The organism is Streptomyces sulfonofaciens, assembly GCF_014656295.1.
GTDB lineage: Bacteria > Actinomycetota > Actinomycetes > Streptomycetales > Streptomycetaceae > Streptomyces > Streptomyces sulfonofaciens.
The window spans coordinates 1-115343 of sequence record NZ_BNCD01000011.1 but is presented as its reverse complement, the minus strand read 5'-3'; the positions used below and the strand labels follow the sequence as shown (position 1 = coordinate 115343).

The 115343-nt window shown below is 73.6% G+C and carries 95 protein-coding genes and 1 pseudogene (1 of these 96 running past the window's edge); 50 read left to right on the top strand and 46 right to left on the bottom strand.

The window, feature by feature from the left end; all coding sequences use genetic code 11:
• Positions 1–531 carry the 3' portion of an alpha/beta fold hydrolase gene (locus IE313_RS19035; protein ID WP_189933757.1) on the top strand. Its footprint begins 372 nt before the window's first position, so 531 of the gene's 903 nt are visible here — the last part of the coding sequence; the start codon falls outside the window, past its left edge; it ends in the stop codon at positions 529–531.
• A 66-nt stretch (positions 532–597) separates the two neighbouring features.
• Here the strand turns inward: IE313_RS19035 and IE313_RS19030 are convergent, their stop codons facing one another.
• Positions 598–1521 carry an NYN domain-containing protein gene (locus IE313_RS19030; RefSeq protein ID WP_189933755.1) on the bottom strand — a complete coding sequence of 308 codons (924 nt, stop codon included), beginning with the start codon at positions 1519–1521 and terminating at the stop codon, positions 598–600.
• A gap of 289 nt (positions 1522–1810) precedes the next feature.
• Here IE313_RS19030 and IE313_RS19025 point away from each other — a divergent pair, with 289 nt between their 5' ends.
• Positions 1811–1969, top strand: coding sequence for a DUF8834 family protein (locus IE313_RS19025; RefSeq protein ID WP_189933753.1), 159 nt, complete (start codon positions 1811–1813; stop codon positions 1967–1969).
• Between the two features lie 158 nt (positions 1970–2127).
• Here IE313_RS19025 and IE313_RS19020 read toward each other — a convergent pair whose 3' ends face one another.
• Together IE313_RS19020 and IE313_RS19015 are read right to left on the bottom strand one after the other, a co-directional pair.
• On the bottom strand, positions 2128–2988 hold the full coding sequence (locus IE313_RS19020; RefSeq protein WP_189934026.1) for a PHP domain-containing protein: 861 nt from the start codon (positions 2986–2988) through the stop codon (positions 2128–2130).
• Between the two features lie 155 nt (positions 2989–3143).
• The gene (locus IE313_RS19015; protein WP_189933751.1) at positions 3144–3794 is read right to left on the bottom strand and encodes a DUF6758 family protein; all 651 of its coding nucleotides are present in this window, start codon (positions 3792–3794) and stop codon (positions 3144–3146) included.
• Between the two features lie 405 nt (positions 3795–4199).
• Between IE313_RS19015 and IE313_RS19010 the strand changes: the two genes are divergently transcribed.
• Positions 4200–5444: an MFS transporter gene (locus tag IE313_RS19010; RefSeq protein WP_189933749.1), complete on the top strand. Its 1245-nt coding sequence runs from the start codon at positions 4200–4202 to the stop codon at positions 5442–5444.
• 185 nt (positions 5445–5629) lie between these two features.
• Here the strand turns inward: IE313_RS19010 and IE313_RS19005 are convergent, their stop codons facing one another.
• Entirely contained in the window at positions 5630–6265 is a 636-nt protein-coding gene (locus IE313_RS19005; protein ID WP_189933748.1) for a suppressor of fused domain protein, read from the bottom strand.
• Between the two features lie 551 nt (positions 6266–6816).
• Here IE313_RS19005 and IE313_RS19000 point away from each other — a divergent pair.
• Both IE313_RS19000 and IE313_RS18995 read left to right on the top strand, forming a co-directional pair.
• Positions 6817–7947, top strand: a complete 1131-nt coding sequence (locus IE313_RS19000; protein WP_189933746.1) for a magnesium and cobalt transport protein CorA — start codon at positions 6817–6819, stop codon at positions 7945–7947.
• 90 nt (positions 7948–8037) lie between these two features.
• Complete coding sequence (locus IE313_RS18995) at positions 8038–8556, top strand: hypothetical protein (protein ID WP_189933744.1); 519 nt, start codon at positions 8038–8040, stop codon at positions 8554–8556.
• Between the two features lie 205 nt (positions 8557–8761).
• On the opposite strand, the gene IE313_RS18990 is transcribed toward IE313_RS18995, so the two are convergent.
• Positions 8762–9517, bottom strand: coding sequence for a hypothetical protein (locus IE313_RS18990; RefSeq protein ID WP_373317023.1), 756 nt, complete (start codon positions 9515–9517; stop codon positions 8762–8764).
• A gap of 318 nt (positions 9518–9835) precedes the next feature.
• On the opposite strand from IE313_RS18990, the gene IE313_RS18985 reads away from it, so the two are divergent.
• From IE313_RS18985 to IE313_RS18975, 3 genes are all read left to right on the top strand, one after another.
• Positions 9836–11170 (top strand): magnesium transporter MgtE N-terminal domain-containing protein, encoded by a 1335-nt coding sequence (locus IE313_RS18985; RefSeq protein ID WP_189933742.1) that lies wholly within the window; start codon positions 9836–9838, stop codon positions 11168–11170.
• The gene (locus IE313_RS18980; protein WP_189933740.1) at positions 11154–11732 is read left to right on the top strand and encodes a DUF1003 domain-containing protein; all 579 of its coding nucleotides are present in this window, start codon (positions 11154–11156) and stop codon (positions 11730–11732) included. Before IE313_RS18985 ends, IE313_RS18980 begins: the two co-directional genes overlap by 17 nt.
• 75 nt (positions 11733–11807) lie before the next feature.
• A complete protein-coding gene (locus IE313_RS18975) occupies positions 11808–12941 on the top strand; it encodes an Mrp/NBP35 family ATP-binding protein (RefSeq protein ID WP_189933738.1) in 1134 nt (377 codons plus the stop codon).
• A 271-nt stretch (positions 12942–13212) separates the two neighbouring features.
• Here the strand turns inward: IE313_RS18975 and IE313_RS18970 are convergent, their stop codons facing one another.
• From IE313_RS18970 to sigE, 5 genes are all read right to left on the bottom strand, one after another.
• The gene (locus IE313_RS18970) at positions 13213–13878 is read right to left on the bottom strand and encodes a hypothetical protein (RefSeq protein WP_189933736.1); all 666 of its coding nucleotides are present in this window, start codon (positions 13876–13878) and stop codon (positions 13213–13215) included.
• Between the two features lie 262 nt (positions 13879–14140).
• On the bottom strand, positions 14141–14596 hold the full coding sequence (locus IE313_RS18965) for a sec-independent translocase (RefSeq protein WP_189933734.1): 456 nt from the start codon (positions 14594–14596) through the stop codon (positions 14141–14143).
• A gap of 172 nt (positions 14597–14768) precedes the next feature.
• On the bottom strand, positions 14769–16853 hold the full coding sequence (locus IE313_RS18960) for a trypsin-like peptidase domain-containing protein (protein ID WP_189933732.1): 2085 nt from the start codon (positions 16851–16853) through the stop codon (positions 14769–14771).
• Positions 16854–17588: 735 nt separating this feature from the next.
• The gene (locus tag IE313_RS18955) at positions 17589–18512 is read right to left on the bottom strand and encodes an anti-sigma factor family protein (RefSeq protein ID WP_189933730.1); all 924 of its coding nucleotides are present in this window, start codon (positions 18510–18512) and stop codon (positions 17589–17591) included.
• Complete coding sequence (sigE, locus tag IE313_RS18950) at positions 18509–19300, bottom strand: RNA polymerase sigma factor SigE (RefSeq protein WP_189933728.1); 792 nt, start codon at positions 19298–19300, stop codon at positions 18509–18511. Before sigE ends, IE313_RS18955 begins: the two co-directional genes overlap by 4 nt.
• Before the next feature lie 162 nt (positions 19301–19462).
• On the opposite strand from sigE, the pseudogene IE313_RS18945 reads away from it, so the two are divergent.
• Positions 19463–20177 (top strand): annotated as a pseudogene (locus tag IE313_RS18945) (O-methyltransferase).
• A gap of 245 nt (positions 20178–20422) precedes the next feature.
• Here the strand turns inward: IE313_RS18945 and IE313_RS18940 are convergent.
• Complete coding sequence (locus tag IE313_RS18940) at positions 20423–20590, bottom strand: DUF3117 domain-containing protein (protein ID WP_003966491.1); 168 nt, start codon at positions 20588–20590, stop codon at positions 20423–20425.
• A gap of 362 nt (positions 20591–20952) precedes the next feature.
• Between IE313_RS18940 and chcB the strand changes: the two genes are divergently transcribed.
• Complete coding sequence (gene chcB, locus IE313_RS18935; protein ID WP_189933726.1) at positions 20953–21774, top strand: 2-cyclohexenylcarbonyl CoA isomerase; 822 nt, start codon at positions 20953–20955, stop codon at positions 21772–21774.
• Positions 21775–21953: 179 nt separating this feature from the next.
• Here chcB and IE313_RS18930 read toward each other — a convergent pair whose 3' ends face one another.
• Complete coding sequence (locus tag IE313_RS18930) at positions 21954–22610, bottom strand: DNA-3-methyladenine glycosylase I (protein ID WP_189933724.1); 657 nt, start codon at positions 22608–22610, stop codon at positions 21954–21956.
• Positions 22607–22963 carry a DivIVA domain-containing protein gene (locus IE313_RS18925; protein WP_189934020.1) on the bottom strand — a complete coding sequence of 119 codons (357 nt, stop codon included), beginning with the start codon at positions 22961–22963 and terminating at the stop codon, positions 22607–22609. Before IE313_RS18925 ends, IE313_RS18930 begins: the two co-directional genes overlap by 4 nt.
• A 252-nt stretch (positions 22964–23215) precedes the next feature.
• Here IE313_RS18925 and folP point away from each other — a divergent pair, with 252 nt between their 5' ends.
• On the top strand, positions 23216–24088 hold the full coding sequence (folP, locus tag IE313_RS18920; RefSeq protein ID WP_189933722.1) for a dihydropteroate synthase: 873 nt from the start codon (positions 23216–23218) through the stop codon (positions 24086–24088).
• 55 nt (positions 24089–24143) lie between these two features.
• Here folP and IE313_RS18915 read toward each other — a convergent pair whose 3' ends face one another.
• Both IE313_RS18915 and dapE read right to left on the bottom strand, forming a co-directional pair.
• Entirely contained in the window at positions 24144–24893 is a 750-nt protein-coding gene (locus IE313_RS18915; protein ID WP_189933720.1) for an LOG family protein, read from the bottom strand.
• A gap of 173 nt (positions 24894–25066) precedes the next feature.
• On the bottom strand, positions 25067–26146 hold the full coding sequence (gene dapE, locus IE313_RS18910) for a succinyl-diaminopimelate desuccinylase (RefSeq protein WP_189933718.1): 1080 nt from the start codon (positions 26144–26146) through the stop codon (positions 25067–25069).
• 55 nt (positions 26147–26201) lie between these two features.
• Here dapE and IE313_RS18905 point away from each other — a divergent pair, with 55 nt between their 5' ends.
• Entirely contained in the window at positions 26202–27203 is a 1002-nt protein-coding gene (locus IE313_RS18905; RefSeq protein WP_189933716.1) for a VldE C-terminal domain-containing protein, read from the top strand.
• 352 nt (positions 27204–27555) lie between these two features.
• The gene (locus IE313_RS18900) at positions 27556–27918 is read left to right on the top strand and encodes an ATP-binding protein (RefSeq protein ID WP_189933714.1); all 363 of its coding nucleotides are present in this window, start codon (positions 27556–27558) and stop codon (positions 27916–27918) included.
• A 262-nt stretch (positions 27919–28180) separates the two neighbouring features.
• On the opposite strand, the gene IE313_RS18895 is transcribed toward IE313_RS18900, so the two are convergent.
• Both IE313_RS18895 and fdxA read right to left on the bottom strand, forming a co-directional pair.
• Positions 28181–29287, bottom strand: coding sequence for a bifunctional succinyldiaminopimelate transaminase/glutamate-prephenate aminotransferase (locus IE313_RS18895; RefSeq protein ID WP_189933712.1), 1107 nt, complete (start codon positions 29285–29287; stop codon positions 28181–28183).
• 169 nt (positions 29288–29456) lie between these two features.
• Positions 29457–29777, bottom strand: a complete 321-nt coding sequence (gene fdxA / locus IE313_RS18890) for a ferredoxin (RefSeq protein ID WP_003973842.1) — start codon at positions 29775–29777, stop codon at positions 29457–29459.
• Positions 29778–29917: 140 nt separating this feature from the next.
• Between fdxA and IE313_RS18885 the strand changes: the two genes are divergently transcribed.
• A complete protein-coding gene (locus IE313_RS18885; protein ID WP_189933710.1) occupies positions 29918–30982 on the top strand; it encodes a GNAT family N-acetyltransferase in 1065 nt (354 codons plus the stop codon).
• A gap of 92 nt (positions 30983–31074) precedes the next feature.
• A complete protein-coding gene (locus IE313_RS18880) occupies positions 31075–32013 on the top strand; it encodes a transglutaminase family protein (RefSeq protein WP_189933708.1) in 939 nt (312 codons plus the stop codon).
• Between the two features lie 146 nt (positions 32014–32159).
• Here IE313_RS18880 and IE313_RS18875 read toward each other — a convergent pair whose 3' ends face one another.
• The 9 genes from IE313_RS18875 to IE313_RS18835 all read right to left on the bottom strand — a co-directional run bounded on the left by IE313_RS18875 (position 32160) and on the right by IE313_RS18835 (position 41411).
• The gene (locus IE313_RS18875) at positions 32160–32774 is read right to left on the bottom strand and encodes a response regulator transcription factor (RefSeq protein ID WP_189933706.1); all 615 of its coding nucleotides are present in this window, start codon (positions 32772–32774) and stop codon (positions 32160–32162) included.
• Positions 32771–33943 carry a sensor histidine kinase gene (locus IE313_RS18870; protein ID WP_189934018.1) on the bottom strand — a complete coding sequence of 391 codons (1173 nt, stop codon included), beginning with the start codon at positions 33941–33943 and terminating at the stop codon, positions 32771–32773. The genes IE313_RS18875 and IE313_RS18870 overlap by 4 nt, the downstream gene beginning before the upstream one ends.
• 143 nt (positions 33944–34086) lie before the next feature.
• Positions 34087–34827 (bottom strand): ABC transporter permease, encoded by a 741-nt coding sequence (locus IE313_RS18865; RefSeq protein ID WP_189933704.1) that lies wholly within the window; start codon positions 34825–34827, stop codon positions 34087–34089.
• A complete protein-coding gene (locus IE313_RS18860; RefSeq protein ID WP_189933702.1) occupies positions 34824–35759 on the bottom strand; it encodes an ABC transporter ATP-binding protein in 936 nt (311 codons plus the stop codon). Before IE313_RS18860 ends, IE313_RS18865 begins: the two co-directional genes overlap by 4 nt.
• A 141-nt stretch (positions 35760–35900) precedes the next feature.
• On the bottom strand, positions 35901–36791 hold the full coding sequence (locus tag IE313_RS18855; RefSeq protein ID WP_189933700.1) for a substrate-binding domain-containing protein: 891 nt from the start codon (positions 36789–36791) through the stop codon (positions 35901–35903).
• Positions 36792–37136: 345 nt separating this feature from the next.
• Positions 37137–39452 carry a peptidoglycan binding domain-containing protein gene (locus IE313_RS18850; RefSeq protein WP_189933698.1) on the bottom strand — a complete coding sequence of 772 codons (2316 nt, stop codon included), beginning with the start codon at positions 39450–39452 and terminating at the stop codon, positions 37137–37139.
• 210 nt (positions 39453–39662) lie between these two features.
• On the bottom strand, positions 39663–40130 hold the full coding sequence (locus IE313_RS18845) for a DUF6113 family protein (protein ID WP_229924761.1): 468 nt from the start codon (positions 40128–40130) through the stop codon (positions 39663–39665).
• 45 nt (positions 40131–40175) lie between these two features.
• Positions 40176–41060 (bottom strand): N-acetyl-1-D-myo-inositol-2-amino-2-deoxy-alpha-D-glucopyranoside deacetylase, encoded by an 885-nt coding sequence (gene mshB / locus IE313_RS18840; RefSeq protein ID WP_189933696.1) that lies wholly within the window; start codon positions 41058–41060, stop codon positions 40176–40178.
• Between the two features lie 156 nt (positions 41061–41216).
• Entirely contained in the window at positions 41217–41411 is a 195-nt protein-coding gene (locus IE313_RS18835) for a hypothetical protein (RefSeq protein WP_189933694.1), read from the bottom strand.
• Between the two features lie 222 nt (positions 41412–41633).
• Between IE313_RS18835 and IE313_RS35305 the strand changes: the two genes are divergently transcribed.
• The 12 genes from IE313_RS35305 (at position 41634) to IE313_RS18770 (ending at position 58990) form a co-directional block, all read left to right on the top strand.
• Positions 41634–44021, top strand: a complete 2388-nt coding sequence (locus tag IE313_RS35305; RefSeq protein WP_229924760.1) for a S9 family peptidase — start codon at positions 41634–41636, stop codon at positions 44019–44021.
• Positions 44022–44677: 656 nt separating this feature from the next.
• Complete coding sequence (locus IE313_RS18820; protein ID WP_189933692.1) at positions 44678–45706, top strand: ABC transporter permease; 1029 nt, start codon at positions 44678–44680, stop codon at positions 45704–45706.
• Between the two features lie 84 nt (positions 45707–45790).
• Positions 45791–47575 (top strand): ABC transporter substrate-binding protein, encoded by a 1785-nt coding sequence (locus IE313_RS18815; RefSeq protein WP_189933690.1) that lies wholly within the window; start codon positions 45791–45793, stop codon positions 47573–47575.
• Between the two features lie 119 nt (positions 47576–47694).
• The gene (locus IE313_RS18810; RefSeq protein ID WP_189933688.1) at positions 47695–48675 is read left to right on the top strand and encodes an ABC transporter permease; all 981 of its coding nucleotides are present in this window, start codon (positions 47695–47697) and stop codon (positions 48673–48675) included.
• Positions 48676–48685: 10 nt separating this feature from the next.
• The gene (locus IE313_RS18805; protein WP_189933686.1) at positions 48686–49714 is read left to right on the top strand and encodes an ABC transporter ATP-binding protein; all 1029 of its coding nucleotides are present in this window, start codon (positions 48686–48688) and stop codon (positions 49712–49714) included.
• 26 nt (positions 49715–49740) lie between these two features.
• Positions 49741–50820, top strand: a complete 1080-nt coding sequence (locus IE313_RS18800) for an ABC transporter ATP-binding protein (RefSeq protein WP_189933684.1) — start codon at positions 49741–49743, stop codon at positions 50818–50820.
• 178 nt (positions 50821–50998) lie between these two features.
• Positions 50999–51466, top strand: a complete 468-nt coding sequence (locus IE313_RS18795) for a hypothetical protein (RefSeq protein ID WP_189933682.1) — start codon at positions 50999–51001, stop codon at positions 51464–51466.
• 206 nt (positions 51467–51672) lie between these two features.
• Positions 51673–55176 (top strand): HEAT repeat domain-containing protein, encoded by a 3504-nt coding sequence (locus tag IE313_RS18790; RefSeq protein WP_189933680.1) that lies wholly within the window; start codon positions 51673–51675, stop codon positions 55174–55176.
• Positions 55177–55497: 321 nt separating this feature from the next.
• The gene (locus tag IE313_RS18785) at positions 55498–56280 is read left to right on the top strand and encodes a polysaccharide lyase family 7 protein (RefSeq protein WP_189933678.1); all 783 of its coding nucleotides are present in this window, start codon (positions 55498–55500) and stop codon (positions 56278–56280) included.
• A gap of 150 nt (positions 56281–56430) precedes the next feature.
• The gene (locus IE313_RS18780) at positions 56431–56655 is read left to right on the top strand and encodes a hypothetical protein (protein WP_189933676.1); all 225 of its coding nucleotides are present in this window, start codon (positions 56431–56433) and stop codon (positions 56653–56655) included.
• Positions 56656–57208: 553 nt separating this feature from the next.
• The gene (locus IE313_RS18775; RefSeq protein ID WP_189934014.1) at positions 57209–58660 is read left to right on the top strand and encodes an AAA family ATPase; all 1452 of its coding nucleotides are present in this window, start codon (positions 57209–57211) and stop codon (positions 58658–58660) included.
• 159 nt (positions 58661–58819) lie between these two features.
• On the top strand, positions 58820–58990 hold the full coding sequence (locus tag IE313_RS18770) for a hypothetical protein (RefSeq protein ID WP_229924759.1): 171 nt from the start codon (positions 58820–58822) through the stop codon (positions 58988–58990).
• A gap of 54 nt (positions 58991–59044) precedes the next feature.
• Here the strand turns inward: IE313_RS18770 and typA are convergent, their stop codons facing one another.
• Complete coding sequence (typA, locus tag IE313_RS18765) at positions 59045–60961, bottom strand: translational GTPase TypA (RefSeq protein ID WP_189933674.1); 1917 nt, start codon at positions 60959–60961, stop codon at positions 59045–59047.
• A 457-nt stretch (positions 60962–61418) separates the two neighbouring features.
• On the bottom strand, positions 61419–63878 hold the full coding sequence (locus tag IE313_RS18760) for an ABC transporter substrate-binding protein (protein WP_189933672.1): 2460 nt from the start codon (positions 63876–63878) through the stop codon (positions 61419–61421).
• 661 nt (positions 63879–64539) lie between these two features.
• Here IE313_RS18760 and IE313_RS18755 point away from each other — a divergent pair.
• From IE313_RS18755 to IE313_RS18740, 4 genes are all read left to right on the top strand, one after another.
• Positions 64540–64854 carry an Rv0250c family protein gene (locus IE313_RS18755; RefSeq protein ID WP_189933670.1) on the top strand — a complete coding sequence of 105 codons (315 nt, stop codon included), beginning with the start codon at positions 64540–64542 and terminating at the stop codon, positions 64852–64854.
• A 15-nt stretch (positions 64855–64869) separates the two neighbouring features.
• A complete protein-coding gene (sdhC, locus tag IE313_RS18750; protein ID WP_189933668.1) occupies positions 64870–65694 on the top strand; it encodes a succinate dehydrogenase subunit SdhC in 825 nt (274 codons plus the stop codon).
• A 71-nt stretch (positions 65695–65765) separates the two neighbouring features.
• Positions 65766–67736, top strand: coding sequence for a fumarate reductase/succinate dehydrogenase flavoprotein subunit (locus tag IE313_RS18745; RefSeq protein WP_189933666.1), 1971 nt, complete (start codon positions 65766–65768; stop codon positions 67734–67736).
• Entirely contained in the window at positions 67733–68587 is an 855-nt protein-coding gene (locus IE313_RS18740) for a succinate dehydrogenase/fumarate reductase iron-sulfur subunit (protein ID WP_189933664.1), read from the top strand. The genes IE313_RS18745 and IE313_RS18740 overlap by 4 nt, the downstream gene beginning before the upstream one ends.
• 370 nt (positions 68588–68957) lie before the next feature.
• On the opposite strand, the gene IE313_RS18735 is transcribed toward IE313_RS18740, so the two are convergent.
• The 7 genes from IE313_RS18735 to IE313_RS18705 form a co-directional block, all read right to left on the bottom strand.
• On the bottom strand, positions 68958–70043 hold the full coding sequence (locus tag IE313_RS18735; RefSeq protein ID WP_189933662.1) for a glycoside hydrolase family 18 protein: 1086 nt from the start codon (positions 70041–70043) through the stop codon (positions 68958–68960).
• Positions 70044–70198: 155 nt separating this feature from the next.
• Positions 70199–73201 (bottom strand): SpoIIE family protein phosphatase, encoded by a 3003-nt coding sequence (locus tag IE313_RS18730; RefSeq protein WP_373317022.1) that lies wholly within the window; start codon positions 73199–73201, stop codon positions 70199–70201.
• 153 nt (positions 73202–73354) lie between these two features.
• Positions 73355–73762 carry an ATP-binding protein gene (locus IE313_RS18725; protein WP_189933660.1) on the bottom strand — a complete coding sequence of 136 codons (408 nt, stop codon included), beginning with the start codon at positions 73760–73762 and terminating at the stop codon, positions 73355–73357.
• Positions 73763–73928: 166 nt separating this feature from the next.
• Positions 73929–74423 (bottom strand): (deoxy)nucleoside triphosphate pyrophosphohydrolase, encoded by a 495-nt coding sequence (locus IE313_RS18720; protein ID WP_189933658.1) that lies wholly within the window; start codon positions 74421–74423, stop codon positions 73929–73931.
• Between the two features lie 74 nt (positions 74424–74497).
• The gene (locus tag IE313_RS18715) at positions 74498–74680 is read right to left on the bottom strand and encodes an SPOR domain-containing protein (protein WP_189933656.1); all 183 of its coding nucleotides are present in this window, start codon (positions 74678–74680) and stop codon (positions 74498–74500) included.
• A 766-nt stretch (positions 74681–75446) separates the two neighbouring features.
• Positions 75447–76322, bottom strand: coding sequence for a SigB/SigF/SigG family RNA polymerase sigma factor (locus tag IE313_RS18710; protein ID WP_189933654.1), 876 nt, complete (start codon positions 76320–76322; stop codon positions 75447–75449).
• Positions 76323–76482: 160 nt separating this feature from the next.
• Positions 76483–77235 carry a GntR family transcriptional regulator gene (locus tag IE313_RS18705; protein WP_189933652.1) on the bottom strand — a complete coding sequence of 251 codons (753 nt, stop codon included), beginning with the start codon at positions 77233–77235 and terminating at the stop codon, positions 76483–76485.
• Positions 77236–77486: 251 nt separating this feature from the next.
• On the opposite strand from IE313_RS18705, the gene IE313_RS18700 reads away from it, so the two are divergent.
• Positions 77487–78629, top strand: a complete 1143-nt coding sequence (locus IE313_RS18700) for a threonine synthase (RefSeq protein ID WP_189933650.1) — start codon at positions 77487–77489, stop codon at positions 78627–78629.
• A gap of 288 nt (positions 78630–78917) precedes the next feature.
• On the opposite strand, the gene IE313_RS18695 is transcribed toward IE313_RS18700, so the two are convergent.
• Positions 78918–81308 carry a DEAD/DEAH box helicase gene (locus tag IE313_RS18695; RefSeq protein ID WP_189933648.1) on the bottom strand — a complete coding sequence of 797 codons (2391 nt, stop codon included), beginning with the start codon at positions 81306–81308 and terminating at the stop codon, positions 78918–78920.
• Positions 81309–81769: 461 nt separating this feature from the next.
• A complete protein-coding gene (locus IE313_RS18690; RefSeq protein WP_189933646.1) occupies positions 81770–82429 on the bottom strand; it encodes a TetR family transcriptional regulator in 660 nt (219 codons plus the stop codon).
• A 136-nt stretch (positions 82430–82565) separates the two neighbouring features.
• On the opposite strand from IE313_RS18690, the gene IE313_RS18685 reads away from it, so the two are divergent.
• Positions 82566–83549, top strand: a complete 984-nt coding sequence (locus tag IE313_RS18685; protein WP_189933644.1) for a quinone oxidoreductase family protein — start codon at positions 82566–82568, stop codon at positions 83547–83549.
• A gap of 77 nt (positions 83550–83626) precedes the next feature.
• Complete coding sequence (locus tag IE313_RS18680; RefSeq protein WP_189933642.1) at positions 83627–84391, top strand: SDR family NAD(P)-dependent oxidoreductase; 765 nt, start codon at positions 83627–83629, stop codon at positions 84389–84391.
• A gap of 120 nt (positions 84392–84511) precedes the next feature.
• On the opposite strand, the gene IE313_RS18675 is transcribed toward IE313_RS18680, so the two are convergent.
• Positions 84512–86224, bottom strand: coding sequence for an MFS transporter (locus tag IE313_RS18675; protein WP_189933640.1), 1713 nt, complete (start codon positions 86222–86224; stop codon positions 84512–84514).
• Positions 86225–86739: 515 nt separating this feature from the next.
• Between IE313_RS18675 and IE313_RS18670 the strand changes: the two genes are divergently transcribed.
• A complete protein-coding gene (locus IE313_RS18670; RefSeq protein ID WP_268256717.1) occupies positions 86740–87426 on the top strand; it encodes a response regulator transcription factor in 687 nt (228 codons plus the stop codon).
• A complete protein-coding gene (locus tag IE313_RS18665; RefSeq protein WP_189933637.1) occupies positions 87423–88766 on the top strand; it encodes a sensor histidine kinase in 1344 nt (447 codons plus the stop codon). The genes IE313_RS18670 and IE313_RS18665 overlap by 4 nt, the downstream gene beginning before the upstream one ends.
• Before the next feature lie 337 nt (positions 88767–89103).
• On the opposite strand, the gene IE313_RS18660 is transcribed toward IE313_RS18665, so the two are convergent.
• Both IE313_RS18660 and IE313_RS18655 read right to left on the bottom strand, forming a co-directional pair.
• Positions 89104–90132, bottom strand: a complete 1029-nt coding sequence (locus IE313_RS18660) for a chitinase (RefSeq protein WP_229924757.1) — start codon at positions 90130–90132, stop codon at positions 89104–89106.
• Between the two features lie 404 nt (positions 90133–90536).
• Complete coding sequence (locus IE313_RS18655; RefSeq protein WP_189933635.1) at positions 90537–91541, bottom strand: extracellular catalytic domain type 1 short-chain-length polyhydroxyalkanoate depolymerase; 1005 nt, start codon at positions 91539–91541, stop codon at positions 90537–90539.
• A 32-nt stretch (positions 91542–91573) separates the two neighbouring features.
• Between IE313_RS18655 and IE313_RS36435 the strand changes: the two genes are divergently transcribed.
• Positions 91574–92116, top strand: coding sequence for a pentapeptide repeat-containing protein (locus tag IE313_RS36435; RefSeq protein ID WP_189933633.1), 543 nt, complete (start codon positions 91574–91576; stop codon positions 92114–92116).
• 341 nt (positions 92117–92457) lie between these two features.
• On the opposite strand, the gene IE313_RS18645 is transcribed toward IE313_RS36435, so the two are convergent.
• On the bottom strand, positions 92458–94383 hold the full coding sequence (locus IE313_RS18645; RefSeq protein ID WP_189933631.1) for an alpha-L-fucosidase: 1926 nt from the start codon (positions 94381–94383) through the stop codon (positions 92458–92460).
• Between the two features lie 140 nt (positions 94384–94523).
• Here IE313_RS18645 and IE313_RS18640 point away from each other — a divergent pair, with 140 nt between their 5' ends.
• From IE313_RS18640 to IE313_RS18630, 3 genes are all read left to right on the top strand, one after another.
• On the top strand, positions 94524–95546 hold the full coding sequence (locus tag IE313_RS18640; RefSeq protein ID WP_189933629.1) for a MurR/RpiR family transcriptional regulator: 1023 nt from the start codon (positions 94524–94526) through the stop codon (positions 95544–95546).
• Positions 95543–96304, top strand: a complete 762-nt coding sequence (locus tag IE313_RS18635; protein ID WP_189933627.1) for a sugar isomerase domain-containing protein — start codon at positions 95543–95545, stop codon at positions 96302–96304. Before IE313_RS18640 ends, IE313_RS18635 begins: the two co-directional genes overlap by 4 nt.
• 238 nt (positions 96305–96542) lie before the next feature.
• Positions 96543–98528 carry a glycoside hydrolase family 20 protein gene (locus tag IE313_RS18630; protein ID WP_189933625.1) on the top strand — a complete coding sequence of 662 codons (1986 nt, stop codon included), beginning with the start codon at positions 96543–96545 and terminating at the stop codon, positions 98526–98528.
• A 113-nt stretch (positions 98529–98641) separates the two neighbouring features.
• On the opposite strand, the gene IE313_RS18625 is transcribed toward IE313_RS18630, so the two are convergent.
• Entirely contained in the window at positions 98642–99697 is a 1056-nt protein-coding gene (locus tag IE313_RS18625) for an N-acetylglucosamine kinase (RefSeq protein ID WP_189933623.1), read from the bottom strand.
• Between the two features lie 296 nt (positions 99698–99993).
• Here IE313_RS18625 and IE313_RS18620 point away from each other — a divergent pair, with 296 nt between their 5' ends.
• Both IE313_RS18620 and IE313_RS18615 read left to right on the top strand, forming a co-directional pair.
• Positions 99994–100419 carry a PPOX class F420-dependent oxidoreductase gene (locus tag IE313_RS18620; RefSeq protein ID WP_189933621.1) on the top strand — a complete coding sequence of 142 codons (426 nt, stop codon included), beginning with the start codon at positions 99994–99996 and terminating at the stop codon, positions 100417–100419.
• Positions 100420–100597: 178 nt separating this feature from the next.
• Positions 100598–101857 (top strand): Rieske 2Fe-2S domain-containing protein, encoded by a 1260-nt coding sequence (locus tag IE313_RS18615; RefSeq protein WP_189933619.1) that lies wholly within the window; start codon positions 100598–100600, stop codon positions 101855–101857.
• 78 nt (positions 101858–101935) lie between these two features.
• On the opposite strand, the gene phtC is transcribed toward IE313_RS18615, so the two are convergent.
• Complete coding sequence (gene phtC / locus IE313_RS18610; protein WP_189933617.1) at positions 101936–102694, bottom strand: 3,4-dihydroxyphthalate decarboxylase; 759 nt, start codon at positions 102692–102694, stop codon at positions 101936–101938.
• A 556-nt stretch (positions 102695–103250) separates the two neighbouring features.
• Between phtC and IE313_RS18605 the strand changes: the two genes are divergently transcribed.
• Positions 103251–104054 carry an IclR family transcriptional regulator gene (locus IE313_RS18605; protein WP_189933615.1) on the top strand — a complete coding sequence of 268 codons (804 nt, stop codon included), beginning with the start codon at positions 103251–103253 and terminating at the stop codon, positions 104052–104054.
• A 79-nt stretch (positions 104055–104133) separates the two neighbouring features.
• On the opposite strand, the gene IE313_RS18600 is transcribed toward IE313_RS18605, so the two are convergent.
• Together IE313_RS18600 and IE313_RS18595 are read right to left on the bottom strand one after the other, a co-directional pair.
• Positions 104134–104949 (bottom strand): IclR family transcriptional regulator domain-containing protein, encoded by an 816-nt coding sequence (locus IE313_RS18600; RefSeq protein WP_189933614.1) that lies wholly within the window; start codon positions 104947–104949, stop codon positions 104134–104136.
• Positions 104950–105007: 58 nt separating this feature from the next.
• A complete protein-coding gene (locus IE313_RS18595) occupies positions 105008–105877 on the bottom strand; it encodes a citrate/2-methylcitrate synthase (protein WP_189933612.1) in 870 nt (289 codons plus the stop codon).
• Between the two features lie 219 nt (positions 105878–106096).
• On the opposite strand from IE313_RS18595, the gene IE313_RS18590 reads away from it, so the two are divergent.
• From IE313_RS18590 to IE313_RS18575, 4 genes are all read left to right on the top strand, one after another.
• Positions 106097–106957, top strand: a complete 861-nt coding sequence (locus IE313_RS18590) for a DODA-type extradiol aromatic ring-opening family dioxygenase (RefSeq protein WP_189933610.1) — start codon at positions 106097–106099, stop codon at positions 106955–106957.
• The gene (locus IE313_RS18585) at positions 106954–107313 is read left to right on the top strand and encodes a hypothetical protein (protein WP_189933609.1); all 360 of its coding nucleotides are present in this window, start codon (positions 106954–106956) and stop codon (positions 107311–107313) included. Before IE313_RS18590 ends, IE313_RS18585 begins: the two co-directional genes overlap by 4 nt.
• A gap of 111 nt (positions 107314–107424) precedes the next feature.
• On the top strand, positions 107425–108603 hold the full coding sequence (locus IE313_RS18580; protein ID WP_189933607.1) for a CaiB/BaiF CoA transferase family protein: 1179 nt from the start codon (positions 107425–107427) through the stop codon (positions 108601–108603).
• Positions 108604–108667: 64 nt separating this feature from the next.
• Positions 108668–110203 carry an amidohydrolase family protein gene (locus tag IE313_RS18575; protein WP_189933605.1) on the top strand — a complete coding sequence of 512 codons (1536 nt, stop codon included), beginning with the start codon at positions 108668–108670 and terminating at the stop codon, positions 110201–110203.
• A gap of 47 nt (positions 110204–110250) precedes the next feature.
• On the opposite strand, the gene IE313_RS18570 is transcribed toward IE313_RS18575, so the two are convergent.
• Complete coding sequence (locus IE313_RS18570; protein ID WP_189933603.1) at positions 110251–110820, bottom strand: GNAT family N-acetyltransferase; 570 nt, start codon at positions 110818–110820, stop codon at positions 110251–110253.
• 229 nt (positions 110821–111049) lie between these two features.
• Here IE313_RS18570 and IE313_RS18565 point away from each other — a divergent pair, with 229 nt between their 5' ends.
• The 3 genes from IE313_RS18565 (at position 111050) to IE313_RS18555 (ending at position 115255) form a co-directional block, all read left to right on the top strand.
• The gene (locus IE313_RS18565; protein WP_189933601.1) at positions 111050–112444 is read left to right on the top strand and encodes an FAD-binding oxidoreductase; all 1395 of its coding nucleotides are present in this window, start codon (positions 111050–111052) and stop codon (positions 112442–112444) included.
• 100 nt (positions 112445–112544) lie between these two features.
• Entirely contained in the window at positions 112545–113423 is an 879-nt protein-coding gene (locus IE313_RS18560; RefSeq protein WP_189933599.1) for an SDR family oxidoreductase, read from the top strand.
• A 344-nt stretch (positions 113424–113767) separates the two neighbouring features.
• Positions 113768–115255 carry an alkaline phosphatase family protein gene (locus tag IE313_RS18555; protein WP_189933597.1) on the top strand — a complete coding sequence of 496 codons (1488 nt, stop codon included), beginning with the start codon at positions 113768–113770 and terminating at the stop codon, positions 115253–115255.
• Positions 115256–115343 lie beyond the last annotated feature (88 nt).

Genomic DNA, 115343 nt, shown 5'->3' with positions numbered 1-115343 from the left:
CACCTGCTGGGGCACTCACTGGGCGGCCTGGTGGCCCGCGCGGCCGTCCTGCGTGACCCCTCGGCCTTCCGCTCCCTGACCCTCGTGGCCTGCGGCCCCGGCCCGATCTCGGCGTCCCAGCAGCACCGGGTGAAGCTGCTGCGGGACGTCCTCGCCGTCCAGACCATGGCAGAGGTCTGGGACACCATGCAGCGCCTGGAACCACCCGAGGAGACCGACGTCGACGGCTCCGCGCAGGCGGCGGCCGGGCTGCGGCGGCGCTGGCTCGGCAACAGCCCCGCCCAGCTCGTCGCCACCGGGCGGCAGCTCTGCGGCGAGCCGGACAGGACGGGCGAACTGGCCGCTGTCGCACTGCCCAAGCACGTGCTCTCCGGCGAACGCGACGACACCTGGCCGGTGCCCGACCTGGACCGCATGGCCGACCGCCTCGCCGCCCACCGCACCGTCGTCCGCGGCGCGGAGCACTCCCCCAACACCGACCGCCCCGAGGAGACCGCGGCCGCCCTGGTGGCCTTCTGGGACGCCTGCTGAGGCACCCTCGGGCTCTGCGCCGTCAGGCGCTCCCGGAATGCGGGCGCCCTCGGAGTGCGGGCACCCTCAGAACTGCGCGTGCAGGTGCTCCCAGAACCCGTCCCGCAGGGCGCGGCGCAGCTCCGACTGGCCGCGCAGCGAGTACTGGAGCAGCCCCTCGGCCTCCACCAGCAGGTCCTGGTCGACGGAGCCGGGCAGGTACGGGTGGCCGGGCAGCAGATCGGCCAGCGTCTCATGGCCCCGCGAGCCCAGCCAGGTCGCGGCGATCCGGGCACCGACGAACCAGACGTCCTCGCGGCTCGGCCGGGGCGCCCCCGTGCCGTCCGCGGACACGACCACGCGCCGGGTGACGTACGGCTTGAAGAAGTCGAGGTCGAAGGTGCGCTGGCTGTCGACCTCCCACAGCAGCGGCTCCGCCTGGTTGCGTCCCTCCGGCGCCTCGATGCCCCACAGGTGCACCCGTGCGCCGTAGCCCTGCGCGGCCTCGACGGCGGAGACCAGGTCCTCGTCGCCGCCGAGCAGCGCCGCGTCGCTGATGGCGCGGTGCCTCGCCAGTGACTCCAGATCGGACCTGATCAGCGAGTCGACGCCCTTCTGCTGGTTGTTGGCGTTGAGGTTGCCGAGCCGGACCTTGACGTCCGGCAGCTCGGCGATGCCCTGCTGCTCGGCGGTGTGGATCCGGCGGCGGGCTCCGTCGTACCAGTAGACCCGCAGCAGCCGGCTGTCCGCGAAGATCGTACGGGCCCTGTCGATCAGCGCGTCGATCAGGCCCTCGGCGTCCAGGTCGAAGGCACGGCGGTCCTCCGTGCCGGCCACGAGCCGGCCCGCGGCGGCGTAGAGGTACCCGGCGTCGACGAAGATCGCGTGGGTCGACGGTGTCTTCGCCACCTCGGCGAGCATCCGTTCGAGCAGCGCGTTGGTGCGCTCCAGCCGCGCATCGAGCGCCGCCGTCTCCGCCGCCGCTTCGGGTCCGATCGCTTCGTCGTTCATATGCACCCCATTGTCCGGGCCTGGGCGCGGGGGGCACAAGCCGTCGCCGGCGCCGGGGCGACACCCATGGCACGTGTCAGTAATTAGTTACTCGAAAAATTTCTTTAGTGTAGGGAATGACTGCATGGGACAATCCGTTGTACAGGTACGGATGGCAGGGCACGCTAGTCAAGCAATCCAGACTTAACGGACGGGAAACCCCCCGGCCGCACCCATGGGCAATAATTTTGTCCTATCTCGTACCAGTAGTTCTCCTTCAGGAGGATCACCCAGACGAAGGGAGAAGCCTGTGCGCTTCGAGATCATGCGCCTGGACGACGTGGACGGCACCGCTGTGGACAGCACCGTGGTGGACGCCGACTCCGTCAACCGGATCGTCCAGCAGGCCGCCGCCACCGGGCAGCGCCTCTACATCCGGCCCGCCGAATCTCCCGCCACCGCCTCGTAACACGCTCGGCACCACACGCGAGCGCTCGGCACGACAAACGCGACACGCTCAGCAGCACACACGCGCAAGCCCCCGTACGCAGCACGGCGTAAGGGGGCTTGCGCACGTCTGCTCACGCCCGGGCGAAGGTCTGCTCACGCCCGGGCGAAGACGTCGACTCACGCCCCCGCGAAGACGGGGCGCGCGCCGGTGGCCCGGCGGGCGATCTCCTCGTAGACCTCGGGGGCCGTGGTGTGCTCGCCGAGGACGCAGGTCTTGCGGCTGCCGTGGTAGTCGCTGGAGCCCGTGACCAGCAGGCCCAGGTCTCCGGCGAGGGCCCGCAGCCGCTCACGGGTGGGCTGGTCGTGGTCCATGTGGTCGGCCTCCAGCCCGTCGAGTCCGGCCTCGGCGAGCTTGGCGATCGACTCCTCCGGCACCACCTGGCCGCGCTTGGCGGCGCCCGGGTGCGCGAAGACGGCGACACCCCCGGCCGCCTTGATCAGCCGGATCGCCTCGAAGGGGTCCGTCTCGTGCTTCTCGACGTGGGCGCGGCCGCCGTCGGCCAGCCACTCCTGGGTGAAGGCGTCCGAGACGGTCGGCACCACACCGTGCTCGACCAGGGCCTCGGCGATGTGCGGCCGGCCCACCGAGCCCTCGCCGGCGATCCGCGACACCTGCTCCCAGGTGACCGGCACCCCGAGTCCCTGGAGCTTGCCGATGATGGCGTGCGCGCGCGGTGTGCGGTCGTCGCGGACCAGCTCGCGCTCGGCCAGCAGCCGGGGCTCCTGCGGGTCGAAGAGGTAGGCCAGCATGTGCATGCTCACGCCGTCAAGACGGCAGGACAGCTCGGCCCCGGTGACCAGCGTGAGGTTCCGGTCGAGGCCGGGGAGCGCGGCGATGGCCTCGGCGTACCCCCGGGTGGTGTCGTGGTCGGTGAGCGCCACGACGTCGAGACCGCCGGCCGCTGCGTTGCGCACCAGCTCCGCGGGGGTGTCCGTACCGTCGGAGGCGGCCGAGTGAGTGTGCAGATCGATGAGCACGAGGGGCGCTCCAGCTCTGACGGGGTCCACGGGCACCTGAAGAATAGCGGCCCACCAGGGCGACACCCGAGGCGGCCGGCGACGCGCACACCGCGGGGAGCGGGGCCGGGACCGCGCCGCCGGAACGCCGGAACGCCGGAACGCCGGAACGCCGGTCAGATCCTGTCGGGCGCGAGGATCCGCGGACTGAGCGCGCCGCAGGGCAGGAGGTCGACCTCGGCACCCGCGTCCCGCAGGTCCGTCAGCACCAGCTCGTCGTACATCAGCAGCCCGGACTGCTCCGGCCAGACGATCGCCCACAGCCACAGCCCGCACGCCTCACCGGCGAAGACGGCGCGGTCCTGCGGGGCCCCGGAGACCAGCCAGAGCGGGCTCGGCCGGCCGGCCGCCAGGACCTTGGTCTGGGGCGGTTTCTCCACGTGCAGATAGCCGCCGGGGTCGGGCCCGCGTATGCCCGCGTAGCGGGCGCCGAGTCCCACGCCCAGCTCCTCGGCGACCAGCACCAGTTCGCCCACGCCCCCGAGCGGCCCCGGGCCCGAGCACGCGACGGCGGTGGCTCTGCCACCGCTCCGGTCATCGCCCGCGTAGGCCACACCCGTGAACAGCCAGCCCACCGGGAGGGGCCAGGGCATCCACACGGGTACCTCGGCGCGGTGCACCGCCACGCTCAGGGCCTCGACGCTCGGCGGGATCACAGGCTGCAGCGGATGCACCGTCCCGTGCACATCGCACTGCCAGGAGTCGGCGAACAGTCCGGGAGCCCTGACCCGGCCGCCGCACTTCGGGCAACTGGGTTCGCCCCTCATAACGCCCAACGGTCCTCCCCGGCCGTCGTCGCGTCAAGGACGATCAAACGAAAGACCACTCGTCCGGTGGAGTGATGAGCGGGGAAATATGCGTGTAGCTTGCACTTATTAGGGGACCTAACTTATTATGTGTAAAGACCAACCAATTCGGAGGCGCTGGAGGCGGCACGGATGAGCACCAGGACGGAACCCGGCACGGAAGCGGTCACGGATCGGGGGCCCCGGCCGGGCGCGGAAGCGGTCACGGATCGGGGGCCCCGGCCGGGCGCGGAAGCGGTCACGGAACCCGGCCCGGCCCCGGCAGGCGTCGTGGCGCCCGGTGCGCCTGGTGGGCACGGGACGGTCGCGGCGGTCGGTGGACACGGGGCGGCCGAGGCCACCGGCGGGAACCGGGCGGAGGCGGCGGTGGGCGGGGCCCAGGAGGCCGAGGATCCGTTCGACGCGGGTGCCGGAGGGCTCCTCCGTCAGCCGAAGGCGGTCTGGGCGACCGCCGGGGCGTCCGTCGTGGCCTTCATGGGCATCGGGCTCGTCGACCCGATCCTGCCGTCCATCGCCACGGGGCTGAAGGCCACACCGAGCCAGGTCTCCCTGCTCTTCACCTCGTACTTCCTGATCACCGCGGTCGCGATGCTGGTCACCGGGTTCGTCTCCAGCCGGATCGGCGGCCGCAGGACCCTGTTGGCCGGTCTGGCGCTGGTCGTGCTCTTCGCGGGGCTGTCCGGCACCTCGGGCTCGGTGGGCGAACTGGTCGGCTTCCGGGCCGGCTGGGGTCTCGGCAACGCCCTCTTCGTCTCCACCGCCCTCGCCGTGATCGTGGGCGCCGCCGCGGGCGGCAGCGCGGCGGCGATCCTGCTCTACGAGTCGGCCCTGGGGCTCGGGATGGCCTGCGGGCCGCTGGTCGGCGCACTGCTCGGCGACGCGAGCTGGCGCTACCCCTTCTTCGGCACGTCCGCGCTGATGGCGATCGGATTCGTGTGCATCGCCGTGTTCCTGGGGGAACAGCCGAGGCCCGCACGCAGGACGTCCCTGCTGGCGCCGATCAGGGCGCTCGGCCACGGCGGGCTCGCCTCCGCGGCCGCCTCGGCGTTCTTCTACAACTACACCTTCTTCACGGTGCTGGCCTTCACGCCGTTCGTCCTGGACATGAGCCCCTACGGATCCGGTGCGGTGTTCTTCGCCTGGGGCGTGCTGCTCGCGGTCTTCTCCGTGCTGATCGCACCCCGTATGCAGGCGAGGTTCGGGTCGCTGCGGGTGCTGGGCGGCTCGCTGCTGCTGCTCGCCGCCGACGTGCTCGTACTCGGCTACGGCAGCCACACCACGGCCGTCGTCTGCACGATCCTGTCCGGCGCCCTCATCGGCGTGAACAACACCGTCTACACCGAACTCGCACTCGGCGTCTCCGACGCGCCCCGGCCGGTGGCCAGCGCCGGGTACAACTTCGTCCGGTGGTTCGCGGCGGCCGCGGCGCCCTACCTCGCGCCGAGGATCGAGGAGTGGAGCGACATCCGCATGCCGTTCGTGGTCGCCGCTGCGGCGGCGGTGGCCGGTGCGGCGGTGGTCGCGGTCCGCAGGCGGGCCCTCACGCACGAGGCGCAGGAGCGGGCGCCGCAGCATGCGACGGAGGACGGCGCAGCGGTCTTCGCGGACTGACGGACCGACGGACGGACAGGCCGGCGGACGGACAGACCGACGGACGAGCGGCCCGACGGACAGACCGGTGGACGAGCGGCCCGACGGACAGACCGGTGGACGAGCGGCCCGACGGACCGGCGGGCGGGCGGTGCGCACGGCTCGGCCCCGTCGCCCGCGGTGACGCGTGCGGCGGTCCGCGCGCCTCAGTCCAGCCGGACGGACCGGCGCAGCGGATCGCGCAGGTCCGTTCCGGCGGCCAGCCAGCGTTCCTGGAGCGCGGGAGCACCGTGCACCCGCTTCCAGGCGGCCTCGTTCCGCGTCATGGGCAGCAGCGGCAGGAACCGCACGGGGTCCAGGGGCGGATCCAGCTCCAGATCCTCGACGAGGCCACCGGGCTCGGCCACCAGCACCGAGCTGAACCGGCCCCCCGGCCACAGCGGCTCCCCCACGTCCAGCGAACCGCCCGGCGCCACGACCACGCCCTCGACCTGCGGCGAGGCGGCCAGCACGGCAAGCGGCCTGAGCACCTTGTCGGTGTCCGCGAGACCCGGGCGCATCGAGAGCACCAACTCGGCACGCGGTCCCCGCACCGGATCGGCGACCACCGCCGCGGGGTCCGTCATCGGCCGGGCCGCCATGCCGAGCGTCGCGTACCGCACCACGCCCCGGCCGCCTGCTGACCCGGTGTGAGGTTCGGCACCCGCGCCCCCGCCGCCGCAGAAGCGCAGCACCTCGATGCGGTCGGTGCCCACGAACGTCACCGCGGCCCGTGCGTCGGGCTCGCCGAACGCGGCCACCAGACGGGCTTCCACCAGCGCCAGAACATCAGCCGTTGCCATGGCGGGAGCATAGGCAGAGCCCCGCCCGGCCGGTCGCGGGCCCGCGTCCCGGTGCGGCGGGGCCCCGTCGCACCGTATGCAAAGCGCCGAAGCGGGTCTTGACACCCCGGTCGGCTGATAAGCTTGGCCGCTGGTCGGGGCAGCACGCAGAAGCGTCGCTCTCAGCCTCGACGCTGTGGACTTCCCTCAAGGGGGACCGGCCGGAGGAGGTGGGACTGCAGTGGACCGAAGTCGACCGTGCAGTACTACCCGCTCTTCCGACCGCTGAGTCACGTAGCTCCGGAGTACCGGAAGCTGCCCGCCTGCGTTTGCGTCAAGATCATCCGGCGCGCCACGGAAGAGCGCTTCGTGCCCATCCGATCCAAGTGATCGCCTCCGTCTGCACCACCAGCGAAGCTGCCTCCGCGACGGTGCGGTGCTCCCCGCTTTGTGGACGTGCGAAACGCCCCCGGCGCCGAAAAGGCCCGACGGGAGACAGTCAGCACGTCGGACGTCCTCATTCCGGGTAGTTCCAACCGTCGCCGGCGGCCCGCCCGCGAAGGAGCCTGCCCATGTCGATGATCCGCGACCTGCGCGCCGCCGTCCGTCCCTCCATCCGCAAGGACGGCACCGCCTACAGCCCCTACGACACCCCCCGCACGCCCGCGGCCCGCATCCCGTCCGCCGTGGTCGACTGCGCCGTCTACCGCGAGGGATACCGCATCGAGCCCACGCAGGCGCTCACGCCGCAGCAGGCGAAGCTGCACGTACGCAGCCGCGGCGGCTTCGCCTGGATCGGGCTGCACGAGCCCACCGAGGAGGAGTTCGCCGTCATCGCCGCCGAGTTCGGCCTGCACCCGCTGGCCGTGGAGGACGCGGTGCACGCCCACCAGCGGCCGAAGCTGGAGCGCTACGACGACACCCTCTTCACCGTCTTCAAGACCATCCACTACGTCGAGCACACCGAACTCACCGCCACCAGCGAGGTCGTGGAGACCGGCGAGGTGATGTGCTTCACCGGCAAGGACTTCTTCATCACCGTCCGGCACGGCGGGCAGGGTTCGCTGCGTGGCCTGCGGCACCGGCTCCAGGACGAGCCCGAGTTGCTGGCCAAGGGCCCGTCCGCGGTACTGCACGCGATCGCCGACCACGTCGTCGACGGATACCTGGCCGTCGCCGACGCCATGCAGGACGACATCGACGAGGTGGAGACCGAGGTGTTCTCCGCGCCCGGCAAGAACGGCCGCGGCACCTCGCGCGGTGTGGACGCCGGCCGGATCTACCAGCTCAAGCGGGAGGTCCTGGAGTTCAAGCGCGCGGTGGCACCGCTGGCACGGCCCATGCAACTGCTGAGCGAGCGGCCGATGCGGCTGGTGGACCCGGACATCCAGAAGTACTTCCGCGACGTGGCCGACCACCTCGCGCGCGTGCAGGAGCAGGTCGTCGGCTTCGACGAGCTGCTGAACTCCATCCTCCAGGCCAACCTGGCCCAGGCCTCCGTCGCGCAGAACGAGGACATGCGCAAGATCACGTCCTGGGCGGCGATCATCGCCGTGCCGACGATGGTCTGCGGTGTCTACGGCATGAACTTCGAGCACATGCCGGAACTGCACTGGCGCTACGGCTACCCGATGGTCATGGGGGTCACGGTCGCGATCTGCTACGGCATCCACCGGGCGCTGAAGCGCAACGGCTGGCTCTGACCCGTCGGCCCCGGCGCCGGTACCGCGGGCCCTGCTCCCAGGCGGGCCCGCCCTGTCGGCGCCGCGCCGGGTCTCACTACGCTGGGGCCCATGACAAGCGAGCTGCTCGGCCGGGCCCTCGTCGAGGAGGCCACGAAGAAGTCCGGACTGATCTGGGTGCAGGGCACCGGTCCTGTCCGGGCGCTGTGGCACGTCTGGCACGACGGCGCGGCGCACCTGGTCGGCGACGGCCCCGGTGAGCAGCCGCTGCCCGGCCTCGCCGACGGCGGTACGGCGCGGGTGACCGTGCGCAGCAAGGACAAGGGCGGCCGGCTGGTCGTCTGGACCGCCACCGTCACGGAGCTGGCACCCGAGTCGCCCGACTGGCAGGCCGTCGCCGCCGAGCTCAAGGGCAAGCGCCTCAACGCCCCCGACGGAGAGGCCGTCACCGAGCGCTGGGCGCGCGAGTGCAGGGTCCTGCGCCTGGACCCGCAGTCGTCCACGACGGACTTCGCCCCGGCCTCGGGGGCCGCACCCCCGCTGCCCACCGCGGCGACCACCCGCAACCCGCTCCCCGCGGCCCTTCCCCGGCTGCTCCTCAGCCGCCGCGGCAGGTCCCGCAGGCCCTGACCCGCGCGCGTACGGACGGACAGCAGCAGGACGCGCGAAAGACCCGAGGCCCGCGGAGCCCGAAGGAGGCGCGGAGGCCCGGGCACACGTGAAGGCCGGGGACACGTGAAGGCCGGGGACGCGTGAAGGCCGGGGACGCGTGAAGGCCGGGGAGACACGTGAAGGCCCGAGGAGGTGCGGGAGCCCGAGGGCCCGCACCACGCGCCTACGACGTGGGAAGCGCCTTGCCGTAATCCACCGTCTCGCCCTTGGCCGGCTCCCGCAGCGTGAACGCCCTGCCCCACTCGGTGAAGCTCAGCGTCCCCGCGCCTCCGGCCCGCTCCAGCCGCACCGGGCGCGGCCTGCCCTCCAGGGAGACCTTCAGCGTCCCGCCCGCGCCGCCGTCCCCGGTGATCTCCACCGTGCGTATGCCGGCCGTCTCGCCGTGGTCCCCCTTGCCCAGCTCGCCGTGCAGGGTGAGCAGCCCGTCCAGCAGCACGTCCTTGTCGGTGAAGCCGCTCAGCCGCTGGTACGACGGATCCCCCTTCGGCACCCGTACGTACTTGCCGCTCAGCTTGGCCGCGGCCGCCGAGTCCGCGTTCCCCTCGCCGTCCTTCCCGCGCCAGAAGGACGCACCGGCCTTGAGGTAGAGGTGGTCGCCGACCCTCAGCAGTTGCAGCGTGCTGCCGTCGGCGGTGACCGAACCGGTACCGCCGTTGTCCTTGAGCCGCATGTCCAGGCGGTACGTGCCGCCCTTGCTGACCACGGTGCCGGAAAGGCGCACCGTCGGCGCCGCCCGGGCGGACTTGCGGGTGTCGCTCTGGATCTGCTGCGCCGGCAGCTTCCCCTCGCCGTTGGTCCCCGCGTCCGGGTCCCCCGCACAGGCCGCCAGAGCCGCCCCCGCCACGATCAGCCCCGCGCCCGCCGCGCCCGCCCTCACCAGTACTGCTCGACGGGCACGGCGCAGGGAAATGGCGATCACGAGGAGGGCTGCCTCTCGTCCGGGAGCGGTCAGGGGGCGCCGCCGTCGGGACGCATCGCGGTCACGCATCCGGCGGCCGGGCGCCAGCGTACCGGTGCCTCCCGGGCGGGACGGCGCGAGTCCCGCACCCCCGCCCGGCCCGCCCCCGCACATCCTCCACCAAGGCATACCCGACCGGGACGGACTAGCCTGAGGCGCATATGGGCGGCAATGAAGTGATCTGCCGGAACCGCTCACGCCCGCTCCGGTCCGCCGGGAACCACCGGACGTCGCGAACCACCGAGTCGGACGTCACGCACCACCAAGGAGGCGCACAGCATGGCCGCAGGCGCCCCCCGGATCTTCGTCTCCCACCTCTCCGGCGTCGCCGTGTTCGATCCGAACGGCGACCACGTCGGCCGGGTCCGCGACCTGGTGGTCATGCTGCGCACCCAGGAGCCGCGTGCCGAGCGCACCGCCGACGGCGTCCGCCTGGAGACCCTGGCGCGCCGCCCGCCCCGGGTGCTCGGCCTCGTCGTGGAACTGGCCACCCGCCGCCGGATCTTCCTGCCCATCACCCGGATCACCGGCATCGAGTCGGGCCAGGTCATCACCACGGGCGTGCTGAACGTCCAGCGCTTCCAGCAGCGTCCCGCGGAGCGGCTCGTCTTCGGTGAGCTGCTGGACCGCCGGGTACGGCTGGTCGAGACGGGCGAGGAGGTGACCGTCCTCGACCTGTCCGTCCAGCGGCTGCCGGCCCGCCGCGACTGGGAGATCGACCGCGTCTTCGTGCGCAGGGGCAGGAGCGGCACCTTCCGGCGGCACAAGGGCGAGACGCTGACCGTGGAGTGGTCCGCGGTGACCGGCTTCACCCTGGAGGAGCAGGGCCAGGGCGCCGAGAACCTGCTCGCCACCTTCGAGCAGCTTCGCCCCGCGGACCTGGCGAACGTCCTGCACCACCTCTCGCCCAAGCGGCGCGCCGAGGTCGCCGCCGCCCTGGACGACGACCGGCTCGCCGACGTCCTCGAAGAGCTGCCCGAGGACGACCAGATCGAGATCCTCGGCAAGCTCAAGGACGAGCGGGCCGCCGACGTGCTGGAGGCGATGGACCCGGACGACGCGGCCGACCTGCTCGGCGAACTGCCGCAGGAGGACGTGGAGCGCCTGCTCGACCTCATGCGGCCCTCCGAGGCGGCCGACATGCGACGGCTGATGGCCTACGAGGAGCGCACGGCCGGCGGCCTGATGACCACCGACCCGGTGGTGCTGCGCCCTGACGCCACGGTCGCCGACGCGCTGGCCCGCGTCCGCAACCCCGACATCTCCCCCGCGCTCGCCGCGCAGGTGTACGTGTGCCGGCCGCCGGAGGAGACCCCGACCGGCAAGTACCTGGGCACCGTGCACTTCCAGCGGCTGCTGCGCGACCCGCCGTTCTCGCTGGTCGGCTCGCTGCTCGACGACGACCTCCAGGCCCTCGACCCGGAGACCGCGCTGCCCGCGGTGGCCGGCTTCTTCGCCGCCTACGACATGGTGGCCGCACCCGTAGTCGACGAGGGCGGAGCGCTGCTCGGCGCCGTCACCGTCGACGACGTGCTCGACCACCTGCTGCCGGAGGACTGGCGGGAGACGGACTTCCAGTTCTCCGGGGAGGTGGCCGATGGCGGCCGACCGTGAGCGCCGGGACCTGCGGGAGCACCGCGAGCGCGAGCCGCGCGGCGAGCCGGCCCGGACGGGGCCGGCACGCGTCCGCCTGGACCAGCCGCTGGCGCCGCGCCGCAGGCTGTGGCCGGAGTACGATCCGGACGCCTTCGGCCGGCTGTCCGAGCGGATCGCGCGGTTCCTGGGCACGGGCCGGTTCATCGTCTGGATGACGATCACCGTCGTCGTCTGGATCGGGTGGAACGTCTTCGCCCCGGAAGCGGTCCGCTTCGACGAGTACCCCTTCATCTTCCTCACGCTCGCGCTGTCGTTGCAGGCCTCCTACGCCGCCCCGCTGATCCTGCTGGCGCAGAACCGCCAGGACGACCGGGACCGGGTCAACCTGGAACAGGACCGCAAGCAGAACGAGCGGTCGATCGCGGACACCGAGTACCTCAGCCGTGAGGTGGCCGCCCTGCGCACCGGCCTCGGCGAGGTCGCCACCCGCGACTGGATACGCTCCGAGCTCGAAGACCTCGTCAGGACGCTGGAGGGCACGCCCCCGAGGGCCCACGGCGACGGCAGCCGCAACCGCTGAGACCCACCTCACACCGCGGGCCCGACCACCGGCGCCCTCGGAGGAACATGCCCGCGGCGCCGTACCATCGTTGTCATGGTTACGGAAGACGCGGTGCACCAAGCGCTGGCGACGGTGAACGATCCCGAGATCCAGCGGCCCATCACCGAGCTGGGGATGGTCAAATCGGTGGAGGTCGGCGCGGACGGCGCCGTGGCGGTCACCGTCTACCTCACGGTCTCCGGCTGCCCGATGCGCGACACGATCACGCAGAGCGTGACCGAGGCGGTCTCGGCGGTCGAGGGCGTCACCCGCGTCGGTGTCTCCCTGGACGTGATGAGCGACGAGCAGCGCCGCGAACTCGCGACCTCGCTCCGCGGCGGACAGGCCGAACGCGAGATCCCCTTCGCCAAGCCGGGCTCACTGACCCGCGTGTACGCGGTCGCCTCCGGCAAGGGCGGCGTCGGCAAGTCCTCGGTGACGGTCAACCTCGCCGCGGCGATGGCGGCGGACGGCCTCAAGGTCGGTGTGGTCGACGCGGACATCTACGGTCACAGCGTCCCCCGCATGCTGGGCGCGGACGGCCGACCCACCCAGGTCGAGAACATGATCATGCCGCCGTACGCGAACGGTGTGAAGGTCATCTCGATCGGCATGTTCACCCCGGGCAACGCACCGGTGGTCTGGCGGGGCCCGATGCTGCACCGCGCCCTCCAGCAGTTCCTCGCCGACGTCTTCTGGGGCGACCTCGACGTGCTGCTGCTCGACCTGCCGCCCGGCACCGGTGACATCGCCATCTCCGTGGCCCAGTTGGTGCCGAACGCCGAGATCCTGGTCGTCACCACTCCTCAGCAGGCGGCGGCCGAGGTCGCCGAACGGGCCGGTTCGATCGCCGTGCAGACCCACCAGAAGATCGTCGGTGTCGTCGAGAACATGTCGGGGCTGCCCTGCCCGCACTGCGGCGAGATGGTCGACATCTTCGGCACCGGTGGCGGACAGCTCGTCGCCGACGGCCTGACCAGGGCCACGGGCGCGAACGTGCCCGTGCTCGGCGCCATCCCGATCGACGTACGGCTGCGTGAGGGCGGTGACGAGGGCAAGCCGGTGGTGATCACCGACCCGGACTCCCCGGCGGGCGCCGCCCTGCGCGACATCGCCGGCAAGCTGGGCTCACGCGAGCGGGGCCTCGCGGGCATGTCGCTGGGCATCACGCCGCGCAACAAGTTCTGATCACGGCGGTCGGGCCGGCCCCGTGGCCACGGGCGGTCCGGACCCGGACCGCCGGACCGGACCGCCGGGCCCGGGCGCAGCCGGGCGGCACGGGCGGTGGGCCCGGCCTCCGGCCCGGACGGGCACAGGCGACCGGGTCGGGGCTCCAGCCCGGAGACGAGCACAGGTGGCCGGATCCGGACTCCGGGCTCGCCCGCCGGGCCCGGGCCACCGAGTCCAGGCCACCGGGCCCGGGCCGCGGTGGCCTGCTCCAGCCGGGCGTACGCGGCGGTCAGCCGTACGCCGTGATGTCCTTGATCACCGAGAATCCCACTCCGTACGCGCTCATTCCGCGTCCGTAGGCGCCCAGGTGCACTCCCTGGGAGGTGGATCCGGCGAGCACCCAGCCGTACTCGGACTCGCGGTAGTGGAACGGGGTTGCGATCCCGTCCACCGGCAGCGAGAGCACGGCCCAGTCGGGTCCTTCGAGGTCGTCGGCGAGCACCCAGGCGGTCTCGGTCTGCTGCTCCAGCCAGTCGTCCCGCAGGGAGTGGTCCATGTGCCCCGGCCAGGTGACCGAGAGCAGTCCGACGCCGGCGAGCCAGGCCGCGGAGGAGACGGAGGTGGCCTCCAGCACTCCGGAGCCGTCCGCGCTGCGCCGCACCGGGCTGGCCCCGACGGTGACGACCACCGCGAAACGCTCCCTGCCGTCCCCCTCGGTGCCCTCGCTGCGCACCGAGGGCTCGTCACCGTGGCCGATCGAACCGTGCTCGACCGATCCGTCCGCCGAAGCGCCGACGTGCATCAGCCAACGCGGCCCCATGAAGGCGTCGTCCAGCCCGTACCAGCGGAACGGCGCCATGAGGAACCCGTCGACCAGGCGTGGGGCGGCCGTGGACGTGCCCGGTTCTCCCGGTGTCCTGGGCGGCTGATCACCCATACGGCTCGTCGTTTCCATCTGCCCGCGCGCCTCCTCGCTTCCGTCGGAGCCGCGCGTTCCACCCCATGGGCGAACTCTTCCGCCGGCTCCGCACACCAACAAGGCAGAATAACCACCCGGTCTGCGTGATCAAGGAAAACCGGCCGGTGGGAGGGCGCGCCGCGGCCGGTGGTAGGCGTACTCGCACGGGCGGCGCCACCGGTCGGACAGGCCCGATTCCGGTGGGCCGGGGCGACGCCGGTCGGACGTGGCGACGCCGGTCGGGGCCCGGGGGTGTCGATCAGGTCGCGTCGGCGTCGAAGGGCGGCGGGTCGCTCGGGCCGGGCTTCTCGGGCTTCTTGGTCATGTCCACGCGTCCGGCCGAGGACGACCCGGAGCCGCCTGACGCACCCGAGGAGGCGGCGGAGTCACCGTCGCGGCCGTGCACGGCGTCCGCGACGTCGGCCATCTCCTTCTTCAGGTCGAAGCCGTTGCGGATCTCCTTGAGGCCCAGGTCCTCGTTGTCCAACTGCTTGCGGATGAACGTCTTGGGGTTGAGGTCCTCGAACTCGAAGTCCTTGAACTCGGGCCCGAGCTCGTTGCGGATGTCCTGCTTGGCGCTCTCCGAGAACTCTCGGATCTTGCGGATCGTGCGCGAGACGTCCTGGATGACCTTGGGCAGCTTGTCCGGGCCGAAGACGAGCACGGCGAGGACGACGAGCGTCACTACCTCAAGTGGGCCTATGTCATTGAACACCTTGCAGCTCCTCGCGATGTCCTCGGCCCGCGGCAGGTCTACGGTGCCGGTCCTCCGTGGCAGGACGTCCATGGGCGGGACCGGGTCCACGGTACCCGGGGACCCGGTCTGTCCGGTACTCTCCCGGGCCGCGGCGTTGGTGACGGTCCCCGGCTTCCCGGGGTGTTCGCCGTCAGTTTCCCTTGGCGGCGCCGAGCACCAGGGTGACCTTCTGCTGCCGGCCCTCGTCCTCGGGGTCCCGCCCGTCGCCCTCGACGGGGCCGCCGCGCTCCAACGTGAGGTCGAGCCTGTCACCGGGGCGGTGAGCACGGATCTTCACGATCAGCTCCTCGCCCGAGTGGATGCGCAGGCCGTTCACCCGGGTGATGACATCGCCCGGGCGGATGCCCGCCCGGTCCGCCGGACCGCCGTGCTCGACCGCGGCCCCGCCCGTGTTGCCCTGGTCGCCGACACGGGCGCCGTCACCGGTGTAGTCCATGTCGAGTGTGACGCCTATCACGGGATGCGTGGCCGCACCGGTGTTGATCAACTCCTCCGCCACCCGCTTGGCCTGGTTCACGGGGATGGCGAAGCCCAGGCCGATGGAGCCCGACTGGCCGCCTTCCAGGCTCTGCCCGTCGTCCGCGGAGCGGATGGCGCTGTTGATGCCGATGACGCGCGCCTTGCCGTCCACCAGCGGACCGCCTGAATTGCCCGGATTTATCGGGGCGTCGGTCTGAAGGGCGTCGACGTAGCTGACGTCGCTGCCGCCGCCCTTGCCGTCGCCCGCGGTGGTGATGGGGCGCTCCTTGGCGCTGATGATGCCGGACGTGACCGTGTTGGCGAGGTCGAACGGCGCCCCTATGGCCACCACGGGGTCGCCGACCTGGACGTTGTCCGAGTTGCCGAGCGCCAGCGGCCTGAGCCCGGAGACACCGGAGACCTTGACGACCGCAAGGTCGTACCCGGTGTCGCGGCCCACGACGGTGCCCCGCGCGGTCTGGCCGCCGCTGAAGGTCACCGAGATGTCGCCGTCCGCCCCGGCGGGTTCCACCACGTGATTGTTCGTCAGGATATGACCCTGCTTGTCCAGGATGAAGCCGGTGCCGGTGCCCTGCTCCTCGTCGCCGCGGACGTGCATGGTCACCACGCTGGGCAGTGCGCTGGCGGCGATCCCGGCCACGCTGCCCGGGTCGCGCTCCTTGGGCTCCACGCCGGCCTGGGGAAGCTTGATGTCGGTGCCGCCGTCGCGCTCCAGGTGCGAGCCGAGCGCGCCGCCCAGCAGCCCCGCGAGCAGCGCGACCAGTGCCACCCGTACGAGCCCGCCGCGCCGGCCGCGCCGTCGGTCCTGCGGCGCGGCCCCGGTCTGCTGGAGCGGTGCCGCCCACGGGTCGTACGGCTGCCAGTGCCCGCCGGACCCCTGGCCACCGGTCCCGGCGGCGGACGCGGACGCGGGGACGGGGGCGGGGGCGGGGGAGGTGTACGCGTCGGCGCCGGGCGCCGCGGCCCCCGGGGCGGCGGCTGAGCCCTGGTAGTGCGGATCGCCGCCGTACGCGGGCTCGGGGGCGCGGTACGCGGGGGCGTGGTGGGGGGTGCCGCCGGCGGGGGCCGGGGCGGGCGCGGACGGGGTCGTGCCCTGGGCGAGGCCGCCGGGCAGGGGCGTGCCGTGCGCCGGGGTGCCCATCGGGGCCGGGGTCCCGTACGCAGGCGTGCCGCCCGGTGCGCCGGTGTCGTGCGGCGGGGTGCCGCCGAGTGGCCCCGGGGCCCCCAGGGGCGGCAGCGGGGTGCCCTGGGCGGGTGTGGTCCCCGGATGCTGGACCGGCGGCGCGGGCGCCCAGGGCCCCGGCTCGCCGTAGGGAGGGGTGTCGTAGGGGTCCGGGTCATGCAGGGGCCGCGGACGGTCCTGCGCGCCGGGTCGCGGGGTGGCGGCGTCCTCGGGCGGGGCGCCTGCGGGTACCTCGCGGGCCGCGGGGCCGGTGGGCGCCGGGGCCTGGGGCGACGCGGGGTCCCGAGGCGGTGTGGGGCCCGCTGGAGCGCGGTCGGGCGCAGGCGCGGGGTCGGGGACCCCCTCGCCCGCGGAAGCCCCGGAGAGCGTGCCGTGGCCCTCTCCGGGGCCGTCCTCCGTCGGAGCCGCCGTGTCCCGCGCACCGGCAGCGCCCGGCCCCTGCGTTCCGGAGGCGTCGGGTGTGCCGGGTGTGCCGGCCGTCAGGGGGTCGTCCGGCGTCCCCGGCCGGGGACGGCTCCACCACTTCGCTTCCGTGGGCTTCCCCTCGTCCATGCTCTCCCCAGACCTGGCCCATGACGCGGCCCGCGGCCGCCCACGCGGCGATCACCGCACAACGACTGTCGACGCCCTCAGCCGGAAACCCCGGGGCGCGTACACCCAGGATTCAATCAGGTTCCCGCCCCGGCCCGCAGACGTACGGCCCCAGTACGGCCCCAGTACGGCCCGCGTCCGGAAGAGCCCGTGCCGCCGGGTTCAGGGGGCCGTCGGTGCCCGTCCGGACGGCACACCACGGGGCGAAGGGGGCGGCAGGGTGCGACAGAGGCGGCAGGGATGACGGGCCCGGGTGACGGGTCACCGGACCCGGGCGGCGGGGACGACCCGAGTGACGGGGTGACCCGCGGACGGGTGACCGGAGGACGGGTGACCCGTCCGCGGGTGACCGAAGAGCGGCCCCGAGCGGCCCCGGGCGGACGCCGGAGCCCTGCGCAGAGCCCTGTACAGAGCCTGGGACCGGCCGCACAGCCCCTCGGCGGCAAAGCCCCGGGCGCCCCACGGCCACCGGCCCGCGGCAACCGCCCCACAGCGACCGCCGGAGCCCGCAGTGTCACCGGCCCGCCCGACTGCCGATCCCCGGAGACGGGCAACCGACCCCCGGCCACGGGAACGCCAGGCCGAGGTCCAATGAAAAGCCGCGGCCCCCCGCAGCTCCTCACGCCCGCCCGTCGACCCGCCAACCCGCCGGGCCTCGGTTGCGAAAGGCCGCACGCAGCAGGAAGCAGGTAGCGCCTAGCGGACCGTCCGTACGCTGGCCCCCGACTTGGGTGCCGTGTCCAGAAGGCCGCCGGGGGGCGCGAACGCGCTGCCGGAGGAGGAACCGGGCTCAGCGGTGTACGCGGCCGTGGGAAGCGCACGTATGAGCGGTGCGGGGGCGCTGAGCGCCGGGCCGGACTCCGGGGAACGGGGCGGTGCGGGCATCCCGGGCAGCAGGGGGGCCGTCGCGGCGATGGGGATGGCCGGGGCGGGGTCGCCGACGACGGGACGCTCGGAGGAGCGCGCCACGGGCTGGTTGGCGCCCCTGCGACGGCCGGTGTCGGCGGCCGTCACGGGGCCGGAGGTGCGCAGTGGGGTGGCATTGCTCGGCGGACCGCTCTGCTTGCCGCCTCCGGCCGCGGTCGGAGCACCCGCCGAGACACCGCCGAGCGCTATCGCGGCCAGCGACACGGCACCGGCCGCGGCGAACGCGAACCGCCGGCCGCGGGACGCCGAACGCTCGCCCTCCTGCCTGCCCACCTCATGGATGCGGAAGCCGTGCCCGGCGCCGGGGAGCACCGGGTCCTGGGCACCGGCCGGGTCGAGCGAGAAGGGCTCACGCGACCTCGGCTTCAGAGGGTTCGGCGGAGGCGGGGCGGTCACGCTGAAGACTCCGCCGCTCCCGAGTCCTCCCCCGCCGTAGGGGTCCGGCCCGGTGTCATCGCCCCCGGGCAACCCCTGGAGGCGCGCGAGGAAGCTCTCGGACGGAGGCGGCGGGGCGGCTTCCGCGAAGACGTTCTTCAGGCGGCGCTGGGCGTCGGCCTCGGCCTTGCACCGCGGGCAGGTCGCCAGGTGCGCGAGGACGCGCTCGCGGGCGTCATGACCCAGCTCGCCGTCGACCAGGGCGGCGAGCCGGTCGCCGAGGTGGTGCTCGGCGGCCGTCGGATGGATTCCACTCACGCGCCTGCGCCTCCTCCGCCCAGCGCGGGGGTGACCGCGCCCATGGCCTTGAATTTGCGGTTGCCCGCGCGGCGCTCGGCACGGGCCTCGGGGGACCGGTGCTGAAGGGCCTTGCGCAGTTGGGAGCGGCCGCGGTGGATACGGCTGCGGACCGTGCCGAGCTTGACGCCGAGGGTGGCGGCGATCTCCTCGTACGACAGGCCCTCGATGTCGCAGAGGACGACGGCGGCACGGAACTCGGGCGCGAGGGTGTCCAGGGCCTGCTGGACGTCCGCGTCGAAGTGGGTGTCCTGGAACGCCTGCTGCGGGGAGGGCTCACGGCTGGGCAGCCGCTCCGCGGCGTCGTCGCCCAGGGTGTCGAAGCGGATGCGCTGCTTGCGGCGGACCATGTCGAGGAAGAGGTTGGTCGTGATGCGGTGCAGCCAGCCCTCGAAGGTGCCCGGTGTGTACGTCGACAGGGAGCGGAAGACGCGGACGAAGACCTCCTGGGTGAGGTCCTCCGCGTCGTGCTGGTTGCCGGTGAGGCGATAGGCGAGGCGGTACACCCGGGCGCTGTGCGTGCTGACGATCTCCTCCCAGGTGGGAGGAGTCCACGCCTGCGACTCCGCGTCGGCGGCGAAGGTCGCGGTCTGTGCGGACTCGGCGGTGGGGAAACGGTCAGCGTTCTTGATCACGGATTTCGGCTCGCCCGGGGCCCTGAGCAGACGCCTCAGCACTCCTGCCCGGTCTCCGGTCTCAGCCGCACCTCCCCTGTCGGCTCTGGTGGTGTCCACTAGAGCCCCTACCATAGTCACCTCGCCCGTTAGCTCCGGATAAGCGTTTTTACGTGAATTTGGTACGCGCTTCTGGTCTTGCGTCTCGACTTGCTCGTCACTCCCGGCCATCCCGACCCCCCACTTTTCCTCTCCCTTTCCCCAACGTCCGGCGCCATCTGCGGGTTCCCGGCGGTGGTGGCACCTCCCGTCCGGACGGAGCCGGGGGCGCGGGAGGATACAGTCACGCCCAGGCAACTACGGGGAACAGGAGAGGGCCATTAGCGGCAAGCGGCAGACGAACTGGGCGTTCGCCGACGCCTTTGTCGCCGAGGAGGACGCGCTGCACTGGGCCCGCGACCGAGCCCGGGATGCGGGGCTGCGCCCGGTGTCACCCGGTACCGGCGCCGCGCTGCGGCTGCTCGCCGCCACGGTGGCCGCGAAGGCGGTCGCCGAGATCGGCACCGGCACCGGCGTCTCCGGAATCCATCTGCTGCACGGCATGCGCGCGGACGGCGTGCTGACGACGGTGGACCCCGAGCCCGAGCGCCAGCAGTTCGCGCGCCAGGCCTTTCGCGTCGCGGGCTTCGCGAGCAATCGCGCGCGCTTCATTCCCGGCCGTGCGCTCGACGTGCTGCCGCGGCTCGCGGACAGCGGCTACGACCTCGTGTTCTGCGACGGTGACCGGATGGAGTGCCTCGACTACCTGGACGAATCGTTGCGGCTGCTACGGCCCGGCGGGCTGGTCTGCTTCGAGGGCGTCTTCGCCGACGGCCGCACGATCGACTCGGGGCCGCAGCCCGCGGAGGTGGTGCGGCTGCGGGAACTGGTCAGGGCCGTACGGGAGAATCCGGAGCTGGTGCCCTCGCTGCTGCCGGTCGGGGACGGGCTGCTCTGCGCGGTCAAACGCTGAGGCGGCCGCGCCCGGACCCGGGGCCGGGGCCCACGGGATCCCGCTGCGGGGGACGGGGCGCGGCAGGACGGCGGGCTGAGGACGTCGGCCGCCGGTGCCGGCGGCGCGACCCGCGGCGCAGGGGGCCGGTCCGCGGGAGCCTGTTCAGGGGCGTGGGTGCGCGCCCGTGGCGACGGGCGGGGACACCAGTGCCCCAGCACGCAGTGGGCGCCGGGGCACTGGGCGGGTACAGGGCCGCTTCCGCGTCAGCCGACGACCTTCTTCAGGGCGTCGCCAAGGGCGTCGGCCTCGTCCGGGGTCAGCTCGACGACGAGCCGGCCGCCGCCTTCGAGCGGAACTCGCATGACGATGCCCCGCCCCTCCTTGGTCACCTCGAGCGGGCCGTCACCCGTCCGCGGCTTCATGGCCGCCATGCTCGTTCCCCTTCCTGAAACCAGCTCATCTCAGCCGACGGCCCCCAGCAGGGCGCGCACAGCCCGTCACGGGCAGGCGTCACCGGCATCGAACACATTGCTTCCTGGCCATTATCCCGCATCGCAGGACCCGATGGACAACATCGTTCGGCATCGCTTAGGCAACGCGCTTCCGCAAAACCACTCAATTCGGCGATGTGGTTGCGAAGGCCGCGACCATGCCCTCTCCCGGCGTCTTCCGGCGCGGAATTTCTTTGACGCAGGTCACATCCAGCACACTCTCGCGGCAACGTGATCTCCGTCATGCTGTGCGGGGAATGCCGCACAGCAGAGAGCCGAGCCGCGAACCGAAGGGACCCGCCATGGCCGATACCGTGCTGTACGAGGTGAACGACGGACTCGCCACCATCACGCTCAACCGCCCCGCGGCGATGAACGCGGTGGACATCGAGGCCAAGACGGCTCTGCGGGACGCCGTCCAGGCGGCCGCGGCGGACCCCGGGGTGCGGGCGGTACTGCTGACGGCGGCCGGCGACCGGGCCTTCTGCGTGGGCCAGGACCTCAAGGAGCACGTCGGCCTGCTGGCCGCCGCCCGCGAGCCGGGCTCCGGCGGCGAGGCCGGCCGCACGAGCGTGATGAGCACGGTGCGCGAGCACTACAACCCGATCGTGCGGGCCCTGACGGAGATGCCCAAGCCGGTGGTGGCAGGGGTCAACGGCGTCGCCGCGGGCGCGGGCTTCGGCTTCGCCCTGGCCGCCGACTACCGGGTGGTGGCGGACACGGCGGCCTTCAACACCTCCTTCGCCGGGGTGGCGCTGACCGCGGACTCCGGTCTCTCCTGGACGCTGCAGCGGGTGGTGGGCCCGGGCCGGGCCGCCGACCTGCTGCTCTTTCCGCGCAGCATCAAGGCCCAGGAGGCGTACGAGCTGGGCATCGCCAACCGCGTGGTGCCCGCCGCCGACCTCGCCGGCGAGGCGCTGGAGGTGGCCCGGGCACTGGCCGGGGGCCCGACGCTCGCCTATGCGGCGATCAAGGAGTCCCTGGCCTTCGCCGCCGCCCACACGCTGGAGCAGGCCCTGGAGAAGGAGGAGGAACTCCAGGCCCGGGCCGGTGCGTCCGAGGACCACGCGATCGCCGTCCAGGCGTTCCTCGACAAGGAGCGGCCCACGTTCCTGGGCCGCTAGGGTCTGTCGCCCGGATCATGCCGGGTGGATCGTGCTGGGCACGCCGGGCCCCTGACCGGCGTCCGCCCCGGACCTGGGCCGACGCCGGACGGAGTCGGCGCCGACGGAGTCGGCGCCGGAACGTGGCCGACGCCGGGCCGGGGCCCGGGCGTACCGGGGACGGCACCGGGCGGTACCGCTCAGTGCGTGCTGCGGCCGCGTGCCGCGCAGCCCTCCAGGTGGTCGTCGACCAGCCCGCATGCCTGCATCAGGGCGTAGGCGGTCGTCGGACCGACGAAGCGCAGGCCGCGCTTCTTGAGGGTCTTGGACAGGGCCGTCGACTCGTCGGTGACCGCGGGCACGTCGGCCAGGGTGCGCGGGACCGGGCGGGCGGCGGGATCCGGGGCGAACGACCAGATCAGGGCGTCCAGCTCGCCGGGGGACCACTCGGCGAGTACGCGCGCGTTGGCGAGCGTCGCGTCGACCTTGGCGCGATTGCGGATGATTCCCGGATCCTGGAGCAGCCGCTCGCGGTCGGCCTCCGTGAAGGCCGCCACCGAGGTGATCTTGAAGTGGGCGAAGGCGGCGCGGAAGGTCTCGCGCCGGCGCAGGATGGTGATCCAGGACAGGCCGGACTGGAACGCCTCCAGGCAGAGCCGCTCGAAGAGCGGGTCGTCGCCGTGCACCGGGCGGCCCCACTCCTCGTCGTGGTAGACCGCGTAGTCCTCCGTGGACAGCGCCCAGGGGCAGCGCGGCACGCCGTCGGGCCCGGGCACCGCGGCCCCGCCCGGCGCCGCCGGCCCGTCCGCCGGCCCGCTCCCGGCGGTCGCCGCGCCGCCCGATGCCTCGGTGCTCATCGATTCTCCTCCGTGAAGTCCCGGTAGGTCGGCGGGCCGCCGGCCGGCGGGGCGTACGCCCCCGCGAGCGCGGCCTCCAGCCGGGCGATGCGGGCGTCGCGCTCGGCGAGCTCCGCGCCGAGCCTGCCCAGGGCGTCGTCCACGTCGGCCATGCGGTAGCCCCGCACGGCCAGCGGGAAGCGCAGGGCCTCGACGTCGTCGCGGTGCACGGGGCGGTCCGGGGGCAGCGGGTCCTCGAACCGCTCGGGCGCCGCCTCGGGGAGCACACCGCTCTCACCGCCGCCCACCGCGGCGAGCGTCACCGCGGCGACCACGACGACGAGGGCCACGACCAGGAACAAGAACACGACCATCTTCGGGAGGTCCCCCACGCTCGGCTGCCGACTCGATTCCATGCGGTACCACCGCGCACCCGGGCGCGGCGCCGACGGCGGGACGCCCGGGCGGCCGGGGTGACCGCCGCGGCCCAGGGCGAGGCACGGGCCGGGGCGGACCGCAGCCGGCCGCCCGGCCGACCACGCGAACCGTCGGACTCCGATCGTGCCATGCCCCTGTGACAGTTAGGGTCACAGGCACAGGGGCGGAGTACGAGGAGGCCGGACGGGATGCCGCAGGGGACACTCAGGCTGGGCAGGCGCGAGTTCGGCCCGCACGAGCCGGTGATCATGGCGATCGTCAACAGGACCCCGGACTCCTTCTACGACCAGGGCGCCACCTTCCACGACGAGCCGGCGCTCGACCGGGTCGGGCAGGCCGTCTCCGAGGGCGCCGCCATCGTCGACATCGGCGGCGTCAAGGCCGGCCCGGGCGACGAGGTGACGGCCGAGGAGGAGGCGCGCCGCACGGTCGGCTTCGTGGCCGAGGTGCGCCGCAGGTTCCCGGACGTGGTCATCAGCGTCGACACCTGGCGGCACGAGGTCGGCGAGGCGGTCTGCGCGGCGGGCGCGGACCTGCTGAACGACGCCTGGGGCGGGGTGGACCCGGGGCTCGCCGAGGTCGCCGCGCGGCACGGTGCGGGCCTGGTGTGCACCCACGCCGGCGGTGCCAGGCCGCGCACCCGGCCGCACCGGATCGCCTACGACGACGTGGTGGCCGACATCCTGGACGTGACGGTGGGCCTTGCGGAGCGCGCGGTGGCCCTGGGCGTGCCGCGGGAGTCGGTGCTGATCGACCCGGGCCACGACTTCGGCAAGAACACCCGGCACAGCCTGGAGGCCACGCGCCGGCTCGGTGAGATGGCGGACACCGGCTGGCCGGTGCTCGTCTCGCTGTCCAACAAGGACTTCGTCGGCGAGACGCTTGACCGGCCGGTCAAGGAGCGCCTGCTGGGCACGCTGGCGACGACGGCCGTCTCGGCGTGGCTGGGAGCCCGGGTCTACCGGGTGCACGAGGTGGCCGAGACCCGGCAGGTGCTGGACATGGTGGCCTCGATCGCCGGCCACCGCGCCCCGGCGGTCGCCCGCCGGGGGCTTGCCTGAGACCGTCCGCCGCCCCCGCGGGCGCCGGCGGGGCGGGCGCCCCGCCCCCGGGTGGTCAGCGGGCGACCTCCTTGGTGACCAGTGCCACCGCCTCGTCCACGTCGTCCGTGACGTGGAACAGGAGCAGGTCCTTCTCGGACGCCTTGCCCTGGGCGACCACCGTGCCGCGCAGCCAGTCGACGAGGCCGCCCCAGTACGAGGACCCGAAGAGGACGATCGGGAAGCGGGTCACCTTGCGGGTCTGCACCAGGGTGAGTGCCTCGAACAGCTCGTCCAGGGTGCCGAGGCCGCCGGGCAGCACCACGAAGCCCTGGGCGTACTTCACGAACATGGTCTTGCGGACGAAGAAGTACCGGAAGTTCACACCGAAGTCGACATGCGGGTTGAGGCCCTGTTCGAAGGGCAGCTCGATGCCGAGGCCGACGGAGACGCCCTTGGCCTCCCGCGCGCCCTTGTTCGCCGCCTCCATGGCCCCGGGCCCACCGCCTGTGATCACCGCGAAGCCCGCTTCGACCAGCGCGCGGCCGAGCCGTACGCCCGCCTCGTACTCCTTGGAGCCCGGGGGCGTACGGGCGGAGCCGAAGACGCTGATCGCGCTGGGGAGCTCCGCGAGCGCCCCGAAGCCCTCCACGAACTCCGACTGGATGCGCATCACCCGCCACGGGTCGGTGTGCACCCACTGGGAGTCACCCTCGGTGTCCAGCAGCCGCTGGTCGGTGGTGCCGGGCTGGATCTGCTCACGCCGGCGCACCACCGGGCCCAGGTACTGCTCCTCCGGTGGTCCCCCTGCTTGCGGACTGTCCATGTACGTCCCCTTCCGCTGGCGGTCTGAACACTTCAGCGTAGATCCAAGGACGTGGCCGGGGCCGTAACTCCCGGTGTCCTTGCTCCCCCACCGTCCTGAAGCCGAGGAGCCGCCTGCGGCGGGCCTCGCACGCCCCGGGGGCGGGGCCCCTGCGGATGCTGCCGCCGGTCGGCTCAGCTCGTCAGCCAGGCACGCAGCCGCTCCTCCGCGGCGAGGATCCTGGCGGTGTCGACGTGCTCGTCGCGCTTGTGGGCGAGCTGCGGGTCGCCGGGGCCGTAGTTCACGGCGGGCACGCCGAGGGCGCTGAAACGGGCCACGTCGGTCCAGCCGAACTTGGGCCGCGGGTCACCCCCCACGGCCGCGACGAACGCGGCGGCGGCCGGGTGGTCCAGGCCGGGCAGTGCGCCGGGGGCGTGGTCGTCGACGACGAACTCCGCGACGCCGCAGTCCGCGAAGACCTTCCTGACGTGCGCGAGCGCGTCCTCCTCGGTGCGGTCGGGCGCATAGCGGAAGTTGACGGTGACCGTGCAGGCGTCGGGGATGACGTTGCCCGCGACGCCGCCTTCGATGCGGACGGCGTTCAGGCCCTCGCGGTACTCCAGCCCGTCGATGACCGGGCGGCGCGGCTCGTAGGAGGCCAGCCGCCGCAGGATCGGCGCGGCGCCGTGGATGGCGTTGGAGCCCAGCCAACTGCGCGCGGAGTGGGCGCGCTCGCCCGTGGTGCGCAGCAGTACCCGCAGGGTGCCCTGGCAGCCGCCCTCGGCCTGCCCGTCGGAGGGTTCGAGCAGTACGGCGAAGTCGCCGGCCAGCCAGTCGGGGTGGGCGGCGGCGAGCCGGCCGAGGCCGTTCAGGTGCGCCTCGACCTCCTCGTTGTCGTAGAAGACGAAGGTCAGGTCGCGGTTGGGCGCGGGAACCGTAGCGGCGATGCGCAACTGCACGGCGACTCCGGACTTCATGTCGCAGGTGCCGCAGCCCCACAGGATGCCGTCGTCGTCCAGCCGGGAGGGCACGTTCTCCGCGATGGGCACCGTGTCGAGGTGGCCGGCGAGGATCACCCGCTCGGACCGGCCGAGCCGGGTGCGGGCCACGACGGTGTTCCCGTACCGGTCGACCGCCAGGTGGGGCAGGGCGCGCAGGGCCGCCTCCACCGCGTCCGCGAGCGGCTCCTCGGTGCCGCTCTCCGAAGGGAAGTCGACCAGCCGCGCGGTGAGCTGTGCCGCGTCTGACGTCAGGTCAAGGGGGCGCACGTCCATGCCCCCGACCCTAACGCGCGGACCGGGCCCCCTCCGTCTCCAGTACCGTGTTCGGGTGTCAGAGCAGTCCACACCCCCCTCCCCCGTCCGGCCCACCCGCGTGCTCCGCCTGGGCGCCGCCTTCGTGGTGCTGCTGGCGCTCGCCGGCTATCTGGTGGTGCGCTACGGCACCGGCGGCAGGACGGCGGCGCGCTGCACGGTCGTCTCGGGCGACGGGGACGGCGCGGTGTACCGCTTATCCCCGCAGCAGGCCGGCAACGCCGCCACCATCTCCGCGGTGGGCACCTCGCGCGGCATGCCCGAGCGCGCGGTGACCATCGCGCTGGCCACCGCGCTCCAGGAGTCACATCTGGACAATCTCGACCACGGTGACCGGGATTCGCTGGGCCTGTTCCAGCAGCGGCCCTCGCAGGGCTGGGGCAGCAGCGCGGAGATCATGGATCCGGCCTACGCGGCGGGCGCGTTCTACGCGCACCTGGCCAAGGTGCCCGGCTACTCGCGGCTTCCGCTGACGGTCGCCGCGCAGCGCGTCCAGCACAGCGGCTACCCGCAGGCGTACGCCAAGCACGAGCCGCACGCGACGCTGCTCGCCGCGGCCCTCACCGGCCGTGCCGCGGCCACGTTGACCTGCGAGGACGGCTCGCTGGACCGGCCAGGTGACCCGGCGCGGGTGCGCAGGGCGCTCGTCCACGACTTCGGCAGCGGTGTACTCGAAACGGCGGCGTCCTCGGTGCCGCGGGGCGCCGGCGCGGCCTCCCCCGCAGCGGACCCGCGGTCCTCCAGCAGCCCGCAAGCGGCGGGCGGCGGGGGGCGCTCGGTGACCGTGCCGGTGCGGGCCGGCGCGGGGACGGGCGGCGGTGACGTCCGCCGGCGCGGCTGGGAGCTGGCGCACTGGGCGGTGGCGAACTCGTCCCGCCTCGGCATCGCGCAGGTCAGCTACGGAGGCCGGCAGTGGAGCGCGGACTCGGGCGGCGCGTGGCGCACGGCGGACGGCGACGACAAGCCAGGCACGGCCGCCGCCGGCACCGACCGGGTCGTCATCGTCACGGCCCGCTGAGCGCGGCGCGACCGGCGCCCGGCGCGGCGCGACCGGCGCCCGGCCGGGACTCGGGCAGCCGTGCGGGCGTTCCTCCGCAGGGAGGGCCGTGCGCGGGGCGCCCGGGGGGCCGGGGAAGCCGGGCCCCAAGGGCGGCGCCGGCCGGTGACGGGCCTGCTCGCAGCCGGACGTAAGGATTTTGCACTCATCGGTCGCACCGCACGTTCGGCCGCTTTTATCCGTAGCGGATAATGCGACGCATTACCCATTCTTTACTTTCGGCTCCCGCAACCTTCCGGGTCTTCGAGCGGTAGTCACGGCGTCCGAGCGCGCCGGGCACCGATCGCTGAGCATCCCGTCCTGAAGGAGCATCATGTCCCTCCCCCTGACCCGCCGGATCGCCCGAGCCGCGCTGCTTGTCGCAGCGGGAGCGGCTCCCGTGGTCGGTGCGGCCGGCGTCGCGAGCGCCGCTGCCGTCCCCGCCGCGGCCGACCTGGCCGGGCTCAGCACCCCGGACACCGCCCACACCGGCACTACGGTCCAGGACACCTCGCACCGGATCGGAAAGACGGCGGCGGGCACCTCCGCCGACCGTGACGTGCAGAAGGGACTCGGCAGGACCCTGGGCACCGGCACGGGCACCGTCGCTCCGGCCGTCGGAAAGGTCGTGGAAACCGCGGGCGGCGCCACCGGTGCCGCCGCGGGCACCGCGACCGGCGGACTGCCGGTGGGCTGACCGCGGCGCCGTTCGGCGCGTGCGGCCGTGAGGTGAAAGGGCCCGGGGAGCAGGTGCTTCCCGGGCCCTTGTGCGTTCTCTTTCCGGCTCTTTCCGGCTCTTTCCGGCGGGGGCCCGAGGGCGGGTGCCGGTGTGGGCGCCCGGAAGCGCGGCGTGCCGGTCGCGGCGCGCTGCCGTGCGTTCCGGTTGCTCGCGCATCTCCGCGCGCCCCTTGGACGGGCCCCTGGGCCGGAGGTGGGCCGGGGCCCGTCGGCGCAACGGGTCAGGACAGGCGGGCCACCGCGGCCCGGACGCGTTCGTCCGTGGCGGTCAGGGCCACGCGGACGAACCGGTTGCCCGCGGGGCCGTAGAAGTCCCCGGGGGCCGCGAGGATGCCGAGACCGGCGAGATGGCCGATGGTGTCCCAGCAGCTTTCGTCGCGGGTGGCCCACAGGTAGAGGCTGGCCTCGCTGTGCTCGATACGGAAGCCGTGCTTCAGCAGCGCCTCGCGCAGCGCGGTGCGCCGGGCGGCATAGCGCTCGCGCTGCACGCGAACGTGTTCGTCGTCGCCGAGCGCCGCCACCACGGCCGCCTGGGTGGGCGCGGCCGTCATCATGCCGCCGTGCTTGCGCACCTCGAGCAGTTCCCCGAGGACCCGCTCGTCACCGGCGAGGAAGGCGGCGCGGTAGCCGGCCAGGTTGGACCGCTTGGAGAGCGAGTGGACGGCGACCAGGCCGTCGTAGGAACCGCCGCACACCTGCGGGTGCAGCACGGAGACCGGCTCGGCCTCCCAGCCGAGTTCCAGGTAGCACTCGTCGCTGAAGACGAGGACGCCGTGCTCGCGCGCCCAGGCCACGATGCGCGTCAGCTCCTCCTTGGACAACACCCGGCCGGTCGGGTTCGAGGGCGAGTTGAGCCACAGCAGCTTCAGGCCGGCCGGGTCCAGCTCGGTCGGGTCGTCGTACCCGACCGGCTCCGCGCGTGCCAGCCTGGCGCCGACCTCGTACGTCGGGTACGCGAGCCGCGGGTGGGCCACCCGGTCGCCGGGGCCGAGGCCGAGCTGGACGGGCAGCCAGGCGACCAGTTCCTTGGAGCCGACGACCGGCAGGACGTTGCGGTGCCCCACCCCGCGCGCGCCCAGCCGCCGCTCGCACCAGCCGCTGATCGCGTCCCGCAGCCGGGGCGTGCCCCACACGGTCGGGTAGCCCGGCGAGTCGGCGGCCTCGGCGAGCGCCTTCTGGATGATGTCGGGCACGGGATCGACCGGGGTGCCGACGGACAGGTCGACGATGCCGCCCGGGTGGGCCGCCGCCGTCGCCTTGTACGGTTCCAGCTTGTCCCACGGGAAGTCGGGGAGCCGGCTAGAGACTGCGGAAGCGGAGCTGGACACGGTGCTCACTCTTTCTTGCGTACGGCCACGGGATCCTGGCGGCGGGACCCGGTCACCCGGGGCGACCCGGCCGCCGGGGGAGCAAACACCTCGGTCCCGCACGGCACACGAGCCGTACGGGACCGAGGCGGCGCAACGACGGGCCGCTCACTTGTGGTGCGGGGGCGCCTTACTGGTTTTGCGGCGGCAGCGCGGCGACGAACGGGTGGTCGCGCTCGATCAGGCCCAGCTTGCTGGCGCCGCCCGGCGAGCCGAGCTCGTCGAAGAACTCGACGTTCGCCTTGTAGTAGTCCTTCCACTCCTCCGGGGTGTCGTCCTCGTAGAAGATCGCCTCGACCGGGCAGACCGGCTCGCAGGCACCGCAGTCGACGCACTCATCCGGGTGGATGTAGAGGGACCTCTGGCCCTCGTAGATGCAGTCGACCGGGCACTCCTCGATACACGCCTTGTCCTTCACGTCGACACAAGGCTGCGCGATGACGTAGGTCACGCTGTCGTTCCTCCTCGGTAGGGCGCTGGCGGGCCACCTCAGGCCCCGCCGCCTGGCGCGCGGGAGCGCGGCGTCGTCGATGCCCGCACCTAGTATCTCCGTTCCGGGCCCGGAACCGAACACGAGGGGTGGACAGTGCCGTGGAATTTGCCGCGATGGGACGTCTCGAAGTCCGCATAACGGTCCATGACGTGGGAAAACGCATCTCCGTCCGACGGCTCGCCGACACCGGCGACTCGGACGGAAGGTTCACCGACACGGTCGGGATTCTCACATCGTGGGACGACGGGACGCTGGTCGTCACCCGCCGGACGGGCGAACGGGTGCACATCGCGGAGTCCTCGCTCGTCGCGGGCAAGGTCGTGCCCGGGGCGCCGGTCCGGCGGCGGGGGCCGTCCGCGTCGTACGCGGAACTGGCGCGCGTCACGGCACGCGCCTGGCAGCCGGTGGAGAGCGAACCGCTCGGCGACTGGGTGCTGCGGGCCGCCGTCCGCCGGGCGCCGGGCACGGCGGGCACCGGTGCCGTGGGCTTCACCCGGCGGGCCAACTCGGTCCTGCCGCTCGGCGACCCGGGCCTGCCGCTGCCCGAGGCGCTGTCCGCGGTGCGCGCCTGGTACGCGCGCCGCGGGCTGCCGCCGTACATCCAGACGGCCACCGGCACGGCGGGCGCCCAGGAGCGGCTCTGCGCGGACCTGGAGGCAGCCGGCTGGCGGCGGGAGGTGACCGCGGAGCTGCGCACCGCGCCGCTCGCGCCGCTGGCCGACCCGGCGGGCGACCGTGCGGCCCAACCCGCACGGGTACGGCTGCACAGGGACGTCGACGAGGGCTGGCTGCGGCGCTACAACCGCTCGGGCGGGCCCGGCGGCCCGGCGGCCGAACCCGGCGGCGCGGTGCGGACGGTGCTCGCGGCCGGGCCCTCGGTGTGGTTCGCGTCGGTGCCCGGCGAGGCGCCTGAGGTGCCCGTGGCGATCGGACGCTGCGTCGTGGACGGCCGGTGGGCAGGCTTCATGGCCGTCGAGGTGGACCCGGCGGCCCGCCGGCGGGGCCTGGCGACGGCCGTCATGACGGCCCTGGCCCGGCGCGCCCTCGACGAGGGCGCCTCGGCGGCGTGGCTCCAGGTCGAGTCGGACAACACGGGCGCCCGGGCGCTGTACGACGGCATGGGATTCGACGTGCACCACTCCTACCACCACTATCGGGGGTGACGGCCCCGCGGCCGTCCCGTTTCCCGACCGGACGGCCCCGCGGCCGTCACGCCCCCACACCGCCGACCGGGATGACGAAAGGGCGCACCCCGATGCCTCCGCCCCACCCGCAATCTCCTCCCCCGCCTCCCCCGCCGCGCCCACCTGACCCGGCGCGGGCCGCGAAGTGGCGGCGGGCGTTCGCCGAGCAGGCCCGCGCCGAGCGGCCCGACCTGGCCCTGCTGTGCCTGCTGGTGGGGGCGCAGGCGGACGGTGCGCTGGACGCGGCGGGGATCGACGCCACGCAAATGGAGCTGGACCGGCTCGCGGGCGAGCTGCCGTTCCGCCCGGGCGGCCCGGGGGCCTGGGCCCGCGCGCTGGTGGAGCTGCTCGGCGAGCGGTACGGCTTCCACGGCACACCCGCCGAGTACCGCCGTCTGGACGCCTCGCTGCTGCACACCGTGCTGCGCCGCCGCCGGGGGCTGCCCATCCTGCTCTCCGTCGTCTGGATCGAGGTGGCGCGGCGGGCCGGGGCGCCGGTGTACGGGGTGGCCCTGCCGGGGCACTTCGTGGTCGGCCTCGGGACGGGCGCGGAGCGGCCGGCACGCGATCGGGAGCACGGCCGGCCGGCCGGCGAGGCGCTTGAGGGGCAGGTGCTCGTCGACCCGTTCGACGGCGGCCGGGTGCTGGCGGGCGAGGACGCCCGGCTGCTGGTCGCGGGAGCGGTGGGCGCCCCCTTCCACCCGTCGATGCTGGTGCCCGCACGGCCGCTGGACGTGCTGGTGCGCATCCTGAACAACATCCGCGCCTGGGCCGCCGCGCGGCCCGAGCACTCCGACGTCGCCCTGTGGGCGGTGGACCTCCAGTTGCTGCTGCCCTCGCACCCCGCGCGGCTGCGCCACGAGCGGGCCGAACTGCTCGTGCAGCGCGGGGACTACCTCGGCGGTGCGGCGGAGCTGGAGGCGTACGCGGAGGTGGTGGCCGCGGTGGACGAACGGGCCGCGGCCCGGGTGCGCGGCCAGGCGCGCGCGGCGCGGGCCATGCTCAACTGACCCGGCGCCGGGGTGCCCGCGCCACCCTGCGCCCCCGCCCCGCCCGGTGCCCCGCACGCCCGGCGCCGCCCCGCCCGGACCGTCCGGTGCCCCGCACGCCCGCACCACCCGGCCCCGTCACCGGCCGTACGGCCGGGGCGGCGGCCTCACAGCCAGCCCTTCTCGCGGGCGATCCGGACGGCCTCGGCCCTGTTGCGCACGGCCAGCTTCTGGATGGCCGTGGACAGGTAGTTGCGCACGGTGCCCTGGGAGAGGTGCAGCTTCCCGGCCAGCTCGGCGTTGGTGGAGCCGTCGGCCGCGGCGCGCAGCACGTCGCGTTCTCGGTCGGTGAGCGGGTTGGCTCCGTCGGCGAGGGCCGCGGCGGCCAGGGTGGGATCGATGACGCGCTCCCCGGCGAGCACCTTGCGCACCGCCTCGGCGAGCTGGGCCGCGGGCGCGTCCTTGACGAGGAAGGCGTCGGCGCCGGACTCCATCGCGCTGCGCAGGTAGCCGGGCCGGCCGAAGGTGGTGAGGATGACCAGCTTCAGTCCGGGCCGTGCGCGGCGCACCTCGGCGGCGGCCTCGATGCCCGTCTTGCCGGGCATCTCGATGTCCAGCAGCGCCACGTCCACGTCGTGCTCGCGCACCGCGGCCAGCACCTCGTCGCCCCGGGCGACCTGGGCGACCACCTCGATGTCCGGCTCCAGGCCGAGCAGTGCGGCCAGGGCCTCGCGGACCATCGACTGGTCCTCGGCGAGCAGGACCTTGATCGTGTCGCTCATGCCCCGGATCCTACGGGCTCCGGCCCGGTGCGCTCCGGGCCCAGCGGCACCCTCGCCTGGAGCCGGAAGCCCCCCAGCCGGCCGGAGGCCGTCTCCAGGGTGCCGCCGACGGCCTCCAGGCGTTCGGTCAGGCCGGTGATGCCGTTGCCGGGGACGGCGGCGCCGCCCGCGCCGTCGTCCTCCACGGCCAGTTCCAGGAAGGCGCCGCCTAGTGTCTGGCGCCGTATCAGCTCGATGCCGCACCTGCGGGCGCCGCTGTGCCGCACGACGTTGGTGACGGCCTCGCGCAGCGCCCAGGCGAGCACGGACTCCCGTTCCTCGGGCAGTTCCTCGGGCAGCGGCGGGTCGCCGTCGGCGGGCACCACCGGGGTGATGCCCGCCGCGGCGAGCGCCACCTGGGCGCCGGCCAGCTCGCCGAGCAGCCGGGGCCGCCGGTACCCGGAGACCGCCTCGCGGACGTCGACGAGGGCCTGCCTGCTGACCCGCTCGATGTCCTGGACCTGCTGCGCGGCCTTCTCCGGCCGGTCGGGCAGCATCCGCCCGGCCAGCTCGCTCTTCAGCGTGATCAGCGACAACGAGTGGCCCAGCAGGTCGTGCAGGTCGCGGGCGAGCCGCAGGCGCTCCTCGTTGGCGGCGAGCTGGGCGACGGTGGCGCGCGCCCGGCGCAGCTCCACCGTCGTCAGCACCAGTTGGCGCACGCCGGTCATCGCGAAGCCGCCGATCACCGCGGGGACGAGCAGGCCGAGGTCGAAGCCGGTCCGTGTCCCGCCGCGGACCAGCCCCGCGCCCACCACCACGGCGGCGACACCGACGATGGACCAGCGGGCCATGGGGAGCGGCAGCGTGGCCCCGCAGGCCACCGCGACGTACACGTACAGCACGAGCCAGGCGGGGCTGAGGGCGAACGTCAGGACGGTCGCGAGGGCGAAGAGCGCGCCGAGGACCGTCCACACGACGTTGCGCTCCAGCGCGCGGCTGGTGTGCCGGAAGACCAGGGCGAGGTACATGGCCACGAAGGCCACGAGGCCGGTCCACCCCAGGATGTGCAACCCGGAGGTCTCGTCACCCCGCAGCAGGTCGCGCACCGGGTCCCCGAGGAAGGTGAGCCAGATGCCGATCCACAGCAGCTTGCTGTAGGCCTCGCGCCGGTTGGCGGGCGGGCGGCCCATGGCGAACAGCCGGCGCACCCGCCGGTCGCGCCCCGCGTCCGGCACCACGGCGGACGGGGCCCCGCCGGCGGCGGGGCCCCGGTCCTCCCGGCGGGTCCCGGCGGCGGGGTCCCGGCCCTCCCGGCGTGCCCTGGCCATGGCGCTCACGCCGTCCTGGTGTCCTTCCGGTACAGCCAGGCCGCACCGCCGGTGAAGATCAGGAGGTAGGCGACGAGGATGGCGAAGTCCTTCCACTGCGGCGTGTGGCCCAGCTCGATGGCCTGGCCGACCGCGGAGTAGGCGTGCGTGGGCAGCCACTGCACGATGTTCTGCAGCCAGGTCGGGAAGCCGGTGGTGGGGATCCACAGGCCGCCGAGCAGCGACAGCGCGAAGTACGTGATCATCGTGATGGGGCGCACCGCGTCGCCGGTCGCCAGGTAGCCGATGGCCACCCCGAGCGCCGCGAAGACCAGGCTGCCGGCCCAGATCGAACCGGTCAGCGCCAGCCACTGCGAGGCGCTCAGGGTGACGCCCTTGAGCACCGCGGCGAGGACGAAGACGATCACGATCGAGGGCAGGCTCACGACGGCCGCGCTGGAGATCTTGCCGAGCACGTAGCCGCTGCCGGGCAGCGAGGTGAGCCGGAGCTGGCGGACCCAGCCGCTCTCGCGCTCCTTGGCGATCCGCTCGCTGTTGCCCATCAGAACGGCGGTCAGCGCGCCGAAGGACGCCATGGCGACCATGTAGTACGTCGGCAGGGTCAGGCTGGTGCCCGCGACCTTGCTGTCCTTGGACGCGGTGCCCGCGAGGATCAGGTACAGCACGGCGGGGTAGACGACCGAGAAGAACAGGAACTTCTTGTTCCGCAGGGCGCGGACGAGTTCGAGCCTGATGAGGCTGGTCATGCGGTCTTCGCCTCCTCGGCGGCGGTGATGGCGACGAAGGCCTGCTCCAGACCGAGCCCGGCCACTTCGAGGTTACGGGGGTAGAGGCCCTGGCCGTACACGGCGTGCACGGTGGCGTCGGCGTCGGTGGACTGGATGCGGACGGTCTCCGCGGAGATGTCGATGCTGCTGAGGAACGGCAGCTTGCGCAGTTTCTCCTTCACCTGCTCGTCGACGGTCTCCAGGTCGAAGGCGATCCTGCGCTGACCGGCCCTGGCCTTGATCTCCGTGGAGCTGCCGTCGGCGAGCAGCCGGCCGCGGTGCAGGACCAGCACGCGGTCGGCGACCTCGTCGGCCTCCTCCAGGTAGTGCGTGGCGAACAGCACCGCGCGGCCCTGGTCGGCCTGTTCGCGCATGGTGGCCCAGAATGCCTGGCGGGCCGAGACGTCCATGCCGGTGGTGGGCTCGTCGAGCACGATCAGGTCGTTGGCGCCCGCGGTGGCCAGCGCGAACCGCACGCGCTGCTCCTGACCGCCGGAGAGCTTGTTCACCTTGCGGTCGGCGAGCGCCTCGATACCGGCCCGGGTGAGCACGTCGGCCACGGGGTACCTCTTGGGGTGCAGGTCGCAGGCGAGCTTCACCAGCTCCCTGACCGTGATCTCGTCCATCAGGCCGCCGCTCTGCAGCATCGCACCGACGCGCCCTGCGACGATCGCGTCCCTCGGGCTCAGCCCGAAGACCCGCACCGAGCCCTGGTCCGGGTTCCGCAGACCGAGCAGGAGGTCGAGGGTGGTGGACTTGCCCGCGCCGTTGGGGCCGAGCAGGGCGACGGTCTCGCCCGGGCGAAGCTCCAGCGACAGCCCGTCCACGGCCCGTACGTCCCCGTAGGACTTGCTCACCTGGTCGAAGTGCACGGCCGCGGTGGCGGTACCGGCCTCAACAGTCGTCGTCATGCACCTCATCGTGGCGGACCGCCCCCGGGCGCCGTCAGTGTCGGCGGTCGTGACTATGGGGTGACAGATGTCATGGCCGCACTCGTGACAACCGGACGGGGCCGGGCGTCCGGCGGGCCGGATTCCGCCACCGCGGCCGTGTCAGGCGGTCTCGTCCCGGGCCGCCGCCAGCCCGTCGGCCACCGCGCGCAGGAAGGCGGCGCAGGCGCCCGGGCTGCCCGGCAGCTCCGGGTTCCACCCGACGACCACCGCCCGCTCGGCGACGGCCCGCCAGCCCGGCTGCCGCGCCAGGTCCGCGGGCCGGACGGCGTTGCCGCGGCTGTCGGCGAGGATCACGTCCGCCCCGAAACCGGCGGCGGCCTCCCAGGTCGTGGTCGACCAGTTGACCCCGCCCGGTCCCGGCTCGACCAGGCGCACCCCGAGGTCCGCGAGGTGGCGCAGCTCGGGCCAGGTCCGCGGGCGGGCCAGGTGCACCCGGTCGGGCCCGGCCGCGGACAGGGCGAGCACCCGCGGCCCCGGGCCGCCCAGGGCCGCGGTGCGCACCGCGTCCTCCGCCGCCGCCAGCCCCCCTGCGCCCGGTTCCCGCGCGTCCCCCGCGAGGTCGGCGGGGCGGCGCCCGCCGAGCGCCCTGCCGAGCTCGGCGAACCGGCCCAGGATGCGGGTGAGCGGGACGTCCGCGGACACGGCGAGTGCCAGCACCGGGATCCCGGCCCGCGCGGCGACGGAGCCGTCCACGGCGTACGCGTGCTCGCGGTCGTAGGTGACGTCGACGATCAGGTCGGGGCGCACGGAGCGCAGTGCCCTCTCGTCGAGGGCGCCGCCCGCGCCCAGATACGGCACGTCCTGCCCGGCGAGGGCGCCCGACTTGGCCGGGTCGGGACGCGCACCGTCGTGCGCGGAGCCGTAGACGCCCACGGGCCGTACACCGAGGTCGAACAGCCCGGCACCGGCCCGCAGGTAGGCCGCGACCCGCAGCGGCCGCCCCGCCATCCGCACGGTGACCTCACGGTCGTCGGTGAACTCCCACGTCATACGGCCCCACCCGCTCTGTCGTGCCCGTCCGGGCGTTCGATGCGGGCCACGATGGAGCGGATACCGGAACGCCGCAAGTCGGCTCCCGGCCATGCCCGGTACGGCCCGCCCGCACGGGGCCGCGGGACGGGCCCGGGCTGCTGGGCGGGCCCTGTACCGCGGACCCGCCCGAGGTCCCGGGCGCCAGGGCCCGTCGTTCGGATGGCGCAGGGCTCGCGGGCCCCGGCACGCGCGTCCGCGGCGTTGTCGTCGGTCACCGACGCTCCGCGCCGACTCCCTCCTCCGCCAAGCAGCCGCCCGCACCAGACCCCGCTCCCCGATCCGGCCCGATTCGAGCGAAGGGTTCTAGCTCGGATCCGTCTCGATGACGCCCACCCGCTCGGCAGGCGTCTTGCCCAGCAGCGCCTTGCGCATGACCCCGATGACGTCCTCCGGTGTGACGGGCGTCTTCTTGCCGTTGCCCCGTGTGACGAGGACACCGTCGAAGGTCGTGCCGTAGAGCTTCTTGACCGCGGCCCTGTCGTAGGTGTCGACGAGCTTGCCGTCGACCGCCTGCACGCCCAGGATCTGCGGCAGCGACTTCTCCGGTCCGAACGGGATCGAGGCACTGCCCGCCTTGATGGTGACGATCCCGGACATCGCGGGCTCGGCGAACTCCCGCATCATCCGGTCCACCTCGGCGTTGCTGACGGTGGGTCGGCGCTCGGTGAGGGGCACCCGCACCTGGCTCGGGCGGCCGCTCTCGACCTGGGTGCGGTAGGCGTGCTCCACCGCCTCGGCCGACTGGTCGACGTCGACGGCCTTGCCCGCCTTGCCGTAGACGGCGACCGCCCTGCCCTGCTCGAAGCGGATGGTGCCCTCGGTCGCCGTGCCCGCGCCGCCTGCCGCGCGTTCGAGCGCGGCGTGCAGCTTCTCCGCGTCGACGGGCATCACCGGCTGGATGACGCGCTTGCCGCCGAACAGCGAGCCGACCACGGTCATCGGGTTGTAGTCGCTGCCCGCCGCGGCCTGCACGGTCGCGTCGGTGTCCAGGGCGAGCCCCGCCTGATCGGGCCTGAGCGGCACGGACTTGCCGCCCACGGCGAGCTTGAGCGCCATACCGGTGCGGTCGCCGAAGGCCGCGTCGAGCTTCTTGACGGCCTCGTCGCGGGTGCCGCCGCCGATGTCTACACCGAGGACGGTGGTGCCCTTGGGGACGTCGGCGTGGTTCACCAGCAGGCCGGCGCCGTAGACGCCGCCGGCCAGCACGACCACGAGACCGGCGAGCAGCACCAGCTTGCTGCGCCCCTTCTTCTTGGGCGCGGACGCGGCGGGCGCGCTGCGCGCGCCGGGCCCGGGAAGCTTCGGCGGGGTGTGCGGGACGCCGCCCTCCGACTCGCCGGGCGGCTGGCCGAACGGCGAGTTCTGCGGGGACGGCACGACCGGGATGCCGCTGGTGACGGTGTGGCCCGAGACGTTGTCCTCGGGGTTGCCCCGGTCCGGCGCGGGCTTCTGCGGGGTGAGGACGGCGGTGTCGTCGCTCATCCGCGGCCGCGAGCCACCGGGTCCGCCGGGCGCGCCCGCACCACCGGGAACTCCGGCGGCGGGAGCTTTGGGGGCGCCGGGAGCACCGGGGCCGCCTGGGGTGCCCGGGGCGCCGCCCAGCGGGCCGCCGGACGTCCGGCCCGTGCCGCCCGCGGACGCCAGCGCGCTGTCGCCGGTCACGGGGCCGCCGGTCGGGCCGGTGGGCCGCCGGGGCAGGCCGCTGCGCTGGGCGGCCGCCTCCTGGGACGTCTCGGGGAAGTACGACAGGTCGGAGGAGCGCGGACCGCCGCCCGAGGCACCGGTGCCGAGCGGTCCCGAGGCGAGGGCGCCCGTCACGTCGAACGTGCCCCTGCCGCGCTCGGGCCCCGGCGCGCCACCGGGTCCGTCGCCGGACACGTCGCCGGCACCGGCGCCCTGCTCGCCACCCGGTTTCGACGCGGACTCGGCGGAGGACGCCGAGGGCTCCCCGAACAGGTCGTACAGGCCGCTGCGGTTGCCCGCGCCCGGGCCGCCGAGCGCCTTCGGGTCGATGCCGCCCGGCGCGAGCGGCCCCGACGCACCCGCGGATCCCGCGCCCTCCGGGTGCTCGGCGTACCCGCTGTACTCCGAGCGGTCGGTGAACGGGCCGCCGCCGAAGGGGTCGGCGGGGCCGCCCTGCCCGTGCTCCGACGGGTCGCCGACGGGTCCCGTGCCGGGCGCCGTCGCCCCGCCGCGGGACGCGGTCGGCTTGCGGGGTGCGAACCAGTCGCTGGTGGGCCCCGCGGGCGCGTCGGCCGCGCCCTCCGCCGGGCCGTCCGCGGACCGCCCGGCACCCTCGCCTGCCGGGTCGGCGGAGGCCGCGGCCTTCGCGGCCTTCGCGGCCTTGGTCACGTCGGGGGCCAGGTCGGACATCGGGGTCCGCATGACCACGGGCGGGATGGGGCGCGACCCGGGGATGTTGATGCGGACCCTGGTGGTCAGCGTGGTCTCGGTCCTGCGCTCCTCCGCCGGTGCGCCGGCGCCCTGCCGCTCCGCGTCCGCGCCCTCTTCGGCGGCGGCGCCCTGCGCCGGGGTGCCGTACGGAGGCGTCCCGGAGGGGTACGCGGCTCCGCCGCGCCCCTGGGACCCGGGGGACGAATTGTCAGTTTCACGACTCAAGGCAGGTTCTCCTGTTTGGCTCCACCGCCCGTTCCTCCCCCGGTGCCCCGTGGGCCCGGGAGGTGCCCCAGATGCTGGGGTCCTCCGGCCGCGGGCAGGAGGAGGCTCGGCGGCGCGCACCACCATACTGGCCGTCCCCGCTCCGGTTCCGGAGACGGTGACGGAAAACCCTGCGGTGCAAGATCGGTCATCGCACGACGAAGGGATGCATCACTTACCAAGACGGGCGCCGCCTCCGCCCGGCGGCCGGGGGCTCGGGGGTTCTCCCTGCGCCTTTGAAGCTTGGGGGAGGGTGGCACAGATCATCGCGACTGCCAAACCACCGAGGAGGAAGAGGTACGAACCGGCTCCCGCGCCGAAGACGAAGTCCCCCTCCGCCCGGGTGGCCGTGAGCAGCAGGACGGCGATCACCCAGCCGCCCGCCGGAGCGACGATGCCGGGACGGGTGCCGGTGGCCAGGCCGCCGCCCCGGAACAGGCCGCCCGCGGCGACCAGGGCAAGGAACAGGCCACCGGGGAACCAGGCCGCCTGGAGCAGCGCGCCCGCCGTGCCGGTCACCGCGCCGAGCAGGAAAAGGCCGAAACACGCGGCGATGCGGGCGGGGTTCGGCGGGCGGGTGAGATAGCTGCCCGGGCCGTGCGGGAGTCCGGCCGCGGCGGCTCTTTTCGTTGCGCTCATGAAGCTCTCACTCATTCCGTCCGTACGTGTGTGCCATGGGGGCCGTCATGGCGTCACCCCCTCGAAGAGGTCCGTCTCGCGCCCGCTGCCGCGGCTCGTGGCGCCCTGGGCCAGCTCGTAGTACTCGACGGGGAACAGCGGCTGGGCGCGGTGGTTGGAGAGCGCGAAGTAGGGCGGCGCCACCTCGATCTGGGTGGCGTGGGCGCGCATCGCCAGGGCCTTGGCGGTGACGTGGCGGGTGCCGTCGATCGCGGTGGTGACGGTGGCGTCGTCGACCACGCCGGGCACCTCGTCGATCGTGGCCGCCACGGGGAAGGGCAGCGCGGCCAGCTCGGCCCTGAGCCGGGCGAAGCCGGCCTCCGCCACGGAGCGCGGCACGCGGTTGTAGTAGATCTTCTGGATGGCGTGCGGGGCGCCGGGGCGGCCACCCGTGGTGGCGGCGAGCTGCGCGGCGCGCAGGGCCACGCGGTGCGCCTGGATGTGGTCGGGGTGGCCGTAGCCGCCGTGCGGGTCGTAGGTGACGAGGACCTGCGGGCGCACTTCCCTGATGACGTCGACGAGCGGCGCCGCGGCGTCGTCGACGGCGGCCGACCAGAAGGAGCCGGACCGGGTGTTCTGCTCGGTGCCCGTCATCCCGGAGTCCCGGAAGCGGCCCGGGCCGCCGAGGAAGCGGTGGTCGGTGACGCCGAGTTCCCGCATGGCCGCGGCCAGCTCGGTGGCGCGGTACGCGCCCAGCCGGTCCTCGCGGTCGGCCGCGAGGTGGGCGAGGCCGGGCGGGATGACCTCGCCCTCCTCGCCGAGGGTGCAGGTGACCAGGGTGACGTGGACGCCCTCGGCCGCGTACCTGGCCATGGTGGCGCCGTTGTTGATCGACTCGTCGTCCGGGTGGGCGTGGACCAGCAGCAGACGCCGGGCGGGCAGTTCCGTCATGCACCCAAGCCTACGAGGGCAGGACGGCGGCCCGGTTCAGGAGCCCCGCAGGGGGGACCGGGACGTGGCACCCGGGCGCGCCCGGGCCGGGTCCCCCGGGGCGCGTCCTTCGGTGGGGTCCCGGGCGGCGCGGCGGCAACCGGCCGGGACCCGGGGTCAGAACTTGAGGTTTCCGATCATGCCCGCCACGTTGTCGGTCAGTTGGGTGATCGTGGGTGCGATGGAGGAGCTGGCCAGATAGAAGCCCAGCAATATGCAGACAAGAGCGTGTACTGCGTTCAGGCCGGACTTCTTGATCAGGATGAAGACGATGACCAGCAGCAGCACCACCGCCGAAATCGAGAGTGCCACGGCGGCCCACCTCCAGGGGGATCAGTCTTAACGCAGGCAACATGACGGACCGGGCGGGGACTTGCCCAGAGGAATGTGCCCCCGGGGCTTACCCACCCAGCGCGACTGATCATAACTTTCCGTTCGCCGTGTATGGATCGCACATACTTGGTGCACGGCAGCACGAGGGGCGCATGGCGTGCGCTCGCCCGGAGCCGGGACCGTGCGCTCTAGGCTCGGGGGATGAGTAGCCACCCTGACTCCTTTCCGCGCCGGTACGCACGCACCCAGCGCTTCACGCTCGGGGCTCCCCGGGCCTTCGCCGTGGCACCGGACGGCGGGCACCTGGCGTTCCTGCGGTCCCGGTCCGGAACCGACCGCGCGCACCTGCTGTGGGTCCTCGACCTGGACGGTCGGGAGAGGATCGCGGCCGATCCCGAGGCACTGCTGGGGGGCGGCGAGGAGCATCTGTCGGCCCAGGAGCGGGCCAGGCGGGAGCGGAGCAGGGAGGGCGGCGCGGGCATCGTCGGCTATGCCACGGACCTGGCGGTGGAGTTGGCGGCCTTCACGCTCTCCGGCCGCCTGTTCACGGCGGAGCTGAGGGCCGGTACGGCACGTGAACTGCCGGTGTCCGGCCCGGTGATCGACCCGCGTCCGTCACCCGACGGACGCCATGTGGCGTACGTGGCGCAGGGCGCCCTGCGGGTGGTGGCGGTACCGGGGTCGGCGGATGACGTACCGCGGGACCGGGCGCTCGCCGAGCCGGAGTCCGAGGGCGTCACCTACGGCCTCGCCGAGTTCGTCGCAGCCGAGGAGATGGCGCGCCCGCGGGGCTTCTGGTGGTCCCCCGCGTCGGACCGGCTGCTGGTGGCGCGGGCCGACGACGCCCCCGTACGGCGCTGGTGGATCGCGGACCCGGCGCGGCCGCAGGAGGAACCGGCGCAGGTCCCCTATCCCGCGGCGGGCACGCCGAACGCCGAGGTGCGGCTCTTCGTGCTGGGCCTCGACGGGTCGCGCACGGAGGTGGTGTGGGACCGCGAGCGCTATCCCTACCTGGCGCGTGTGCACTGGTCGGCGGACGGCCCGCCGCTGCTGCTGGTGCAGGCCCGCGACCAGCGCAGCCAGCTCTTCCTCGCGGTCGACCCCGAGGACGGCACGACCCGGCTGGTGCACGCCGACGAGGACGGGCAGTGGCTGGAGCTGTTCCCCGGCGTGCCGTGCTGGTCGCCGAGCGGCGCCCTGGTGCGGATCGCCGACGAGGGCGGGGCGCGGGTGCTCTCGGTGGGCGACCGGCCGCTGACCGGGGCCGCGCTGCACGTGCGCGCGGTGCTCGACGTCTCGGACGAGGACGTGCTGGTCTCGGCGTCCGCCGGCACGGCGGCGGACGGGCCGGAGACCGGCGAGGTCCACGTGTACCGCGTCAACGAACTGGGCGTGGAGCGCCTGACGCAGGGGCCTGGTGTGCATGCGGCGGTGCGCAGCGGCGCGGTGACGGTCCTGGTCTCCGCGACGCCCGACCGGCCGGGCCGGCTGGTGCAGGTACTGCGCGACGGCAAACGTCTGGCGACCGTCGGTTCCGCCGCCGAGGAGCCCGGCCTCTCGCCCCGGCTGACGATCACCGAGGTCGTCACGGACCCGGGAGCGGCGCCCGGCGCGGGGTGGACCGCCGGGGCGGGCGGGGCATCGGGCGCCGGGTCGGGCCGGGTCGGGACGCGGTCCGCGGCAGGAGCGGCGCACGCCCCGTCCGATACCGTGAACGCCCCCTTCGACCAGCAAGGAAGCCTCTCGACGCGGCCCAATCGCGATCAGGAGGGCGCACGTGATCACGAGGGCGCACGCCGGATCCCCTGTGCGGTCGTGCTGCCGCGGAATCACCGTGCGGAGGACGGTCCGCTGCCGGTGCTGCTCGATCCGTACGGCGGTCCGCACGACCAGCGGGTGGTGGCCGCGCACAACGCCTACCTGACTTCCCAGTGGTTCGCGGACCAGGGCTTCGCGGTCGTGATCGCCGACGGCCGCGGTACGCCGGGGCACTCGCCCGCCTGGGAGAAGGCGGTGCGGGACGACTTCACGGTGGCGCTCGACGACCAGGTCGCCGCGCTGCGGGGGCTCGCGGAGCGCTTTCCGCTCGACCTCGGCCGGGTGGCGATCCGCGGTTGGTCGTTCGGCGGGTACCTGGCCGCTCTCGCGGTGCTGCGCCGGCCCGATGTGTTCCACGCGGCCGTGGCGGGCGCGCCGGTGACGGACTGGCGGCTGTACGACACGCACTACACCGAGCGCTACCTCGGCGACCCGAACGACTCCCCCGAGGTCTACGCGCACAGTTCACTGGTCGACGACGGGGGTCTCACGTCACCCGCCGAGCCGCACAGGCCGCTGATGATCATCCACGGTCTCGCCGACGACAACGTGGTCGTGGCCCATTCGCTGCGGCTGTCCTCCGCACTGCTCGCCGCGGGCCGTCCGCACGAGGTGCTGCCGCTGTCCGGGGTGACCCATATGACGCCGCAGGAACAGGTGGCCGAGAACCTGCTGCTCCTCCAAGTGGACTTCCTGAAGCGCTCGCTGCCCGCGGCGGCGACTTTCGGCCACCGGCCGCGCAAGGAAGCAGACGGGCAGCAGAAGCGGTAGGGGAGCGGCAGGACCGGTGCGGCGCCAATCGGCCGGGACATGCCGCGCCTCGGCATGAGCGTCCCGGCCGATCCACGGCACCCGCACGGCCGTACGTCCTCAAGAGTGGCCGCCTCGTATATCGCCGTGACGTCGACGGAGTTGCATGCGTGTTAACGCTGTCGGGGCCGTTCGCCCGGGGCGCCCGGACACGGCTCCGGGCAGGCCCGCGCCGGCGCCTGCGCGCAGGTGCCGGGGGTTTTGCGCACCGGGCCCGTGCCGCCCCCGAGGGGGTGTCACGGGCCTTCGTGTGCGCACCGGGTGCCGAAGCCCGATCGGAACTGCCGGGCCGCAGGAGGCGCTTGCGTCCATATCCGGCCATGGTGTGGGCAACGGTAAGGACACCTGTCATCCGGATGTACGGAATCCGAGACATCACCGCCCGGTTATCGAACTCAATGCCGGAAGATCCCGTTAGATCCCTAAAGGTCCAAATAATCTACTCCCGTAGATGTAATCTGTTGGCATAGATTTGGTCATGTAATCACCAAGAAGTTAAAGAGCAGTCCAAGGCCGCCAGCGATTCATTGACCCTGGACGAACAGGGTTGAAAAGGTCCGCGTAGCCCGTGGGCGCGTCCTGCGGAGTGTTAAGACCCCCTCCGGGCCAGGAGTGCCATGACCTCCCCAACTCCATCAGCCGCCGCCCCACTCGAGGTGGTGGCCGAGAAAAGCATGCTCACGCCGGACCCTTCCGGACCGAAGGGCGGCGAGGGCCGCTCCCCAGGGCGGCTGGCGTGGCGACGCTTCAAACGGGACCGCACAGGCGTCATTTCCGCCTATGTGGTCATCGGCTATTTCCTCGTGGCGCTCTGCGCGCCGCTGATAGCCAAGCTGTACGGCAAGGACCCGTACGTCACCTACGGGCAGAACCAGTCGGGCCTGCTGAACGACTTCGGATTCCCGGTCAAGCCCAACGGCGGTATCAGCGGGGACTTCTGGTTCGGCATCGAACCGCAGCTCGGCCGCGACCTGTTCACGTTCCTGCTCTACGGGATCCGCAACTCCCTGTTCATCGCGGGTGCGGTCACCCTGCTGGTGACCGTGATCGGGATCACCATCGGGATCACCGCCGGCTACCTCGGCGGCAAGACCGACTACCTCATCGGCCGGATCATCGACATCCTGCTGGCGTTCCCCCAGACGCTGTTCTTCATCGCCTTCTGGCCGGTGATGATCACGATCCTGGTCGCGCCCGACGACGCCATCCCCACCTGGCTCACGATCACCAGCCTCATCACGGTGATGACGGCGTTCGGCTGGGCCCCCATCGCACGTCTGCTGCGCGGTGAGGTGCTCGCGCTGCGGGAGCGGGAGTTCGTCGAGTCGGCGAAGGTGACGGGTGCCTCACCGGCACGCATCATCTTCAAGGAACTGCTGCCCAACCTGTGGACGCCGATCCTCATCCAGGCCACACTCGCGCTCCCGCTCTACGTGACCGCGGAGGCGGGTCTCGCCTTCCTCGGCGTCGGGCTCACGGCCAAGACCCCCGACTGGGGCGTGATGCTGCAGCGCGCCGCCGACGTGTACCAGGACGACATCACCTTCATGCTGTTCCCCGGCGTGACCATGGTGGTCTTCGTACTGGCCTTCAACCTCCTCGGCGACTCGGTCCGCGATGCACTCGATCCGAAGACCAAGCGCTGAAGCACTCCGTGCCACCACCGGCCGGGCGACGGGGCCCCGCCGGAGCACCACATCCGCTCATCCACACTCTCAGGGCAGGTAGCCATGTCGTTTTCCCGGAGAAACTTCGTCATAGCCACATCGGTTGCCGCGGGCAGCTCGATGGTGCTGTCCGCGTGCAGCAGCGGCAACGCGGGGGGCGGCGGCGACGGCACACCGGCTCCCGGCGCCACCTCGTACACGGGGTCCAACGTCAAGATCGGCACCAAGGAGGACTCGACCGGCCCCGCGCCCGAGATCTCCGGCGCCAAGAAGGGCGGCACGATCTACGGCGTCTCCGAGGACGACTTCTCCCACCTCGACCCGCAGCGCATCTACTTCGCGTTCAACTCCACCGCGGCCCTGCTCTACGCCCGCTGCCTCACCGGCTACAAGATCGACCAGAACGGCCACCTGACGCTCGTCGGCGACCTGGCCACCGACGTCGGCACCGCCTCCGAGGACAACAAGACCTGGACCTTCACCCTGAAGGACGGGATCAAGTGGCAGGACGGCAAGGACGTCACGGTCGACGACGTCCGGCACGGCATCGAGCGCGCCTGGGCGCCGTTCATCACCGAGGGCGCGGCCTACGTCCAGCAGGCGCTGACCGGCAAGGGCGACTGGCGCAAGGGCTACGAGGGCCCCTACAAGGGCAAGCACCTCGACTCGATCGTGACGGACAAGGCGAAGAAGACCATCACCTTCAAGCTCGCCGAGGCCCGCCCGGACTTCAACTTCACGCTGGCGATGCACTCGTACGCGCCGACCCCGGTGCACGCCGACACCAAGGAGAAGTACGACAAGCAGCCGCTGTCCAACGGCCCGTACATCGTCAAGCACCGCTCCATCGACAAGTCGATGACGCTGACGCGCAACAAGTACTGGGACCCGAAGACGGACGCGATCCGCAACGCCTACCCGGACGGCTTCGAGTTCGAGTTCGGCCCCACCGCGCTGGAGTCGGCGGACCGCTTCATCGCCGACCAGGGCACCGACCAGCAGATGGTCTCCATCTACAAGAGCATCCCGGCCGAGCGCATGCAGAAGGTGCTCTCCACCCCGGACCTGAAGGCCCGCACCTTCAACGGCCTGCTCACGGGCACGTACTACTACGCGATCAACTGCAAGCGGATCACGGACGTCGACGTGCGCAAGGCCCTCAACATCGCCTGGCCGCTGGAGCAGATCCGCAAGATCTACGGTGGCCCCTCGGCGGGCGACTACGCGACCACGATCCTCAGCCCCGACATCCTGGGCCGCGAGAAGTTCGACCTGTACGGCAAGCTGAAGAAGCCGCGCGGTGACGCGGCAGCCGCCAAGGCGCTGCTGAAGAAGGCCGGCAAGCTCAACCAGAAGATCGTCTACACGTACCCGCAGAGCCCGACGTACGACAAGACCGCGGTCGTCATCGAGCAGGCGCTCAAGGCCGCCGGCTTCGACCCGGTCGTCAAGGCCACGGACTCGACGTCGTACTACGACCAGATCCAGCAGACCGACAACAGCTTCGACGTGATGTGGTTCGGCTGGTCCCCGGACTGGCCCACGGCGTACACGATGATCCAGCCGCTGTTCGACAGCGCCAACATCGGCAACGGCCAGAACAACGTCTCGCAGACGAGGGTGTCGTGGATCGACAGCAACATCAAGAAGGACGTCGTCATAGCCGACCAGAAGAAGGCCGGTTCCGCCTGGGCGGCGCTCGACAAGCGGATCATGGATGAGGTCGTCCCGGTCATCCCGGAGACCTACCAGCGACGCTACTACCTGTACGGCTCCAAGGTCGGCGGCGCCATGATGGACCCGCTGTTCTCGGCCACGCTGCTGTACAAGACGTACGTCAAGGCCTGACGGACGGCCCCCGGGGCCGGCGGTCCTCGGTGCTCCGAGGACCGCCGGCCCCGGGCCCGAAGTCCCGGCAATCCCGGCAGTCCCGGCTCCATCGGCATCCGTCAGGAAACACCACAGCCATGTTCCGCTTCCTTGCCCGTCGCATCGTCGGCGCCGCGGTGATCCTGCTGATCATCAGCGCCCTCGTCTTCGTCCTCTTCTACACCGCGCCCCGCGACCCCGCGCGTGTCGCCTGCGGCAAGGTCTGCACGCCCGAGACCCTGGCCCTGGTGCGCAAGAACCTGGGGATCGCCGATCCCGTGCCGGTCCAGTACTGGCACTGGCTGCAGGCCGTCTTCGTCGGCCGCGACTACCCCTCGTACGGCCACTGCCCGGCGCCCTGCCTGGGCTACTCGTTCCAGAACCGCGAGCCCGTCTTCGGCACCATCGTCGACCGCTTCCCGACCACCCTCTCGCTCTCCATCGGCAGCGCCGTGGTCTTCCTGATCTTCGGGGTCGGCACCGGCATGCTGGCGGCGGTCAAGCAGGGCAAGTCGATGGACAAGATCGCGTCGTCCGCCTCGCTGGTCGGCTCCTCGCTCCAGATCTACATCCTGGGCCCGGTGGCGATGTACTTCCTCACGGACCAACTGCACCTGCTGCAGCGGCCCACGTACACGCCCTTCACGCAGAACCCGGCCGCCTGGTTCACGGGTCTCCTGCTGCCCTGGCTGGTGCTGTCGGTGATCTTCACCGCCAACTACACCCGTATGTCGCGCTCCCAGCTCGTGGAGACGCTCAGCGAGGACTACGTCCGCACCGCGCGCGCCAAGGGCCTGCCCAGGCGTACCGTGTTCTTCCGGTTCGCCTGGCGCGGCGCGATGGGACCGATCGTCACGATCTTCGGCCTGGATCTGGGCGTGCTGCTCGGCGGTGCGATCATCACCGAGAAGACCTTCAGCCTCCAGGGCATCGGCGCACTGTCCGTCAAGGCGGTCGCCACCAACGACCTGCCGACGCTGCTGGGCGTGGTGATGGTGGCCGCCGGCGCCATCGTGGTCCTGAACATCGTCGTCGACGCCGTGTACGCGCTCATCGACCCGCGCGTCCGCCTCGCCTAGGAGAGCCACCATGAGCAGCACCCCCTTCCTCTCCGTGCGTGACCTGCGCGTGCACTTCTCCACCGAGGACGGCATGGTCAAGGCCGTCGACGGCCTTTCCTTCGACCTGGCGCACGGCAAGACGCTCGGCATCGTCGGGGAGTCCGGTTCCGGCAAGTCCGTCACCAACCTGGCCGTCCTCGGACTGCACCACCCCGACCACACCGAGGTCTCCGGGGAGATCCTGCTCGACGGCCAGGACCTGCTGACCGCGACGGAACGCGAGCTGGAACGGCTGCGCGGCAACAAGATGGCCATGATCTTCCAGGACGCCCTGGCCTCCCTGTCGCCGTACCACAGCATCGGCCGGCAGATCGGCGAGACGTACCGCAAGCACACCGGAGCCTCCAAGCGGGACGCCCGGGCGCGGGCCGTGGAGATGCTGCGCAAGGTCGGCATCCCGCAGCCCGACCTGCGCGTGGACGACTACCCGCACCAGTTCTCCGGCGGTATGCGGCAGCGTGCCATGATCGCGATGGCACTGGTCTGCAACCCGGAACTGCTGATCGCGGACGAGCCGACGACCGCGCTGGACGTCACCGTGCAGGCCCAGATCATGGACCTGCTCAAGGAGCTCCAGCAGGAGACCGGGACCTCCATCATCTTCATCACCCACGACCTCGGGGTGATCGCCGACATCGCGGACGACGTCCTGGTGATGTACGGCGGCAAGTGCGTGGAGCGGGGCACCAAGCAGGAGGTCCTGCGCGCGCCCCAGCACCCGTACACCTGGGGGCTCCTGGGCTCCATGCCGACGCTGGAGGGTGACGTGGACGTGCCGCTGTCGCCGATCCCCGGCACCCCGCCGAGCCTGCTCAACCCGCCGACCGGCTGCCGGTTCCACCCGCGGTGCACCTTCGCCGAGCAGGTCGGCGGCGGCCGCTGCGCCGCCGAGCAGCCGCCGCTCGAACTGGTCGAGGGGCGCGGCGCGGCCTGCCACCTCACCGGTGAGCAGCGCGCCCGGTTCTCCGCCGACCGCGCCGCGGCGCGAGCCCACTGACGTACGAGAGACGGGACTTCCCGACCATGAGCAGTACCACTCCCCTCCTGGACGTAGCCGGGCTCACCAAGCACTTCCCGATCATGGGCGGCTTTCCCATCCGGCGGAAGATCGGCGCGGTGCAGGCCGTGGACGGCCTGGACTTCAGCGTCGCCGAGGGCGAGAGCCTCGGCCTGGTAGGCGAGTCCGGCTGCGGCAAGTCGACGACCGGACGGCTGATCACCCGCCTCCTGGAGCCGACGGGCGGCCGGATCAGCTACCGGGGCAAGGACATCTCCCACGCCTCGCGGCGTGAGCTCGCCCCGATCCGCTCCGAGATCCAGATGATCTTCCAGGACCCCTACGCCTCGCTGAACCCGCGGCAGACGGTGGGCAAGATCATTTCCGGGCCGATGGAGATCAACGACGTCAACCCGCCGGGCGGCCGCGAGAAGCGGGTCCGCGAGCTGCTGGAGACGGTGGGCCTCAACCCGGAGCACTACAACCGCTTCCCGCACGAGTTCTCCGGCGGCCAGCGGCAGCGGATCGGCGTGGCCCGTGCGCTGGCGCTGGAGCCCAAGCTGATCGTGGCCGACGAGCCGGTCTCCGCGCTGGACGTCTCCATCCAGGCGCAGGTGGTCAACCTCCTGCAGAAGCTCCAGCAGGAGCTGGGCATCGCGTTCGTCTTCATCGCCCACGACCTCGCGGTGGTCCGGCACTTCTCGCAGCGGGTCGCCGTGATGTACCTCGGCCGGATCGTGGAGATCGCCGACCGCGACGAGCTCTACGGCAACCCGCGCCACCCGTACACCCGCGCCCTGCTCTCCGCGGTGCCCGAGGTCAGCCCGGACGACACCCCGACCCGCGAGCGCATCCGCCTGGCCGGCGACGTGCCCTCGCCCGTCAACCCGCCCTCCGGCTGCCGCTTCCGCACGCGGTGCTGGAAGGCGACGGACAAGTGCGCGAGCGAGACCCCGCCGCTGGCCCGTGTGGACGGCAGCCGCGCGGGGCATCTGACGGCCTGCCACTACCCGGAGGCGGCCGGGGACCCGGGCGAGGAGATCATCCTGGATCCCGGGATCGCCGCCGCGGGCTCCGGCACGGACACGGTGGTGGCGAAGGACTGAGCCGGCTCCCGGGCCGGCCGCGTCCGCACGCATCGGGGCGCTCCCTCACGGGGAGCGCCCCTTGTCGTCGGTGGCCCTTAGAGTCGAACCAGGGCCACCCCGGGCGGCGTCTTCTCGCCGACGGGAGCACGGGGCCCGGGAGCCGGGGGGGCTTTCGGCCGGGGGAAGGGCGGGCGTGATGAGCGGTACGGCGGGCGGGCGCCGGGTGTGGGTGGTCGGCGGGCTGTGCGGTTCCGCCGCGGTGGGTCTGCTCGCGGTGAGCGTGCTGGTCGACCTGGACACGGGCGACCGGGTCGCGAGCGTGGTGGGCGCCGTGGTGGGGCTCGCGGGGTTGGCGGTGAGCGTGTGGACGGCGGTGCGGGACGGGCAGCCGGGCCCGGGCGCCCCGTCCGGCGGTGGCACCCGTCGGACGGTACGGGCGCGCGGGCGAGGAGCGGTGGCCGCCGGGGGCGATGTGTCGGGCAACGCGGTGGGCGACCGGTCCCGGGTGACGCGCACGGCCGCACCGGCTTCCCCTCCCGGCGGGGGCCGGACACCGCCGCCGGGCCGGAGTGAGGTGGCGGCCCGGGGCCCGGGTGCCGTCGCGGCGGGCGGCGAGGCGTCCGGGAACGCGGTCGGTTCGGGAAGCGAGGTCGAGGAGCGGTGAGCGCGGGTGGGCCCCGCTCCGGATCCTCGTCGGACGCGGCGGACGGCGGCAGGGGCCCGACGGGGTCCGGCGCCGGGGACGGTGGACCGGTGGCCGCGGGCCCGGGCGGCGGGTCCGGGCCGGAGGCCGGACCGGTGGCCCGTGGCGGACCGGTAGGCGAGGCAGGACCGGTGGCCGGGGCCGGCTTAGGGTCCGGGGGCGGCGCCGTGCCCGGGCCGAAGCGGGTCTCCGCGCGGGGCACGAGTGCGGTGGGCGCGGGCGGGGACGCCGCGTACAACGCGACCGGCGCGGGCAGCAGCGTCCAGGACAACCGCAGCGTGACCGTCATCGTGACCGGCCCCTCCGCACCGGATGGAAGCCCCCTGGGCCCGCGGGAGACGAGCGCCGCCCTCGACGCCTACGCCGCGCAGATCCGCGCCGCGTACGGCCGGCTCGACCTGGAGGTGCTGATCCCGACCACCGAGGGCGAGCACCCGCGCGTGGACCTGCGCGACGTCTTCGTGCCGCCGCTGCTGCGCGCCGACCCGCCCCGGGTGGAGCTGCCCGTGGAGCTCCAGCGGCGTCTCGTGGAGCGCGGGGAGCTGCCGGGCGCGCAGGACGAGGTGCCGGACGTGCCCGGGGTGGACCGGGGGCTGTGGGAGCGGGCCCGCCAGGCATACCGGGAGCGGCCCGCGCTGGCCGTGCTGGACACGCTGGCCGCGGGCGGGTCCGGCCGGCTCGTGCTGCTGGGCGACCCGGGCGCGGGCAAGTCCACCCTCGCCCGCTACCTGGCCCTGGCGCTGACGTCCCGGGCGCTCACCGGCCCGCTGGAGCCGCTTTCCGGGCTGCTCCCCGTGGTGGTGGAGCTGCGGCGCTACGCGGACGCGGACTGGCGCGAGCGGTCCTTCGAGGACTTCCTCGCCCACCTCTACGAGCAGGAGCGCAGCGTCCCGCCGCCCGCGCTGCTGCGCCGCCGGCTGGAGAGCGGTGCGGCCCTCGTGGTCTTCGACGGCCTCGACGAGCTCTTCGACCCGCGGGTCCGCACGGACGTCACCGGCCGGATCACCGGCTTCGCCGCCCGCTACCCCGACGCCAGGGTCGTTGTCACCTCGCGGCTGATCGGCTACACACGGCACCGGCTGGAGTCGGCCGGGTTCCGGCACTACATGATCCAGAGCCTCACCGACGAGCAGATCGCCGCCTTCGCGGACCGCTGGTACGCGGCGGTCTCACCGGCCGACAGGCAGGAGGCCGAGCGGCTGCGCACCCGGCTGCGGGACGCCGTCTCACGCTCCCGTCCGGTGCGCGAACTCGCCGGCAATCCCCTCCTGCTGACCATCCTCGCGATCATCGCCCGAAGGCAGCGGCTGCCCCGCGACCGCGCCGGGGTCTACCGGCACGCGGTCAACGTCCTCATCGCCCACTGGGACGAGGACGCCAAGCACCTCGACCTCACGCCCGGCATCCGCTCCGTCGCGGACCTCGACGACCGGGACCGCCGCGAGATGCTGGAGCGCCTCGCTCGGCACATGCAGAACGGGGAGGGCGGCATCGCGGGCAACCACGTCCTGGGCGAGGAGGTGGAGCGGGTCTTCACCGGCTACCTGCGCGAGACGCTGCTGCTGGACCTCGCCCCGGCGAAGAAGGTCGCCCGGGCGATGGTCAGGCAGTTCCGCGAGCGCAACTTCATCCTCAGCCGGTACGGCAGCGAGGTCTACGGCTTCGTGCACCGCGCCTTCCTGGAGTACCTCGCCGCGAGCGACATCGTGCGCCGCTACGAGCAGCGGGAGCTGACCGACGACGAGTTGCTGGACGACGTCTTCGCACGCCGTGCGCCCGACCCGGCCTGGCACGAGGTGCTGCTGCTGATCGTGGGCCAGATCAGCGAACGGGTCGCGGGGCGCGCCGTCGACAGGATCCTCGAACTGGACGCCGGGGAGGGAACGGGCCGGCACAGGGCGCCGCCCGCCGTCCTCGCGCTGCGCGCCCTGGCCGAGGTGCGCAGGATCGGGCCGCTGGCGGACCAGAGCATGCGCACGGCGGAGGCGCTGGTGCGGTTCTGGGAGCAGACCGACTTCCAGCCGCCGACGGTCCAGGCGGACATCGAGGCGTCACTGGTGTCGCTGGGCCCCAACTGGCCGGGCCGGCGGCGTGTGCTGCGCCGGCTGCACACGTCGTGGCTCGGTCTGGACGGCGCCGGCGTCGCCTTCGGCCTCTACGACGACGTGGAGGTGCTCGCCGTCATCGCCTGCCGCGCCTGGAACGCGCCGGGCAGGTACGGCGCACTGGCCCGGCTCGCCCGCGGGTGGCCCGACCTGCCGGCCGTACGCGCGCTCGTCGAGGACCGCGCCGTGCACGACAGCAGCGCGAGCGTCCGACACCGGGCCCTGAGTGCGCTGGTCACGCACTGGGACGCGGACCCGGCCGTGTCCGCTGTCCTGCGGGACCGGGCCGTTCGCGACCCGGACGCCACCGCCCGCACCGTCGCCCTCTACGCGCTCGCGGAGGCCGGCGCCACCGATCCGGCGACCCGCGCGCTCCTCGACGACCGGGCGCTCCACGACCCCGGCGACACGGTCCGCAACAGCGCCCTGGACCTGCTGGCCAGGGGCTGGCACCGGGATCCCGCCGTGCGGAGCCTGGTCGAGGACCGCGTCACCCACGGCACCGGCGACACCACCCGCGAGGCGGCTCTGGGCGCCCTCGCCAGATACTGGAGCGACGATCCGGCCGTGCGGGAGCTGGTGGGCGAGAGCGCCGTCCACGACCCCGGCGACCACGTCCGCGAGGAGGCGCTGAACGCACTCGCCCACCAGTGGGGCGACGACCCGGCCGTGAGCGGCCTCCTGCGGGAGCGCTCCGCCGAGGACCCCAGCGAGGAGGTGCGGTGCTCGGCCTTGGACACGCTCGGCACCTACTGGCCCCGGGACCCCGCGGTCCTCGCCCACGTCCTCGACCGGGCCGCGCTCGACCCGAGCGGGCACGTGCGGCACTCCGCCCTCCAGACGCTGGCCGGGTGCTGGGGCGAGGACCCGGCCGTGCGCGCCCTGGTGCAGGAGCGTGCCGTCCGCGACGAGGACGAGTACGTCCGCGGCGACGCGCTGAGCGTGCTGGCCGAGCACTGGGGCGACGACACCGGGGTCAGGGCCCTGGTGGTGGCGCGCGCCACCGGGGACGCCAGCGGCACCGTCCGCAGTGACGCGCTCGACGCGCTCGCTGACCACTGGGGCGACGATCCCGCCGTGCGGGCGCTGGTGGCCGACCGCGCCACCGAGGACCCCAGCGACCACGTGCGCCGCTGGGCGCTCACCACGCTGGCCGACCACTGGCGCGACGAGCCTGCCGTACGCGCCCTGGTGGCCGACCGCGCCGACCACGACACCAGCGACTACGTCCGCGGCAACGCGCTCGCCCTGCTCGCCAGGCACTGGCCCAAGCAGCCGGAGGTCACGGTGCCCGCCCTCGTCGAGGCGCTGCGCACCTGGGCCTACCTGGACGAGGGGCCCGCCGCCCCCGACTTCCTCACCACCCCGCTCACCGCCTCCCGCCACCCCGAGGTGCGCGTCACCGCGGCGCGGCTGCTCGGCGCACTGTGGCCGGCCGATCCGCGGACGGTCCCTGCGCTGCGGGCGGCGGCCGCGGACGACCCGGACGAGGAGGCGCGGGTGGAGCTGGCGCGGGCCGCGGCCATGGCGGAGGCGTACGCGCCGGTGCACGACAGGTTGTGGTGAGCGGGGCGGTGACCCGGCCGCCGTCGTGACCTGCCGGCGCACGCCGGGCCGCGCGGTCCGGTGGTGCGGGCCGGGGCGGGCGGCCCGGGACGGGCGGTCCGGGAAGCGCGGTCCGGGACGGGCCGTGCGAGGGGCGGGTCGAGGACCGCCCCGCCCATACGTCGCTTCCCTCCGCATATGGAGGCCCCTCGTGGTGAGCGGTGAACTCCCCGCCGTGTCCGGACCGTTGACCGTCGCGACCGGGCCGTGTTACCCACGTCTGGCGCCCCTTTGGACTAGACCTAGCTCACCCCCACCACTTCGAGCTCCGAAGGACCCCCCATGAGACTGCGTTCCAAGCGCTCCAAGTTCCTCACGGTGATCGCCGCCACCGGCGTCGCCGCCACGCTCAGCTTCCTGGGCAGCACCAGCGCCAACGCCGCGGACCCGTCGAAGTCGCCCGGCGGCAACTTCGACCTGGGCGTCTGGCAGCTCCAGGAGCCCGTGGGCTCCCCGGGCTCGCCGACCACCATCTCCTCGTCCCAGTTGGAGGGCGGCTTCCAGGACTCGTACTTCTACACGGACACCCGTGACGGTGCGATGACCTTCTGGGCACCGGAGAAGGGCGTCACGACGCCGAACTCCAACTACGCGCGGTCCGAGCTGCGGGAGATGAACCGCGACGGCAGCGCCGCGAACTGGTCGCTCAGCGGCAGCCACAAGCTGAGTGCCACGCTGCGCGTGGTGTCGGTGACGAAGAACGTCTGCGTGGGCCAGATCCACCTCGGCACGGGCGGCTCGTCCACCAAGCCGCTCGTGGAGCTGTACTACCACTCCAACGGCGACATCGTCGTCGGCACGGAGAACTCACCCGACGGCGGCCAGACGACGCACACCGTCGGCCATGTGTCGATCGGCAAGACCTGGCAGTACACGATCGCCGTCTCCGGTGGAAACACCATCGACCTGACGATCAACGGCAGCACCACGCACTACGGCATTCCGTCCTCGTTCAACCAGTACAAGCAGTACTTCAAGGCGGGCTCGTACAACCAGTCGTCCTCGGACAGCACGACGAACGGTGCGCGCGTCGGCTTCTACGGCCTGACCGTGTCGCACGGCTGAGCGCCTGGCCCCCGGCGGGCCGGGGGCCAGAACCCGCCGGACCCGGCCGCTCCGGCGTCCGGGTCCGGCGCGGAGTGACCGGCCACAGCGGAGGCGTACGGCTACCAGGCCCTGACGGCCGTTCCCGCCCCCTTCCGCCCGCACCGCGCCATGGCCACCGCCCGGCTCGCCCTGAGCCAACCCCACCAGGGCGACGTGGACCAGGCATGCCCCACCGCCGCGGGCAGCTTCGATCTGATGACCGGGCAGCCGCTGCCGGGCAGGTTGCGCTCCGTGCTCGGCGACTACTACCGCGGGTTGAGCACCATCGCCCCGCACAGCCCCGTGGCACGGGAGTGGCGAGAGCGCTACCGCACCGAATGGAGCCGCACGTGACCACCGGCGTCGACGTTCGCCACCGCACGCACCAGCACCCGCCGAGGACCCGTCAGTCCTTGCCGGGCATCCACTCGGGAGCCCAGGGGGGCGCCGCGCCGGACCGGGCCGCGAATGGTGGCGGGAACATCTCCGTCCGGCACCGGAAGAAGCGCATACCTTCTCGGTCTCCGAATTGATGGTCCGCGCTCCATGGCGCAAGACCGGAACAGCCAAGCAACTGCACCACGGCCTACTGCAGGGCCGAGACGAGGACCTCGCAGTTCTCCTCGTGGACGTCACCCATCCAAAGGTCCAAGCCCTCCCCGAATCATGGGGCTACCGCAAAGTCGGCGAACAGCAGCCCTTCCCGGACTCCCCGCGGTACGCGGTCATGTTCACCGAGCTGCCCTTGCCCGCTTGACCAGTCGTCACCGTCAGTACCGTTACAATCACCTGCGGTAGCGGGCAGCTCCGGCCAACCGTCCACCCCGGACGCCAGAACATTGAATAGGTCCAGATATAATAAGCGCACCTATCCATATAGAGGTGCGCCGTGGACAAACCCCCCGAGATGTTCGACCGTGACTTCGAGTGGAGCGAGCTGACCCGCTTCGCCACCCTGCCCGGTCCACGCGCCACGCTCGGCGTGGTCTCAGGTCGCCGCCGGCAGGGCAAGACGTTCCTCCTGGACGCCGTCACGCGGGCCAGCGGGGGCTTCATGTTCACCGCCACGGAGACCACCGAAGCCGACGCCCTGCGCCAGTTCGGCGCGGCCCTCGCCGGCTACCGCGAACAGCCCACCCCGTTCCGCTTCACCCACTGGGACGAAGCCGTCACCCAGCTCATGCGTGTCGCCGACCGGGGCCGTCCCACCGTGGCGGTCATCGATGAGTTCCCCTTCCTGGCCAAGGCCTCCCCCGCCCTCCCCTCGATCATCCAGCGCGCCCTCGACCCCGCCGCACAGCACATCAACACCCCTGTGCGACTCCTGCTGTGCGGATCCGCCCTTTCCTTGATGGGCGGACTTCTCGCCGGGAACGCCCCGCTGCGCGGCCGTGCCGGTCTGGAGCTGGTCGTTCCCACCCTGGACTTCCGCCTCGCCGCCGAGTTCTGGGAGATCACCGACCCGCGTACCGCCCTGCTCACCCACGCCATCGTCGGCGGCACCCCCGCCTACCGCCGCGAGTTCACCCAGGACGACATCCCGCAAGGGCCCGACGACTTCGACGCCTGGGTCGCCCGCGCCGTCCTCAACCCCGCCCGTCCGCTCTTCCGCGAAGCCCGCTATCTCCTCGCAGAAGAACCCGAACTCCACGACACCGCGCTCTACCACGCCGTCCTGGCCGCCATCGCCGCCGGCAACGCCGCGCGCGGCGGCATTGCCGACTACCTCGGACGCAAGTCCACCGACCTGGCCCACCCACTCACCGTCCTCCAGGACGTCGGCCTGATCACCTATGAGGCCGACGCCTTCCGCCGCAACCGCTCCGCCTACCGCATCGCCGAACCCCTCATCGTCTTCTACCACGCGATCATGCGTCCCGCCTGGGGCGATCTGGAGCGGCCCGGACGCGCCCCCGCCGTCTGGCGTCGCGCTCAGCCCGCCTTTCGCAGCAAGGTCGTCGGCCCGCACTTCGAACAGGTCTGCCGCGAGTGGGCCCGCTGGCACGCGGCTCCCGACACCCACGGCGGGCAGGTCTCACGGGTCGCCAGCGGCACCGTCAACGATCCTGCCTCGAGAACCAGCCATGAAGTCGACGTGGCGGTGCGCGGCGAGTCATGGAACGGCAGCGAAGCGCTGCTCGCCATCGGGGAAGCCAAGTGGAACGAGGTCATGGGGATGGGTCATCTGGAGCGCCTCCAGCACATCCGCGCCCTGCTCACCGCGCGCGGCACCGCGACCGACGCCACCCGGTTGCAGTGCTACAGCGGCGCGGGCTTCACCGATGAGTTGCGTCACCTCGCCTACGGCGACCCCACCGTCCAACTGATCGACGCGCGTCGCCTGTACCACGGCGACTGACGGTCACGAGCCGCAGGCCGAGCGCTCCTTCGCCCTCCCACCGTGCCGACAGGAGCGGCCCCCACGGCGGCACTCGACGCGTCCTGTGATCCGTTCGGCAGCGGTGGCTGTCAGGACCCGCGCCCGCCCAGGACGCCACCCGGGCGAACGAGGCCCCGTGTGCGAACAGACCCTTCGACCACCGCGACCTGGCGCGGCTCATCACCCACCGCGGCAAGCTCCCGGTCGTCGACGACGGCACTCCCCCTGCTCGCGGTCACCCGCAGCGGCTGCACCGCGGCGGGCATCCGTGCGCTCACCCCGCGGGACCTGCTGTCGGCCTGGTCATGAGGGCGGGACGGAAATGAGCCCCGGCGCGCGGTGCGCCGGGGCCCCGCAGGGTCGTCAGCCGTGCTTCGCGCGGGACGCCGCCCGCGCACGCTCGCGCGCGTCCAGGTTGACCTTGCGGATGCGGACCGCCTCCGGGGTCACCTCCACGCACTCGTCGTCGCGGCAGAACTCCAGGGACTGCTCCAGGGAGAGCTTGCGCGGCGGGACGATGGACTCGGCGACGTCCGCGGTCGACGACCGCATGTTGGTGAGCTTCTTCTCCTTGGTGATGTTCACGTCCATGTCGTCGGAGCGCGAGTTCTCACCGACGATCATGCCCTCGTACACCTCGGTGCCCGGCTCCACGAAGAGCACGCCGCGCTCCTGGAGGTTGGTCATCGCGAAGGCGGTGACCGCACCGGAGCGGTCCGCGACCAGGGAGCCGTTGTTGCGGGTGGTCAGCGTGCCGAACCACGGCTCGTGGCCCTCGTGGATGGAGTGCGCGATACCGGTGCCGCGGGTGCTCGTCAGGAACTCGGTGCGGAAGCCGATCAGGCCACGGGAGGGCACCACGAACTCCAGGCGCACCCAGCCGGAGCCATGGTTGGACATGTTGTCCATCCGGCCCTTGCGCACGCCCATCAACTGGGTGACGGCGCCCATGTGCTCCTCGGGCACGTCGATCGTCATCCGCTCGACCGGCTCGTGGACCTTGCCGTCGATCTCCTTGGTGACGACCTGGGGCTTGCCGACGGTCAACTCGTAACCCTCGCGGCGCATGGTCTCGACGAGGATGGCGAGGGCCAGTTCACCGCGGCCCTGCACCTCCCAGGCGTCGGGCCGCTCGGTGTCCATCACGCGCAGCGAGACGTTGCCGATCAGCTCGCGGTCGAGCCGGTCCTTGACCTGGCGGGCGGTGACCTTGCGATCCTTGACGGCCGCCTTGTTGTCGGCGCCCTTGCCGGTGCCGCCGCGGCCCACCAGCGGCGAGGTGTTGGTGCCGATGGTCATCGAGATCGCGGGCTCGTCGACGGTGATCAGCGGCAGCGCCACCGGGTTCTCCGTGTCCGCCAGCGTCTCGCCGATCATGATGTCCGGGATGCCGGCGACGGCGCAGATGTCGCCGGGTCCCGCCTTCTCCGCGGGCTTGCGGGTGAGGGCCTCGGTCATCATCAGCTCGCTGATGCGGACGTTGGCGACGGTGCCGTCCCGCTTGATCCACGCGACCGTCTGCCCCTTGCGCAGCTCGCCCTGCTCGACGCGGAGCAGCGCGATGCGGCCGAGGAAGTTGTCGGCGTCCAGGTTGGTGACATGGGCCTGGAGCGGGGCCTCGGGGTCGTAGGACGGGGCCGGGACGTGCTGGAGGAGCGTGCTGAAGAACGGCTCCAGGTTGGTACTGTCCGCGGGCACCGTGCCGTCCTCGGGCTTGGTGAGCGAGGCGACTCCGTCCCGTGCGCAGGCGTAGACGATCGGGAACTCGATCTGCTCCTCGTCGGCGTCGAGGTCGAGGAAGAGCTCGTAGGTCTCGTTGACGACCTCGTCGATACGGGCGTCGGGCCGGTCGGTCTTGTTGATGCACAGGATCACCGGCATCCGGGCCTGGAGCGCCTTGCGCAGCACGAAGCGGGTCTGCGGCAGCGGGCCCTCGGAGGCGTCGACGAGCAGCACCACCGCGTCGACCATGGACAGCCCGCGCTCCACCTCGCCGCCGAAGTCGGCGTGGCCGGGGGTGTCGATGATGTTGATCGTGACGTGGTCGCCGCCGTCCTTGGGGTGGTACTTCACGGCGGTGTTCTTGGCCAGGATCGTGATGCCCTTCTCACGCTCCAGGTCGTTGGAGTCCATGACGCGGTCGTCGACCTGGTCGAGCTGGTGCGCCCCGAACGCACCCGCCTGCTTGAGCATGGCGTCGACGAGGGTGGTCTTGCCGTGGTCGACATGGGCGACGATGGCGACGTTGCGGATGTCATGACGCTCGACGGTACGAGCCATAGTGCGGCGCTTCTCCCCTTGAGTGGTGGCTGCGCGTACGGCTTCGTAGGCGCCCCTGCCGGGCTGGACACGCCTCGGCCTCCCCCCATCGTAAGGGGCGCACGGCCCCTCCCCCGAAAGGGTGGTGGCGGGCCGCCGGGCCCGGCCGGCTCCCGCGGGACCCGCCCGCGCGACGGCGTCCGGCGTGACCTGGGGCCTTGCGGCGAGGCGTGACGGCAGCGGGTGGCCGAGCCGTCGCGCAGGGTGCGGGCCGGGTCCCCGGCCGGTCCCGGTGGAGTCGTACCCGGTGAGGGGCGGATCCCCGGGTGCCCGCCGTCTTGGGAGCGCGCACCGCACCGTGGCACGGGGTGCGCCACGGTGCGGTGTGGGGCGGTGCGGAATCGGTGCGGTCGGCCCGTGGCACGGCGGGGGTGTGCCGCGGGGACGGCCGGGGTGCTCCCGCGGGGACGGCCGCGGGTCAGCGGGCTTCGGCCCCGGCGGCCCCCTCGTCCTGCGGCGCGGCACCCTTGCCCGCGGGCTTCGCCCCGTCCGCCGGCTCGTCCGCCGCCTTGCCCTTCGGCTCCCGCTCGCCCGGGTGCCTGCCGTCCGGCCCCGTGCCGCGGCCGTCCTCCTGCGCGGGTGCCTTCGACGGCGTCCCCGTGGCCACGGCCGGCTCGCCGTCCGGTGTGCGTGCGCCCTTGTGGTCGGACTTGCCGGCCGCCCCGATCGGCGCCCGCTCCGGCACGGACGGGCCGTCCCCGCCCTGGCGCAGTGCCGCCGCGCCCTTGCTGCCCGCCTTCAGGAAGCCGATGTCCTCGTAGCGCGGATCCTCGAAGCCGAAGGCGCCGACGTTGACGAGGTTGGTGCGCACCGCCACGAGCTGCGGCCGCTGGTACAGCGGGATGGAGCCGGCCGCCGCCCAGATCCGCGCGTCGGCCTTCCTGACCAGGTCCCGTTCCTTGCCGCTGTCCAGCTCGGCCATGGCCTGGTCGAAGAGCTGGTCGATGCGGTCCGTGCCGACCCGGGTGTAGTTCTGCTCGACGTTCAGCGAGCCGTCCGCCCCCGGCACCGGCTTGGCGAAGATCGGCCGCGCGTCGGTGGCGGGGAAGGCGGAGGCGGGCCAGGAGTACAGCGCCAGGTCGTACTGGCCCGCCGCGACGTGGTCGTTGAAGTAGCTGTCGTCGGCGACCTTGGTCACCACGGTGCGGATCCCGACGCGGTCCAGCATCCGCGAGATCCGCTCGCCCACCGCGCGCAGCGCCTCGGAGCCGGGCCCGGAGGGCAGCACGAAGCGCAGCAGCAGCGGCTTGCCGTTCTTGGCGAGCGGGCCCGCCGCGGCACCCGCCGGCGCCGCGGTGCCGTCCGGCGCCTGGGCACCGGGCGCGACGCCCTCGGCATGCCGTGCGCCGTCCCGTCCCGCCTCGGCCCCGGCGTCCACCCGGTCCGCGCCGGCTTCGGCCCGGGCGTTCCCGGCGGGCTTGTCGTCGCCGCCCGCGGGGCGGGCGCTCTCGTCCCGCGCGCCCTGTTCGCCGCCGGCCGCCTTCTCGCCCTGCCGGGCCTCGCCGGCCTCCTTGCGCGACGCGCCCTTCTGCGCGCCGGCGCCGCCGCGCACCCAGCCCGCGTCGGCGAGCAGGGCCTCGGCCCCGGCGGTGTCCTGCTTGCCGAGCGCGCCGCTGCCGTCGGCGTAGCCGTCCTGCCCGGCCAGGGCCAGATGGCTGCCGACGGTCTGCGCGGGCAGCCCGAGCGGCTTCAGGACCAGGCGGGCCAGTTCCTCGCGGTCGATGGCGCGGGCCACGGCGCGGCGCACCCGGTCGTCGGCGAGCGGTCCCGCCGAACCGTTGAGCGCGAGCTGGGTGTAGGCGGGCTCCAGGGACTTGCGGATCACGAAGCGGCGCAGCCCGGCCTGTTCCGCCGCGTAGGCCTCGATCGCCCTGCGGGTCCGCCCGCGGGCGTCGGCCTCCTCGTGCGAGCCGCGCGCGCCCTCGCTCGCGCCGCGCGGGGCGTCGTCGGAACCGGTCGGCGCCCCGCCCCGGCCCAGCGGGCCGCGGCCGGCCCGGTCCCGGGCGGCGCGCGCGATGCGCCGGGCGTCGGACGCCTCGACGTCCGCGACGTCGAGGGAGCCGGCCGCGAGCGCGGCGGCCCGCCTGCCGCGCGGCACCGCCCTGAAGACGATCTTGGAGAGCTTGGCGCGCTTGCCCCACCAGCGGGGGTTGCGCTGCACGGTGACCTCGTCGTGCTCCGCGTCGAACCGGCCCAGGGTGAAGGGGCCCGCGGTGACCTTGAGCTTGCGGCGTGCGCCGTCGTTGAAGGCGCCCGGGGAGCCCATGACCTCCTTCGGGTACAGCGGTGTGAAGAGCGAGCGCCAGTCGGCGTAGGCCCTACTGAAGGTGACCCGCACCTGCGACGCGGTGGCTCCGCGCTCGACCTTCTCGATCCGGTCGTAGCCGGCGTTGCGCGCCGTCCAGTACGCGGCCTCCTTGCCGGACAGGGCGCGCCACTGGGCGGCGAAGTCCACCGCGGAGAGCCGCCGGCCGTTGCTCCACTTCGCCTGCCGGCCGAGTTCGTAGAGCACGACCTGCTTCGGCTTGGTGTCGACGACCTTCGCGGACTGCAGGTAGTCGGCGTCGGGTTCCGGTCTGCCGTGCTCGTCGAGCCGGAACATGGCGGGCAGCACGGTGCCGGCGATCCGGGAGGTGGCGGCGTCGGCGTCGGCCTGGAACGTGTTGAGGGTGCCCGGCATCGTGTCGACGGCCCAGCGCACCGTGCCGCCGTCGGTGATGCCGGCGCGGGCCGCGGGCGCGATGTCCTGGGCGGCGGCCGGGTCGTCGGCCTCGTCGCCGGAGCCGCAGCCGGCCAGCGCGGGCACGGCGAGGGCGCCCGCCGTCAGGAAGGCGACTGACCGCATGACCGACCGCAGTCGGACACCGTCGTGGGTCATCTGTGGTACCTCCGGGGGCCGGGTCGCCGGCCGCCCGTCAGACGCCGGGCACCGGCCGGTTCGATCGCCGTGGGGCGGTTATGGAGCTGATCACATCTATGGCCCCACTGAAGGCGACGCGACGAGCCGCCCACCGCAGACACGCACCTGCCGGCCGCGAAGCCCACCCGGGCGGACCAACAGCGGTCCGGGAGGGTGGTCCGTACGCCCCCGCGCTGCCGGACAGGCGTACGACGCCTCCCTCCCGGGTCGCCGGCCGGCGCGCCGCGCCCGCTGACGACGGGGCCACCGGGGCGCGGCGACACGCCCGGCAGGCGGGCGCAGGGGGCGCGAACGGGGCGTATGCGACGGCTGCGACCCGTGGAATTCCGGGAATCCGCGCAGATCCCTTCCCAATGCATGAAGTGACGCGCAACACTCGCAGGCGCATGCTGGACCGTGTGGAGCCCGTATCCGCACACGCCACCGCCACACGGAAGAACCGCCCGGACACCACAGCGGCGCCACCCGAGCGAGACCCGTGGAGCCCCGTGGAGCCCCGCGGGGAACGGGAGAACCGGAGAACCGGGGAACGAGGGGAAGGAGGGGGCAGGAAGGGAAGGAAGAGACGGCGAGGACAGCACCGGGCGGAATGGCGGGAAAGCCGGAAAGAAGGCACGTCATGTCTGTACGTGATGACTTGGCTGTGGTTCAGCGCTGCATCGACGACCTGTGCAGGACCGTGGGCCGACTGGAACAGGAGGTCGGTGACGGGCTGGACGTACGGCGCGTCCGCACCGATGCCGACCACCTGCGCGAGAGCATCGGTCTGCTGCGCGCGTCGGCGGCCGAGCCCGGGGCCGCGCACAGGCCCGAACCGGTTGTCGTCTCCGACGCCCCGTACGACAGCTCGCTGTGGACGAACCCAGACGAAGCGAATGAACGAGACGGCCTGGACGACGAGGGACTCGGCGCCCGGGACCGGCACGCCCCCTGACCCGAGGAAACCCTGTTGGCCACTGGTACCGAACCCCGACCGAGCACCACCGGCGGCGTACGCGAGGGCAACCGCGCCGCCATCGACGCCCCGCACCTGCGCATCGACCGATGGTGGCTGGCGCCCGCCGCGACCGCGGCCGGGCTGCTGGCCTTCATCGTCTACTCGACGTGGCGGGCCTTCTCCAACGCGGACTACTACGCGGCGCCGTACGTCTCGCCGTTCTACTCGCCGTGCCTCGCGGACAACTGCCGCGACATGGCCGGGGGGCCCAACTGGGACCTCTTCGGGAGCTGGTGGGGAATCTCGCCCGCCATCATCGTGCTGATCTTCCCGCTCAGCTTCCGGCTGACCTGCTACTACTACCGCAAGGCCTACTACCGGGGCTTCTGGGCGTCCCCGCCGGCCTGCGCGGTGGCGGAGCCGCACAAGTCGTACTCGGGTGAGACCCGTTTCCCGCTGATCCTGCAGAACATCCACCGCTACACGTTCTACGTGGCGCTGCTGGTGGCCGGTGTGCTCACCTACGACACGGTGCTGTCCTTCCGCGACGAGCACCACCACTGGGGCCACATGGGCCTCGGCACGATCGTCTTCCTCGTCAACATCGTGCTGATCTGGGCGTACACGTTCTCGTGCCACTCCTGCCGGCACATCGTCGGCGGACGCCTGCGGCACTTCTCGAAGCATCCCGTGCGCTACCGCATGTGGGGCTGGGTCGGCAAGCTCAACGCCCGGCACATGCAGCTCGCCTGGGCTTCGCTGATCAGCGTGGCGGTCGCCGACTTCTACGTCTTTCTGCTCGCGAGCGGCGCGTTCAGCGACCCGCGGCTCTTCTAGCCCCGCGACTGCCTGGGGGTCCACGATGACGGTGGACCCGTGACTGCTCTGGATGGGATGCGACACAAGCGATGGCTCAAGTGGAACGGCAGCAGTGGGACGTGGTCGTGGTCGGCGCCGGGGGCGCCGGCCTGCGCGCCGCGATCGAGGCCCGCGAGCAGGGCGCACGGACGGCGGTGATCTGCAAGTCCCTGTTCGGCAAGGCGCACACGGTGATGGCCGAGGGCGGCATCGCCGCCTCCATGGGCAATGTGAACGCCGGCGACAACTGGCAGGTGCACTTCCGCGACACCATGCGCGGCGGCAAGTTCCTCAACCAGTGGCGGATGGCGGAGCTGCACGCCAAGGAGGCCCCCGACCGGGTCTGGGAACTGGAGACCTGGGGCGCCCTCTTCGACCGCACGAAGGACGGCAGGATCTCCCAGCGCAACTTCGGCGGCCACGAGTACCCGCGCCTCGCCCACGTCGGCGACCGCACGGGACTCGAACTGATCCGCACCCTGCAGCAGAAGATCGTCTCCCTGCAGCAGGAGGACTTCAAGGAGCACGGCGACTACGAGGCGCGCATCAAGGTCTTCCAGGAGTGCACGGTCACCCGGGTCCTGAAGGACGACGAGGGCCGGGTCTCCGGCGTCTTCTGCTACGAGCGCGAGTCCGGCCGCTTCTTCGTCATCGAGGCGCCGTCGGTGGTGCTGGCCACCGGTGGCATCGGCAAGTCGTTCAAGGTGACCTCGAACTCCTGGGAGTACACCGGTGACGGCCACGCGCTGGCACTGCTGGCCGGGGCGCCGCTGCTCAACATGGAGTTCGTGCAGTTCCACCCGACGGGCATGGTCTGGCCGCCGTCCGTGAAGGGCATCCTCGTCACCGAGTCGGTGCGCGGCGACGGCGGGGTGCTGCGCAACTCCGACGGCAAGCGCTTCATGTTCGACTACATCCCCGACGTCTTCAAGGAGCAGTACGCCCAGACGGAGGAGGAGGGCGACCGCTGGTACGAGGACCCGGACCACAACCGCCGCCCGCCCGAGCTGCTGCCCCGCGACGAGGTGGCCCGGGCCATCAACTCCGAGGTGAAGGCGGGCCGCGGCTCCCCGCACGGCGGTGTCTTCCTGGACGTCTCGACCCGGATGCCCGCGGAGGTGGTGCGCCGCAGGCTGCCGTCCATGTACCACCAGTTCAAGGAGCTGGCGGACGTCGACATCACGGCCGAGCCCATGGAGGTCGGGCCGACCTGCCACTACGTGATGGGCGGCGTGGCCGTCGACTCGGACACCGCGGCGGCCCGCGGCGTACCGGGGCTGTTCGCCGCGGGCGAGGTCGCGGGCGGTATGCACGGCTCCAACCGGCTGGGCGGCAACTCCCTGTCCGACCTGCTGGTCTTCGGTCGCCGCGCGGGTCTGCACGCGGCCGAGTACGCGGCGGGGGCGGACTCCTCCGACGCCGGCCGGCCGGTCGTGGTGGACAGCGAGGTGGACGCGGCGGCGGCCGAGGCACTGCGCCCGTTCTCGGCGGAGGGCCCCGAGGCCCGGACGGGGGACGACGCTGCCGCGGCGGGCCTGCCGCCCGAGAACCCGTACACCCTGCACCAGGAGCTCCAGCAGACGATGAACGACCTCGTCGGCATCATCCGCCGCGAGGGTGAGATGGAGAAGGCCCTGGAGAAGCTGGGAGAGCTGCGGGTGCGGGCCCGGCGCGCCGGGGTCGAGGGGCACCGGCAGTTCAACCCGGGCTGGCACCTCTCACTCGACCTGCGGAACATGCTGCTGGTCAGCGAGTGCATCGCACGCGCGGCGCTGGAGCGCACCGAGAGCCGCGGCGGCCACACCCGCGAGGACCACGCGACGATGGACCGCGCGTGGCGCCGGGTGAACCTGATCTGCCGGCTCTCCGACCCGACCGGCGGCCTGGCCGCCACCGATCCGCAGCGCGGGCAGATCGACCTGTCCCGCGAGGAGACCGAACCCGTCCGTCCCGACCTGCTGGCCCTCTTCGAGAAGGAGGAGCTGGTCAAGTACCTCGCCGAAGAGGAGCTGTCCGAGTGACCACGGCAACATCCCAGAGCTCCGAGGGCTCACCCGCAAGCGGTGCCGCGTCGACCGGCACCGAGCCCGCAGGGGCCCCCGCCACCAGTTACGAGGCGCACTTCAGGGTCTGGCGGGGCGACACCGACGGCGGCGGCCTGGAGGACTTCCGCGTGGAGGTGCACGAGGGCGAGGTGGTGCTCGACATCATCCACCGGCTCCAGGCCACCCAGGCACCGGACCTCGCGGTGCGCTGGAACTGCAAGGCGGGCAAGTGCGGTTCGTGCAGCGCGGAGATCAACGGCCGGCCGCGGCTGATGTGCATGACCCGGATGTCGGTCTTCGACCGCGCCCAGACGATCACGGTGACCCCGATGCGGGCCTTCCCCGTGGTGCGGGACCTGGTCACGGACGTCGGCTTCAACTACACCAAGGCCCGCGAGGTGCCCGCCTTCGTGCCGCCCGAGGGCGTCGCGCCCGGTGAGTACCGGATGCAGCAGGAGGACGTGGACCGCTCGCAGGAGTTCCGCAAGTGCATCGAGTGCTTCCTGTGCCAGGACACCTGCCATGTGGTGCGTGACCACGAGGAGAACAAGGCGGCCTTCGCCGGGCCGCGCTTCCTGATGCGGGTCGCCGAGCTCGACATGCACCCGCTGGACGCGGCCGAGGACGCCGGCCTGGACCGCAAGCGCACCGCGCAGGAGGAGCACGGCCTCGGCTACTGCAACATCACCAAGTGCTGCACGGAGGTGTGTCCCGAGGGCATCCGCATCACCGACAACGCACTCATCCCGCTCAAGGAGCGTGCGGTGGACCGCAAGTACGACCCGCTGGTGTGGCTGGGCAGCAAGATCCGCCGCCGGGGCCGGTGACCCGGTCGGGAGCCCCGTGAACACGGCCCCCGCGGTGCCTGCGCGGGGGCCTTCGCGTGCGATGGGCCGCGCGCCCTTGCGGGCACTGCCCTACGCGCGCGTGGAGGCGGTGCGGGTCGGGTCGGCAGTCCCCTCCCGGGTGCCGCTGTCCTGCGCGCGCGTGGAGGCCGTCGACACGTCAGCAGCCCGGAGGCGCTCGCCCGCGACCGCGGCGCCCACCACGGGGACGACGGCTTCCGCGGACCGGGTGCACATGCTTTCCGGCCGGGTCGGCGACCTCGCGCCCGCCCCCGGTCAGGGCGTGATCGCCGCGGCGCCCGCCCAGCAGCTCGGCCGAGGACGCTGCGGCGCCCCTGCGGCGGGTGGGGCGCTACGGGAGCCAGCCGGCCCGGTAGGCGGCCCAGTCCTCCTCACGGGCCGCGAAGTCGACGTACAGGGCGACCCCGAAGTGGTCGCGGTCGCGGTCCGTGCGGCTCAGGCCGAGCCGGGCGCCGCGCACCGCGGCCGCGACGGTCTCCGCGAAGCCCCAGTGGCCGGGATCGTTCTCCTGGTAGAAGGGCAGGCCCATCAGCAGGTCCGTGGTGGGCGGCGTGACCTGGAGGGCCAGGGCCGTCTGCTGGGCGGCATAGCCGCCGTACAGGCTCTCCAGCGGCATCGCCGTGTCGTACGACATGACGGCGATCTGGTCGACCCGGCGGGCGACCTGGGCGAAGAACGCCTGCGACCACCACTTGGGGTGCCCGGTGACGGTGCCCGCCAGGGTGTGCAGCGCCGGGAGCGGGTCGATCTGGTGTGCGGCGACGGACAGCACCGCGCCCCGGGAGTGCGTCAGCCGCCGCAGCCGGTCGAGGAGTGCCGGATAGGCGCTGTCGCCCGAGTGCAGCGGTTCGAGGTCGAGGTGCACCCCGTCGAAGCCGGCGGCCAGGACCTGCCGGGCGGCGGACACCATGCGGTCACGGGTGGCGGCGTCCTGGAGGCGGAGCCCTTCGGGGCCCTCGGTGGCGAGTTCGTCGCCCAGCCAGGCCTGCACACGGACCCCGGGCAGCGCGCGGTGCACGGCACGGACCAGCCATCCCGCCCTCGGATGGGCGGCCGGCGGCAGCGAGCCGTCGTGTTCCAGGGGGCCGGCGTGCACGAACAGGTCGTGGATGCCGGTGCCCGACAGCCGCCGGCCCAGGGCCCGCACGTCCGCGTCGTCCTTGCGGCCGTCCACCCAGGCGTGGCCGAGCCACAGCGCATCGCGGCCCCTGGTGGTGGTGCCGGCCGCCGGGTCGCCCGCGTAGTCGACGCGCAGCGCGATCCCGGCCGCGGCCGCCGGGACGAGCAGCAGTACCACGAGCGCGAGGGCGGCCCGTGCCGGCCACTTCCGCGCACCGCTCCCGCCCCGCCGCAGCCGGCCCGCGAAGCCGGCGCCCGCCCGCGCGAGCACGCGCACGCGTGCGGACCCGTCTCGCACCGTCCCGCGCACCCCTCATCACGCCCCCTGTGTCCACCCCGCCCGCCCCACACCCCGTCTGTCAGCCCTGCCGGTCCTGCCGGGTCCGTCCCCGGCGGACCGGCAGGCCACCCGGCGGTCGTGGCCGCATGGTCGGGCCCGTGTCCTGCGAGGCGTCAGAAGAGGCTCAGCAGGGCCTCTGCCGGGTCCACCGCGCTGCCGTCGCCGTTCGGGAGGGGCATCTCGAACCAGACGGTCTTGCCCCGCGGTGTGCGGCGCGAGCCCCAGGCGGCGCTGAGCAACTGGACGAGTTGCAGCCCCCGGCCGCCCTCGTCGGTGTCCCGTGCCCGCCGCCTGCGCGGCTGGACGAGGCCCGCGTCCCAGACCTCGCACACCAGGGTGCGGTCCAGCAGCAGCCGCAGTCTGATCTCTCCCTCGCCGTACCGCAGCGCGTTGGTGACCAGCTCGCTGACCAGCAGCTCGGTGGTGTCCGCGAGGGGTTCGAGGTCCCAGGTGAGCAGTTGGGCGCGGGCGTACTCGCGCCCGCGGCCGACGCTCCGCGCCTCGCGTGGCAGGGTCCAGTCCCCGACGGCCTCCGCCGGCAGCCCCTGGACGCGCGCCATGAGCAGCGCGACGTCGTCCTCCCCGTGGTGGGTGTTGAGGGTGTTGAGGACGTGGTCGCAGACGTCCTCCAGGGGTCGTGAGGGCTCGGTGAGCGTGCTCAGGAACGCCTGGAGGCCCTCGTCGAGCGGGTTCTCGCGCGACTCGACGAGGCCGTCCGTGTAGAGCGCCAGGAGGGCGCCTTCCGCGAGGTCGACCTCGACCTCCTCGAACGGCTCACCGCCGACCCCGAGCGGCATGCCGGGGGGCACGTCGAGCATCAGGGCGGGCTCGCCCGGCTCGACGATCACCGGCGGCAGGTGGCCGGCGTTGGCGAAGGTGCAGCGCCGGGTCACGGCGTCGTAGACGGCGTAGATGCAGGTGGCCAGGTAGACCTCGGAGAGGTCGGCGTCCCGGGACTGGCGGGCGGCCCGGGTGGCCTGCTGGACGCCGCCGGGGGTGCCGAGGCCGCGGGCGATCTCGTCCAGCGCGGAGAGCACCTCGGCTGGCTCCAGGTCGAGCAGCGCCAGCGTCCGCACGGCGGTGCGCAGTTCGCCCATGGCGACGGCGGCGCGCAGACCTCGGCCCATGACGTCGCCGACGACGAGTGCCGTGCGGTGCCCGGGGAGTTCGATGACGTCGAACCAGTCGCCGCCGACCTCGGTGGCGGCGTTGCCCGGCAGGTAGCGGCAGGCTATGTCGAGGCCCGACGCCTCGGGGTCGCCGGGCGGCAGCAGCGAGCGCTGGAGGATCAGGGCGCGTTCGTGTTCGCGGCGGTACAGCCGGGCGTTGTCGATGCAGACGGCGGCCCGCGCCGCGAGTTCCACGGCGAGCGCCCGGTCGCGCTCGCCGAACGGCTCGCTGCCCTTCGTGCGCGAGAACTGCGCGAGGCCGACCACGGTGTCGTGGGCCACCATCGGCACGGCCAGGGTGGACTGGATGAGGCCGCGGTCGGCGGGGATGTGCCTGGGGCGTCCTATCCGCAGGGCCTCGGCGCAGGGCGAGGCGAACGGGTAGTGGTGGACCGCGCCCACCGCGACGGGCGCGGGCCCGTCCGCGAACGGTGCGTCGGAGACCGCGCTCGCGAAGGCGACACGGCGCAGCTCGGCGCTGCCCGAGCCGGACCTCGCGCCGGCCGCCGCCCATTGGCCCGACGGGGACTCGTCCCCCTGGAGCAGCCCTTGGTAGAGGTCGACGGAGGCGAGGTCGCAGAAGCCGGGGACGGTGACGTCCAGCAGCTCCCGGGCCGTGGTCTCCAGGTCGAGGGAGTTGCCTATGCGGGCGCCGGCCTCGTTCAGCAGGGCGAGGTTGCGGCGGGCGTGCGCGGCCTCGCGGGCCGCGGCGTGCCTGCGGGTGACGTCGGTGCCCAGTCCCGCGACGCCGATGGGCGTACCGGAGCCGCTGTGCACGCGGTAGAGGCTGACCGACCAGTGGCGCCGCTCGCTGGAGCCGGGGGCGGGCCCGACGAGCTGCATGTCGTTGACGGCCTCCCCGGTCTCAAGGACGCGGCGCAGCGCGGCGGTCAGCCGGTCGGCCTCGCCGCGCGGGAGGTAGTCGTGGACGGTGTGGCCGCGGTGGTCCTCGGCCGCACCGCCGAAGACGGAGGCGAAGCGGCGGTTGGTGCGCCGTACCCGCAGGTCGCGGTCGAACAACAGGAAGCCGTAGGGAGATTGCCCGAAAATCGCCTGCGAGGCGGCGAGGTCGGTCTCGATGTGGCGGAGCACCCGGACGTCGACGACGATGCAGAGCGCGGCGTGCTCGCCGTCCGCCGTCTCGGTCGGCATCACGTAGATCTCGGCGATGCCGTCGGCTTCGGCGGCCGGGACCCCGCGCCCGGTCCGGCCTGTCCCCCGGTCGCGCCCGGTCGCCGTGCCGCGTTCCCGCCCGAGGAGCCCGCGCGTTTCGCGGCGCCCGCCCGGCCCGCCCCCGGCCTCCCGAGCGTCCTGGGTGCCCTCGGTCTCCTGTGCGTCTCCCGTGCCCGGTTCCGTCGCGGAGACGGGCAGCCGGAAGGGTACGGAGCCGGTCCACTCCCGGCCGTCCAGGATCTCCGTCATCTTGCGGTGGCCGTGCGGGCGCAGGTCGGGCGGGACGAAGGCCTCGATGGGGTCCTTGCCGAGGGCGTGCGCGGCGCGGATGCCGAAGAGCTGTTCGGCGCGGGCGCTCCACTGGTCGATGAGGCCGTCGGGGCCGATCGAGAACGAGGCGACCTTGAGGTGGTCGTAGAGGGAGCCGGGCGGGGTGTTCTGCCACATGCCGTCGCTCGCGGGCTCGCCGGGGACTGCGAGGGGCTCGCCCGCGCCGGTGACGTGCGAGGCGAGGTGCGTCGAGACCTCGGATGCCAGGCCCTTAGCGGGGCCGGGTCGCACGCCGCCGCGCGCGACACCGGGGGGAGCACCCTCGGCATCCTCGCGCGCCGAGGAGGGCACGCCTGGGGCGCCCGCGGTGCCGCCCACCGCGCGCCCTGCCGTCGAGCCCCGTGTCCCGCCGGGGGCGTCGTCGGGAAGGTTGCCGGGCGCGTCGCCCGTGGAGCCGCCCGATGGCGGCTCGGACGCCCGGGCCCTCGCTGGTATCTCGCTCACGCGAACCGTCCCCTCCAGCTCACCGCGTCCGGTACCGGTCTCAAGATGCGGCTGTCGGCAGTATCCAGCACTCCGGGCCCATCCGACACGGTGTTCACGATCACAGCACGGTCCCAACTCTTTTCGGCCTGTGGGACCGGCACTCCCTGTCTTCTAACCGGGCAGGGACAGCTCGAACCACACGGCCTTGCCCGTACCGGCCTGGCGCGCGCCCCAGCGGCTGGTCTGCCCGGCCACCAACTGCAGCCCGCGGCCGTTCTCGTCGTCCGCTGCGGGGATCCGGAAGGAGGGCAGGTCGGGTACCGGGTCGGAGACCTCCACGAGCAGGGCGCCGGGCCGCAGCGGAGGGCGGGCCAGCCGTACGACGATGGGGCCCGCGGTGTAGCGCAGGGAGTTGGTGACCAACTCGCTCACCAGCAGCGCCCCGACGTCGGCGACGGCCTCGACGCCCCAGTCCCCCAACTGGCCGCGGACCCGGGCGCGGGCGGTGGCCACGGCGCACGGGTCCGCGGGAAAGGTCCACTGGACGCAGTCACCGGCGATGTCGATCACGCCGATCACCTCGAAAGTAAGCAGACAGGGACATGGAGGCTCTTGGTTGGAAATACCCGATTATCACCCTGGGTATCCCGCGAGTACGCCTCCCACTCCGTACTCCCGTGCCCCCGGCCGTCCGCGCGGGCCGGAAGCCCGGTCGCCGGGGCACGGCTCGCCCGAAGGCGCCCGTTCAGAAGGGCTCCGCACGCCCGAGGTGCTGTCCCGGCAGGCGCCGCCCCGTGCGGCTGGGGGGCGCCGGGGCCTCGGGGGGCGCGGGCGGTGCGGTGGGCTCCGGCGGCCAGGCGTGCCGCGCGGCTTCGCGCACCGCGGGAACGTCCTGGTCCAGCCAGGGAACGTGCCAGAGGTCGGCGGGGGCGAGCCAGCGGAGGGCGTCGTGGTCCTGGAGGGGGCGGGGCTCGCCCGTCACGAGCCGCGCGGTCCACACCTGGAGCGTCCAGCCGGGTGCGAGGGGCCAGCTCCCGGAGATCCTTTCGAGCGGCCGGGCCTCGACGCCCAGCTCCTCGCGGAGCTCCCGCACCAGCGCCTGTTCGGGGACTTCGCCGGCTTCCACCTTGCCGCCGGGCAGCTCCCAGCGGCCGGCCAGCTCGGGAGGCGCACTGCGGCGCGCGGCCAGCAGGCGTCCTCGATCGAGCAGGGCGGCCGCCACCACGATCCGCTCCGTCATCGGCCCGCGATCCGTACCGTCGTCATGGTCCGCAGCGTCATGGAGCGGAGCCTACGGGAAGGGTGCGGGCGTGCTCACTGGGCGCCGCCCTGGCCCGCGCGCTCGACCCAGTACAACTGCTTGGGTCCGCGGTCGTCGAGCCTGTCCGCTATCTGCTGGGCCTCCGCCTTGGTCGCATAGCTGCCGATCCGGTAGCGGTTGCCATTGTCATCCTTGCGTATGACCAGCCAGACCAGCGGGGTCGTGCTCTCGCTCATCGCGCTCCTCCACCCCCTTCCCTCTCCGAGTCCCCGGTCGGCGTCCGGTCCCGATCGCCAAGGAAACCGCACCACGCATATGCCCGAGCCTACGCCCGACCTTTACTCAGCGGATACGGAATTACACAAAGAGGTACGCGACCAGCCAGGAAACGCAAGACGGCTGCGAGACGGAAAAGCGGAACGGGCCCATGATCACGGGGCTGGAGGGCATTTTACGCGGCCATGCCCAGCCGTGAGGGCGCATACGGGCACTCGGGGGCGTAGGGCCATGGGTCACGCGCAGGTGGTGCGGGCGCGGCACCAGGCGGGCCCGCATGGGGCCCTGTGCGGGGCCCGCACGCGGGCAGGACGCACGGGGCGGGACGCACAGGGGGCAGGACTCACGGGACGGGGACGCGCCCGGCGTCACCCGTGCTCGCCATCACCTGCCTCCGCGGGCAACGGTCGTCCGCTGCCGACCCACGGGAGCGGGCCCGCGGCGGGCGGGCCCGTGAACGGGTCGGTCCATGGACGGGCGGGCCCGCCAGCCGGCGCCCGGACCCGGGCCGGAGCCCGGGTCGCGCTCGCGGGAGGAAGCGGGTCGGTCGGCCGCCGGTCGCCGGCGGCTCTCGCTCCGTCGCGGGCCGCCCGAGCCGCGGGACGGCACCTGACTGCGGGCGCGCTCACGGGAGGCGGCCGAACCACGGGCGACCGCGGGACGGCACCCGGGCCGCGGCCCGGCACCCGATCCTCGAACACGGCATTCGACCGCCGCGCACGGCACTCAGTCCGCGGCGAGGATCCCCTCGCGCAGGCGCGTGGTGATACGGGTCAGCAGGCGCGAGACGTGCATCTGGGAGACTCCCAGCTCAGCACCGATCTCGGCCTGGGTCATCTCCTCGCCGAATCGCAGTCTGAGGATCTTCCGGTCCCGCTCCCCCAGCTTCGCGACCAGCGGCTTGAGGGCCTGGACGTTCTCGACGACCTCCATCTCCTCGTCGGGCACGCCGAGCACGTCCCCCAGGCTCTCACCGCCCTCGTCGCTCCCGCTGTCCAGCGGCGCGTCGAGCGAGGAGGCCGTGTAGGCGTTGGCCGCCACGATGCCCTCGATGATCTCCTCCTCGTCGCGGCCCAGGTGGGCGGCGAGTTCGGCGGGCGTGGGCGAGCGGTCGAGGCGCTGGAACAGCGCCTCGTTGGCCTTGGCCAGGTCGATCCTCAGCTCCTGGAGGCGACGCGGGACGTGGACGTCCCAACTGGTGTCGCGGAAGAAGCGCTTGATCTCACCGATGATGCAGGGCATCGCGAACGAGGCGAACTCGACCTCGCGGCTGAGCTCGAACCTGTCGATGGCCTTGATGAGCCCGATGGTGCCGACCTGGACGATGTCCTCCATCTGGTCGGACCGGGTGCGGAACCTGGTGGCGGCGAACTTCACCAGGGCGAGGTTCAGTTCGATCAGCGTGTTGCGTACGTCCTGGTATTCGTGTGTGCCTTCTTCCAGCTCCGCCATACGGGCGAAGAACAGCTTGGAGAGCTCACGGGCGTCCTTCGGTGCCACCGCGAGTGCGTTCTCCACGTGCGGCAGCTCGTGGGCGCTCTCCTGGTGTCCTGTGTGTTCAACCTCCGCCTGCGCGAGTCCAGTCGGGACCCGGGTCGCCATGGACACTGCGTCCTCCCCATCTCGTCGGTGAGGTGCGCTTACCCAGCCGATGCGCAGGCATACCAACAAGTTCGGACAGGACTTCTGGACGGCCCGCGCACCGGGCGCCGCACGCGCGCCCGAGGGCCGGGCCGCCCGCGCACCGCAGGGCACCGGCCGCTCAGCGCACCGGCAGGTGGTACGCCAGCCGGTACCGGTCGGCGGGCACGATGACGTCGGCCGTCTCGACCGCGCGGCCGGACGCGAAGTAGGTGCGGCGGATGTCGATCACCACGTGCCCGGGGACGCCGCCGAGCGCGACCAGCTCCTCCGCCAGGCCGGGGCGCGCGCCCACCTCCTCCGTGACGTTGTCCACGACCAGGTCGATGGCGGCCATCCGCTCGACGACGCCCATGCCGCCCAGCGGGCCCTCCTCGGGGAGCATCACGGGGGTGCGGCCGGTGAGGGCGAGGGGTTCCCAGGAAGTGGAGAGCATCAGGACGTCGCACGAGTCGCGGTACACGTAGTGCGTGCACATCACGGGATCGCCCTGGGCGATGCCGAGGCGCTCGGCGATCCCCGCGCCCGCCTCCGCCCGCTCGCTGCGCGACTCCCAGGTGCCGCGCACCGCCGCGTCGGCCTGCTCCTGCCGGAAGGGGGTGGCGCCGCCCGGCGGGCGGTAGCCGGAGCGGGCGATGCGGCGCGGCACGGGCCGCTCGCGCACATACGTGCCCGACCCCGACCGGCCCTCCACCAGCCCCTCCGCCATCAGCACCTTGCGCGCCTCCAGGGCGACGGTGTCGGAGACGCCGTACTGCTCGCGGATCCTGGCCTGCGACGGGAGGCGGGTGTGAGGCGGAAGCGAACCGTCGACGATCTTCTTGCGGAGATCACCTGCGACACGCAGGTACGCCGGCTGTTCACCGAATGTCACGGGCCACTCCCATCAGATTGACAGACAGCAACAGCGTGGCAACCGAGGGTTGTTACCGCAAGTAAAGGCCAGAGAATCACTCGAAGTGATTACACGCCCGCGCACCTGGGATTTTGTCCGCCGCTCAATCGTTCACCCGGGAGGGTGCCTCGGTGTCTGCCGCCCGGATGCCGTACGTCCCGGTCACACGCCGACACCACCGATGCCTCCGCCCCGGCCCCGCCGTCGGTACCGCTGATTACCCTGCGCATATGACAGCCTCGCCCGACCGCTACTGCCCGGACGACGGCACCCGGGTGCCGACCGGTTCGCTCGCCTGGTGCTGCCCGGTCTGCGCCGGCCCCCTGGACCTGGACTTCATGCCGACCCCCGCGCCCCTGAAGTCCCTCGCCGGCCGGGTCGGCTCCCTGTGGCGGTACGCCGAGTCGCTGCCGCTGCACGACCCGTCGGTCTCGCTGGGCGAGGGCCGCACCCCCCTGGTGGCGCTGCGGGAGGGGATCTCGGCCAAGCTCGACTTCCTCATGCCCACGCTCTCCTTCAAGGACCGCGGCGCGGTGCTGCTCGCCGAGCTGGCGCTGCGGCTCGGGCCGCGCCGCGTGGTCGCCGACAGCAGCGGCAACGCGGGCACCTCGATCGCCGCGTACTGCGCGCGTGCCCGACTGCCCTGCACGGTCCACGTCCCGCGGGGCACCTCGGCGAAGAAACTGGAGCAGATAACGGCGCACGGGGCGCGCGTCGAGGTGGTGCCGGGCGATCGGGAGGCGACGGCGGGCGTGGCGCGCGGTGCGGCCGACGAGCCCGGCACCTTCTACGCCAGCCGTGTCCACAACCCGTACTTCCTGCACGGCACCAAGACCTACGTCCACGAGCTGTGGGAGGACATGGGGGGCCGCCTGCCGGATGTGCTGGTGGTACCCGTCGGCAACGGCACGCTGCTGCTGGGCGCGTCCCTCGCCGTGGAGGAGCTGTACGCGGCGGGCCTGATCGGCCGTCGGCCCGCCCTGTACGCGGTGCAGGCCGCCGCCGTCGCCCCGCTCGCCGCGGCCTGGCAGGAGGGCGCGGACGACCTGCTCCAGGGGGCCCCGGCGGGGCCGACCCTGGCGGAGGGCATCGCCGTCCCGCGCCCGCCGCGCGCCCGCCAGATCCTGCGGGCGGTCCGCGCCTCGGGCGGCACCTTCCTCACCGTGACGGAGGACCAGATCCGGCACGCCCAGCGTGACCTCGCCGCGCGGGGCCTGTACGTGGAGTCGACGGGCGTGGCGTGCTGGGCGGCCGTCAGGGAGCACGACGCCTTCCGCGGCGAGGGCGCGCGCACCGCCGTGGTACCGCTGTGCGGGGCCGGTCTGAAGACCGGTATGGCACCGGCACCGGCGTCGGCACCGGAGACGGACTGAGAGCACGCCGACCGGGCCCGCCGGCGGACGGCTGCCCCGCTCCCGGTGGCGGACGGCTGCCTCGCTCCCGGCCCTGGGACGGCGGTCCACACCCCCTGCCGTCCCCCACCTCGGCTGGGGCTGCCGTCCCCGCCCCGGTACCGGGGCGGCCGTCCGTCCCGCCGGGGCGTGGCCGGCGGCACCGGCTGCCCGTCCCGGCCGGTGCCGCCGGGCACCGTCGCGGCCGTTCTCCCGGGTGCCCGGTCGGGCCACCCGCCGGCGCCCGGCCAGGACAGGTCCGCCGCCCGGTCAGGGCGCCGGGGGCCCCGCCTCGCCGGAGCCCGCACGAGCGGCTGCGCAGGCCGTCCGCACGGCCAGTCGGCGCTGCTCGTCCTCGACGATGTGCCGGACCAGGGTGCCGTCGGAGATGTCCACGGCGTCCGGGGTCGCCTCGGCCATGTCGCTGCGGCGGGCGTAGGCGTCGAAGAGCCGGGCCTTGTCCTCCAGGGCGGCGAGCATGCGCTCGTCGACGCTGCCCGCGGCCAGCAGCCGGTGCACCCGCACGGTGCGCACCTGGCCCATCCGGTGCGCGCGGGCCACCGCCTGGTGCTCCAGGGTGGGCTTCACCTGCGGCTCGCAGAGGATCACCACCGAGGCGGCCTGCAGGTTCAGCCCGACGCCGCCCGCCTCGATCTGGCAGAGCAGTACCGCGTGCCCCTCGACCGCGCCGAAGTCGTCGACCGTCCGCTGCCGCCGCGCCGCGTGCATCTCGCCGGAAACCGGTCCGAAGACCGGCCCCGAACACCGGTCGTCCCGGCCCCTCCCGCTCTCCAGGGCGAGCCGGACGGTGCTCAGGACCTCGCGGAAGTACGAGAACACGACCGCCTTCAGACCGTTGCCCGCGGCGTCGGCCACCAGTTCGCACAGCCGCTGGAGCTTCGCCGACGTGGCCGGGTGGGCGTAGGCGGCCCTGCGCATCGCCATGAAGTTCCCGGCCTCGACCGCCGCACGGTATGCCTCACGGTCCGCCGCGCCGAGCTCCTCCCACTCGTCCACGTGCAACAGCGCGGGCAGCTCGGTGAGCACGTCCTGCTGGTTGCGCCGCAGATAGGCCGGGGCGACGGCCCTGCGGAACGCCTGGGAGCCCGCGGCCGCGCTGCGGCCCTCGAAGCCCGGGAGCAGCTCGGGCCCCAGGTGGCGGACCAGGCTGCGGAACTCCTCCACGCGGTTCTCCATCGGAGTGCCCGTCAGGAACAGCACCCGCTCGCAGCGCCCGGCCCACGCCGCGACCGCGCGGGAGCGCCTGGTCTGCGGGTTCTTGACGTAGTGCGCCTCGTCGACGACGAGCAGCGCGGGCAGCGGGACCGGATCCGCCGGCCGCTCCGCCTGCGGTGCCGCGCCCGGCGCCGGGCGTCCGGCGACGGTGTCCGCGCCCGCGCACACGGCGGCGGCGAGCGGCGCGTCCGGTGCCTCCGACACGTCCGGCACGTCCGGCACGGCGAGTGCGTGCAGGACGTCGAAGGTGGTGATCGCGACGCCGCCGCCCGTGCGCCACTCGGCGTAGGCGTCATGGCGCTCGGGGCCGTGCACCGGCACCGCCTTCAGGGCGCTGCGCGAGGTGATCTCACGGGTCCAGTTGATGAGCACGCTCGCCGGGCACACCACCAGGAAGTGGCGGTGCCCCCCGGCGGCGAGGTGCGCGAGCGCCGCGATGGCCTGCACCGTCTTGCCGAGGCCCATCTCGTCCCCGAGGATCACCCGGCGCTGCACCAGGGCGAAGCGCGCGCCGAATGCCTGGTAGCCGCGCAGGGAGACGCGGCAGTGGGTGTCGTCCAGGGCCTGCGCGCGGACCCGCTCGGCCACCTCCAGGGGCAGGAAGCCCTGGGCCGCCGCGAGGTCGCCGCCGTCACCGGGTGCCTCGTCGGTCTCGGCGAGCAGGCTGTAGTACTCGGCCGAGCGGAGCTCGAAGTCGACCCATGCCTCGACCTCGGAGGCCGGCTCGCGCAGCAGGTCGGCGCCGACCTGGGCGAGCAGCAGCGGCAGCCCGCGCTCCGCGGTGCGCTCGGTCAGCGCCCGCAGGTCGGCCACCGCCGCCAGCGCACCGGCCCGCTTCCCGCGTCCGGCCAGCAGCATCCGCAGCCGGCTCGCGGCCGGCTGCGCGGCGGGCAGCAGCGCGGCCAGGGCGGTGTCCAGCCGCTGCGCCGCGCCCACCGCCCGGCTCAGTTGCGGCCCGGCGCCGACCAGCTTGTGCAGGGCGGTGACCAGTGCGGTGGTGCGCGGCCGCGGATGGTCCACGTCGATCCGCACCGCCACCGTCTCACCGACCGCACGGGCGATCTGCCGGGCCGCGGCCAGGGCCTGGTCCGCGGTCTGGGCGCCGACGCCGGGCACCTGGCGCAGCTCGCACCTGCCGGCCGCGTGGACCCGGCCGACCGAGTCGAAGCCGGCCTCCTCCAGCGCGGCGAGCCGCAGCCGGCCCCCGGTGGCGTCCTTCAGCCGTGCGACGGGGATGGCCGCCAGCTCCCGGTCGACGAGTTCGTCCCGCAGGGGCCGCACGGCGCCGCGCACGGCCTCGCGGGCCCGGGCGTGGTCGGCCAGCAGCGCCCTGGCGGCCTCGTGCAGCCGCTCCGCCCGGGCGCACAGCTCCCTGACCTGCCGTCCGCCGGGCCGGCCCGCGCCGCCGGCTGCGCCCACTGCCATGCCGCCCCTCGCCGCCCGCCGCACGGGCGGCGGCGGTGCGCCCATCCTTCCACGCGCGGCGACCCGTGCAGGGCGTCGGTCGACCGCGTGAGCGGCCCACCGGCCGACGGCCCCCGCGCGGGCACGCGGCCCACCGCCCCGGCCCGCGAACGCCCTCTCGCGCGCCGCCTCCTGACGGCACCCGTCCACCCGCGCGGGGTCCGCCCGCCGCGGCTGTCCGCCCACCCGTGCCACTCGCCCGCCCGCGCGTGCCGCTCGTCCGCGATCGCCCGGGCCGCCGGGGGCGCACGTGCGGCAGCACGGGGGCGCCGGCCGCCTTGGCGCGGGGAGGCCGTCGGACGCGACGCGCCGCCGGACGCGGCACGCCGGTGGTCGGCCCGGGCGCGGGCCCGGGATCCCTGGCCACGGGGCCCGCCGTCCGCTCCCGGGCGGCCGCGGCACGGCCACCCGGTCCGGAGGCGCTAGAGGGACGGGCCGCCGGCCGAGGCGAGTCCGACGGCGGTGGCCTGGAGGAGGCGGACGAGGCGGTCCTCGAAGTCGAGCGCGGCATGGGCCCAGCGGGGCTCCTGGGCGTAGAGCCGGGCCAGGGTGGGCGTGGGGTGGGAGAGCTGCCAGAGGTTGGCGGTCATGCCCAGCGCCGCCGCGATGAGGTCGTGGACCTGCTCCGCGGTCATGGCTCCCGTGGCGGTCAGGGTGTCGACGATGGTGTCGTACGCCGCGAACGAACGGGTCTTGTAGCGGCGCGCGCGCTCGATGTCGACCTCGCCTTCGAGGCTGAGCGGCACATGGGTGAGCAGGTCGCAGAAGAGCGGCAGCGAGGCGAGGGTGGTACCGACGGCCGCGGCGGTCTCGGGCGGTGTGAGGCCGCGGGCGCCGGCGAGCCGTGCGGTGAGCGTGTCGCACCACTGGCCCCATCCGCGTTCCGCGAGTTCGAGGAGGAGTTCCTCCTTGCTGGCGAAGTAGCGCCGGACGGCCGAGGGGTGCAGGCCGGCGGCCTCGGTGACGGCCGCGAGGGTGACGTGGCGCACTCCTCCGAGGCGGGCGGCCAGCGTGCCCGCGGCCTCCAGCAGGTCCTCGGCGCGGCGGAGCTTGGCCTCCTGGGAGCGGGCTCGACGGTGCATCCCACCAAGGTAACGCTGCCGGAGTGCGTTAAGGGCTCCCGGGTGTGTTAGCGTGCAGGTAACGCAATCCTATTGCGTTAAAGGGAGGCACCTGCCGCCTCGGCGCGGTGCTCCCGGCCACGAGAGGAGAACGGTCGTGCACGCTGCCGTCGTCACACGTTTCGGGGGCCCCGGGGTCTTCGAGCTCAAGGAGCTGCCCGATCCGGTGCCCGGGCCCGGCGAGGTCGCGATCGACGTCAGCCACGCCGCCGTCGGACTGGTCGACGCCTTCATCAGGCAGGGCCAGTACAAGTCACGGCCGGGCCTGCCGCAGCCGCCCTACGTGCCCGGCCTGGAGGTGGCCGGCACGGTCCGGGCGCTCGGCGAGGGCGTCGAGGGCCTCAGGGTCGGGGAGCCGGTGGTGACACTGTCGGCCACCGGGGCCGACGGCGGCTATGCCTCCGTCACCGTCGTCGACGCCGTGTTCGCCGTCAGTCTGGAGGGCTCCGGCGTGGACCCGGCGCTGGCGGCGGCCGCGGTGCCCAACGCCGCCACCGCCCACCTGGCCCTCACCGGGGTGGCGCACCTGGAGCCCGGTGAGCGGGTGCTGGTGCACGGCGCGCTGGGCGGGCTCGCCTCCGCCTTTCCCGGTGTCGCCCGCGTCCTGGGCGCCTCCGGCGTGGTCGGCACCGTCCGCCGTCCCTCGCTGGCCGCCGCGCGTGCCTCGGCCCTGCCCTACGACGACATCGTGGTCGCCGAGGACCTCGTCGAGGCCGTCGGCGACCAGCGCTTCGACGTGGCCGTCGATCCGGTCGGCGGCCGGCTGCGCACGGACACGCTGGCGGTGATGGCGCCGCTGGGCCGGATACTGCTGGTGGGCAACGCCAGCGGCGACTGGGAGCACACCGTGCAGACCAACGCCCTGTGGGGCGCAAACCTCGCCCTGCTCGGCTTCTCGGTCGGCTTCTACCTGCCCGCCCACCCCGAGCAGGCCGCCCCCGCCGCCCGGGCCGCCCTGGAGGCGATCGGTCGGGGCCTGGTCGACATCCGCACCGAGACCCTGCCGCTCGCCGAGGCCGCGGAGGCGCACCGCCGCATCGAGAGCGGGCAGGTGGGCGGCCGGATCGTGCTGGCGCCCTGACCGCCACCGAGGCACACCAGGCGGCTCGCACACGTCCGGCAGCACGGGCACCCGACAGCACAGACAAGGAAACCGGAATGTCCCGTTTCACCGGGAAGACCATCATCGTCACCGGCGCCGGCTCGGGGATAGGCCGTCAGACCGTCCACCGTTTCCTGGCCGAGGGCGGCAACGTCGTGGCCGTCAGCCGCACGGAGGGCAGGCTGCGCGAGGCCCTTGCCGGCCTGCCGGACGACCGGCTGCACCTGGTGGCCGGCGACGCCGGTGATCCGGCGGTGGCCGGGCGGGCGGTGGCCGCCGCCGTCGACCGCTTCGGGGGCCTCGACGTCCTGGTCAACAACGTGGGCAACGCCCTGCGCGGCGACGTGGCCGCGGTGGACCCCGAGGAGTGGGCCGATCTGCTGCGCACGAACGTCACCAGTGCGTACCTGTTCGCCCGCGCGGCGCTGCCGGAACTGGCCCTCCGACGCGGCTCGATCGTGCAGGTGTCCTCCGTCCAGGGGGACCGGGCGGAGTACGGGTGGGTGGCCTACAACACCAGCAAGGGCGCGATCGAGAGCATGACCAGGTCGATGGCCCTTGACCACGCCGCAGAGGGGGTGCGCGTCAACGCGGTCGCGCCCGGCCTCGTCGACACCCCCCGGACCGCCGGTGCCGGACCGGAGGCGCTGGCCCCCATCGTCGCGAGGACCCCCCTCGGCCGGGCCGGCACACCGGCGGAGATCGCGGGGGTCATCGCCTTCCTCGCCGGCGATGACGCCTCCTTCGTCACCGGAGCCGTCGTCCCCGTCGACGGCGGACGCGCCGCGTCCCTCGGCTCCGTCCGGCCCGCGGACGTCTGATCCCGCCGCGCCCCCGTGCTCCGTCACACCGCGCGACGGGACGGGACGGGACGGCGCGGCGCGGCGGGGCGACGGGACGGCACGGCGGGGCGACAGGACGGCACGGCGGGGCGGCGGCGCTCAGGTGTCCGCGGGCTCCTTCAGCAGGCCCGGCGCAGGTCCTGTGGCCGTCTCGACCAGCGGCTTGCCGAGCGTCTCCGCGCCGTATCTGGCGAGCACCAGCCCTGCGGCGACCAGCGGCACGACGCAGACCACCGCGAGGCCCTCGATGCCGGGTGCGGAGGTGAGCAGCAGCGGCCCGAAGAGGCCGCCGGCCTTGCTCCCGGCCGCGGCCACCCCACTGCCGGTGGCCCGCAGCGCCGTCGGGTACACCTCCGTCGCATAGGGCGCGAGCAGCGCGATCATGCCGCCCGCCGCGCTCAGCAGCAGGGCCGTCAGCACCACCAGGGCGGTGCCGTGCCCGGGCCGCTCCGGCCGCAGCACGGCGAAGCCCGCCAGCACCAGTGCGGTCGCGACGGCGTAGCCGATCATCGCCTTCTTGCTGCTCCACCGCGCGTACAGCACCGCGGCGACACCCGTGGCGGGCACCGCGAACACCGACGAGACGAAGAGCAGCGAGCTGGCGTGGGTGCCGGCCCCCGCGGCGCTCAGGAAGGTCGGCAGGAAGGTGATGAAGCCCCAGTTGACCAGTCCCCAGCTCACTCCGAAGAGCACGATGACACCGGTCTGCCGCCGGAACGCCGGGGACACCAGCGTCGTCAGCCTGTTCGGCCCTGCGGCGACGTCAGGTGCGTCGGGCACGGCGGAAGCGGGGGGCACGGCGAGTGCGGGGGCCAGGACGGACGCGGCGGGCACGGGGGGTACGGCGGGCGCGGCGGCCGGCGCCCCGGTCGGCGCGTCGGCGTCCCGGTCGGTGGTGGCGACCGCCCGGATGCCGTAGCGCGCCATGATCTGCGCCGCCTCGTCCTCTCGCCCGGAGGCGATCAGGAACCGCGGCGACTCGGGGATCCAGCGGCGCAGCATCAGCAGCAGGAGCCCGGTCGGCAGGTTCAGCAGCCACAGCACCCGCCAACTGAAGTGCGGCACGAGCAGCGTCGAGCAGCCGCTCGCCACCAGGTAGCCCACCGCGGCGCTGAACCCGCTCTGCGCCACCACCAGCCACCCCCGGTGCCGGGAGGGCACCGACTCCGACATCAGCGAGTACACCGTGGGCAGCATGCCGCCGGCTGCCATGCCCATCAGGAAGCACATCACCAGGTTCCACTGGAACGACGGCATGAACCCGCAGATGGACGTCGCCACGTACATCAGGGAGGACATGAGTACCGTCGAGCGCCGCCCGTACAGGTCGGCGGCCCAGCCCCACACCAGGGAGCCCACCACCGTGCCCACGATCGCGACCAGCGGCAGCAGCGAGGCCTGGTCGGCGCTGAGGTCGTACTCCATGCGCATCCCCGGCACCACGAAACCGAGCGACGCGGGCTTCATGGTGTCCACCACCAGGGCCACGGTCAGCACGGTCACCAGGGCCCGGTGCGCGCCGGTGAACTTCGCCGTGTCCAGGGCCGTGAAGCGCGCGGTGGGCGCCTTGGCCGCCCGGGCCCTGACCTGTGCGCGGGTCGGCAGCAGGCCCCAGCCCGCGGCCGCCAGGCCGACCAGGATGAGCACCATGCCGGTGGTCATGGCCGGGTCCATCCCCATGTCCGCCATCATGAAGCCGTCGTCGCGGACGCCGAGGTACGAGGGGAAGTGCAGCAGCACGCCGACCACCACGAGCAGCGAACCGAGGCCGAACGCGGCCCCCTTCACCGCTCCGGGCCGCCCGCTCAGCACGACGCCTCCCGGCCGGCGGCCGACGGCCCCGGCACCGGCACCGTCCGCGGCGCGGACTCCCGGTCACCCGGCGGCCCGTCCACGACCTGCCACCCGGTTCCTGTCACCGGTTGCTGCAGCGGTTCACGCGTCAATTGCGGCCTCCAGGGGCGCGGCGGGGGACAGTGCGGACGCCATGCGCGCGCGACGTTAGCGCGCGGATCTCAGAGCCGTCCCAGAGCCGACCCGGAGCGGTTCGGGAGCGGTACGGGAGCGGTTCCACCACGGTTCCGCAGCGGTGGCAGGTCGTCACCGGGTCGTCCCGCGGCCGCTGTGCGGCCGGCCCGCGGCCGTCGCGTGCCGCCCCGTGGCCGCGGCACCGGCGGGCGGGTGCGGCCGGGGCGCGCGGGAACACCCGGCCGGGCCGGCGGGTTGACGCCGGGGCGCCCTCGGGAGCCGTGCCGGCGTGCCGTTGCGGCCCCGCGGCCGTCCGGTCCAGCATGGGCGGCACCGGAGCACACCTGGAGGCACGGACGGTGTCAGAAAGACCATCCGCCACAACGGAGGACCGGCGTCTGCTCGTTGTCGAGGACGACCCCGAGCAGGCCCGGATGCTGGCCGACCTGTTCACGCAGGAGGGCTACCGGGTCGACGTGGCGCTGGACGCACAGCAGGGACTGCACCTCGCCCTCGACCGGGTGCACCGCGTCATGGTGGTGGACCGCGGGCTGCCCGCGGCCGACGGGGTCGACCTGATCAGGCGCCTGCGCCGGGCCGGGATCACCGCCCGCGTCCTGGTGCTGACCGCGCTCGGCGACGCCGCGGACCGGGTCGCGGGCCTAGACGCGGGCGCCGACGACTACCTGGGCAAGCCCTTCGACGTGGACGAGTTGCTGGCCCGGGTGCGCGCGCTGCTCAGGCGCCACCTCGATGCGGCGGAGGTGCTGGCGGTCGGCGCCGCGGAGCTGGACGTGGCCAGGCGCGAGGTGCGGCTGCCCGGTGGTGCGCAGGTGCCGCTGTCGGGCCGCGAGTTCGCACTGCTGCGGCTGCTCGCCAGCCACCCGCGCACCGTCTACGCCCGTCGCGACCTGCACAGCCGGATCTTCGCCGGCGCCTCGGCGGACTCCCTCGTGGACACGTACGTCTACTACTTACGGCGCAAGCTGGGCCGCGGTGTGATCCGAACGGTGCACGGCCTCGGCTACCGGCTGGGCGGGCTGTGACCCGCGCCCGGGGCGCACCGGCCGGGCCGCACGTGCCGGACGGCGGGCAGACCCGGATGCTGGCCCGTGCCCGGCGGGCGATCACGGCCTGGGTGACGGCCGTGGCCGCGGTGCTCCTGCTGGTGGTGGGCGGTGTCATCTACGCCGTGACCACCCGGGGGCAGTCGTCGGACATCAGCCGCGACCTGCGGTACGCGGCCCGGTACGCCGACGTGTCCGCACCGCCGGCCTGCGTCTGGCTGGTCGTCACGCACGGTGCCGCGACGTACCGGTCGCCCGGCACTCCGGCGGGCTTCCCGGTGCGTGCCGCGGTGCGGCAGGTCAGGGCCGGGCGCGGCGACGTCTCACGCGACGTGACGGTGGGCGGTGCGCACTACCGGGTGCTGACCACGCACCGCGGCCGGGACGTCGTGCAGGCGGTGCGCGATCTGCGGTACGCCCGGCAGGAGCGGCACCACCTGCTGATGGCCGTCGCGGCGGCCGAGGCGGCCGGACTTGCGGGCGCGGCCCTCCTCGGGACGCTGCTGGCGCGCAGGGCGACGGCGCCGCTGGGCGAGGCGCTGTCCCGCCAGCGACGCTTCGTCGCCGACGCCAGCCACGAACTGCGCACCCCGCTGACCCGGCTGCACACCCGCGCGCAGCTCCTGGTGCGGCTCGCGGGCACGCTGGCGCTGCCCGAGCCGGTCGCCGCCGACCTGCGGCAACTGGTCGCCACCAGCCGGCAGTTGGGCGATGTGATCGACGACCTGCTGCTGTCCGCCCGGTTGCCCCACGCCCCGGTCCTGACGGTCGCGGTGGACCTCGCCGCGCTGGCCGAGGAGATCTGCCGGGAGGAGCAGGTGCGCGCCGGCCTTGACGCGCTGACGCTCACGGCACGTGCGGAGGGCGGACCGCACCTGGTCGCGGGCGTGCCGTCGGCGCTGCGCCGGGCCGTCTCCGCACTGGTCGACAACGCCATCGGACACACACCGCCGGGCGGCCGTGTCACGCTCACCGTCGGCGCGCACGGCGACGGCAGCGTCGTGCTCACCGTGCGGGACACCGGCGGGGGCTTCGAACCGCACCGTGCCGAGCACCTCTTCGAGCGGTTCGCGCACGGGCACACCGGGCGGGGGCGGCGGTTCGGTATCGGCCTGGCGCTGGTGCGCGAGGTGGTGCACGGCCACGGCGGCTCCGTCCACGCGGAGGGCGAGCCCGGCTCCGGTGCCCGGTTCACGGTGCGCCTGCCCGCCCTGGCCCCCGCGGACCGCCCGCAGCGCCCGAGGACGCGGCCGTGCCGGGCCGCGCTGGCGCGGCGGCCCGCGGCGAAGGAGCGGGCGCCGAAGCCGACGGCGCGCTGAGGGCGACCGTGCGCCGAGGCGGCGGTGCGCCGGTCCACGGCAGACGGCGGGCCCGGGACCGGGCCCGTCAGGCACCGCCCCGGCCGGGTCACGGCACCGACCCCACCGCGTCCCGGCACCGACCCCACCGCGTCCCGGCACCGACCCCGCCGCGTTCCAGCGCCGCCCCCGCCTCCCGGCACCGTCCCGGCCGCGTCCCGGCATGTCCGTCGGTCCCCGGCTGCCGGCCGGCGGCTGGTCCATGCCGCCGGCCGCCGGCACGCCCGCGCCGGTCCCCGCGCCCCGGCGGGGCGCGGTCCGCCCCCGAAGGAGCACGGGCGCCCCTCGGAGCCCTGGATCAGGCGCCGTTGAAGGCGTCGGTGAACGCCAGTTGCCCCTGGTCCACTCCGCTGCACGTCGACGACGCGTCGGGCTTCTTGACGCCCTGCCGGGCCGCCGAGGCGCACGAGGTGTCGCGGTTCGCGGACCAGAACGCCAGCCGTCCGACGCCGTTGCTCGCGGCCCAGCTCGCCACCGACGAGGCGTTGTCCAGCGAGAAGACGGAGTTGTCGTCGTTGACGCCGATCATCGGGGTGATGCCGAGGTTGGCGTAGCCGTAGCTGGAGTCGACCGACTGCATCTGACCCAGTGTGGCCTGGGCGGCCGCGATCGCCGCCTTACCCATGTCCTGGTCGCCCTGGTAGTAGTCCATCGTCATGATGTTGACGACGTCGATCTTGACGCCGGCGTCCTTGGCGGCCTTGATGATGTTGACACCGTCGGCGGTCAGGCCGTCGGGCAGCACCGGGAGGGTGACGGAGAACGTCAGGTCGGGGTTGGCGGCCTTGAGGTTCTTCATCGCCTGCATGTTGCGCGTCGCGGCGGCGGTGTCCGCGATCGCGCCGCCCTCGATGTCGAAGTCCAGCGAGTTGACGCCGTAGGAGTCGATGATCTTCTGGTAGCCGGCCTCGATCGCGCCCTGGTCCGTACAGGTCCAGGCGAGCGGCAGGCCGGCCGCCCCGCCGGAGGAGATGATCACGGACGCGCCCTCGGACTGCGCCTTCTCGATCAGCGGGTCGGTGTTGGAGTCGTCGCCGACCGGGAGGGTGTCGCCCCAGATCTGGTTGCAACCGGAGCCGAGCACGAAGGCGGCGGTGAACGACTTGACGCCGTGCTCGGTGATGGCGGTGTCGAGCAGGTTCTCGTTGGAGTTGGACATGTCCGTGTACGGCGCGAAGCCGGCGGCCGCCGGCTCGGGCGCAGGCTCCGCGGAGGCCGACGGCATCACCGCGACGGCGGTGCCGATCGCGAGCGCGGCCACCGCCGCTCCCACCGCGGCCCGGGAGCCGGGCTTTCCAGATGTGGGCATGCCAAAGAGACGGCGCATAGTCGTGTCTGTCCTTCCATGACGGCGTGGGGGGGGCCACCGGCTCCGGCGGTGGGAGGTTCCGGGGGGAACCCGTTGGGGCACCGGGACGGCGGACGTGCGTACATATTTGGACTAGACCAAAGTGGCCGTCAAGGCCGTGGCGCAACCTTTCCGCAATCCCCGCACAGCCACCCCGCCCGCCCGGGCCCGCCGGGTGGTCTCCCCGACAGGGCCGGGGCCCGCCCGGCCTGTGCGCACATCCACACCCCGAACGGGAGGAGCGGGCGCGGGTACGGCTCTTGGCCCGTACCCGCGCCCGCCGGTGCGGACCGGGTGCGCGCGCTGCCGCGCAGGCGCCCGCTACCGCGCACCGGGCAACGGGCACCGCGCACCGGCCGCGGCAGGGGCGCCGGGTGCCGGTGTCAGGTGGTGATGCCGAAGAAGGCGAGGGCACGGGCCGCCATGCCGCTGGTGGGCAGGGAGTGGCCCACGCCCGCGAGGCTGATGCCCTCGACCGGGGCCTGGTTGGTGTTGCCGCCGTAGCGGGTGCGGGTCCAGCCCGACTGCGGCTGGTCAGTGGAGACGGGGGTCTGGCTGACGCCGAGGACGTTGGTCCACTGCTTGATCTCCTCGCCGAAGTTGGGGTAGCGCAGCGTGGTGTCGGCGGTGCCGTGCCAGAGCTGCACACGCGGGCGGGCGCCGCTGTAGCCGGGGTAGGCACCGCGCACGAGGTCGCCCCACTGCTGCGCGGTTCTGGTGATCTGGCCGTTCGCGCAGGCCGTGTTCCAGCCGGAGCCGTCGGTGGTGGCGAAGCAGCCGAAGGGCACGCCCATGAAGGCGGCGCCGGCCTTGAACAGGTCGGGGTAGTCGCCGAGCAGGACGTCGGTCATCATCGCGCCGGAGGAGGCGCCGGTGACGAAGACGCGGCCGGCGTCGGCCCTGTGCTGCTGGATGGCGTACCTGACCATCGACGCGATGCTGGTCGGGTCGCTGCCGCCGTCGTGCCTGAGGGCCTGGGGCGAGGAGACGTCGAAGCACTGGCCGCTGACGTTGGCGTCGGGATAGACGACGATGAAGCCGTACTGGTTGGCGAGGTTGGCGAACTCGGTGCCGGAGAAGAATGCCTGGGCACTGCCGGTGCAGAAGTGGACGGCGACCAGGACCGCCGGGTTCGACCGGACCGTGTCGGGCACGTACTCGTACATACGCAGGTTTCCGGGGTTGCTCCCGAAGTTCGCCACCTGCGTCAACGAGGCCGCGGGCGCCCGCACGCCGGCCCGCGCGGCGGCGTCGGCCGACGGGTGGGCGGCATGCGTGGACGCGTACTGCGGGGCGGCGGGCGCGGCGCCGGCCACCGCCGTGGACAGGGTCAGCAGCGCCGCCGCCAGCAGGGCGGTCAGCGTGCCGGTACGGAGTCTGTCGAGCATCGGGGGCCCTTTCTGGGCTGCGGGTGCGGTGGATGCGGATACCGCCCCGGTGCCGGCCCGGACCGCCCCCGTCTCGGACCCGGACGCCGAGTGCGGCGTCGAGCGTGTGCGGATACGCAGATGTGCGGATACGCAGAAGCGCAGATGTGCGGGGTGCAGATGTGCGGGGTGCAGATGTGCGGGGTGCAGATGTGCGGGGTGCAGATGTGCGGGGTGCAGATGTGCGGGGGTGCAGACATCCGGACGTGCGGGTGCGCAGGAGTGCGGACGTGCCAGTGTCTCGTCCGCACGGTCTGCCGAGCCCCTGCGCGCCGTGCCCGATGACGTGTCGCCCCGCGGCGTACGCGTGTACGCCGTGCTCGGGCACCGGCGTGCGGCTGAGCGGACGGCGTGCGGAGCGCCTGACACCGGTGTTTTCGAAAGGGTGCCGAAACAATCGCACCATGACCGTGGTCAGTCAAGTATGGAGAATGGGCCAGGGGCCTGAACTCACCACCCCTCAAAGGGCGTTACCAGCACAGTTCGGGAACGAGGACAGACAGGGCCCCTCCCGGCAGCGGAGACACCAGCCCTGACACGCCTAAAGTTTCGCCCCGCATGGGCGTCATCGCGTCGACCCGCGCGCCAACGCCTGGGCCCCACAACACAGCCGGCACACCGCAGTCCGCACGAGGCCGGTCCGCACGAGGCCGGTCCGCACGAGGCGGGTCCGCACGAGGCAGTCGGCACACCGCGGTCAGCACCGCGGTCCGCACCGGCCAGCACACCGCGGTGGGCGAACCGCGGCCGCGGGCCGCACGCGCCGCGGCTTCCCTGCCCCGCACGCGGAGCGCCGCCGGCCCGAGCGGCCGGCGGCGCTTCCCCCTCCTCGGCGGCTCCCGGTCCGGTGGCGCCGGCAGCGGGTTCCGGTGGGTGCCTAGGACCCCGCCTCCGCCGTCCGGTAGAGCCCGACGGTGGCGAGGTGCGGGGTGGCGCGGGCGGCGTCGATGCGGATGCGGATCCGGGTGGTGGTCACCGGGTCGTCCGTGAGCAGCAGGCGCTCGTAGCCGATGGTGGTGCCGTCGGCGGCCCGGGTCCACCGGCCGTCCTTCCAGATGTCCACGGTGAACTGCTCGACGTGCTGGCCGCGGGTGATGTCCTCGCCGAGCGCGAGCTGGTCGAAGGTGGCCGGGTGCGGCAGGTCGAGCGTGAGGGTGCCGGTGGTGGCGCCGGCCGGGGGCGACCACGCGGTGGTCAGGCTCCGGTCGGCGAGCGCCCGCGGCGCAGTCAGCAGATTGGTGGCGTAGGTGTCGCGGACGGCGGTGCCGAAGGACGTCAGCGAGGCCACGTCGGCGTCGGCGATCCGGCCGTCGGTGCCCGGCGGCGTGTTCAGCAGCATGACGGCGTTGCGGCCGACGGACTGCTGGTACTTGGTGACGAGGGCGGCGGGGGACTGCGGTGACTCGTCGGCGTGGTAGAACCAGCCGGGCCGGATCGAGGAGTCGGCCTCGGCCGGGAACCACTGGAGGTAGCGCACGCCGGGGCCGGTGAGCACGGCCCGGGAGCCGATGTCCTCGGCCTGTGCGCCGCCCGGGATCAGTCCCTCGTTGTGCGCGGTGGACGGGTCGGCGGTCGCCGGCACCACGCTCCACTCGCCGGTGCGGGCCACCCCCGCCTCGTTGCCGACCCACCGGGTGCCCTGCGGTCCCGCGAAGACCACGGTGTCCGGCGAGAGGGTGCTGATGAGCTTGAACCAGGCGGTGAAGTCGTACGGCTCGCTCACCCCTGAGCCGGCCCAGGGGTTGGCGCCGTCCAGCCAGAGCTCGTCGATGGGGCCGTACTGGGTGAACAGCTCGTACAACTGGTTGAGGTAGTACGTGTTGTAGTCGTCCTCGGTGACGTGGAAGGTCGGCAGGGTGCCGCGGGCCACCGCGGCGGCGCGGTCGTCGCCGGGGACGAGGATGGGGATGGTGCGGGGCTCGGGGGTGCTGCCGTTGCCGTAGCGGCCGCTGCCCGCGGGCGGGGCGGGGGCGTCCTGGAGGGTGGCGACCTCAGCGGTGGAGCGCTGGGACGGATCCTTGGCCTCGATGGCCGGGATGTAGGTGTCCTTGTGCCAGGCGTGCGGCAGTTCGGCGCCGTCGGTGGGTGACAGGTAGATCCCGACGCGCAGGCCCGCGGCGCGTGCGGCGCGCACGTAGGAGCCGAGGATGTCGCCGTCCGGGTTGCGGCAGCCGGCGTCGCGGACCTGCCAGAGCGCCGACGGGTCGGTGTCCCTGCGCTGCTCGGCGGCCTCGCGCTCGGCGGCCACCCGGTCGGCTCCGGCACAGCCGGAGGTACGGACCCACCAGGGGCTCGCGACGATCGAGTGGTCGGAGTACCGGGTCGGGTACAGGACGAAGCCGTCGTGGTGCTTGGCGGTGAAGATGACCTCCTTGGCACCGCTCGCCTTGTAGGCGCGCATCCACTGCGCCACGTCGGCCGAGGGCGGGTCGAACCGCGACTCGTCCTCCATGCCGGAACCCCACTCGCGGTCGGTGAAGGTGTTCATCCCGAAGTGGGTGAACGCGATCACCTTCCGCTGCTGCCAGGCCACCTGGGAGGCCCTGGGCACGATGTTCGCGGCCTTCTCGACGATCCGCTCCGGGCTGTCGCAGGACTCGACGGGCAGCACGGACGCGGGGTGCACGGGGCCCCGGCACGCGTCCTTCGCGGCGGACGCGGGCGCGGCGGGCGCGGCGGACGCGGGCGTGACGGTCGCGGACGGCAGGAGCCCCACCACCGCGAGCGCGGCGGCGAAGGCCAGGCCGAGCGCTCGGCGCGGGCCCCCTCCTCGGCGGCCGACGGACTGCTGAAACAGTTTCATCGGGTGCAACGGCTCCCTTCACCACTGAGGGCCCAGGCCCGGCGTCCGGTCGCTCCTGGACGTGCGACACCGCCTTGACAGGCCTGCGGCGTGATGAGAATAGTTACCGCGTCAGCCGATAGGAAGAGGTAATTATTTTCATGGCCAAGGGAGGGCTCATCCCCCGGCTGCGCGCTCTGCGCCCGGAGTTGAGCGGCGCGTCCGCCCGGGTCGCCGACCGTCTGCTCGCCGACCCGGCGGGCGCCGCGGCCATGACCATCCAGGAACTCGCCGCCGCCGCCCACACCTCGGCGGCGACCGTGACCCGCGTCTGCCGCCGGGCCGGCCTGGACGGTTACGCCGAGCTGCGTATCTCACTGGCCACCGAGTCGGGCCGGGAGGCCGGCGGGGCATGGCGCGCCGACCTCGGCGAGGACATCGACGTCGCCGATCCGCTGGAGCGGGTGCTCGCCGTGATCGCCGCGCGTGACGCGGCCGCCATCCACGACACCGTCACCGGCCTGGACACCGCCACGCTGGAGGCGGCGTGCGACGCGCTGGCAGGCGCCCGCAGGGTGGACCTGTACGGGGTGGGCGGCAGCGCCATCGTGGCCACCGAGCTCCAACTGCGCCTGCACCGCATCGGCTGCGCTGCCTGGGCGTGGGCCGAGGTGCACTCGGCGCTCACCAGCGCCAGCCAACTGGGCCCGCGGGACGTGGCAGTCGGCATCTCGCACACCGGCGAGACCGCCGAGACCTGCCGGCCGCTGGCCGTGGCCGGCGCCCGCGGCGCCACCACCATCGCGCTGACCAACGCGAGCGGCTCCACCCTCGCGAGGACGGCCGGCACGGTGCTCACCACCTCGGTGCGCACGGTCAGCCTCCGGCCGGACTTCCTCGCCGCGCGCCACTCCCAACTGATCGTGCTCGACGCCCTCTACCTGGGTGTCGCACAGCGCAGCTACGGCCGCACGGTCGCGGCCCTAGAGGCCACCGCGGCCACCATCGCCGAGCACCGCAGGGCCCACCCGGCCAAGCGGGCCGTCCCCCGCGTCCGTGCGGACCGCGGCGGCGACGGGGATCCGGCCGCCGGCGCGGATCCCGCCACCGGCCGGGAGCCCGCCCACGGGGCGGGTCCGGCCGGACACGATCCGACCCCCACGGAGAGGGACACCCCCAGATGACTTCCGACACCATTTCCGGCGCCGCCTACTGGGAGACGGTCTCGCAGGCGCTGCCGGACACGGTCGAGCTGGCGAAGGAGAGCGTCGCCCGGGCCGCGGACCTGATCGCAGCCGCGCTGCGCGACAAGGGCGTGATCCAGGTGTTCGGCACCGGGCACTCCCAGGCGCTCGCCATGGAGGTCGCGGGCCGGGCGGGCGGGCTCGTGCCCACCAACCAGCTCTCCATCCGCGACCGGGTGCTGTTCGGCGGCGAGGACCCCGCGATCGCGCTCGACCCGTTCGCGGAACGCGACCCGTCCGTCGCCGCGAAGGTGCTGGAGCTGGCCGAGATCCGGCCCGCCGACATCTTCCTGATCGCCAGCCAGTCCGGCGGCAACGGCGCCATCGTGGAGATGGCGAGGCTCGTCAAGGAGCGCGGGCACCGGGTGATCGCGCTGACCTCGGTGGCCCACTCGTCCGCGATCACCGCCCGCCACCCCAGCGGCCTGCGGCTCTTCGAGGTGGCGGACGTGGTGCTGGACAACCGCGCCCCGTACGGCGACAGCACGCTCCGGTTGCCGGACGGGACGGGCGTGTGCGCGCTGAGCACCATCAGCGGCGCCGTGCTCATCCAGATGACCATCGCCGAGACGGTGGCCCGGCTGCTCGCCGCCGGCGTCACCCCGCCGGTCTACCAGTCGGCCAACGTGCCCGGTTCGGACGAGCGCAACGCGGCGCTGGAGGCGGAGTACGCGGGTCGCATCCGCCGGACCGCCTGAGCACGTCGAGCCTGAGCACGTCGACCGCCTGACACGTCGACCGCCTGGCACGACGGCCACCGGGCACGTCGACCGCCGGGCACCGCCGCAGCCGCCGCAGCCGGCAACCCCCGAGCGAGCGCCCGGCGGGCGCCCGCCCCGGCCCGCGCCACCCACCCACCCACCCAGGGTGGCGCGGGCGCCGCGTACCGCAACCGCGAGGCACCGCAAGGCCGGAGAGTGTGAGGAGAAAGTCGTGATGCGCCATTCCCTACCGCGGACGACGTCCAGATGGGCGGTCCGCGTGCTGTCCGCCCTTGCCCTGCTCGTGCCGACGGTCCTGCCGGCCGCCGCGACCGCCCGGAGCGCCGCCGCCTCCCCGAGCACCGGGGCCGCCGCGTCCGCCCCCGGTGTGCTGCCCGCCCTGACCCACTGGACCCCGGGCACCGGCAGCCTGCGGCTCGGGCACGGCTCGGCCGTGGTCGCCGTGGACCGGGCGCTGGAGGCCGACGCGGGTGTCCTCGCGGACGACCTGGCCGGCGCGAGCGGCCTGCGGCTGCCCGTCGCCACCGGCGCCCGGCACCGTCCGGGCGACGTGGTCCTGCGCCTCGACCCGTCCCGCAAGGACCTGGGCACCGAGGGGTACGCGCTCGACGTCTCCGACGGCGTCCGGGTGACCGCGGCCACGGAGACCGGCGTGTACTACGGCACCCGCACCCTCGTGCAGATGCTGGACGGCGGCCGGAGCCTGCCGAGGGGCTCGGCGGTGGACGTGCCGCGCTACGCCGAGCGCGGCGTCGACGTGTGCGCGTGCTACATCCACGTCTCGCTGGCCTGGTTCGAGCGCCTGATGCGCGACATGTCGTACCTGAAGCTCAACCAGCTCCAGATCGAGGCCAAGGTCGCCAGCGACGTGGACCCCGCGACGAAGTTCTGGGGCTACTACACCAAGGACGAGGTACGGCGGCTGTCCGCCCTGGCCCGCGAGTACCACATCACGCTGGTGCCGGAGATCAACTCGCCCGGGCACATCGACCCGTACCTGGAGAACCATCCCGAGCTCCAGCTCACCGACTCCTCCGGCGCCAAGTCGCCGACGCGGCTGGACATCACCAAGCCCGAGGCGTTCGCCTTCTACACCAAGCTGGTGGACGAGGCGCTCTCGGTCTGGGACACGCCCTACTGGCACATGGGCGCCGACGAGTACATGCTCGGCTCCGACTTCGCGAACTACCCGCAGATCGGGGCCTACGCCAAGGCGAAGTACGGCGCCGACGCCACACCGCAGGACGCGTTCGTGGACTTCGTCAACCGGGTGGACGAGCACGTCCGCGCGGGCGGCCGGACCCTGCGGATCTGGAACGACGGCCTCAACGGCCAGAACACCGTGCCGGTGAACAAGGACGTGGTGATCGAGCACTGGCTCACCGAGACCGGTGCACAGCCCTCCGCCCTGCTCGCCGCCGGCAACCCCGTGATGAACTCGGCCTACTCGCTGTACCTGGTGCGCGGCGGCTTCCACATGGACACGCAAAAGCTCTACGACAGCGACTGGACGCCGCTGGAGTTCGAGGGCGAGTCGCTGAGCGGGCCCCAGCCCGGCGTCACCGGCGCGCAGATCTCGCTGTGGCCCGACTCGGCGGCCGCCGAGACGGAGAACGAGGTCGAGGCCGACACGTTCATGCCGCTGCGCTTCGTCGCCCAGACCACCTGGGGCGGCCCGAAGCCGGCCGCCGGCTACGCCGGGTTCACCGCGCTCGCCGAGCGCGTCGGCCACGCGCCCGGCTGGCAGAACGTCACACGCCTGCCCCTGGCGGACGGCACCTACGCGATGTCCCTGCGCGGCTCGGGCGAGCGCCTGGCCGCCCCGTCCGCCGACGCGGCGGCCCCGGTCCGGTTCGCCGCCGGCTCCTCGGCGACCTGGGCCCTGACGTCCACGGCGGACGGCTACTACGTGCTCCGCGCGGTGCACGACGGCAAGCCCGGCCAGGAGTGCCTGGACGTGGTGGACGGCAAGCACTACCTGGGCGCGCCGCTGGAGGTGGGCGCGGCCGTCAGCCAGCAGCCCTGCTCGGACGCCACCCGCACCCAGCGCTGGCAGGCCGTCGCCCACGGCGGCACGGTGCACCTGGTCAACGCCATCTCCCAGCTCGACCTGGCCGAGGGCCCGGACGGCGGCGCCGTGCAGACGGCGCCCGACGTGCAGGCTCCGGCCGAGCTGACGGCGGTGCGCGCGCAGGGATGACCGGCGCGTGAGCGGCGCCCGCGCCCCGACGGCGCCCCCTTGCGGTGCCTGACGGCCGGCGCCCGGTACCCGGCGCACGGCAAGGGGCGCACGGCGCCAGCACCGCCGCTCGCCTACGGCGCGCGGAGCAACTCGGCCTCCGGATCGGCGGTGACGTCGGTCCGGAGGCCATTCGCCGGTCGGGCCCCCGGCAGCAGGCGGGCCAGGGCCGCGGCGCCGGTCGTGCCGTCGGGCACGGGTTGCGGGCGCAGCCCGAGCCCGGCCAGGACGGGCGCGAGACGGGGCAGCAGCGGACCGTTCGGGCCGAGCAGTCCGCCGGTGGTCACCAGGGTCTCACCGGGCACCGGATCCAGTGCCCGCACCGACTCGGTCAGGGCCTCGACGGCGCCGTCCAGCAGGGCCGCCGCCACCTCGTCGCCGGCGTCCGCGGCCGCCACCGCCAGCGGGCACAGCCGTGCGAGCGCGAGCGGTCCCCGCGCGATCAGGGCCTCCAGCAGGCGGGCGCGTACGCGCTCGCGCTCGCGCCGCCCGGCGGGCGGTTCGGCGACCGGGTCGCCCAGGTGCGCGGTGACGGCGGGCACCAGCGCCGTCCACGGGCCCCGCCCGTCCAGCGCCCGCAGTGCGGCGCGCCCTGCGCGGCGGCCGATCCAGTGCCCGCTGCCCGCGTCGTCCAGCATCCAGCCGTGCGCGTCGACCGTGGCCACCACCTGCCCGGCGGCGAACCGGATGACGGCGCTGCCGGTCCCGGAGAGCACCAGCAGCCCGTCCCCCGGCGCCCCGGGCGCCGCGGCGAAGGCCACCTCCACATCGCTGCGCACCCCGACGGGCACGCCCGCGGGCACGCCGTGCCGGGCCAGCGCGGTCCGCAGCGCCGTCAGGGCCGTGTCCCTGCCGGGGTCGTCGGGCAGCAGCCAGGACGCTCCGGCGAACCCCGCCACCACCCCGCGCAGCCGCCTGCCCGCCCCGGCGGGCAGGGCCCCGGCGAGCGCGGCGGTGAGGTGGTCGGCCAGCTCGGGGGCGGCCACGGAAAGGGCGTTGCCCGGTCCGCCGGTGCCGCGGCCCAGCACCCGCCCGCCCTCGACGGCGAGGGCGCGGGTGCGGGTGCCACCCGCGTCGATCCCGACGTGGACGCCCTCGCCGTCCACCGTCCCGCTCGCCGGCCCGGCCATCCGCACACCCTTTCGCCCTGGGCGTCCCCGCCCCGTTGAAACCGCCCGCCACCTGCACCGACGAGCACTCCCCCACGGTCGTCCAGCACAGTCGACCCCGTCCGGTACGTCAAGCGGCGACCGGTAACCATCAGGTGTCGCCGGGCACGCGCACCCGCCCCCGGCTCCGGTGCGGGCGGCATCCCGGTCCCGGCGCCACCGGTCGTGCCCGTACGGCCCCGGTCACCGGCATCTGGTCCGCCGGGGCCTGTTTCTGACCGTTGTTAAGGTGACGCGCGGACAGAAAGGGACAGATCATGAACACTCTGCCATCCGAACTGCGCGATCTCATCGCATCGGGCCCGATGGCCCATCTGAGCACCATCAACGCGGACGGCAGCCCGCAGGTGACCGTCATCTGGATCGGCCTGGACGGCGACGAGATCGTCAGCGGCCATATGTCACGGCATCTGAAGCTGCGCAACATCGAGCGGGACCCGCGGGTGGTGCTCACCTTCGACGCGCCGCGCACCCCCGGCGTCTTCCTCAACGAGTACGCCATGCTCCGGGCCAGGGCCACCGTCGAGCCGAGCGAGCACGCCTGGGACCTGCTCGACCGTCTGGCGAAGGTGTACATGGCCCCGGACGCCCGGTTCCCCGCACCGCAGGGCCCCGGCTACGTCGTGCGCTACGCGATCGAGCGCATCGGGGGCGTCGGCCCCTGGGCCCCGGCACGGCGCTGAGCCGCACCCCGGCCTGGACGGCGCCGAGCCGCACCCACGCCGGGACGGCGTCGACAGGGCGCCCTGGGCCTCCGGACGACCAGCCCGAGATCTGCCGACTTCGTATGAAAGCAGTACGATGCCGGATATCTCGTGTTCGCCACGCTTGCAGCAGTGCCCTACGCGCAAGGAGAGGCCCATGACCGAGACACAGCCCGTGCGGGACGGGAAGAGCGCCCGGGGCGGAAAGAGAGCGGCCGGGCCGGGGGGCGCCCCGGCCGGCGGGCCCGACCGGCGGCCCGCAGGCACGGCCGACCTGCGGCGCACGGGGATCGATCCGAACTTCTGGTACCCCGTCGCGCTCGCCTCGGACGTACCGAGGAACAAGGCGTCCGCCGCCGTCTTCGCCGGCGAGCGGATCGCGCTGTACCGCGGTGCGAGCGGCACGGTCCACGCCCTGGAGGACCGGTGCGCCCACCGCCAGGTGCCGCTGAGCATGGGCGTCGTGGAGGGCGACGCGCTGCGCTGCTGCTACCACGCCTGGGCCTACCGCGGAAACGGCCGCATCTCGCAGATCCCGTACCTGCCCGAGGGGGTCGCCAAGCCGCCGCGCGGGGTGCGGTCCTATCCGGTCCGCGAGGCGTACGGCCTGCTGTTCGTCTTTCCGGGTGACCCGGCGAGGGCGGCCGCCACCCCGCTGCCCGTGCTGCCGGAGTTCGACTCGGCCGGGCACAGGACCATGACGTTCTCGCGCACCGTGCACTGCCACTACTCCTTCCTGCACGAGAACCTGCTCGACATGAACCACCAGTTCCTGCACCGGGGCGTCCTCGGCCGGATCCATCCGCGGCTCCTCGGCTACGACAGCGGCCCCGGGTTCGTCGAGGCCAGGTACCTCTTCGTCCCGGCGGGCGGCAGGAAGGACCGCGGCGCGGGTCTGCTGTCCGGCGAGGGCGTGGGCCGTGGAACGTCCCGCGACGTCATCACCGTCCGCACCCAGTACCCGTACCAGACCCTGCGGTCCGTCCCCGAGGACACCGAGGTGCCCGCGTTCTCGCTCTGGGCCGCCTACGTTCCGCAGGACGCCGAGCAGCGCACCACGCACGCCTTCGGTCTGCTCATGATCGCGAAACCGCCGGTACCGGGCGCCCTGCGACTGGCGTGGCCGTTCATCCGGCGGTTCACCGAGCGGGTGTTCGCGGAGGACCGGATGGCGGTCGAGGCCGAGCAGCGCGCCTGGGACGAGCAGGGCGAGGACTGGAACCAGGAGGTGTTCCCGCTGATCCTGGACGTCAGGGACGTGCTGCGCGGCAACGGCGTGCCGATCCGGCCGGAGTCCGCGCTGTGCGGCGCCGCGGCGCTGTGCGGCTCGGGCGCGGCACCGCCCGGTGCGGGCCCCGCCGCCGGGGCGCGCCGGCCGAAGCGCCGGGGGGCCGCCCGGCCGTCCGGAGTGGGCTGATCCCGCGGCGGGCGGGCGCCGCCGCGCTCCGCCCGCCGCCCACGGTCCGGCCCCGGAGGCGCCCCGGGACCGGCCCGGTCAGTCGAGACCGAGCCCCGCGTGCTCCAGCCGGGCCAGGTGGCTGCGGAAGACGGTCTCGTCGTTGAACGCCGAGCCGAGGTCGGGGAGTTCGGCGACGTCGGAGTCCGGCAGCGCGGGCGGGGTGCGGTGCACGGCGGCGGCCAGGGTCATCCTGGCCAGTGTCTCCATGTTGAGGGCGCGCACCACGGCCTGCTGGACCGTCTGGCCGGTGGCGACGACACCGTGGCCGCGCAGGATGCACACCGGCTGCCCGGCGAGCGCCGCGGCGACCTCGCGGCCGAGTTCGGGACGCGTGATCAGGACGGCGCGCGGATAGACGGGGATGCCGTCGAGCGCCATCCGCATGGCGGGGATGTTGTAGGCGCCCACGATGGGCCGCAGGGTGAGGCCCGCGAGGTCGGCGGCGACCACGCTCGGCGGGTGGATGTGCACCACGGCCCGCACGTCGGGCCGGGCGCGCAGCACCTCGCGGTGGATGGGCAGTTCGTTGGGGACGCGGTGGCCGCCGGACAGGGCGGTGTCGCCGTCCAGGCCGACCCGGTGGACGTCCTCGGCCTCGGTGAACAGCAGTCCGCGCTCGCGCGGGCCGCGGCAGCGGATGTGCAGGGTGCCGTCGTCGTCGCGCAGGCTGATGTGGCCGAGGATGTCCTCCGCGAGGCCGCGGTGGGCGAGGATCCGGCAGCCGAGGGCGATCAGCCGCCGGGCCTCTTCTGCGGTGGGTGTCGCGGGGGCGGGGGTGTCGTGCGGGGTGGTCATGGTGGCGTTTCCCGGGGTCGTGCGGTGTGCGGGACGGGTGGGCGCGGCAGTGTTCCCTCCTCCTCCGCAATTCCGCATAGAAGAAGTTACTTCCCTCCTGCGGAGGCTGCCATCGGGGTCGGCGAACAGTCAAGGACCGCGGCCGGGGTGTCCCGGAGGATGTGCGCCGCAGCGGTCCCGGGGTCCGAGGGACGGGAGGTCGGCGGACGGGGGAACGGGGAACGGGGGACGGGAAGCGGGAAGCGGGAAGCGGGAAAACGGGGAACAAGGCCGCCCGGGATCCGGGCGGTCTGCGCGGCGGCTGCTGCGTCGGGCGGCGAGGAGGCGCCCGGCGGCGCGGCTCCTTCAGTCCTCGGCACGAGCTTCGCCCCCGGGGCCCCCGGCTCCGGGAGCACGCCGTACGGGCCCGGTTCCCTCCTGGCCTCCCCCTCTCCGCGCCGGCAGGCGACCACCCGGCGGGCGTGACGCGGCCGAGGTCCTCGCCCGGGCGCCCACCGCCCCGAGGAGAACCGTCTGACCAGGCCCGCGCCCGCACGGCCCGCGCTATGATCGGCCGATGGCTCAGGGAAAGGCGGTCGACAAGGCGGACCGCGCCGGCGCGAAGCCGTCCTACCCCATCACCTCCGTGGGCAACGCGCTGCGGCTGCTGCTGATGTTCCGCGACCACAAGCGCCTGCGCCTCACCGATGTCGCCCACTCCCTGGACGTCGCCGACTCCACCGCGCACCGCCTGCTCGCCATGCTCATCCAGCACGACTTCGTGCGGCGCGAGGAGGACCTGCGCGTCTACGTCGCCGGGCCCGCGCTGCTGGAGATCGGCCTGGCCGCCGTGCGCAACCTGGACATCCGCAACCTCGCCCGGCCCATCCTCGCCGACCTCGCGCTGCGGGTGAACGAGACCGTCCACCTGGCACAACTCGAAGGCGGCCGGATCCGCTACCTGGCCGGCGCGGAGAGCAACCGGGCGCTGCGGGTCGCCGACCGCACCGGCCAACTGATGCCCGCCCACCGCACCGCCACCGGCAAGGCGCTGCTCGCCGAACTGACCGCAGCCCAGCTCGACGAGCTGTTCGCCTCCGAGACGCCGGGCGCCCTGCGGCCCGAGGAGCGCGGCGCGCTCGACGCCGAGCTGTCCCGGGTCCGCGACCAGGGCTACGCCACCAACCACCGCGACGCCGACGAGGACGAGATCGTGTCCGTGGCCACCGTCGTGCGCGACCGCCGCGACCTGGCCGTCGCCGCCCTCAACGCCTCGGCCCCCGCCACCCGGATGCCCCGCAAGCGCCAACTGACCGTGGTCCGCCATCTGCATGCCGCGGCCTCCCAGCTCGAGACCCTGCTGAACAACGCGGTCGGCTGACGTCCGGCCCGCGGCCCGGGCGGCCCACCGGCGGCAGTCCCGCACCGCGACCCGGCGGCACAGTCACGGCGGCGGCCGGTCAGGGCCCGTCCTGCGGGGGCTCCGCCGTGACGACGGGCATGCTCCGCCAGGCCGCCCAGTCGGCGCTGACCGCGCTCGCCGTCCTCAGCAGCCGCGGCAGGTGGTGCTCCACCAGTGACTCCACGGAGGTCTCCGCGGCGTGCACGGTGACGTTCATGGCCGCGATGACGCGCCCGTCGCCGTCCCTGACCGGCACCGCGACGGACCTGACCCCCACCGCCAGGTCCTCGTCCGCCAGCGCCCAGCCCCGGGCCCTGACCTCGCGCAGCACCGGTTCCAGCTCCTCGGGGCCGTACCGGCGCCGGGGGGTGACACCGGACCTGCCCGGCTGGTCCAGCACCTCGGCGAGCCGCTCGGGCGGCAGCGCCGCGAGCAGCACCCTGCCCTGCGAGGTGGCGGACGCCGGGAAGCGGGTCCCGATCGTCACCGCCAGCGCGATGATCCTGGGCACGGCGACCCTGGCGACGTAGACGATGTCCGAGCCGTCGAGCTGCGCCATGGACGACGACTCGCCGGTCTCGGCCACCAGGCGCTCCATGTGCGGGCGGGCGATGTCCCACAGCCCCTGCGAACCGATGTAGGCCATGCCCAGGTCGAGCACGCGGGGCGTGAGCGCGAAACCGCGGCCGGTGGCGGCGACGTAGCCGAGCTCCCGGAGCGTGAGGAGCATCCGGCGGGCCGTGGGGCGGGCCAGTCCCGTGGCGGACGCGATGTCGCCGAGCGTCATCTCGGGCTGCCGGGGCCGGAAGCTGCGCAACACGTCCAGGCCCCGTGCGAGGGCCTCGACGAAGTCGGGGCCGGTGTCCCGGCGCACGCCATCCCTGCCTCTCGCACCAGCACCGACGGGTGACCCGCCAGAGGATACCGGCACGCTAACCGGTCGGCGGTGGGACGTGGACGGTGTTGCGGTCCACCGCCGCGTAGACGCGCCCCGCGACCGGCCGCTCCTGCTCCTCCGCCAGGTGGCCGAGCAGGCCCGCGGTGCGGGCGAGCAGGGCGAAGCCGCGCAGGATCTCCGGCCGGAAGCCGAGGTCGGCGAGTGCGGCCCCGCACACTCCGGCGCCGTTGAGCGGCAGCCGCCTGCCGAGGATCTCGTGGTGGACGCGCCCGACCGCCTCGAACAGCCGCAGGTGCGGACCCCGCAGCCCCTCCTCGTCGGCCAGGGCGAGGATCGCGGGCGTGCGCGGGTCGCCCTGCTTGTGCACGGGGTGCCCGAGCCCGGGCACCAGCAGCCCGGCGTCCCTGCGGCGCCGGACGGCATCGCGCGCGATGCCGTCCCAGCGGGCGTCCGCGACACCGGGGTCCCCGGGGACCCGGGCGTGTCCGGCACCTGCGGGGTCCGGGTCCGGCGGCGCGCCCGCGGCGTCCCGTTCCGCGGCGGCCAGCGCCTCGGCGAGGAACCGGCCGGTGTCCTCGGTGACGCCGAGGAAGCGGGAGCCGCCGCCCAGCAGGCCGGCGGCCAGCGCGCCCTGGAGTGCGTCCGGTGCGCTCAGGTAGGTGAGGCGGGCGGCGATGGCGGTCGGGGTGAACCCGTGGTCGGCGAGCGCGACGAGCACGGCCTCGAAGACCCGGGTCTCGCCCGGGGTGGGCCGCCGCCCGGCCACCAGCCAGAACGCCAGCTCCCCGAACGTCACCTGCCCCAGCAGTTCGCCCGCCAGGTCCCTGCCCAGCAGCCGGATCGAGTCGGCGTCCGATGAGCCGAGCCGGGTCGGATACCCGTCCTGGTCCTGTTCTTCGGCCACGATCCCCACTCCCAACCGCGATGCGGACGAACGTCCGGACAACGGCCACGCTACGGGCGCCCCTCATGCAGGGCAACAGCACGAGCAAGCACCGGTTCCTGCCCTGCGCCGGGCGCGCGGGGTCGGCGTGCAGACCTCTTGACAGCGGTGGAACGGGCCGATCACCGTGAAGAAGCACAGAGAAGTGGCCGGCATACGGACGTCCGTCCGGAGGTGACCGTGGCACAGCTCGTGGCGGTACTCGCGACCACGCACCACCCGTTCTACTACCGGACGAGCACCCTGCCGCCCGGGGAACGGCCCGACTTCGCCGACGCCTGGGTGCGCAAGGTGGAGGCGTACCGCGAGACGCTGACCCGGATGCGTCCCGACGTCCTCGTCATGGTCGGCTCCGACCACTTCCACCAGCTCTGGCTGGACAACATGCCGCAGTTCCTGGTCGGCAAGGCGCCGTTCTACGACGCCAACTTCCACAACGAGGAGCGGGAGTTCGGCCTGCCCCGGATGCTGCTGCGGGGGCACGAGCAACTGTCGGCCCACATGCTGCGGGAGGGCCTGGACAAGGGCTTCGACCTGGCGTTCAGCAACGAGCTGCGGGTCGACCACAGCATCACCTGCCCGATCGTCACCCTGCGGCCGCAGAACGACCTGCCCATCGTGCCGCTCTACACCAACATCTTCGCGCCGCCGCTGCCGCAGCCGAAGCGGTTCGTGCAACTCGGCCGGGCGGTACGGGAGATCGTGGACTCCTGGCCGAGCGGTCTGCGGGTGGCCGTGATCGGCAGCGGCCACCTCTCCCTGGAACTGGGCGGGCCGAGGCAGTTCGGCCCGCACGGCCCCGATCCCGTGTTCGACCGGAAGGCGGTCGGCTGGATCGCCTCCGGGGACATCGAGGGCGCCCTGTCCGAGGTGAGCCTGGACAGCCTGTGGGAGCCGGGCAACGCCACCCACGGTTTCATGGACTTCCTGCTGATGATGGGCGTCGCGGGTGGGACCGAGGCCGCCCACGCGGACAGCCTGGACCTCTTCCACACGATGGAGGCCTACTTCACCTGGTATCCGAACGGGGCCGACGCATGAGCAGGTACCTGCTGGACAAGTTCCTCTACGACGTGGACCGCGACCCGGAGCTCACCGAGGCATACCGCGCCGACCCGGCGGCCCTGGTGGAGCGCTGGGAGCGCGAGCGGATGCGGGTGCTCACCGGTGTGCCCGGCGACGACACCACGTGGACACGGCTCACCGACGAGGAGCGCGGGGCGCTGGTCGCCCACGACTACGTGGCGATCCAGGAGCTGGGCGGCCACCCCTTCCTCACCCTGACCCTCTTCATCGCGCTCTTCGAACGCGACCACGCCGAACCGCTCGGCTTCCAGCGCGAGTACGCCCGGCGCCTCGCGCACTGGTCACTGCCCTACCCGGACATCGCCACCTGAGCCGGACACCCGGCGGCCCAGGCGCCCCCCGACGCCCGGACTCCACGCGCACCCGCGCACCCGCGCACGCAGGCACCCCCCGCAGGCGAAGCACCCGAAGGATCGAGGCCCATGACCTCCGACGACGCCCCCTCGACCGCACCGCACGGGCCCCTGGCAGGACTGGTGGTCGCCGACTTCTCCCGTGTCCTCGCGGGCCCGTACTGCACCATGCTGCTCGCCGACCTCGGCGCCGAGGTGATCAAGGTGGAGGGCCCGGGCGGCGACGACACCCGCACCTGGCTGCCACCGGTGCGGGACGGCGTCTCCACCTACTACCTCGCCGTCAACCGCAACAAGCGATCCGTCGTCCTCGACCTGAAGGACGCCGAGGACCGGGCCCTCGCGCACGAGCTGTCGGCGAGGGCCGATGTCATGATCGAGAACTTCCGGCCGGGCGGCCTGGCCAGGTTCGGCCTGGACTACGCGGCCGCACGTGACCGCAACGAGGCCGTCGTCTACGCCTCGATCAGCGGTTTCGGCAGCGGCGACGGCGCCGCGATGCCCGGCTACGACCTGCTCGTGCAGGCCATGTCGGGCCTGATGAGCCTGACCGGGGACCCGGACGGGGAGCCGTTCCGGGCGGGCATCTCGGTCTTCGACGTGATGACCGGGATGCACGCCGCCATCGGGATCCTGTCGGCGCTGCACCACCGCGAGCGTACCGGCCTCGGCCAGCACGTCGAGGTCAACCTGATGTCGTCGGCGCTGTCCGCGCTCGTCAACCACACCTCCGCGTACGTCGCCGGCGGCACCGTCCCGCTGCGCATGGGCAACGCCCACCCGAGCCTCTTCCCCTACGAGCCGCTGCCGACCGCCGACAAGGACCTCGTCGTCATCGCCGGCAACGACGGCCAGTTCCGCAAGCTGTGCGCGGTGCTCGGCCTGCCCGGCCTCGCCGACGACGAGCGGTTCAGGCGCACCGAGGACCGCACCCGCCACCGCGAGGAGCTGAGGCCGTTGCTGGTGGACCGGCTCAGGCAGCGCGGCGCAAACGAGTGGTTCGACCTGCTCACCGCCGCCGGACTGCCCTGCGGCCCGATCAACACCGTCCAGGGCGGAGTGGAGTTCGCCGAGCGGATCGGGCTCGCCCCCGTCGTCCGGGTCGGCGAGGGCGACGGGGCGGTGCCGTCCATCCGCAGTCCGATCTCCCTGTCGGCCACGCCGAGCCGCCATGTGCTCCCGCCGCCCAGACTCGGACAGCACGGTGAGGAGATCCGCGCCTGGCTGGCCGGCCCGCGGGACTGCTGACCCCCGCCTCCCTCCCCGCCCCGAACGACGCCCCACGCCAAGCAGAGAACGACGAGGTGACGACATGAGCAGTGCCCCGCAGCCCGACGACTTCCGGCCGGGCCGCCCGATCCTCTTCCGCAACGCCACGGTCCTCACCATGGACCGCGCGCTGGGCGACCTGGACGGCGGCGACGTGCTGGTGCGGGGCACGCGCATCGAACGGGTCGGGCGGGGGCTCGAAGCGCCGGACGGCGCCGCCGTGGTGGACGCGACCGGCGGCATCCTGATGCCCGGCATGGTCGACACGCACCGCCACATGTGGCAGACCGCCCTGCGCGGCCTCGGCGCCGACTGGACCCTCTCCCAGTACTTCGTCTTCTACTACCTCGACTGGGGCGGGATCTTCCGGCCCGAGGACATCCACGCGGGCAACCTGCTCGCCGGCGTCGAGGCGCTCGACGCCGGCGTCACGACCACGGTGGACTGGTCGCACGGCCTGCGGACGCCGGAGCACGGCGACGCGGCCGTCGAGGCCCTACGGTCGGTGCCCGGCCGCTTCGTCCTGGCGTACGGCAATCTGCTCGGCGCGCCCTGGGAGTGGGCCAACGCACCGGAGTTCCGGTCCTTCGTCGCACGGCACTTCACCGCCCGCGACGACATGCTCGGACTCCAGCTCGCCTTCGACGTCACGGGGGACGAGGCGTTCCCGGAGAAGGCCGCCTTCCAGGCCGCGCGCGAGCTGGCCCTGCCGGTCACCACGCACGCCGGGGTCTGGGGCGCGACCGGCGACGACGGCATCCGTCTGATGTGGGAGCACGGCTGCATGGCACCGGGCACCACGTACGTGCACGCGGCCACCCTCGGCGAGGACTCCTACCAGCGGATCGCCGCCTCCGGTGGCACGGTCTCGGTCTCCACGGAGAGCGAGCAGAGCGCGGGCCAGGGCTACCCGCCGACCTGGCTGCTGCGCCGGCACGGCATCCCGGTGTCGCTGTCGATGGACACCAGCGTGTGGTGGAGCGGGGACCTGTTCTCCGCGATGCGCGCCACGCTCTCGGCGGACCGCTCGCGGGAGCACCTCGCGGCCCAGACGTCGGGCGAGACCGTGGTGCACAACGCGCTCCGCGCGCGTGACGTCGTCCGGTGGGCCACGCTCGGCGGGGCCGAGGCGCTCGGCCTCGCCGACTCCATCGGCTCGCTCACGCCGGGCAAGAAGGCCGACCTGGTCCTCATCAGGAACGACCGCTCGCCCGCGATGTTCCCGCTGCTGCACCCCTACGGGCACGTTGTCTTCCAGGCGGGCCGCGGCGATGTGCACACGGTGCTGGTCAACGGCACCGTCGTGAAGTACCGCCACGAGCTGACCGGCACCGGCCTGGACCGCGCCCGGTCCTCGGTGGCCGCCACCGTGGCGTACGTACGTGCGGAGCTGGGCGAGGAGGCCTGGCGGCAGGCGCTCGAACCGGAGATCCCGGAGACCGAGCTGATCCACAACCCCTACGGCTACACCGAGTACCGGGGCGAGGGGGTGGCGGTGCGGGACGAGGGGGACCGGGCCCCTGGCCCGGCCGGCCGGCGGGCACCGGGGCCCGCCGGCCCGTCCGGCCCGCAGGGGTGACCGGCCGGCCGGGCCGGGCGCCAGTACCGCAACGGTGCTTGCGGTACTCAGCCCGCGGCGCCGCCCGGCCCGGCCGCCCGCCACTCCGGCGCGAGCACCGACCACACCTCCATGTCGACCCGCCTGCCGCGGTGGGGGTAGCTCTCGCGCAGCACGCCGTCCCTGGTCATCCCGAGGCGTCGCGCCACGGCGATGCTGGCCTCGTTCTCCGACGAGACGCGCCACTCCACGCGGTGCATGCCCCGCTCCTCGATCGCCCAGTCGATGATCACGCGGGCGGCCCTGGTCACCAGGCCCCGGCCCACGGCCGACGGTTCCAGCCAGCAGCCCGCCTCCGCGGTGCCGGTAGCGGTGTCCATCGTCCTGAAGAGGACTCCGCCGACCAGCCTGCCGTCCGTCCAGATGCCGTAGAGCCGTCCGGTGTCCGCGGCGGCCCGCTCGGCGTAGGACCGGAGGAACGAGCGGCTCGACGCCAGGTCCGTGACGCGGTCCGGCAGCCCGACGTGGCGGCCCACGAAGTCCCGGCCGCGCTCCATGTGCGCCAGCAGATCCTCGGCGTGCCACGGCTCCAGCGGCCGCAGCTCGGCACCGTCGCCACCGAGGGATATCGCGAACATCGTCGTCCTCCACCGTCGAAGCCGTCCCACCCGGCCGTCCCGGCGGGTGGGCGCGAGCACCGCCGCGGTCCCCGGGGCGGCGGGAGGGCCTGACGGTGTTATAACGCGCGGCTCCCGCCCTCCGCACGGCGGTTTCCCGGACCGTGCCCGCCCGGCCTGTCCACCGGCCCGGGGCGCCGCGCACGGACGGGTGTGCACCACGGGCCCGGATGGACGTACCGTCGAAGACATGGGTACGGCACACACCGCCGGCACTGCGGCCGCCGCACTGCGCAGCGGGTTCGCAGGCCGTGTGATCACCCCGGACGGTCCCGCGTACGACGAGGCGCGCGAGGTCTTCAACGCGATGATCGACCGGCGTCCGGCCGTCATCGCCCAGTGCGAGACGCCCGGGGACGTCTCACGCGCGGTGCGCTTCGGCCGGCGGGCGGGCCTGCGGATCGCGGTGCGCGGCGGCGGCCACGGCGTCGCGGGCACGGCCGTGGCCGACGACGCCCTCGTCGTCGATCTGCGCCGGATGAACGCGGCCGTCGTCGACCCCGCGGCCCGCACCGCGCGCGTCGCGGGCGGCGCCACCATGAGCGACCTGGACCGGGCCGGGGAACCCCACGGCCTGGCCACCACGGGCGGCCGGGTGTCCACGACGGGCGTGGGCGGCTTCACCCTCGGCGGCGGGACCGGGTGGCTGGACCGCAAGTACGGGCTGGCCTGCGACAACCTCCTGTCGGTCGACCTCGTGACGGCGGACGGGAGCGCGGTGCGGGCGAGCGAGGAGGAGAACCCGGAGCTGTTCTGGGCGCTGCACGGCGGCGGTGGGAACTTCGGCGTGGCGACCTCGTTCGAGTTCCGGCTGCACCCGCTGCCGGCGCTGACGGTCGTCATGCTGCTGTGGGACTTCGAGGACGGCCCGCGGGTGCTGCGCGCGTACCGCGACTACATGCAGGACGCACCGGACGACGTCGGCGGAGGGCTGCTCTTCCTCACCGCGCCGCCGGAGGAGTTCGTACCGGAGCCGCTGGTCGGGAGGCTCGCCTGCCTGGTGGTGGCCACCTACACGGGCCCCGAGGAGCAGGCGCGCACGGCACTGGCCCCGCTGCTCGGCCTCGGCCACCTCGGCGGAATGGTCACCGAACTGCCGTACGCGGACCTGCAGTGCATGCTCGACGACCCGCCCGGCTACCGCAACTACTGGTCGGCCGAGTACCTCAGCGCCCTCCCCGACGAGGCCGTGGACGCCTTCTGCGCAAGCGCCACCGACATGGTCGTGCCCTCACCGTCGCAGCACGTGATGTTCCCGCAGGGCGGTGCTGCGGCCCGCGTCGGGCGGGACTTCCCGGTGCCGTGGCGGCGGGCCCCGTGGGTGGCGCACCCCCTCGGCCTGTGGACCGACCCGGCCGACGACGAACGCGGCAGGCAGTGGGCGCGCCGGACCCGCGCCGACGTCAGGGAGTGGTCCGCCGGCGCCGTCTACCTCAACTTCATCGGCGACGAGGGCGCACAGCGGGTCGCCGCGGGCTTCGGCCCGGAGCACCACCGCAGGCTGGCGGCCGTCAAGGCGGCCTACGACCCGGACAACGTCTTCCGCCTCAACCACAACATCGAGCCCGGCGGCGCGACCGCGTAGCCGCACCGCCCCCGCACGCCGCCCGCACCGCGCCCAGGACTGCACACCGCCCGACGGGGCACCCGCTACATCCCATCCACCGTGCAGAAAGGCAGCGCACATGCCGGAGAACCCCAGCGGGCGGCCGCGGACGCCCGAACCCGAGTTCCCCCAGCAGGAGCAGGAGCACCCGGGCTGGACGGGCCCGATGGACCCGCCGCCGGACCACGGTGAGCTGTCGTACCGGGGCTGCGGGCAGCTCACGGACTGCAAGGCACTGCTGACGGGCGGCGACTCCGGCATCGGCAGGGCGGTGGCGATCGCGTACGCGCGGGAGGGCGCGGACGTGGTGTTCACCTACCTGCCCGAGGAGGAGAAGGAGGCGCAGGAGACGGCCCGGCTGGTGACCGACGCCGGCCGCTCCGCGCTCGCCGTCCCCTGCGACATCCGCGAGGAGGACCAGTGCCGCGACCTCGTGGACCGCGCCGTCGCCGAGTGCGGACGCGTCGACGTCCTCGTCAACAACGCCGCGTACCAGATGAGCCAGCCGGACGGGATCTCCGCGATCACCACCGAGCAGTTCGACCGTGTGATGCGCACCAACCTCTACGGGATGTTCTGGCTCTCGAAGTACTGCCTGCCGCACATCCCGCGTGGCGGGAGCATCATCAACACCACGTCCGTGCAGGCCTACAAGCCGAGCCCGCACCTGCTGGACTACGCGATGACGAAGGGGGCCATCGTCACCTTCACGCAGGGGCTGGCGCAGATGCTCGCGCCCGACGGCATCCGGGTCAACGCGGTGGCCCCGGGGCCGGTCTGGACCCCGCTGATCCCGGCGACCCTGCCCGACACCCGCGAGTTCGGCAAGCAGGCACCGCTGGGCCGCCCCGCCCAGCCCGCCGAGATGGCACCTGCCTACGTGTTCCTGGCCTCCCGGAACGCGAGCTTCATCACGGCCGAGGTCGTCAATGCCACGGGCGGCACCCCGCTGCCCTGAGAGCACCCGGGGGCCCTGCGCGCGCCCGGGTGCGCGCGGGTGACCGCGGGCGGGGCCGCCCCGGGGCACACCGTCCGGGCGCCCCGGGCCCCGGCGGTCCGGGCGCCGGAGACCCGGGGCCCGCGCCACCCGCGCCACCCGCGCCACCCGCGCCACCCGCAGGGCGACTTCGGGCGTAACTCCAGGCAACGCCCAGGCGTATGAGGACATTTACTCACTTACCAGCGCACAGTTTCAGCCACATTTAAGCCCCCGGCCATCTGGCCACCCAAGAGGTCACCATCCGGGCGCGTGAGTGTGTCGAGGCCCCCCACCGGCTCCTGTCCGGTCTCGAAAGGACCTCGATGAACGACAGCTCCCCCGCACGTCCCGCCGGAACGGGCCTGACCCGGCGAAGAATCCTGGGCTCGGCGGCCACCGTCGGCGCGCTCACCGCGACCGACATGGTGCTGCCCGCCAACCTCCGCAAGGCCATCGCGGAGCCCGCCCGGCGCGGCGGGCTCAGGGACATCGAGCACGTGGTGCTCCTGATGCAGGAGAACCGGAGCTTCGACCACTACTTCGGCACCCTCTCCGGAGTGCGCGGCTTCGACGACCCGAAGGCCGCGCGGCTGCCGAACGGCGACTCCGTCTTCGAGCAGCCCGACCCGGCCTCCCCGGCGGGCAGACTGCTGCCCTACCGGCTCGACACCCGTACCACCGCGGCCCAGGTCATCCCGTCCACCAGCCATGAGTGGGCCGTCCAGCACCAGGCGCTGAACGGCGGCAGGATGGACCAGTGGCTGCCCGCGCACCGGGCCGCGGACGGCAAGAACGGCCCCTACGTCATGGGCTACTTCACCCGCGAGGACATCCCGTTCCAGTACGCGCTGGCCGACGCCTTCACCGTCCTCGACCACTACCACTGCTCGGTGCTCGGCCCCACCGGGCCCAACCGCCACATGTGGCTGGCGGGCACCGTCGACCCGGACGGCGTCGCCGGCGGCCCGTCCCTCACCACGGGCGCGCCCAACGGCCAGTACTCCTTCACGACGTATCCCGAACGGCTGACCGACCACGGCGTGAGCTGGAAGTTCTACCACCAGGACGGCGCCACGGGACTGCCGACGCTCCAGCACATCGCGCAGTACTTCAACGCCCGGCCCGGCGACCCGCTGCACGACCAGGCCATGGCCTCCTCACCGCTCGGCCAGTTCGAGTACGACGCGCTCAACGACAAGCTGCCGACGGTGAGCTGGATCCTGCCGCCGTCCGGCTTCGACGAGCACCCGTCGGGCTCCCCGGCCGCCGGCGCCGCCTTCGTGTCCGGCATCATCGACGCCCTCGCGTCCAACCCGGACGTCTGGGCGAAGACCGTCTTCATCCTGTCCTACGACGAGAACGACGGCATGTTCGACCACGTCGTCCCCCCGACGCCGCCGGCGGGCACCGCCGGCGAGTTCGTCTCCAAGACGTCGGCGACCGGCGTGGACGGCGGCGGGCTGCCGGTCGGCCTCGGCTTCCGGGTGCCCGCCATCATCGTCTCGCCATGGACGGTCGGCGGCTGGGTGTGCTCCGAGGTGTTCGACCACACCTCGCAGCTCCGCTTCCTCGAACGCGTCACCGGGGTGCGGGAGCCCAACATCAGCTCCTGGCGCCGCAGGACGGTGGGCGACCTGACCTCGGCCTTCCGGTTCGGTGACACCAGCAGGAAGATCCCCGTGCTGCCGGACACCAACGGACGGCTGAACCTGTCCAAGTACCAGAGCACCCAGTTCCCCCTGCCGACCGCTCCCACCGGCGGCCAGCACCTGCCCGGCCAGGAGCCCGGCTCGCGCCCGCACGTCTCCTGAAGCACCCCTCCCCCCGTTATCTTTTCCGCGGTCCTGCAAGAGGGCTGCTGGCCTCCGGGCCCGGCATGACTGTTGCCCCCTGTCGAAC

Bases quoted from the DNA above. Each gene is read 5' to 3' on its own strand.
- IE313_RS19030 (WP_189933755.1), bottom strand. From the start codon at position 1,521: ATGAACGACGAAGCGATCGGACCCGAAGCGGCGGCGGAGACGGCGGCG.
- IE313_RS19015 (WP_189933751.1), bottom strand. From the start codon at position 3,794: ATGAGGGGCGAACCCAGTTGCCCGAAGTGCGGCGGCCGGGTCAGGGCT.
- IE313_RS19005 (WP_189933748.1), bottom strand. From the start codon at position 6,265: ATGGCAACGGCTGATGTTCTGGCGCTGGTGGAAGCCCGTCTGGTGGCC.
- IE313_RS19000 (WP_189933746.1), top strand. From the start codon at position 6,817: ATGTCGATGATCCGCGACCTGCGCGCCGCCGTCCGTCCCTCCATCCGC.
- IE313_RS18995 (WP_189933744.1), top strand. From the start codon at position 8,038: ATGACAAGCGAGCTGCTCGGCCGGGCCCTCGTCGAGGAGGCCACGAAG.
- IE313_RS18985 (WP_189933742.1), top strand. From the start codon at position 9,836: ATGGCCGCAGGCGCCCCCCGGATCTTCGTCTCCCACCTCTCCGGCGTC.
- IE313_RS18980 (WP_189933740.1), top strand. From the start codon at position 11,154: ATGGCGGCCGACCGTGAGCGCCGGGACCTGCGGGAGCACCGCGAGCGC.
- IE313_RS18975 (WP_189933738.1), top strand. From the start codon at position 11,808: ATGGTTACGGAAGACGCGGTGCACCAAGCGCTGGCGACGGTGAACGAT.
- IE313_RS18970 (WP_189933736.1), bottom strand. From the start codon at position 13,878: ATGGAAACGACGAGCCGTATGGGTGATCAGCCGCCCAGGACACCGGGA.
- IE313_RS18960 (WP_189933732.1), bottom strand. From the start codon at position 16,853: ATGGACGAGGGGAAGCCCACGGAAGCGAAGTGGTGGAGCCGTCCCCGG.
- sigE (WP_189933728.1), bottom strand. From the start codon at position 19,300: ATGGTAGGGGCTCTAGTGGACACCACCAGAGCCGACAGGGGAGGTGCG.
- IE313_RS18940 (WP_003966491.1), bottom strand. From the start codon at position 20,590: ATGGCGGCCATGAAGCCGCGGACGGGTGACGGCCCGCTCGAGGTGACC.
- chcB (WP_189933726.1), top strand. From the start codon at position 20,953: ATGGCCGATACCGTGCTGTACGAGGTGAACGACGGACTCGCCACCATC.
- IE313_RS18930 (WP_189933724.1), bottom strand. From the start codon at position 22,610: ATGAGCACCGAGGCATCGGGCGGCGCGGCGACCGCCGGGAGCGGGCCG.
- IE313_RS18925 (WP_189934020.1), bottom strand. From the start codon at position 22,963: ATGGTCGTGTTCTTGTTCCTGGTCGTGGCCCTCGTCGTCGTGGTCGCC.
- folP (WP_189933722.1), top strand. From the start codon at position 23,216: ATGCCGCAGGGGACACTCAGGCTGGGCAGGCGCGAGTTCGGCCCGCAC.
- IE313_RS18915 (WP_189933720.1), bottom strand. From the start codon at position 24,893: ATGGACAGTCCGCAAGCAGGGGGACCACCGGAGGAGCAGTACCTGGGC.
- dapE (WP_189933718.1), bottom strand. From the start codon at position 26,146: ATGGACGTGCGCCCCCTTGACCTGACGTCAGACGCGGCACAGCTCACC.
- IE313_RS18900 (WP_189933714.1), top strand. From the start codon at position 27,556: ATGTCCCTCCCCCTGACCCGCCGGATCGCCCGAGCCGCGCTGCTTGTC.
- IE313_RS18880 (WP_189933708.1), top strand. From the start codon at position 31,075: ATGCCTCCGCCCCACCCGCAATCTCCTCCCCCGCCTCCCCCGCCGCGC.
- IE313_RS18875 (WP_189933706.1), bottom strand. From the start codon at position 32,774: ATGAGCGACACGATCAAGGTCCTGCTCGCCGAGGACCAGTCGATGGTC.
- IE313_RS18870 (WP_189934018.1), bottom strand. From the start codon at position 33,943: ATGGGCCGCCCGCCCGCCAACCGGCGCGAGGCCTACAGCAAGCTGCTG.
- IE313_RS18865 (WP_189933704.1), bottom strand. From the start codon at position 34,827: ATGACCAGCCTCATCAGGCTCGAACTCGTCCGCGCCCTGCGGAACAAG.
- IE313_RS18860 (WP_189933702.1), bottom strand. From the start codon at position 35,759: ATGACGACGACTGTTGAGGCCGGTACCGCCACCGCGGCCGTGCACTTC.
- IE313_RS18855 (WP_189933700.1), bottom strand. From the start codon at position 36,791: ATGACGTGGGAGTTCACCGACGACCGTGAGGTCACCGTGCGGATGGCG.
- IE313_RS18845 (WP_229924761.1), bottom strand. From the start codon at position 40,130: ATGAGCGCAACGAAAAGAGCCGCCGCGGCCGGACTCCCGCACGGCCCG.
- mshB (WP_189933696.1), bottom strand. From the start codon at position 41,060: ATGACGGAACTGCCCGCCCGGCGTCTGCTGCTGGTCCACGCCCACCCG.
- IE313_RS35305 (WP_229924760.1), top strand. From the start codon at position 41,634: ATGAGTAGCCACCCTGACTCCTTTCCGCGCCGGTACGCACGCACCCAG.
- IE313_RS18820 (WP_189933692.1), top strand. From the start codon at position 44,678: ATGACCTCCCCAACTCCATCAGCCGCCGCCCCACTCGAGGTGGTGGCC.
- IE313_RS18815 (WP_189933690.1), top strand. From the start codon at position 45,791: ATGTCGTTTTCCCGGAGAAACTTCGTCATAGCCACATCGGTTGCCGCG.
- IE313_RS18810 (WP_189933688.1), top strand. From the start codon at position 47,695: ATGTTCCGCTTCCTTGCCCGTCGCATCGTCGGCGCCGCGGTGATCCTG.
- IE313_RS18805 (WP_189933686.1), top strand. From the start codon at position 48,686: ATGAGCAGCACCCCCTTCCTCTCCGTGCGTGACCTGCGCGTGCACTTC.
- IE313_RS18800 (WP_189933684.1), top strand. From the start codon at position 49,741: ATGAGCAGTACCACTCCCCTCCTGGACGTAGCCGGGCTCACCAAGCAC.
- IE313_RS18795 (WP_189933682.1), top strand. From the start codon at position 50,999: ATGAGCGGTACGGCGGGCGGGCGCCGGGTGTGGGTGGTCGGCGGGCTG.
- IE313_RS18785 (WP_189933678.1), top strand. From the start codon at position 55,498: ATGAGACTGCGTTCCAAGCGCTCCAAGTTCCTCACGGTGATCGCCGCC.
- IE313_RS18780 (WP_189933676.1), top strand. From the start codon at position 56,431: ATGGCCACCGCCCGGCTCGCCCTGAGCCAACCCCACCAGGGCGACGTG.
- IE313_RS18775 (WP_189934014.1), top strand. From the start codon at position 57,209: ATGTTCGACCGTGACTTCGAGTGGAGCGAGCTGACCCGCTTCGCCACC.
- typA (WP_189933674.1), bottom strand. From the start codon at position 60,961: ATGGCTCGTACCGTCGAGCGTCATGACATCCGCAACGTCGCCATCGTC.
- IE313_RS18760 (WP_189933672.1), bottom strand. From the start codon at position 63,878: ATGACCCACGACGGTGTCCGACTGCGGTCGGTCATGCGGTCAGTCGCC.
- IE313_RS18755 (WP_189933670.1), top strand. From the start codon at position 64,540: ATGTCTGTACGTGATGACTTGGCTGTGGTTCAGCGCTGCATCGACGAC.
- IE313_RS18745 (WP_189933666.1), top strand. From the start codon at position 65,766: ATGGCTCAAGTGGAACGGCAGCAGTGGGACGTGGTCGTGGTCGGCGCC.
- IE313_RS18720 (WP_189933658.1), bottom strand. From the start codon at position 74,423: ATGACGGAGCGGATCGTGGTGGCGGCCGCCCTGCTCGATCGAGGACGC.
- IE313_RS18715 (WP_189933656.1), bottom strand. From the start codon at position 74,680: ATGAGCGAGAGCACGACCCCGCTGGTCTGGCTGGTCATACGCAAGGAT.
- IE313_RS18710 (WP_189933654.1), bottom strand. From the start codon at position 76,322: ATGGCGACCCGGGTCCCGACTGGACTCGCGCAGGCGGAGGTTGAACAC.
- IE313_RS18700 (WP_189933650.1), top strand. From the start codon at position 77,487: ATGACAGCCTCGCCCGACCGCTACTGCCCGGACGACGGCACCCGGGTG.
- IE313_RS18695 (WP_189933648.1), bottom strand. From the start codon at position 81,308: ATGGCAGTGGGCGCAGCCGGCGGCGCGGGCCGGCCCGGCGGACGGCAG.
- IE313_RS18690 (WP_189933646.1), bottom strand. From the start codon at position 82,429: ATGCACCGTCGAGCCCGCTCCCAGGAGGCCAAGCTCCGCCGCGCCGAG.
- IE313_RS18680 (WP_189933642.1), top strand. From the start codon at position 83,627: ATGTCCCGTTTCACCGGGAAGACCATCATCGTCACCGGCGCCGGCTCG.
- IE313_RS18660 (WP_229924757.1), bottom strand. From the start codon at position 90,132: ATGCGCCGTCTCTTTGGCATGCCCACATCTGGAAAGCCCGGCTCCCGG.
- IE313_RS18655 (WP_189933635.1), bottom strand. From the start codon at position 91,541: ATGCTCGACAGACTCCGTACCGGCACGCTGACCGCCCTGCTGGCGGCG.
- IE313_RS36435 (WP_189933633.1), top strand. From the start codon at position 91,574: ATGCGGATACCGCCCCGGTGCCGGCCCGGACCGCCCCCGTCTCGGACC.
- IE313_RS18645 (WP_189933631.1), bottom strand. From the start codon at position 94,383: ATGAAACTGTTTCAGCAGTCCGTCGGCCGCCGAGGAGGGGGCCCGCGC.
- IE313_RS18640 (WP_189933629.1), top strand. From the start codon at position 94,524: ATGGCCAAGGGAGGGCTCATCCCCCGGCTGCGCGCTCTGCGCCCGGAG.
- IE313_RS18635 (WP_189933627.1), top strand. From the start codon at position 95,543: ATGACTTCCGACACCATTTCCGGCGCCGCCTACTGGGAGACGGTCTCG.
- IE313_RS18630 (WP_189933625.1), top strand. From the start codon at position 96,543: ATGCGCCATTCCCTACCGCGGACGACGTCCAGATGGGCGGTCCGCGTG.
- IE313_RS18625 (WP_189933623.1), bottom strand. From the start codon at position 99,697: ATGGCCGGGCCGGCGAGCGGGACGGTGGACGGCGAGGGCGTCCACGTC.
- IE313_RS18620 (WP_189933621.1), top strand. From the start codon at position 99,994: ATGAACACTCTGCCATCCGAACTGCGCGATCTCATCGCATCGGGCCCG.
- IE313_RS18615 (WP_189933619.1), top strand. From the start codon at position 100,598: ATGACCGAGACACAGCCCGTGCGGGACGGGAAGAGCGCCCGGGGCGGA.
- phtC (WP_189933617.1), bottom strand. From the start codon at position 102,694: ATGACCACCCCGCACGACACCCCCGCCCCCGCGACACCCACCGCAGAA.
- IE313_RS18605 (WP_189933615.1), top strand. From the start codon at position 103,251: ATGGCTCAGGGAAAGGCGGTCGACAAGGCGGACCGCGCCGGCGCGAAG.
- IE313_RS18585 (WP_189933609.1), top strand. From the start codon at position 106,954: ATGAGCAGGTACCTGCTGGACAAGTTCCTCTACGACGTGGACCGCGAC.
- IE313_RS18580 (WP_189933607.1), top strand. From the start codon at position 107,425: ATGACCTCCGACGACGCCCCCTCGACCGCACCGCACGGGCCCCTGGCA.
- IE313_RS18575 (WP_189933605.1), top strand. From the start codon at position 108,668: ATGAGCAGTGCCCCGCAGCCCGACGACTTCCGGCCGGGCCGCCCGATC.
- IE313_RS18570 (WP_189933603.1), bottom strand. From the start codon at position 110,820: ATGTTCGCGATATCCCTCGGTGGCGACGGTGCCGAGCTGCGGCCGCTG.
- IE313_RS18565 (WP_189933601.1), top strand. From the start codon at position 111,050: ATGGGTACGGCACACACCGCCGGCACTGCGGCCGCCGCACTGCGCAGC.
- IE313_RS18560 (WP_189933599.1), top strand. From the start codon at position 112,545: ATGCCGGAGAACCCCAGCGGGCGGCCGCGGACGCCCGAACCCGAGTTC.
- IE313_RS18555 (WP_189933597.1), top strand. From the start codon at position 113,768: ATGAACGACAGCTCCCCCGCACGTCCCGCCGGAACGGGCCTGACCCGG.